This is a genomic window from Streptomyces sp. NPDC002564, from assembly GCF_042889645.1.
Classification (GTDB): Bacteria; Actinomycetota; Actinomycetes; order Streptomycetales; family Streptomycetaceae; genus Streptomyces.
Window position 1 is genome coordinate 424,643 of sequence record NZ_JBIARE010000005.1, and the last position, 115,343, is coordinate 539,985.

91 protein-coding genes (2 of these 91 running past the window's edge) are annotated in these 115,343 nt (G+C 73.3%); 48 read left to right on the top strand and 43 right to left on the bottom strand.

Going from position 1 to position 115,343, the window contains the following annotated elements; genetic code table 11:
* Window positions 1-521, bottom strand: partial view of a choice-of-anchor A family protein gene (locus ACFYXE_RS20900; RefSeq protein WP_389314391.1) — the beginning only. Its footprint begins 1,597 nt before the window's first position; the window shows 521 of its 2,118 coding nt (coding positions 1-521); it begins with the start codon at window positions 519-521; its stop codon lies off the left edge, out of view.
* 538 nt (window positions 522-1,059) lie between these two features.
* Here ACFYXE_RS20900 and ACFYXE_RS20905 point away from each other — a divergent pair.
* From ACFYXE_RS20905 to ACFYXE_RS20980, 16 genes are all read left to right on the top strand, one after another.
* Window positions 1,060-2,016, top strand: a complete 957-nt coding sequence (locus ACFYXE_RS20905) for an ABC transporter permease (protein ID WP_389314393.1) — start codon at window positions 1,060-1,062, stop codon at window positions 2,014-2,016.
* Window positions 2,017-2,074: 58 nt separating this feature from the next.
* Window positions 2,075-3,853 (top strand): ABC transporter substrate-binding protein, encoded by a 1,779-nt coding sequence (locus ACFYXE_RS20910; protein WP_389314395.1) that lies wholly within the window; start codon window positions 2,075-2,077, stop codon window positions 3,851-3,853.
* Between the two features lie 3 nt (window positions 3,854-3,856).
* Complete coding sequence (locus ACFYXE_RS20915; RefSeq protein WP_389314398.1) at window positions 3,857-4,849, top strand: ABC transporter permease; 993 nt, start codon at window positions 3,857-3,859, stop codon at window positions 4,847-4,849.
* Window positions 4,846-6,555, top strand: a complete 1,710-nt coding sequence (locus tag ACFYXE_RS20920) for a dipeptide ABC transporter ATP-binding protein (RefSeq protein ID WP_389314400.1) — start codon at window positions 4,846-4,848, stop codon at window positions 6,553-6,555. The genes ACFYXE_RS20915 and ACFYXE_RS20920 overlap by 4 nt, the downstream gene beginning before the upstream one ends.
* Before the next feature lie 200 nt (window positions 6,556-6,755).
* Entirely contained in the window at window positions 6,756-8,237 is a 1,482-nt protein-coding gene (locus tag ACFYXE_RS20925; protein WP_389314402.1) for an esterase, read from the top strand.
* 132 nt (window positions 8,238-8,369) lie between these two features.
* On the top strand, window positions 8,370-9,191 hold the full coding sequence (locus tag ACFYXE_RS20930) for an SDR family NAD(P)-dependent oxidoreductase (protein ID WP_389314404.1): 822 nt from the start codon (window positions 8,370-8,372) through the stop codon (window positions 9,189-9,191).
* A gap of 535 nt (window positions 9,192-9,726) precedes the next feature.
* Window positions 9,727-10,812, top strand: coding sequence for a phytanoyl-CoA dioxygenase family protein (locus ACFYXE_RS20935; protein WP_389314406.1), 1,086 nt, complete (start codon window positions 9,727-9,729; stop codon window positions 10,810-10,812).
* Window positions 10,794-12,113, top strand: coding sequence for a DUF6271 family protein (locus tag ACFYXE_RS20940; RefSeq protein ID WP_389314408.1), 1,320 nt, complete (start codon window positions 10,794-10,796; stop codon window positions 12,111-12,113). The genes ACFYXE_RS20935 and ACFYXE_RS20940 overlap by 19 nt, the downstream gene beginning before the upstream one ends.
* Before the next feature lie 101 nt (window positions 12,114-12,214).
* Window positions 12,215-13,399 carry a type III PLP-dependent enzyme gene (locus tag ACFYXE_RS20945; RefSeq protein ID WP_389314674.1) on the top strand — a complete coding sequence of 395 codons (1,185 nt, stop codon included), beginning with the start codon at window positions 12,215-12,217 and terminating at the stop codon, window positions 13,397-13,399.
* The gene (locus ACFYXE_RS20950; protein WP_389314410.1) at window positions 13,396-14,085 is read left to right on the top strand and encodes a GNAT family N-acetyltransferase; all 690 of its coding nucleotides are present in this window, start codon (window positions 13,396-13,398) and stop codon (window positions 14,083-14,085) included. The genes ACFYXE_RS20945 and ACFYXE_RS20950 overlap by 4 nt, the downstream gene beginning before the upstream one ends.
* Window positions 14,078-15,286 carry an MFS transporter gene (locus ACFYXE_RS20955; RefSeq protein ID WP_389314412.1) on the top strand — a complete coding sequence of 403 codons (1,209 nt, stop codon included), beginning with the start codon at window positions 14,078-14,080 and terminating at the stop codon, window positions 15,284-15,286. Before ACFYXE_RS20950 ends, ACFYXE_RS20955 begins: the two co-directional genes overlap by 8 nt.
* A 164-nt stretch (window positions 15,287-15,450) precedes the next feature.
* Window positions 15,451-16,365 carry a diiron oxygenase gene (locus tag ACFYXE_RS20960; RefSeq protein WP_389314414.1) on the top strand — a complete coding sequence of 305 codons (915 nt, stop codon included), beginning with the start codon at window positions 15,451-15,453 and terminating at the stop codon, window positions 16,363-16,365.
* Between the two features lie 80 nt (window positions 16,366-16,445).
* A complete protein-coding gene (locus tag ACFYXE_RS20965; protein WP_389314416.1) occupies window positions 16,446-18,104 on the top strand; it encodes an FAD-dependent oxidoreductase in 1,659 nt (552 codons plus the stop codon).
* A 266-nt stretch (window positions 18,105-18,370) separates the two neighbouring features.
* Complete coding sequence (locus tag ACFYXE_RS20970) at window positions 18,371-19,327, top strand: DUF5829 family protein (protein ID WP_389314418.1); 957 nt, start codon at window positions 18,371-18,373, stop codon at window positions 19,325-19,327.
* A 36-nt stretch (window positions 19,328-19,363) separates the two neighbouring features.
* Window positions 19,364-20,353 carry an ArsR/SmtB family transcription factor gene (locus ACFYXE_RS20975; RefSeq protein WP_389314420.1) on the top strand — a complete coding sequence of 330 codons (990 nt, stop codon included), beginning with the start codon at window positions 19,364-19,366 and terminating at the stop codon, window positions 20,351-20,353.
* A gap of 142 nt (window positions 20,354-20,495) precedes the next feature.
* A complete protein-coding gene (locus ACFYXE_RS20980; protein ID WP_389314422.1) occupies window positions 20,496-21,206 on the top strand; it encodes a C39 family peptidase in 711 nt (236 codons plus the stop codon).
* A 12-nt stretch (window positions 21,207-21,218) separates the two neighbouring features.
* Here ACFYXE_RS20980 and ACFYXE_RS20985 read toward each other — a convergent pair whose 3' ends face one another.
* From ACFYXE_RS20985 to ACFYXE_RS21000, 4 genes are all read right to left on the bottom strand, one after another.
* A complete protein-coding gene (locus tag ACFYXE_RS20985) occupies window positions 21,219-22,607 on the bottom strand; it encodes an aminopeptidase P family protein (RefSeq protein WP_389314424.1) in 1,389 nt (462 codons plus the stop codon).
* Between the two features lie 210 nt (window positions 22,608-22,817).
* Window positions 22,818-23,537, bottom strand: a complete 720-nt coding sequence (locus tag ACFYXE_RS20990; RefSeq protein WP_389314426.1) for a HisA/HisF-related TIM barrel protein — start codon at window positions 23,535-23,537, stop codon at window positions 22,818-22,820.
* Window positions 23,534-24,508 (bottom strand): 4-hydroxythreonine-4-phosphate dehydrogenase PdxA, encoded by a 975-nt coding sequence (gene pdxA, locus ACFYXE_RS20995; protein ID WP_389314428.1) that lies wholly within the window; start codon window positions 24,506-24,508, stop codon window positions 23,534-23,536. The genes ACFYXE_RS20990 and pdxA overlap by 4 nt, the downstream gene beginning before the upstream one ends.
* Window positions 24,505-25,839, bottom strand: coding sequence for a four-carbon acid sugar kinase family protein (locus ACFYXE_RS21000; protein WP_389314430.1), 1,335 nt, complete (start codon window positions 25,837-25,839; stop codon window positions 24,505-24,507). The genes pdxA and ACFYXE_RS21000 overlap by 4 nt, the downstream gene beginning before the upstream one ends.
* Before the next feature lie 108 nt (window positions 25,840-25,947).
* Between ACFYXE_RS21000 and ACFYXE_RS21005 the strand changes: the two genes are divergently transcribed.
* Window positions 25,948-26,859 (top strand): LysR substrate-binding domain-containing protein, encoded by a 912-nt coding sequence (locus ACFYXE_RS21005; RefSeq protein ID WP_389314432.1) that lies wholly within the window; start codon window positions 25,948-25,950, stop codon window positions 26,857-26,859.
* Here the strand turns inward: ACFYXE_RS21005 and ACFYXE_RS21010 are convergent.
* The 6 genes from ACFYXE_RS21010 to ACFYXE_RS21035 all read right to left on the bottom strand — a co-directional run bounded on the left by ACFYXE_RS21010 (window position 26,848) and on the right by ACFYXE_RS21035 (window position 33,017).
* On the bottom strand, window positions 26,848-27,381 hold the full coding sequence (locus ACFYXE_RS21010; protein WP_389314434.1) for a hypothetical protein: 534 nt from the start codon (window positions 27,379-27,381) through the stop codon (window positions 26,848-26,850). The two genes, ACFYXE_RS21005 and ACFYXE_RS21010, sit on opposite strands and share 12 nt — an antisense overlap.
* A gap of 50 nt (window positions 27,382-27,431) precedes the next feature.
* Window positions 27,432-28,655: a hypothetical protein gene (locus ACFYXE_RS21015; RefSeq protein WP_389314436.1), complete on the bottom strand. Its 1,224-nt coding sequence runs from the start codon at window positions 28,653-28,655 to the stop codon at window positions 27,432-27,434.
* Window positions 28,656-28,816: 161 nt separating this feature from the next.
* A complete protein-coding gene (locus ACFYXE_RS21020) occupies window positions 28,817-28,972 on the bottom strand; it encodes a hypothetical protein (protein ID WP_361180286.1) in 156 nt (51 codons plus the stop codon).
* Window positions 28,973-29,098: 126 nt separating this feature from the next.
* Window positions 29,099-30,619: a SulP family inorganic anion transporter gene (locus tag ACFYXE_RS21025; RefSeq protein ID WP_389314439.1), complete on the bottom strand. Its 1,521-nt coding sequence runs from the start codon at window positions 30,617-30,619 to the stop codon at window positions 29,099-29,101.
* Between the two features lie 58 nt (window positions 30,620-30,677).
* A complete protein-coding gene (locus tag ACFYXE_RS21030) occupies window positions 30,678-31,355 on the bottom strand; it encodes a carbonic anhydrase (RefSeq protein ID WP_389314441.1) in 678 nt (225 codons plus the stop codon).
* Between the two features lie 381 nt (window positions 31,356-31,736).
* Window positions 31,737-33,017, bottom strand: a complete 1,281-nt coding sequence (locus tag ACFYXE_RS21035; protein WP_389314443.1) for a 3-deoxy-7-phosphoheptulonate synthase — start codon at window positions 33,015-33,017, stop codon at window positions 31,737-31,739.
* Between the two features lie 350 nt (window positions 33,018-33,367).
* Here ACFYXE_RS21035 and ACFYXE_RS21040 point away from each other — a divergent pair, with 350 nt between their 5' ends.
* The gene (locus tag ACFYXE_RS21040) at window positions 33,368-34,183 is read left to right on the top strand and encodes a mycofactocin-coupled SDR family oxidoreductase (RefSeq protein ID WP_389314445.1); all 816 of its coding nucleotides are present in this window, start codon (window positions 33,368-33,370) and stop codon (window positions 34,181-34,183) included.
* On the opposite strand, the gene ACFYXE_RS21045 is transcribed toward ACFYXE_RS21040, so the two are convergent.
* Entirely contained in the window at window positions 34,170-34,829 is a 660-nt protein-coding gene (locus ACFYXE_RS21045; RefSeq protein ID WP_389314447.1) for an HAD family hydrolase, read from the bottom strand. The two genes, ACFYXE_RS21040 and ACFYXE_RS21045, sit on opposite strands and share 14 nt — an antisense overlap.
* 122 nt (window positions 34,830-34,951) lie before the next feature.
* On the opposite strand from ACFYXE_RS21045, the gene ACFYXE_RS21050 reads away from it, so the two are divergent.
* Window positions 34,952-35,776 (top strand): MaoC/PaaZ C-terminal domain-containing protein, encoded by an 825-nt coding sequence (locus ACFYXE_RS21050; RefSeq protein WP_389314449.1) that lies wholly within the window; start codon window positions 34,952-34,954, stop codon window positions 35,774-35,776.
* 28 nt (window positions 35,777-35,804) lie between these two features.
* On the opposite strand, the gene ACFYXE_RS21055 is transcribed toward ACFYXE_RS21050, so the two are convergent.
* Complete coding sequence (locus tag ACFYXE_RS21055; protein ID WP_389314451.1) at window positions 35,805-36,791, bottom strand: GDP-L-fucose synthase family protein; 987 nt, start codon at window positions 36,789-36,791, stop codon at window positions 35,805-35,807.
* 9 nt (window positions 36,792-36,800) lie between these two features.
* Window positions 36,801-38,048 carry an acyltransferase domain-containing protein gene (locus ACFYXE_RS21060; RefSeq protein WP_389314453.1) on the bottom strand — a complete coding sequence of 416 codons (1,248 nt, stop codon included), beginning with the start codon at window positions 38,046-38,048 and terminating at the stop codon, window positions 36,801-36,803.
* A 182-nt stretch (window positions 38,049-38,230) separates the two neighbouring features.
* Here ACFYXE_RS21060 and ACFYXE_RS21065 point away from each other — a divergent pair, with 182 nt between their 5' ends.
* Window positions 38,231-38,782, top strand: coding sequence for an AAA family ATPase (locus ACFYXE_RS21065; protein WP_361180277.1), 552 nt, complete (start codon window positions 38,231-38,233; stop codon window positions 38,780-38,782).
* A 79-nt stretch (window positions 38,783-38,861) separates the two neighbouring features.
* Here ACFYXE_RS21065 and ACFYXE_RS21070 read toward each other — a convergent pair whose 3' ends face one another.
* The 18 genes from ACFYXE_RS21070 to ACFYXE_RS21155 all read right to left on the bottom strand — a co-directional run bounded on the left by ACFYXE_RS21070 (window position 38,862) and on the right by ACFYXE_RS21155 (window position 57,402).
* A complete protein-coding gene (locus ACFYXE_RS21070; RefSeq protein ID WP_389314455.1) occupies window positions 38,862-39,977 on the bottom strand; it encodes a hypothetical protein in 1,116 nt (371 codons plus the stop codon).
* A gap of 4 nt (window positions 39,978-39,981) precedes the next feature.
* Entirely contained in the window at window positions 39,982-41,232 is a 1,251-nt protein-coding gene (locus ACFYXE_RS21075) for an MFS transporter (RefSeq protein WP_389314457.1), read from the bottom strand.
* Window positions 41,233-41,293: 61 nt separating this feature from the next.
* On the bottom strand, window positions 41,294-42,397 hold the full coding sequence (locus ACFYXE_RS21080) for an inositol-3-phosphate synthase (protein ID WP_389314459.1): 1,104 nt from the start codon (window positions 42,395-42,397) through the stop codon (window positions 41,294-41,296).
* Between the two features lie 44 nt (window positions 42,398-42,441).
* On the bottom strand, window positions 42,442-43,437 hold the full coding sequence (locus tag ACFYXE_RS21085; protein WP_389314461.1) for a Gfo/Idh/MocA family oxidoreductase: 996 nt from the start codon (window positions 43,435-43,437) through the stop codon (window positions 42,442-42,444).
* The gene (locus tag ACFYXE_RS21090) at window positions 43,434-44,729 is read right to left on the bottom strand and encodes a glycosyltransferase (RefSeq protein ID WP_389314463.1); all 1,296 of its coding nucleotides are present in this window, start codon (window positions 44,727-44,729) and stop codon (window positions 43,434-43,436) included. The genes ACFYXE_RS21085 and ACFYXE_RS21090 overlap by 4 nt, the downstream gene beginning before the upstream one ends.
* Before the next feature lie 33 nt (window positions 44,730-44,762).
* Window positions 44,763-45,503: a 3-oxoacyl-ACP reductase FabG gene (fabG, locus tag ACFYXE_RS21095; RefSeq protein ID WP_389314465.1), complete on the bottom strand. Its 741-nt coding sequence runs from the start codon at window positions 45,501-45,503 to the stop codon at window positions 44,763-44,765.
* Window positions 45,500-46,543 (bottom strand): hypothetical protein, encoded by a 1,044-nt coding sequence (locus tag ACFYXE_RS21100; RefSeq protein ID WP_361177325.1) that lies wholly within the window; start codon window positions 46,541-46,543, stop codon window positions 45,500-45,502. The genes fabG and ACFYXE_RS21100 overlap by 4 nt, the downstream gene beginning before the upstream one ends.
* Window positions 46,540-46,830: an acyl carrier protein gene (locus tag ACFYXE_RS21105; RefSeq protein WP_361177327.1), complete on the bottom strand. Its 291-nt coding sequence runs from the start codon at window positions 46,828-46,830 to the stop codon at window positions 46,540-46,542. The genes ACFYXE_RS21100 and ACFYXE_RS21105 overlap by 4 nt, the downstream gene beginning before the upstream one ends.
* 81 nt (window positions 46,831-46,911) lie before the next feature.
* On the bottom strand, window positions 46,912-48,264 hold the full coding sequence (locus ACFYXE_RS21110; RefSeq protein ID WP_389314468.1) for a class I adenylate-forming enzyme family protein: 1,353 nt from the start codon (window positions 48,262-48,264) through the stop codon (window positions 46,912-46,914).
* A 1-nt stretch (window position 48,265) separates the two neighbouring features.
* Window positions 48,266-49,024 (bottom strand): 3-oxoacyl-ACP synthase, encoded by a 759-nt coding sequence (locus ACFYXE_RS21115; protein ID WP_389314470.1) that lies wholly within the window; start codon window positions 49,022-49,024, stop codon window positions 48,266-48,268.
* Window positions 49,024-50,157, bottom strand: a complete 1,134-nt coding sequence (locus ACFYXE_RS21120; RefSeq protein WP_389314472.1) for a beta-ketoacyl synthase N-terminal-like domain-containing protein — start codon at window positions 50,155-50,157, stop codon at window positions 49,024-49,026. The genes ACFYXE_RS21115 and ACFYXE_RS21120 overlap by 1 nt, the downstream gene beginning before the upstream one ends.
* The gene (locus tag ACFYXE_RS21125) at window positions 50,154-50,411 is read right to left on the bottom strand and encodes an acyl carrier protein (RefSeq protein WP_361177335.1); all 258 of its coding nucleotides are present in this window, start codon (window positions 50,409-50,411) and stop codon (window positions 50,154-50,156) included. The genes ACFYXE_RS21120 and ACFYXE_RS21125 overlap by 4 nt, the downstream gene beginning before the upstream one ends.
* Window position 50,412: 1 nt before the next feature.
* A complete protein-coding gene (locus ACFYXE_RS21130) occupies window positions 50,413-51,648 on the bottom strand; it encodes an aspartate aminotransferase family protein (RefSeq protein ID WP_389314474.1) in 1,236 nt (411 codons plus the stop codon).
* Between the two features lie 68 nt (window positions 51,649-51,716).
* On the bottom strand, window positions 51,717-53,456 hold the full coding sequence (locus ACFYXE_RS21135; RefSeq protein WP_389314476.1) for an amidohydrolase family protein: 1,740 nt from the start codon (window positions 53,454-53,456) through the stop codon (window positions 51,717-51,719).
* Window positions 53,457-53,461: 5 nt separating this feature from the next.
* Window positions 53,462-54,436 (bottom strand): FkbM family methyltransferase, encoded by a 975-nt coding sequence (locus ACFYXE_RS21140; protein WP_389314478.1) that lies wholly within the window; start codon window positions 54,434-54,436, stop codon window positions 53,462-53,464.
* 109 nt (window positions 54,437-54,545) lie between these two features.
* Entirely contained in the window at window positions 54,546-55,610 is a 1,065-nt protein-coding gene (gene gmd / locus ACFYXE_RS21145) for a GDP-mannose 4,6-dehydratase (protein ID WP_389314675.1), read from the bottom strand.
* A gap of 51 nt (window positions 55,611-55,661) precedes the next feature.
* Complete coding sequence (locus ACFYXE_RS21150) at window positions 55,662-56,174, bottom strand: hypothetical protein (protein WP_361177343.1); 513 nt, start codon at window positions 56,172-56,174, stop codon at window positions 55,662-55,664.
* 250 nt (window positions 56,175-56,424) lie between these two features.
* Window positions 56,425-57,402 (bottom strand): ParB N-terminal domain-containing protein, encoded by a 978-nt coding sequence (locus tag ACFYXE_RS21155; protein WP_389314480.1) that lies wholly within the window; start codon window positions 57,400-57,402, stop codon window positions 56,425-56,427.
* A gap of 352 nt (window positions 57,403-57,754) precedes the next feature.
* Between ACFYXE_RS21155 and ACFYXE_RS21160 the strand changes: the two genes are divergently transcribed.
* Window positions 57,755-58,954, top strand: a complete 1,200-nt coding sequence (locus ACFYXE_RS21160; protein WP_389314482.1) for a 4-hydroxybenzoate 3-monooxygenase — start codon at window positions 57,755-57,757, stop codon at window positions 58,952-58,954.
* 109 nt (window positions 58,955-59,063) lie between these two features.
* Window positions 59,064-60,269: a helix-turn-helix domain-containing protein gene (locus ACFYXE_RS21165; RefSeq protein WP_389314484.1), complete on the top strand. Its 1,206-nt coding sequence runs from the start codon at window positions 59,064-59,066 to the stop codon at window positions 60,267-60,269.
* An 84-nt stretch (window positions 60,270-60,353) separates the two neighbouring features.
* Here ACFYXE_RS21165 and ACFYXE_RS21170 read toward each other — a convergent pair whose 3' ends face one another.
* Window positions 60,354-62,114 (bottom strand): coagulation factor 5/8 type domain-containing protein, encoded by a 1,761-nt coding sequence (locus ACFYXE_RS21170; RefSeq protein WP_361177351.1) that lies wholly within the window; start codon window positions 62,112-62,114, stop codon window positions 60,354-60,356.
* Window positions 62,115-62,548: 434 nt separating this feature from the next.
* On the opposite strand from ACFYXE_RS21170, the gene ACFYXE_RS21175 reads away from it, so the two are divergent.
* From ACFYXE_RS21175 to ACFYXE_RS21190, 4 genes are all read left to right on the top strand, one after another.
* The gene (locus ACFYXE_RS21175; protein WP_389314486.1) at window positions 62,549-63,649 is read left to right on the top strand and encodes a DUF1996 domain-containing protein; all 1,101 of its coding nucleotides are present in this window, start codon (window positions 62,549-62,551) and stop codon (window positions 63,647-63,649) included.
* A 180-nt stretch (window positions 63,650-63,829) separates the two neighbouring features.
* Entirely contained in the window at window positions 63,830-65,587 is a 1,758-nt protein-coding gene (locus ACFYXE_RS21180) for a discoidin domain-containing protein (RefSeq protein ID WP_389314488.1), read from the top strand.
* A 196-nt stretch (window positions 65,588-65,783) separates the two neighbouring features.
* A complete protein-coding gene (locus ACFYXE_RS21185) occupies window positions 65,784-68,213 on the top strand; it encodes a beta-glucosidase (RefSeq protein WP_389314490.1) in 2,430 nt (809 codons plus the stop codon).
* 64 nt (window positions 68,214-68,277) lie between these two features.
* Window positions 68,278-69,387 carry a LacI family DNA-binding transcriptional regulator gene (locus tag ACFYXE_RS21190; RefSeq protein WP_389314492.1) on the top strand — a complete coding sequence of 370 codons (1,110 nt, stop codon included), beginning with the start codon at window positions 68,278-68,280 and terminating at the stop codon, window positions 69,385-69,387.
* A 42-nt stretch (window positions 69,388-69,429) separates the two neighbouring features.
* On the opposite strand, the gene ACFYXE_RS21195 is transcribed toward ACFYXE_RS21190, so the two are convergent.
* The 4 genes from ACFYXE_RS21195 to ACFYXE_RS21210 all read right to left on the bottom strand — a co-directional run bounded on the left by ACFYXE_RS21195 (window position 69,430) and on the right by ACFYXE_RS21210 (window position 72,188).
* Entirely contained in the window at window positions 69,430-69,840 is a 411-nt protein-coding gene (locus ACFYXE_RS21195) for a hypothetical protein (RefSeq protein WP_389314494.1), read from the bottom strand.
* Between the two features lie 342 nt (window positions 69,841-70,182).
* The gene (locus ACFYXE_RS21200) at window positions 70,183-71,187 is read right to left on the bottom strand and encodes a YdcF family protein (RefSeq protein ID WP_389314496.1); all 1,005 of its coding nucleotides are present in this window, start codon (window positions 71,185-71,187) and stop codon (window positions 70,183-70,185) included.
* Between the two features lie 58 nt (window positions 71,188-71,245).
* A complete protein-coding gene (locus ACFYXE_RS21205; RefSeq protein ID WP_389314498.1) occupies window positions 71,246-71,818 on the bottom strand; it encodes a dihydrofolate reductase family protein in 573 nt (190 codons plus the stop codon).
* A gap of 220 nt (window positions 71,819-72,038) precedes the next feature.
* The gene (locus ACFYXE_RS21210) at window positions 72,039-72,188 is read right to left on the bottom strand and encodes a hypothetical protein (protein WP_361181177.1); all 150 of its coding nucleotides are present in this window, start codon (window positions 72,186-72,188) and stop codon (window positions 72,039-72,041) included.
* 195 nt (window positions 72,189-72,383) lie between these two features.
* Here ACFYXE_RS21210 and ACFYXE_RS21215 point away from each other — a divergent pair, with 195 nt between their 5' ends.
* Both ACFYXE_RS21215 and ACFYXE_RS21220 read left to right on the top strand, forming a co-directional pair.
* On the top strand, window positions 72,384-73,037 hold the full coding sequence (locus ACFYXE_RS21215) for a DoxX family protein (RefSeq protein ID WP_389314501.1): 654 nt from the start codon (window positions 72,384-72,386) through the stop codon (window positions 73,035-73,037).
* Window positions 73,038-73,387: 350 nt separating this feature from the next.
* Window positions 73,388-74,212, top strand: coding sequence for a heparin lyase I family protein (locus ACFYXE_RS21220; protein WP_389314503.1), 825 nt, complete (start codon window positions 73,388-73,390; stop codon window positions 74,210-74,212).
* Between the two features lie 27 nt (window positions 74,213-74,239).
* On the opposite strand, the gene ACFYXE_RS21225 is transcribed toward ACFYXE_RS21220, so the two are convergent.
* Both ACFYXE_RS21225 and ACFYXE_RS21230 read right to left on the bottom strand, forming a co-directional pair.
* Window positions 74,240-75,190: an alpha/beta hydrolase gene (locus ACFYXE_RS21225; RefSeq protein WP_389314677.1), complete on the bottom strand. Its 951-nt coding sequence runs from the start codon at window positions 75,188-75,190 to the stop codon at window positions 74,240-74,242.
* Window positions 75,091-75,396 carry a hypothetical protein gene (locus tag ACFYXE_RS21230; protein WP_389314685.1) on the bottom strand — a complete coding sequence of 102 codons (306 nt, stop codon included), beginning with the start codon at window positions 75,394-75,396 and terminating at the stop codon, window positions 75,091-75,093. The genes ACFYXE_RS21225 and ACFYXE_RS21230 overlap by 100 nt, the downstream gene beginning before the upstream one ends.
* 587 nt (window positions 75,397-75,983) lie before the next feature.
* Between ACFYXE_RS21230 and ACFYXE_RS21235 the strand changes: the two genes are divergently transcribed.
* The 10 genes from ACFYXE_RS21235 to ACFYXE_RS21280 all read left to right on the top strand — a co-directional run bounded on the left by ACFYXE_RS21235 (window position 75,984) and on the right by ACFYXE_RS21280 (window position 94,563).
* Window positions 75,984-76,241, top strand: coding sequence for a hypothetical protein (locus tag ACFYXE_RS21235; RefSeq protein WP_389314505.1), 258 nt, complete (start codon window positions 75,984-75,986; stop codon window positions 76,239-76,241).
* Window positions 76,242-76,342: 101 nt separating this feature from the next.
* The gene (locus ACFYXE_RS21240; RefSeq protein ID WP_389314507.1) at window positions 76,343-77,716 is read left to right on the top strand and encodes a mycothione reductase; all 1,374 of its coding nucleotides are present in this window, start codon (window positions 76,343-76,345) and stop codon (window positions 77,714-77,716) included.
* A 471-nt stretch (window positions 77,717-78,187) separates the two neighbouring features.
* Window positions 78,188-78,427, top strand: coding sequence for a phosphopantetheine-binding protein (locus tag ACFYXE_RS21245; RefSeq protein ID WP_389314509.1), 240 nt, complete (start codon window positions 78,188-78,190; stop codon window positions 78,425-78,427).
* A complete protein-coding gene (locus tag ACFYXE_RS21250; RefSeq protein ID WP_389314511.1) occupies window positions 78,424-79,275 on the top strand; it encodes a siderophore-interacting protein in 852 nt (283 codons plus the stop codon). Before ACFYXE_RS21245 ends, ACFYXE_RS21250 begins: the two co-directional genes overlap by 4 nt.
* 99 nt (window positions 79,276-79,374) lie before the next feature.
* Entirely contained in the window at window positions 79,375-80,373 is a 999-nt protein-coding gene (locus tag ACFYXE_RS21255; protein ID WP_389314513.1) for an ABC transporter substrate-binding protein, read from the top strand.
* Entirely contained in the window at window positions 80,370-81,392 is a 1,023-nt protein-coding gene (locus ACFYXE_RS21260) for a FecCD family ABC transporter permease (protein WP_389314515.1), read from the top strand. Before ACFYXE_RS21255 ends, ACFYXE_RS21260 begins: the two co-directional genes overlap by 4 nt.
* An 89-nt stretch (window positions 81,393-81,481) precedes the next feature.
* Entirely contained in the window at window positions 81,482-82,411 is a 930-nt protein-coding gene (locus ACFYXE_RS21265; protein WP_389314679.1) for a FecCD family ABC transporter permease, read from the top strand.
* A complete protein-coding gene (locus ACFYXE_RS21270; protein ID WP_389314517.1) occupies window positions 82,408-83,193 on the top strand; it encodes an ABC transporter ATP-binding protein in 786 nt (261 codons plus the stop codon). Before ACFYXE_RS21265 ends, ACFYXE_RS21270 begins: the two co-directional genes overlap by 4 nt.
* Before the next feature lies 1 nt (window position 83,194).
* The gene (locus ACFYXE_RS21275; RefSeq protein ID WP_389314518.1) at window positions 83,195-93,166 is read left to right on the top strand and encodes an amino acid adenylation domain-containing protein; all 9,972 of its coding nucleotides are present in this window, start codon (window positions 83,195-83,197) and stop codon (window positions 93,164-93,166) included.
* Entirely contained in the window at window positions 93,163-94,563 is a 1,401-nt protein-coding gene (locus ACFYXE_RS21280) for an MDR family MFS transporter (RefSeq protein ID WP_389314520.1), read from the top strand. Before ACFYXE_RS21275 ends, ACFYXE_RS21280 begins: the two co-directional genes overlap by 4 nt.
* A 56-nt stretch (window positions 94,564-94,619) precedes the next feature.
* On the opposite strand, the gene ACFYXE_RS21285 is transcribed toward ACFYXE_RS21280, so the two are convergent.
* The 3 genes from ACFYXE_RS21285 to ACFYXE_RS21295 are packed head-to-tail and all read right to left on the bottom strand — an operon-like array spanning window position 94,620 to window position 98,241.
* Entirely contained in the window at window positions 94,620-95,507 is an 888-nt protein-coding gene (locus ACFYXE_RS21285) for a geranyl diphosphate 2-C-methyltransferase (RefSeq protein WP_389314522.1), read from the bottom strand.
* A gap of 17 nt (window positions 95,508-95,524) precedes the next feature.
* Window positions 95,525-96,793, bottom strand: coding sequence for a family 2 encapsulin nanocompartment cargo protein terpene cyclase (locus ACFYXE_RS21290; RefSeq protein WP_389314524.1), 1,269 nt, complete (start codon window positions 96,791-96,793; stop codon window positions 95,525-95,527).
* A gap of 35 nt (window positions 96,794-96,828) precedes the next feature.
* Window positions 96,829-98,241, bottom strand: a complete 1,413-nt coding sequence (locus tag ACFYXE_RS21295; protein ID WP_389314527.1) for a family 2B encapsulin nanocompartment shell protein — start codon at window positions 98,239-98,241, stop codon at window positions 96,829-96,831.
* Between the two features lie 397 nt (window positions 98,242-98,638).
* On the opposite strand from ACFYXE_RS21295, the gene ACFYXE_RS21300 reads away from it, so the two are divergent.
* From ACFYXE_RS21300 to ACFYXE_RS21335, 8 genes are all read left to right on the top strand, one after another.
* Window positions 98,639-100,249 (top strand): alpha/beta fold hydrolase, encoded by a 1,611-nt coding sequence (locus ACFYXE_RS21300; protein WP_389314529.1) that lies wholly within the window; start codon window positions 98,639-98,641, stop codon window positions 100,247-100,249.
* Between the two features lie 45 nt (window positions 100,250-100,294).
* Window positions 100,295-100,996 carry a response regulator transcription factor gene (locus ACFYXE_RS21305; protein ID WP_389314531.1) on the top strand — a complete coding sequence of 234 codons (702 nt, stop codon included), beginning with the start codon at window positions 100,295-100,297 and terminating at the stop codon, window positions 100,994-100,996.
* Complete coding sequence (locus tag ACFYXE_RS21310; protein ID WP_389314533.1) at window positions 100,996-102,363, top strand: ATP-binding protein; 1,368 nt, start codon at window positions 100,996-100,998, stop codon at window positions 102,361-102,363. The genes ACFYXE_RS21305 and ACFYXE_RS21310 overlap by 1 nt, the downstream gene beginning before the upstream one ends.
* Window positions 102,364-102,577: 214 nt before the next feature.
* A complete protein-coding gene (locus tag ACFYXE_RS21315) occupies window positions 102,578-103,729 on the top strand; it encodes a hypothetical protein (protein WP_389314535.1) in 1,152 nt (383 codons plus the stop codon).
* Window positions 103,730-104,663: 934 nt separating this feature from the next.
* Complete coding sequence (locus tag ACFYXE_RS21320; protein WP_389314537.1) at window positions 104,664-106,280, top strand: MBL fold metallo-hydrolase; 1,617 nt, start codon at window positions 104,664-104,666, stop codon at window positions 106,278-106,280.
* A gap of 60 nt (window positions 106,281-106,340) precedes the next feature.
* Window positions 106,341-107,120 carry a thioesterase II family protein gene (locus ACFYXE_RS21325; protein ID WP_389314539.1) on the top strand — a complete coding sequence of 260 codons (780 nt, stop codon included), beginning with the start codon at window positions 106,341-106,343 and terminating at the stop codon, window positions 107,118-107,120.
* A gap of 167 nt (window positions 107,121-107,287) precedes the next feature.
* Window positions 107,288-109,078: an amino acid adenylation domain-containing protein gene (locus tag ACFYXE_RS21330; RefSeq protein WP_389314541.1), complete on the top strand. Its 1,791-nt coding sequence runs from the start codon at window positions 107,288-107,290 to the stop codon at window positions 109,076-109,078.
* Window positions 109,075-110,841: an NAD(P)/FAD-dependent oxidoreductase gene (locus ACFYXE_RS21335; protein WP_389314543.1), complete on the top strand. Its 1,767-nt coding sequence runs from the start codon at window positions 109,075-109,077 to the stop codon at window positions 110,839-110,841. The genes ACFYXE_RS21330 and ACFYXE_RS21335 overlap by 4 nt, the downstream gene beginning before the upstream one ends.
* 61 nt (window positions 110,842-110,902) lie before the next feature.
* Here the strand turns inward: ACFYXE_RS21335 and ACFYXE_RS21340 are convergent, their stop codons facing one another.
* Window positions 110,903-112,216 carry a cation:proton antiporter gene (locus ACFYXE_RS21340; protein WP_389314545.1) on the bottom strand — a complete coding sequence of 438 codons (1,314 nt, stop codon included), beginning with the start codon at window positions 112,214-112,216 and terminating at the stop codon, window positions 110,903-110,905.
* A gap of 450 nt (window positions 112,217-112,666) precedes the next feature.
* Here ACFYXE_RS21340 and rsgA point away from each other — a divergent pair, with 450 nt between their 5' ends.
* The gene (rsgA, locus tag ACFYXE_RS21345) at window positions 112,667-113,767 is read left to right on the top strand and encodes a ribosome small subunit-dependent GTPase A (protein ID WP_389314548.1); all 1,101 of its coding nucleotides are present in this window, start codon (window positions 112,667-112,669) and stop codon (window positions 113,765-113,767) included.
* Between the two features lie 254 nt (window positions 113,768-114,021).
* A protein-coding gene (locus ACFYXE_RS21350) for an amino acid adenylation domain-containing protein (protein WP_389314550.1) crosses the window boundary here: on the top strand, window positions 114,022-115,343 show its 5' portion. 1,138 nt of this gene lie beyond the right edge of the window; 1,322 of the gene's 2,460 nt are visible here — the first part of the coding sequence; its start codon is at window positions 114,022-114,024; its stop codon lies beyond the right edge, outside the window.

Consider the following 115,343-nt stretch of genomic DNA (forward strand, 5'->3'; position numbering starts at 1 on the left):
GGGTCCTTCTTGAGGGTGCTCACGATCGTGCCGGTCGCGTCACCGGCGTGCCGCACCACGCCCTTCTCGGCGAGCAGCCGCTCCCCGGTGGCGACCCTGACGTCGCCGCCGGTGGTGAGCCAGTCCGCGCCCTCGGGCGGGGTCACGCGGGAGCCGACGCCCGCCTCGCCGATGTTGTAGATGCCGCTGACGCCGTCGGCCTTGTCCTGGTCGAAGTCGCCGAGGACCACGACGCGGCCCTCGGCCTCCGCGGCCTTCTCGCGGACCAGGAAGTCCTTGCCGACGTAGATGTTGATGCCGTTGTCGCGGTACTTGATGCCGCCGTTGTTGATGGGCGGGTAGCCGTCGGGCGGGCAGGTGCCCGGGACGCACGGGCCGAGCCCGCCGGGCAGCGGCTTGGCGGCCGCGGCCGTGCGGGGGCCGGTCGCGGCGGGGCCCGTTCCAGGGGAGGAGTGCGCGGCGGCGGGCACCGCGGAAAGGCCGCTGCCCGCCACGACGCCGAGGAGACAGAGGTACCTCATTCCGGACTGGATGAGGGAAGGGAACGTCACGTGCACATCAGCTCCTCACTGGGTCAAAGAGACGGGAGGAGGCTCGCACGATTACCGCCCGGTGGCGTTGAACCGATCCGCGCTTCATACGAAGAGCACTGCAAAGGATGAGTCGGGGCCGTACGTGGGCCGATCGGGTGAGATGTGCCTGCGGGCTTCGAATCCATGGCCGGATGGTCATACCGGTTGCTGACCGAAGGTTTGTGGGGGAGCTCACAAGGTAACGCGGAGCCCCGCCCGGCCGCGGTGAAATGTCCTGGTTCACCACCGATAATTCCGGCTCCTGTTGCCGCACCATGAACAATTCCCGGCCCCGGGAAAGACTCCCGAAACACCCCCAACATGAATGCGTTCCAGCCCTTCCGGGGGTGTGGCAAGGCGCCGTGCGGCGGTGTTGTAATTCTCCGCAACCCGGCACGGAACACCCTTTCCGAAAAGGCCGGGACGATGTCCGAAGGACCGCCCCGCGACCCGGTGGCGGCCCCGAGCACCAGGAGCACGGCAGCGCATGGCCGACGTACAGACACAGCGGGCCGGCGGCCCGTCCGCCGTCGCCCTGCGGGCCTTTCGCCGGGACCGGCTCGGCCTCGCCGCCCTCGGCGTCGTCCTCCTCTTCGCCGTGCTCGCGCTCGCCGCGCCCCTGGTCGCCGCCCTGTACGGCAGGAACCCGACCGAGCACTACGGCCAGAACGAGCCGGGCCTGCTCAGCGCGGAGGGGCTGCCGGTACGGCCGGGCGGCGGCATGTCCGGCGCGTTCTGGTTCGGCATCGAGCCCGGCCTCGGCCGCGACGTGTTCACCCAACTGCTGTACGGGATCCGCACCTCGCTCCTCGTCGCCACCGCGTCGATCGCCCTCATCGCCGTGATCGGCGTCGTCCTCGGCGTCACCGTCGGCTACCTGAGCGGGCTCGCCGACCGGGTCTTCACCTTCGTCTGCAACGTGCTGCTGGCCTTCCCCACGCTGCTGCTCCTGCTCGCCCTCGGCCCCATCGTCCAGACCCGCTTCGTGGCGCCGGGCGCGAACGAACCCGCCTGGCTGCAGTTCACCGTGCTCGTCCTCGTCTTCGCCGCCTTCGGCTGGGTGCCGCTCGCGATGATGCTGCGGACCACCGTGCGCTCCCTGCGCGAACGGGAGTTCGTCGACGCGGCACGGGCCGTGGGCGCGAGCCGCCGGCACATCGTCTTCCGCGAACTGCTGCCGAACGTGTGGGCGCCCGTCCTGGTGCACGTCACCATCGCCCTGCCGGGCATCGTCACCGCCGAGGCCGCGCTCTCCTTCCTCGGCGTGGGGATCAGCGAGCCCATCCCCGACTGGGGGCGGATGATCGCCCGCGGCGCCGAGGTCTTCTACGACGACCCGACCTACATGGTCTTCCCCGGCGTGACGATCCTCGTCTTCGTCGTCGCCTTCAACCTGCTCGGCGACTCGGTACGGGACGCGCTGGACCCCCGTACACGCCGCTGACCGCACGCCACACCTCCACCTCTTCACTCGTCCCACCGTCTCCACAAGGGAGTTCGTCATGCCCGGAATCAGCCCGCGCACCACGGTCCTGCCGGTCGCCGCCACCGTCTCCGCCCTGTTGATGCTCTGCGCGTGCTCCGCGGGCGCGGGCGCCGGGAACGACGGCGTGACCTCGGTGGGCAGCGAACCCGAGCTCACCGCGGGCATCGGCACCGCCCGGGACAGCGCGGGCCCGGCGCCCGCCGTCGAAGGCGCGCGGCGCGGCGGCACCGTGCACGTCGCCAACCTCCGGGACGCCTCCCACCTGGACCCGCAGAAGATCTACGCGGGCGAGGCCTACAACACCTCGCTGCTCTGGGGCCGCCAGCTGACCCAGTACCAGGTGGTCGACGGCAAGGCGAAGCTGGTCGGCGACCTCGCCACCGACACCGGCGAACCCTCCGACGGCAGCCGCACGTGGACGTACCGGCTCAAGGACGGCATCGCCTGGGAGGACGGCAGGCCGATCACCTCGCGGCACATCAAGTACGGCATCGAGCGGACCTTCGCCCCCGGCTTCGAACTCGGCCCGCCCTACTGGCCGCAGTGGCTCACCGGCAAGCAGGACCTCGCGCAGGCCCGCTCGGTCTACGGCGGCCCGAAGAAGGACGGCGACTTCCCGGGCATCGAGACGCCGGACGACAAGACCGTCGTCCTCCACTTCGCGAAGCCGCAGTCGGACGTACCGTTCATGGCCGCCCAGTCCTCCTCGTCACCCGTGCGCCCCGACAAGGACACCGGCACGGCGTACGACCTGAAACCGTTCGCGACCGGCCCGTACCGCATCGTCGAGCACCGGCAGAACCGGAGCATGACCCTGGAGCGCAACCCGCACTGGAAGGCGTCGACCGACCCGATCCGCCACCAGTACGCCGACCGCTTCGAGTTCGCCTTCGAGAAGAAGGAGCTCAACACCGCCCAGGAGATCCTCAACGGCCGCGGCGACGGCGCGAACACCGTCACCACCAAGAACGAACTGCCGCCCGAGCTGTACGGCGAGGCCACCCGCGACCCGCGGAAGAAGCGGCTCGTCGTCGACGGCCGGCGCGGCGCGTTCACCTACCACCTGGTCGTCAGGAACGACCGCGTGCCCGACCCCGAGGTGCGCAAGGCCGTCCACTACCTCTTCCCGCGCCAACAGGCCCGCCAGGCGCTCGGCGGCCCGCGCGTCGGCGACCTCGCCACCACCTACTCCTCGCCCGCGATCGTCGGCTACCGGAAGTACGACGCGTACCCGGTCGCCCCGACCGGCGACATCGAGAAGGCCAAGGAGCACCTCGCCCGGGCCGACAAGCCCGTCAAGAGCCTCACCTACGCCTACGAGGCCAACGCCGCCAACGACCGCGTCGCACAGGTCCTGGTCGAGGCCTTCCGCAAGGCCGGCATCACCCTCGTCACCAAGCCGATGCCGCTGGCCGCCTACACCAACGAGGTGCTGCGCGGCACCGATCCCGACTACGACCTGTGGATGTCCGGCAGCTCCGTGGACTGGCCGACGCCCGCCACCGGCGTGCCCTACCGCTTCGACAGCCGCCGCGACACCCTCGACAACGACCCGCGCTACCGCAACCCGGCCGTCGACAAGGAGCTCGACCGCATCGCGAAGCTCGGCGACGCCACCGAGAAGGCGAAGGCCCTCGTCGCCCTGGAGAAGAACACGATCATGAAGGACGTGCCGCTCGTGCCGTTCCTGCACCAGCGCGTCCAGCAGGTCCGCGGCGAGAACGTCGGCGGCGCCTTCATCCACCCCATCTACGGCACCATCAGCCCCGCCTGGCTGTACCTGAAGAAGTCCTGACCCATGCTCACCCACCTGACCCGCAGGGGCCTGCAGGCGGCCGTGGTGCTGCTCGCCGTCTCCGCCACCGCCTTCGCCCTCTTCTACGCGGCACCGTCCGACCCGGCGGCCATCGCCTGCGGCCCCAAGTGCGACGCCGGCCAGGTCGCCGCCGTGCGCCGCAGCATGGGCCTGGACCAGCCGATCCTCACCCAGTACGCCGAATACCTGCGCGGCCTCCTCGCGGGCCGCACCATCAGCGACGTCGACGGCAGCGCCCTCGCCTGCCCCGCGCCCTGCCTCGGCTACTCCTACGCCCTGCACGAGCCGGTGCTCTCGGCGATCACCGGCCGCTTCCCGGTCACCCTCTCGCTGGCCGGGGGCGCGTTCGTCGTCATCCTCGTCGCGGGCATCGGCGCGGGCTTCGTCTCCGCGCTGCGCCGCGGCTCCACGGGCGACCGGCTGCTGTCCGGCTTCACCCTGATCGGTGCCAGCGTGCAGATCTACTTCCTCGGCTACGCGCTGCAGTACCTGCTCGTGTACTCCACCGGATGGCTGCCGCTGCCCGGCTACACACCGCCCGGCGAGGACCCCGCGGCATGGCTCTCGGGACTGCTGCTGCCCTGCCTGGTGCTCGGCTTCGTCAACGCGGCCGTCTTCGCCCGGCTGTCCCGCGCCCAGCTCCTGGAGGTGATGCACGAGGGCTATGTGCGCACCGCGCGCGGCAAGGGGCTCGGCGTGCTGCGCACCCATCTGAAGTACACCGCGCGCGGGGCCGCCGCACCGGTCGTGCAGCTCCTCGGGCTGGAGGTGGGGGCGCTGCTCGGCGGCGCCTTCATCACCGAGACCGTCTTCGGGCTCAGCGGCGTCGGCAAGCTCGCCGTCGACGCCGTGACCCAGAACGACCTGCCGACCGTCGTCGGCACCGTACTGATCGCCGCGTTCTTCGTGGTGGTGTTCGTGGCCGTCGCCGACCTGGTCGTGGCCTGGCTCGATCCGAGGGTGAGGGCGGCATGAGCGACCGGGACGTGGTGCTCGACGTACGGGACCTGACGGTCTCCTTCGACGGGCCACGCGGCAGCGTCACCGCCGCGCAGGGAGTCTCCTTCGACCTGGCGCGCGGCGAAGTCCTGGGCCTGGTCGGCGAGTCGGGGTCGGGGAAGTCCACCGTCGGGCTCGCCGCGCTGGGACTGCACGACCCCGCCCGCACGACCGTGCGCGGCAGCGTCGAGGTCGGCGGCACGCAGGTCGTGGGCGCCGGCGAGGCCGAGCTCAAGGCGCTGCGCGGCGCGCGCATCGCCATGGTGTTCCAGGACGCCCTCGCCTCGCTCTCGCCCTTTCACGGGGTGGGTGCCCAGCTCGCCGAGGCGTACCGGCTGCACCACCGGGGGGCGGGCCGGGCGCGGGCGCGCGGCAGGGCGCTGGAGATGCTGGAGCGCGTGGGGATCGCGGCCGCCCGCGCCCGCGACTACCCGCACCAGTTCTCCGGCGGCATGCGCCAGCGCGTGATGATCGCGATGGCGCTGATCAACCATCCCGACGTGCTCGTCGCCGACGAGCCGACCACGGCGCTCGACGCCCGCGTCCAGCGCCAGGTCCTCGACCTGCTGGGGGAGTTGCGGCGCGAGTACGGCACGGCCGTCGTCCTGGTGACCCACGACGTCGACATGGTCGCCGCCGCCACCGACCGCATGCTCGTCATGCGGGACGGCCGGGTGGTCGAGTCGGGCCCCACGGACCGTCTCATCGGCGCGGCCACGCACCCCTACACACGGGCGCTGATCGGCGCGGCGCCCTCCCTGGAGACGGTGCCCGGCACCCGGCTGCCCACGGTCGACCGCCCGGAACCCGGGGCGCGGACGACCGCGCGGGTGTGGGGGAGCGCGGCGCCCGGTCACGGCGACCGCGCCGCCGCGGGCGCGGCCTCCCCCGGTACGGGTACCGTCCTCGCCGAGGTCGAGGACCTGCGCGTGGAGTTCGGCGGCGGACGGGACCTGCTCGGGCGGCGGCGGCCCGGGAAACCCGCCGTGCGCGGGGTGAGCCTGCGCGTCGCCGAGGGCGGGACGCTCGGCCTCGTCGGCGAGTCCGGTTCCGGGAAGTCCACGACCGCCCGCGTGCTGGCCGGACTGCAGCGGCCCACCGCGGGGGCGGTCCGCTTCGGCGGCCGGGACATCGCCCGCGCCGCCGAGGACGCCGCCCTGCGCCGCACGCTCGGCCGCGACGTCCAACTGGTCTTCCAGGACCCCTACGCCTCGCTCAACCCGCGGCGCACGGTCGAGGAGATCGTCACCACGCCGCTGCGGGTGCACACCACCATGAGCCGCGCAGAGCGGCGGGAGCGCGCCGCCGAGCTCCTGGAGCAGGTGGGCCTGAGCCCCGCCCATCTCCCGTGCCATCCGCACGAGTTCTCCGGCGGCCAGCGCCAGCGCATCGGCATCGCCCGCGCCCTGGCGCCGCGGCCGCGCCTGATCATCGCCGACGAACCGGTCTCCGCGCTGGACGTCTCGGTGCAGGCCCAGGTCCTGAACCTGCTGATGGACCTGCGGGACGAGCTCGGCCTCTCCCTCCTGTTCGTCTCGCACGACCTCGCCGTCGTGCGCCACCTCTGCGACCGGATCGCGGTGATGCACCGGGGCGAGATCGTGGAGACCGGCTCGCGGGAGGAGATCTTCGAGCGTCCGCAAGACCCGTACACCAAGGAGTTGCTGGCGGCGCGGTGGTAGACGGACGTCGGCCTTCTGGTGACCCGGTCCGAAGTGTGCGCCCTGGCAGGGGAGTTGAGCAGAGGGCACGGAAAGAAGATCGGGTACGCCGTACAACCCTTGCGCGCCATCCCGTGTCGAACAGGGCGCCGGACAAGGAACGGGCCCTTTCCGGACCCCCCCGCGCCTGCCCGGCCACTTTTCCTTCACAGGAGCCGCTCGTGCGCAAGAACCGTTCGGCCGCCCTCGCCGCGGCATCGTTCCTTCTGCTGACCGGGGCCGGTATCGCCGCCGCCCCCTCCGCCGTCGCCGGCACGCCTGGGGGTACCCACGCCGACGACCGCAACAGTGACTTCAACGGCGACGGATACGAGGACGTGCTGGTCGGCGCCCCGGGCGCGACGGTGAGCGGCAAGAAGGGCGCCGGGCTCGTCACGGTCCAGTACGGCTCGACCAGGGGGATCGGCACCAGCGGCGCCGCCCGCTTCAGCCAGTCGACCGCGGGGGTGTCCGGCGCCGCCGAGGCGGGCGACTCCTTCGGCAAGGCCGTCGCCACCGGCGACCTCGACGGCGACGGCTACGACGACGCGATCATCGGCATTCCCGGCGAGGATCTCGGCGACATCACCGACGCCGGTGGCGTGGCGATCCTGTGGGGCTCCAAGAACGGCCTCAAGGGCGCGGCGAGCGACTGGCTGCAGACCCAGGAGCCCACCAAGGGCGAGCAGTTCGGCACGGGCCTCGCCGCCGCGCACTTCACCGGCGAGACACCCGGCGACCTGCTCGCCGTCATCGACCGCTACGACCTGGAGCTCTTCGGCTACGAGGCGGCGCAGGCCCGCGGCGAGGCGGCGCCGCTGCGCAGCCGGGCCACCGAGCGCCTGGCGAAGGCGGCCCAGGACCGGCCCATCCAGCCCAAGTCGCTCACCACCGGCGACTACGACGACAACGGCTTCGCGGACCTCGTGGTCTCCGGGGTGACCGTGGGCGACGAGGAGCCGGGGCACGGCTGGTCGGTGCAGTTCGCGGGCGGCGCCGACGGCCTCGCCTACAAGAACGAGCTGCGCGGCGGTCCGGCCAGCGCCTCCGGCGACATCAACAACGACGGCTACGACGACCTGGTGACCGGCGAGCCGGCCTCCCCGGACGACGGCGGCGAGACGCTGACCGGCGGCCTGGTCGGCGTGCGCTACGGCGACGAGAACGGCCTGAAGGACGAGGCCAAGTGGTGGACGCAGGACTCCGCGGGGGTGCCGGGCGTCGCCGAGCGCGGTGACGGCTGGGGCGCGGACCTGTCCGTCGCGGACACCGACGGCGACGGCTACGCGGACGTCGCGATCGGCGCGCCGGGCGAGGACATCGGCACGGTCGCCGACGCGGGTGCCGTCTGGGTGCTGCGCGGGAGCACGCACGGGGTGACGCCGACCGGCGCCGTGTCGTTCGACCAGAACTCCGCGAACATCCCCGGCACGGCCGAGAAGGGCGACAAGTGGGGCGCGCAGGTGCGGCTCACGGACCCGAACCGCGACGGCCGCTTCGGGCTCCTGGCGTCCGCGCCGGGCGAGAACACCGGGGACGGCGTGGTGTGGGTGCTGTCCGCCGGTGCGGGCGGCGTCACCGGCACCGGGTCGTGGACGTACGGGGCGGGCTCGCTGGGCGCGCCCGGCACGGGCGCGGCGTTCGGCGCGGCGATCGACGAGTGACCGTGACGCTCGACCGGTGGATTTCCCCGCAGATCCGGTAGGTCCTCCGGTACGTCCGGGCGCGGTCGGGAGCGGGCGGCTCCGTATCATCGCCGCATCTCCTCACCGACCGCGTCCGGAGGCTGAACAGGCATGACAGAGAACCGAGTCGTCATCGTCACGGGTGGTGGCACCGGCATCGGGGCCGCCACCGCACGGCAGTTGCGCGCCGCCGGACACCACGTGGTGATCTCGGGCCGCCGCCCCGGCCCCCTGGACGACCTCGCCCGGGAGACCGGGGCGTTCGCCCACCCCGCCGACGCGGGCGACCCCGAGGAGGTCGCCGGGCTCGTCGCCGCCACCGTGGCGGAGTACGGCCGCGTCGACGGCCTCGTCCTCAACGCCGGGGTGGGCCGCAGCGGAGCCGTCGGCGACCTGTCCGACGAGGACTGGGACCTGGTCCTGCGCACCAACCTCAACGGACCCTTCCTGCTGCTGCGCGCCGCGCTGCCGCACCTCCTGGAGACCCGCGGCGCGGTCGTCGCCGTCGCCTCGGTCGCCGCCCTGCGCAACGGCGCGGCCAACGCCGCGTACGCCACCTCCAAGGCGGCGCTCCTCCAACTGGTCCGCTCCGTCGCCGTCGACTACGGCAGGGCCGGGCTGCGCGCCAACACCGTCTGCCCGAGCTGGGTGCGCTCGGAGATGGCGGACCGGCGGATGTCCCGGTTCGCGCAGGAGGCGTCCCTCGGCGACGGCGGCGCCGACGCGGCGTACGAGGAGGCGACCCGGCTGGTCCCGACGGGCCGCCCGGGCCGGCCCGAGGAGGTCGCCGAGGCGATCACCTGGCTGCTCTCGCCCGCCGCGTCCTTCGTGAACGGCGCGACGCTGACCGTCGACGGGGGCGTCACGGCCGTCGATCCCGGCACGGTCGCCTTCGCGCACGCCATCACGCCGCGTGACGAGGGCGCCCGCTAGGGCGTGTTTCGAAAGTCCCGTCTGCTCGGCGACGCCTGGCACGCACGCTCGCCGCGTCCGAGCCCTACCACGTCCCGCGCGGGCGGCGGCGACATCCAGAGGTCTGCACCAGTCCCGGGGAGCCGCCCCGCCCGCCCCCGGAAGCCGCCCCCGGGCCCCGCGACGGGCCCCTGCCGCCGTGCCCCGGCCCCGCCGCGCCCCGGAACTGGGCTTCCCGTGCGGCCATGCCCTCCCGGGCGCCCGCTGCCGCCCTCCCGGAACGCCAACTACCGGTCGGTAGGCCGGAGTTGTGGGCCGAATTCTTGGCCGGGACATCATGTGACGGCCGAATGAACCCGGGGTAAATATCGCCCTTTTGGCACTCAAGGCGCCCAATTCAATTGTTGACAGGGGTAGTTGGTCTAGTCCATTTTGGTGGGACGCAAGTTCGACAGGGGGCGGGTGGCAACGCGCTGCCCCGGCGGGTCCGACGGCCCGTGCGACCCGGCGTGGAGACCAGCCGCCGGGCGAGAAGAACCGAACCTTGGAGCACCACATGTCAGCGAGTGACCGCTACCTCCATCGCGCCGCCTCCGACGTCCCGTACTTCAGCTCGGACGCCGACACGTACCTCGCGCAGACCCAGCTGCGCGACCTCGACAAGACCCGCCCCCTGCGCGTCCTCAGCGAGGAGGACTTCGCGCACTGGCAGACGTACGGCTACGTCGTGGTCAAGCAGGCCATCCCCGCCGCGGCCGCCAAGGACCTGCTCGACTTCGCCTGGGAGTTCCAGGGCCTGGACCGGGGCCGTCCCGAGTCCTGGTACGAGGAGCGCGAGTTCCGCTCCGACCTGGACCGTGAGCTGCACGTCTACGGCTTCGTCGAGGCGTACCACCACCAGTTGATCTGGGACAGCCGCCAGACCCAGCGGGTCTACGACGCCTTCGTCGACGTGTGGGACTGCGAGGAGCTCTGGGTCACCCTGGACCGGCTCAACCTCAACCCGCCCAACGTCAAGAACCGCTCCCGCTCCCTGATCGCCCCCACCGAGCGCGGCTTCGACATCAACCTGCACTGGGACGTCGACACCACCCTCGGCGTACTGCCCCAGCGCGTGCAGGGCATCATCGCCCTGGACGACACCCGGCACGACCACGGCGGCTTCCAGTGCTGCCCCGAGCTCTTCCGCCGCTTCGACCGGTGGAAGGCACTGCAGCCCGACGACCGCGACCCGATCCGCCCGGCCGTCGACCGGGACGACATGCCGGTGGTGCGCCCGGAGCTCGAAGCCGGTGACCTGCTGATATGGAACGGTCTGCTGGCGCACGGCGTCGCGCCCAACACCTCGGCCGACGGCGTCCGCGCGGTCCAGTACCTGTCGATGATGCCCGCCCTGGAGACCCACGACGCGCTGCGCCGCTCCCGCGTCGCCTCCTGGGAGAACCTCTCCACGCCGGAGTGGAACGGCACGCTCCTGGGCGACGCGGACAAGCACGAGTCCCTGCGCTACGGCACCGCGGCCCTCAACGACCTGGGCGCCAAGCTGCTCGGCCTCAAGTCGTGGCACGGCCAGGACGAGTCCGCTGCCCGGCAGGGTCTCGACGAGCCGATCGGGGGCGCCGCATGCGCCGAATCTGCCTGACGCTGCCGACCAACCGCGCCTGCCCGGAGACCATCGCCGCGATCGGCGCGGAAGCCGCCTACGCGGCGACGCACTTCGACGTCGAGGCGCACCTGCTGATCCTGGACTCCGCCGAGCCCGCCGCCTTCGCCGACCACGCCCGTGCCGTGCGCGAGCTGCCGGACGTGCCCGGCGTCGTCGTGCACCACATGGACGAGGCCGGCCAGCGCGCCTTCCTGAGCCGGGTGATCGGCACCGCCGGTGTCGCCAAGCCCGAACTGATGCTGGAACTGATGCTCCCGGACGGCGTCTCCTACGGCGCCTGCACCAACCGGGCGTTCCTCGTCGCCGCCGCGCTGGGCTGCGATTCCGTGCACCGCAGGGACTCCGACAGCCGCTACCAGAGCGTCGACGGCGAGCCCGTCTTCCCCGTGCATCACGAGCTCACCTCGCTCGGCAGGACGGCGGGCGACGCGGCCCACGACGTCACCGAGACCACGCTCGACCCGTCCCACGCGCACAAGCCGGTCGCGATGGTGGGCAGTTCGTTCGTCGGTGAGCTCTCCGTCGACATCGACGAGATCCGCCGCCTCGACCCGGACGTCTACCACGACGTCGTCAGCCTCTGGGCGCCCACCCACTGGTCCGACGCGGAGAAGCGGGCCCTGGTCGACGACTCCTTCCGCGGAGCGGGATCCGACACCTTCGTGACCGACCGCGCGACGCTGTCGCTGGTCGACCCGATGCGCGTCGACATGTGCAACATCAGCTTCCACGACGTGCACGAGCGCGTCCCGCTGCCGCCCGCCACCGACACCATCGGCAGCGACTACTTCCTCATCCACCTGGTGTACGACGCCGCACTCCCCGGCGTGCTGCACAACCGCCACATCGTCAACTACTACACCGCGGAACGCAGGACCGACGCCGGTTTCCTCGCGTACCAGACGCGCTTCGCCAAGTTCTTCCTGTCGATGCTCTACTTCAACCACATCTACGACCGGATGGGCGCCGCAGGCGAGGCCCTGCTCGACGACCGGGGGCACGTCCGCGCGTCCGCCATCGCGGAGTTCGCCCGGGAGAGCACCCACCTGGACCCGGCCGAGAACGTGTGGCGGCTCGACCGCATCGACGCCGCCTACCGCACGCTCGGCGGCCGGTACACCGATTTCGCCGACCATCTGGCCGCACACCGCGAACGCCTCCTGGACGAGGCACGCCGTGACATCGAGGACTTCGCCCTGCTGATCGAGGCCTGGCAGCCCCTGGTACGCGCGAGCCGGGCCACCGGCCCGCTCCCGACGCCGGGACATCCCGCGTGAACGCGACGATCACGCACGGGACGTCCGAGGCGCACGAGTCCCGTGGGACACACCCGACGCAGGACACGGGCGGGTCGCACGGCGTGGGCGTGGGCGTGGGCGTGGCCGCGGGCGTCGACAGCGCCGCGCTCCTGGACGCCCTCGCCGCCGCCACCGAGGACCGGATCATCTTCGACCTCCCCGGCATCGAGCGGCACTACGACGCCCTGCGCCGCGAACTGCCCGGGGTCGCCGTCCGCTTCGCCATGAAGGCCTGCCCGGTGGACGAGGTCCTCGCCCGCCTGGCGCGCCGCGGCTGCGGGGTCGACGCGGCCAGCCCCAGGGAGGTGGAGCAGGCGCTCGCCGCCGGGGTGCCGATCGACCGGATGCACTACGGCAACACCGTCAAGTCCGACCGGAACATCGCCGACGCGTTCCGGCTGGGCATCCGGGACTTCGCGACCGACTCCCTGGAGGACGTCCGCGCGGTCGCCGCGCATGCCCCGGGCAGCCGGGTCTTCTGCCGCCTCGCCACCACCGGCGAGGGCGCGCTGTGGGGACTCAGCAACAAGTACGGGTGCTCGCCCGAGGACGCCGTCGCCATCCTGGAGACGGCACGCGAGCTGGGACTGACCCCGGCCGGCCTGTCCGTCCACGTCGGCTCCCAGCAGATGACGGCCGGTGCCTGGCAGGGCGCCTTCGACCGCATCGCCGGCGTCCTGGGGGACCTCGCCGGACGCGGGATCGCCCTCGACCACGTCAACCTCGGCGGCGGGCTGCCCGCACGCGGATACCGCGACAAGCACGGCCGGGCGCTCCACCCGCCGATGGACAAGATCTTCACCGTCATCCGCGAGGGCATGGCACGCCTCGGCGCGCTCCCCGGCCACCGGCTCGGCTTCGTCATCGAGCCGGGCCGCCACCTCACCGCCGACCACGGGGCGATCCGCGCGCACGTCTCGCGGCTCTCCGCCCGCCGTACACCCGACGGCGAGCGCCAGTACTGGCTGTACCTGAGCTGCGGCAAGTTCAACGGCCTCTACGAGATGGACCAGCTGCAGTACCGCATGGTCTTCCCCTCGCACCTGGGCGCCGCGTCGGTGCCCGCCGTGGTGGCGGGCCCCACCTGCGACAGCGACGACGCCTACTCCCACGAGGACGGCCTCGTCCAGGTGCCCAAGGCGCTCGCCTCGGGCGACCCGGTCTGGGTGCTGTCCAGCGGGGCGTACGCGACCAGTTACATGACGCAGGGCTTCAACGGCTTCAGCCCGCTGCCGTACACCTGGATCGACGGCGAGGACGCATGAGCGAGGAGATACGCGTCCGCCGCATCGCCGACGGCGACTGGGACGGCATCGTGGCGCTGGAGTCCCGCGCCTACACGCCGCTCGGCCTGTCGGAGGGGCGGGACGCGCTGGAGTCGCGGATGCGGGCCTCGCCCGGGACGTGCTTCGCGCTGGACCTCGGCGGGCGGCTCGCGGGCTACCTGCTCGCCCTGCCGTACCCGGAGTCCGCGTACCCGGAGCTGAACGGGACCGAGCGGGCCGCGGTCCGCTCCTCCCGCAACCTGCACCTGCACGACATCGTCGTCGCGGAGCACCTGAGGCACCGGGGGCTGGCCCGCCACCTCCTGAACCGCCTCGTCACGACGGCCCGTTCGCAGGGGTACGAGCAGATCTCACTGGTCGCCGTCGGCGGCAGCGAGACGTTCTGGTCGGGCCGCGGGTTCGTCGCCCGGCTCGGGGGCCCGCCGCCGGCCGGCTACGGCCCGACGGCCGTCTACATGTCCCGGGCGGTGCACGCCGGTCCGCCGGTGCTCCGCGACGGGTCCGTCCCCGACCCAGAACCAGCGAAAGATACGGCGAGAGATGCGGCAAGAGCCAGAGACGCGGCACGAGACAGCACCGCACCACGAGTCCCGGACGGCCGAGGCGGCGACAGCGGCCGGGACCGGGCACCCCGATGCGCCGAAGCGGGGGCTCCGGTTGCGTGACCCCTTCCATCGCGGCCAGCTGGCGATCGCGGCGCTGTTCTGCGCGCTGGGATTCCAGTACGCCACGTGGGCGGCGCGCATCCCCGCCATCAAGTCGGACCTCGACCTCAGCGCGGCGGAGGTCGGTTTCCTCCTGATGGCCGCCGGTATCGGCGCGGCCGTGTCGTTCCCGCTGGTGGCCGCCCTGATGCGGCGGCTCGGCTCGCAGCGGCTTGCGCTGCTGTCGGCGCTCTGCCTCGCCCTGGTGCTCCCGGCGCTCGCCGCGGCACCCAGCTATCCCGTCGCGCTGCTCGTCCTGTGCGTCGACGGTGTGCTCGTCGGCTGTCTCAACGTCGCCATGAACGCGCAGGGCGCCGAGCTGGAGAAGCGTTACGAGCGCAACGCCATGGCCCGGCTGCACGCCACGTTCAGCGGCGGCTCACTGCTCGCCGCGCTGCTCGCCTCCGGTCTGCGGGCCGCCACCTCCTCGGTCGCCGTGCACTTCGCGGTCGCCGCGGTACTCCTGCTCCTGCTCACCGCGTACGCGCGGACCGGGCTCCTGCCGGAGCGGGCCGCGGGCGCGGACGAGGCGGCGACGGCGACGACCGGGGAGGAGCGGCCGGCGGTCGAGGAGGCGCAGCCCGCGGCCGGGAAGAAGCGGGCGGGCAAGTGGACCCTGCCGTCCCGCGTGACGCTGTGGATGTGTGTCGCCATGGCGTTCGGCACGGTCACCGAGGGCGCCATGAACGACTGGTCCGCCCTCTATCTGGAGGACGTGGCCGAGGCCTCGGCCGAAGTCGCCCCGCTGGGCATCGCGGTCGTCTCCGGAATGATGGTCATCGCCCGGCTGTTCGCCGACGGGTGGCGCAGCCGGTGGGGCGACGGCCGCGTCGTCCTGACCGGCAGCGTGCTCGCGGGTGCGGGCCTCGCCCTGGCCCTGATCAGCGGTGGACTCGTCCCCGCGCTGCTCGGGTTCGCCTGCGTCGGGCTCGGCATCGCGGCCGTCACGCCGTGCGTCTACGTGGCCGCGGCCGGACAGGGCTCGGACGCCCTGACGCTGGTGGCGGCGATGGGCACGACGGGTCTGCTGGCCGGACCGCCGCTCATCGGCTTCATCGCGCACGCGAGCAGTCTCGTGTGGGGCCTGGCCGCCGTCGCCGCCTCGGCCCTGGTCGTCTCCGCCTGCAGCACCCGGATCCGGTGGCCCGCGACGAGCGGCTGACCGGTCCGCCGCGCCCTGCCTGCGCCGTTCCGATCCGTCCTTACCGGAGGGTAGGCGCACCCGACCCCCTTGTTATACATTCCGTCTAACAAGGGGGTCGCGGCCTGCCGTGCGACGAGGTGCCGCGCCCGCTGCCAGGACGTCCGGAGCCAAGGAGCCGCACCATGGCAAGCAGCACTGTTGGACCGAGCACACAGGGCAGTTCACCGGAGGGCGACGTGGCCCGGCGCCTGCTGGACTCGGCCGCCGTGCTCGCCTACGACCCCGCCACCGAGGTCGACTGGGAGACGCCGCTCGACAAGGACTGCCACGGCGCGAGCCCGGAGTGGAGCACGCTCTACGGCACCGCCTACTGGCAGGAGATGACCGAAGCGCAGCGCAAGGAGCTGACCCGGCAGGAGGCCGCGTCGGTCGCCAGCACGGGCATCTGGTTCGAGATGATCCTGCAGCAGATGGTGCTGCGCGACGTCTACGCCAAGGACCCGACCAGCACCGAGGTCCAGTGGGCGCTCACCGAGATCGCCGAGGAGTGCCGGCACTCCATCATGTTCGCCCGCGGCGCCGAGAAGCTCGGCGCGCCCGCCTACAAGCCGCGCCGGTTCGCGACCGAACTCGGCAGGGTCTTCAAGTCGGTGGCCTTCGGCGAGGCCGCGTACGCGGCGATCCTGGTGGCCGAGGAGGTCCTCGACGTCATGCAGCGCGACTGGATGCGCGACGAGCGCGTGGTGCCGTTCGTGCGCACCATCAACAACATCCACGTCGTCGAGGAGTCGCGGCACATGAAGTTCGCCCGCGACCAGACGCGCAAGCAACTGGCGGGCGCGGGCCGCACGCGCCGGGGCATCAACGCCCTCGTCATCGCGATCGCCTCGTACGTCATCGTCACCAGCATGGTGAACCGCAAGGTGTACGCGAACGCCGGGCTCGACGAGGAGCGCGCGCTCGCCGAGGCGAAGGCCAACGAGCACCACAAGTCCATGATGCGGTCCAGCTGTGCGGGCCTCATGGAGTTCCTCGCCTCGTGCGGCCTGCTCACCAAGCCGGCCCTGGTCTTCTACAAGCGCGCCCACCTCATCTGAGCGGAGCCGCCCCCCCTCCTTGACCCGACCGATCCGATCCGGCCCGCCGCGACGGATCCGAGCCGAGCTGAGCCGACGACATGACCTACGCCATCACCCAGACCTGCTGCAACGACGCCACCTGCGTCGCCGTGTGCCCGGTCAACTGCATCCACCCCACCCCGCAGGAGCGCGCGTTCGGCAGCACGGAGATGCTGCACATCGACCCGCGCACATGCATCGCCTGCGGCGCCTGCGCCGACGCCTGCCCGGTCGACGCGATCTTCCCGGTGGACAGCCTGCCGCCCGCGCAGCGGGAGTACGCCCGGATCAACGCCGCGTACTTCGAGGGCGATGCGGCCGAGGAGGCCGGACCCGCCCCGCGGGGGCCGAACTTCCACGCCTGGGGCGAGCCGTCCTTCCCGCGCGTCCTGCCGGCCGACTTCGCGCCGCTCAAGGTCGCCGTCGTCGGCACCGGGCCCGCCGGCATGTACGCCGCGCAGGACCTGCTGCTGCACACCAACGCCGAGGTCACCCTCATCGACCGGCTGCCGGTGGCCGGCGGGCTCGTGCGGTACGGCGTGGCGCCCGACCACCCGGCGACGAAGAAGGTCGGCGACACCTTCGCCCGCTTCCACGCGCACCCGAGAGTACGGATGCACCTGGGCCTCGCCGTGGGCACCGACGTCACCCCGGAGGAGATCGCCGCCCACCACGACGCGGTGATCTACGCCGTGGGCGCCTCCGCCGACCGCCGACTCGCCGTCCCCGGCGCGGAGTTGGCCGGCAGCATCTCCGCGACCGCGTTCGTCGCCTGGTACAACGCCCACCCGGACGCGGCGCCGGACGGCATCGACCTGTCCGCCGAGCGCGCCGTCGTCGTCGGCAACGGCAACGTCGCCCTGGACGTCGCCAGGATCCTGCTCGCCGACCCCGAGACCCTGGCGCGCACCGACATCGCCGACCACGCGCTGCGGGCCCTGCGCGACAGCGCCGTGCGCGAAGTGGTCCTGCTCGCCCGCCGCGGCCCCGAACACGCCGCGTACACCAGGTCGGAGCTGCTGGCCCTCAAGCACCTGCCGGGCGTGGACCTCGTCGTCGACGACCACGACCCGCGCACCGGGCAGGCCGTCGACGCCGCGGGCGACACGGACAAGGCGGCCGTCCTGCGGGACGTCCCCCGCACGCGGCAGGACGGGGAACAGGCGCCCGCGCCGGGCCGCAGGATCGTGCTGCGCTTCCACTGCGAACCCGCCGAAGTCCTCGGCACCGAACGGGTGGAGGCCGTGCGCGTCGCCACGCACGCGGGGGACCGGACGATACCGGCGGGGCTGCTGCTGCGCGCGATCGGCTATCGGGGCGTGCCGGTCGCCGGGCTGCCCTTCGACGAGGCCGCGGGCACCGTGCCGCACGAGGGCGGGCGGGTCGACGGGATGCCGGGCACCTACGTCGTGGGGTGGATCAAACGCGGCCCCAGCGGCGGCATCGGGGCGAACCGCACCTGCGCGGCCGAGACGGTCACCACGCTCCTGGCCGACGCGGTCGCGGGCGCGCTGCCCGCGCCCCGGCACGCCGCACGGGCCTTCCACCGGCTCGCCCGTCGCCGCAACCGGCAGGTCGTCGACGCCCGGGGCCTGGCCGCCATCGAACGGACCGAGGTGTCCCGCGGCCGCGACGCGGGCCGCCCCCGGGTCAAACTCGCCACGGTGGCCGAACTCGTCGCCACGGCACGGTCGGGCCGGTCGGGCCTGCTGCGCTGAGGTGGCACGGCGGGGCGGTGGGCGCCCGGCCGGACGGGCACGGTCCTACAGCCTCCCGCGACCGCAGGCGCATGCTGATCGGGGGACACCGCTTCCCTCGGCCGCTGCCCAGCGTACGCCCGGCGACCGGCGCACGGGAGGGCGGACGGGAACCGCTCCGTCCCGTGCGCCCCGCACGCCGCTCCGCCCCCGCGGGCGGAACTTTCCCCGACCGACCGCGCCGGATCGATCGCGTCCGCCAGCCGGCCCGCCCTACGATCGCGTGCATGCTGCTGCGCCGGAAGTTGCGGATGGTCATGGCCCTCGTCGTCGCGCTCGCCGCCGCCCTCGTCTGGGCGACGGAGGGCAGTGCCTCGGCGGCACCCGACGAGAAGGGACGGTCCTCGCCCGATCGCCAACTGCTGTTCTTCAACCACGCCTACGGGGTCCTCGACCGGGAGACCGCCGACGCCGTCGAACACTCCGACTACCTGCGGACCTTCGCGAACTTCCAGGTCCGCACCACGACCGGCGCCGACGGGCAGACGTGGACCGGCCGCTACCTGATGGGCCGTGAGACCTACGTCGAGCTGTTCGGCGTCGGGGACCTGCCCGGCAAGGACGGCCTGTTCGGCGCCACCGGCGCGGCGGTCTCGGTCGAGCAGGCCGGCGACCTCGCGACGGTGCGCCAGCGGGTGCGGGACCAGGGGATCACCCCGGCCGACTTCCTGCAGACCCGTGACTTCGGCGACGGGGTCCCGGTGCCGTGGTTCGACGCCTCGTTCGTCATCGAGGCCGACCAGTACGACTCCTTCGGCGCCTGGGCGATGGAGTACCGGCCGGAGTACTTCGCCGACCCGCGCGGTAGGACCGAGCCCGCGAGCCACCCCGGTGACGTCGGCCGCGAGCGGTACCTGAACGACGAGTACCGCGACCACCGGATGCGTGACGTGACGTCGCTGCGCCTGGGCGTGACCCGGCGCGACGCCACCAGCACGGTACCGCTGCTGCGGGCCGGCGGGTTCGACGTGCGGACCCTCGCCGACGGCGGCGTCGTCGCCCGGCGCGGCGGCACGACCGTCCGGCTGGAGGCGTCGACGCGCGAGGAGGCCGGGCTGCGCGAGATCGGATTCTCGCTCAACAAGGCCGTCAAGCACCGTCACACGGAACGGATCGGCCGCTCGACCCTGACGGTCGGCGCGGGCGCCGGTGCCGTGTGGAGGTTCGACGGGCCCGGCAAGTAGGGCGGCCCGGAAGGGCGCTGCGGGGAGGGGCGGGCCATGCTGCGGGTGCACTTCACGGCGCACGATCTCGCGCGGGTCCGCGTCGCCCCGGGCCCCGACTACCTGTGGGAGATCAGCAACAGCATCCAGACCCTTCAACGGCAGGACGGGGTGCGGGAGTTCGGCGAATGGCGGCGCTGGGCGAGGCCGCGTCTGCCGGACAGCTGCCGCCTCCTCGCTCCGCTGCTGCCGCCCCGGGGCGACTCCCCGGACTTCCTCACCCCCACCCACGGCGACCGCGCGACGCTGCAGGCGGCGGTCGACACCCTCGTACGGACCCCGCGGCCGAGGCTGCACGCCGATCTGGCCCGGGTGGCCGCCGCCCGGCGCCTGCCCGGGTGGACGCGGACCCTGGCGGGCGGCGACGCGGACACGCTGCGGGAACTGGGGCGGGCCGTGCGGGCGTACCACGGGGAGGCACTCGCCCCGTTCTGGCGGCGCATCCACGCGCACGTCGACGCCGACCGCGCCGTGCGCCTGCGCAGTCTCCTGGACGGCGGCACCGAGGGGCTGCTCGAAGGTCTGGGCCCGCGCTTCCGCTGGCGGCCACCGGTCCTCGAGGCCGACTATCCCGTCGACCACCAACTGCACCTCGAAGGCCGGGGACTGGTCCTGCAGCCCTCCTTCTTCTGCTGGCCCACGCCGATCACGCTCGCCGACGGCGGGCTGCCGCCCGTCCTCGTGTACCCCATCGGCCATGCCGCGGACTGGACCCGGGCCGCACGGCACGCGCCACCGGACGACGGACCCCTCGGCCCGCTCCTGGGGCACACCCGGGCCGCCGTCCTGCGGGCGACCCGGACCGGCGCCTCCACCGTCGAGCTCGCCCGGCTCCTCGCCGTCACGCACCCGGCCGTCAGCCAGCACGTGAAGGTGCTGCGCGCGGCGGGCCTGGTCACCACGGTCCGCAGGGCCGGACGGTCCCTCCACGTGGCGACCGCCGAGGGGCGGGCGCTGCTGCGCGGCGGTGGCCACGGCCCGCTGTGAACGTGCCGTGACGGGAGCGCCGTAAGCCTGGGCTTTCCTTCGTTGCGCCTGTCGTGGGCATGTCGGGATGCTGGGCGGGCTCCCGCACGCGCACCCCCTCCGTCCCCGTGCGCGTCCCCCCCCACGCTCCCCAGGAGTCCCTATGCGTAAGAGACTTGTCGCCTCCGCCGTCGCCGCGGCCGCCGTCGGCGCACTCGTCGGCCCGTCCGTGGCCCACGCCGATCCCGCACCGCCCCGCGCCGTCTCCGTGCTCGCGCACGGGTCGGAGGCCGGCACCGCCGTCGTCAGCGGGCAGAACGAGCCGGGGACCCGGCTGCGCGTCGGCGGCGCGCGCACGGCCGGCGCGCACACCCTCCCGGTCGACTACCAGGTCCAGGAGACCGGCTACTGGTGCGGTCCCGCCGCCACCCGCATCGCCCTGTCCGCCAGGATCGCCCCGCCGAGCCAGGGCGCCCTGGCCGCGCAGCTCGGCACCACGGAGGCGGGCACCGACCACATCGGGCAGGTCACCGGCGTACTCAACGCCCACCTCGGCACCGGCTGGTACGAGACCAAGGAGATGCCGAACGACCCGCCCACCCAGGCCCAGAAGGACCTGCTGTGGCGCGACATCGTGCTGGACATCGACAACAACTACCCGCTGGTCGCCAACATCGTCGCGCCGCCGGGCAACCAGCCGCCCGGCTACCCGTCCGACCAGACGATCTACCACTACTTCACGGTCATCGGGTACGACGACGCCAACGCCACCGTCCTCATCGCCGACCCCGCCTCCTTCGGCGGCAACCAGATCTACTGGCTCTCCTTCGACCAGCTCGCTTCGCTGATCCCGCCGAAGGGCTACGCGGCCTGAGGGGGGCTCGGCTCAGGCGTGGCCGTCGAGCAGGGTGCCCATCCACTCCTCGACCCCGGCCACGCTCCGCGGCAGGGCGCCCGACAGCAGGCGGGCGCCCTCATCCGTGACGACGAGGTCGTCCTCGATCCGGACGCCGATGCCGCGCAGCTCGGCGGGCAGCGTCTCGTCGTCCGGCTGGAGGTAGAGGCCCGGCTCCACGGTGAGCACCTGCCCCGCTTCCAGCACGCCGTCCAGGTACGTCCCGGCCCGTGCCTGCGCGCAGTCGTGGACGTCGAGGCCGAGCATGTGGCCGCTGCCGCACAGGGTGTACCGGCGGTGCAGGTCGCCCGCCGGGTCCTTGAGCACGCCCCACTCGGCGAGCCCTTCCGAGACGACCCGCATGGCGGCCCGGTGGAAGTCCCGGAACCGGGCGCCGGGGCGCAGGGCGGCGATGCCCGCGTCCTGCGCGGCGAGCACCAGCTCGTACACCTGCCGCTGCACCGGGGAGAACCGGCCCGACAGCGGCAGGGTGCGGGTGATGTCGGCGGTGTAGAGGGTGTCCGTCTCCACGCCCGCGTCGAGCAGCAGGAGGTCGTCGCGGTCCAGCCGTCCGTCGTTGCGTATCCAGTGCAGGACGCAGGCGTGGGCGCCGGAGGCGGCGATGGTCTCGTACCCGGTGCCGTTGCCCTCGGCGCGGGCCCGCAGGCCGAACACCCCCTCGATCCAGCGTTCCCCGCGCGGGTGCGCGAGCGCGCGCGGCAGGGCGCGGACGACGTCCTCGAAACCGGCCGTGGTGTGGTCCACGGCGAGCTGGAGCTGTCCGACCTCCCAGACGTCCTTGACCAGCCGCAACTCCGATAGTGCGGAGGCTAGTTCGCGGTCGGTCGCCGCGTCGCGGCCGGGCGGGGAGCCCAGGGCGTCCAGGTGGGCGCACCGGATGCCGGTGAGGCGCTCCGCCTCGGCGAGGTCCGGGCGGCGCCCGACCCAGAATTCGCCGTAGCGCCGGTCCCGGTAGAACTCCTCGTCGCCCTCGACGCGCGGTGAGCGCGGCCGCAGGTACAGCACCGCCTCGTGGCCGTGCGCCCCCGAGGGCTCCATGACCAGGACGGCACCCGCCTGATCCTCGCCGGTGAGGCCGGTCAGCCAGGCGTACGCGCTGTGCGGCCGGAAGCGGTGGTCGCAGTCGTTCGACCGGACCGTCGGCCCGCCCGCCGGAACGATCAGACGCTCCCCGGGGAAGCGGGCGGAGAGCCGCTCGCGGCGCGCGGGGGTGACCGTGTACGCCTCGACCCGCGCGGAGTCCGGCAGGAGCGAGGGCGCCCAGGACTCCGTCATGAAGCGGGACAACTCGGGGGAGGCGGCCAGGTCGTGGCTGCCGGTGTGCAGGGCGGGGGAGGGGCGGACGCCGGAATCGGTCACGAGGACTCCTCGGGGGCGACGGGCAACGGGTGACCGGTGGCGGCCGCAGGCCGCGGGCCGCCGAGTGACGGGGTGACGGGGCGACGGGGACGGTGAGGCGATGCGGCCGGGGCACGTGAAGGCCGGTCAGTAAAATGTCACATTACTATGGCACGGCTGATGCGCCAGAGGTCAGGCCGCCCAAATCCGTTCGACCGTCCCGCAGTTGGGCTACCGCGGACCCGTCAACTCCCGCACGGTGGCCAGCACCGGGGCCAGTTGGGCCGCGAGCGTGCCCGCGTGCGGGCGCAGCGAGCCCTCGAAGGCCGCCGAGCCGATGGTGAACGCGTCGGCTCCGGCGGACGCGAGGGCGCGTATCCGGTCCGTCCCGGTGATGGAACCGGCGACGACCAGGCGGCTGGTGGTCGCGCCGCGCGCCGCACGGACCAGGTCGAGGGGGTCGGCGTCCACGGCCCGGTACGCGAGGAGGTCGACGCCCGCGCAGCCCGCCGCCTCGGCGCGCCGGCAGTCCTCGGCGATCCGGGCCGGGCTTCCGGCGAGGCGCGTGGGGTGGCCGACGGGCCGGCCCGGGAAGGGCAGATAGGCGGTGGAGGTGCCGCGCAGGAGATCGAGGGTCTCCTCGATCCAGGTGCCGCCCATGAGCACGTCGACGCCGAGTTCGGCGGCCGTACGCACCGAGGCGAGGGCCTGGTCGCGGTCGGTGCTGACGATCTCCAGATAGGTCGTCGCGCCCATGTCCCGCAGCAGGGCGTGGAGTTGGCGAAGGGTGGCGCGGTCCACGCCGACGTCCTTGAATCCGATGTGCCTGATCCCGAGGTCCCTCACGGCGTCGACGACGTCGAGGCAGTCGGTGACGGTGCGGTCGTCGCGGGTGAGCATGAAGACGAAGTCCATGACGGCTCTGCGGCCTTCCGTGTCGGGCCCGGTCACCGGGCGGAGAGCTGCTCGGCGTGCCGCAGCGCGGTGAGCAGACTGGTGGGGTCGGCGCTGCCGAGCCCCGCGATGTCGAAGGCCGTGCCGTGGTCGACGCTGGTGCGGACGAAGGGCAGCCCGAGCGTGATGTTCACGCCGTGCTCGATGCCGAGGTACTTCACCGGGATGAGGCCCTGATCGTGGTACTGGGCGACCACGGCGTCGAACTCCCCGGCGCGGGCCCGCATGAAGACGGTGTCGGCGGGCCAGGGCCCGCTGGCCCGGATGCCCTCGTGCCGCGCCGCCGCCACCGCGGGGGCGATCACGTCCAGGTCCTCGCGGCCGAACATGCCGTTCTCGCCCGCGTGCGGGTTGAGGCCCGCGACCGCGATGCGCGGCGCGGCCCGGCCGCCGCGCAGCAGCGCCCGGTGGGCGAGCCGGATGACGGCGAGTTCCCGCTCGGTGTCGAGCGCGTCGATCGCGGTGCGCAGCGACTGGTGGACGGTCACCAGGACCACCCGCAGCTCGTCGTTGGCCATCATCATCGCGTAGTCGGTGGTGCCGGACAGGTCGGCCAGGATCTCGGTGTGCCCGGGGTGGGGGATCCGCCCCAGGCGCAGGGCCTCCTTGTTGATCGGCGCGGTCACCAGCGCGCGCACCTCGCCCCGCAGGGCGAGCAGGGCGCCACGGCGTACGTACCGGAAGGACGCGGCGCCCGCGCGGGCGTCGAGTGCGCCCCACGGCAGGTCGGCGGGCAGGTCGCTCTCGGCGAGCACGTCGACGGTTCCCGGCGTGTGCGCGGCCCGGTCGACGGACGGGATCGGCCGGACGGTCAGTCCCGTCCCCGCGAACCGGTCCGCGCGGGTCAGGACGCCGGGGTCGCCGATGACGACGACCGGCGCGGTGCGCGAGGGGGCGGCGCACGCCTTGAGGGTGATCTCGGGGCCGATGCCGCAGGGATCACCCATGCTGAGGGCGAGAGGGATCATGCGCGGGTCTCCTCGATCGGCGGGGCGGGGGAGGCGGGAGGGCCGGGGAAAGGGGACGGGGCGTGCGGAGGGCGACGGACGAGGTCGCACAGGCGCAGGAGCAGGTCGTCGTCGCCGAAGCCGCCCGCCTTGATGAGCACGGACTTGATGAGCGCGGACAGGCCGGGGCTGCCGAGCGGGGTTCCGCGGGCGACGCCGGGTTCCGGTTCGTCGATCAGGTCGATGCCGGTGATGCCCAGCGCGTCGAGCACGGTCGCGGCGGTCTCGCCGCCGGTCAGCACGAGCGTGTCGACCAGCCGCTGTTCGGTCAGCGTGCGCACCAGTTCGGCCAGCGAGCGGCCGAGCGCCCGCGCGGCCGCCGGGGTGTCCCGTGCGCCGGGGGTCTGCACGACCAGGACGGGCGCGGTCGACGCGTACGGCACCGAGGCAGCTGCTGGTGCCGGTGCCGGTGCCGACGTCGGTGTCGGTGCAGGTGCCCAGGTGGAATCCGACACGGATGCGGACGCCGCCGTGTCGCCGCCTACGGTGACCGCCCGTACCCCGGTACGCGCCCGGAGCACGGCCAACTGCCGTCGCGTCGCCGGGTTGACGCTGCCGACCGCGACGAGCGTGCGCCGGGCGGGACCGGGCACGTCGACCGTGCCCCCGGCGGCGGCCGGCCACCGGCGCGCCAGCGCGGCGGCGAGGCCGGGCGAACCGACCCACAGCACGTCGTCGGGGCACGCTACGACGGCCACCAGGCGGTCCAGATCGTCGTCCCCGCGCGCGGCGCAGACGATCAGGTCGCCCGCCTCGACCAGTCCGGGCAGCCGCGCCGCTTCGCCGGGGCCGTGCCCGACCCGCGCCGCTCCGGGGAAGAGCGCGGTCAGGTCCGCACACCGCACCGGGTGCACCGGATCACGGGCGTACTCGCTCTCGTGGACCGGTACGCCCCGCACGTACTGGACGCCGTCCACCGTCACCCTGCCCTCCGCGGGGAAGGCGGGGGCGATGACGACGGCACGTCGTCCCGCGCCGTCCCGCGCGGCCAGGACTTCCGCCGGGACGTGGCCGCGCAGGGTGGAGTCGACGGTCTTGAACAGGAGTCCGGCGTCCGCGCACCGGCGGGCGGCCTCCCGGGTGCGGGCCGCGGCCGCCGGCTCGTCGAGGAGCCGGGTGCCGAGGTCGATCGCCGTCACCCCCGGGGTCCGGACGGGCTCCGTGGGCGCCGCGAACAGGACGCGCGCCGCATGGCCGGAGCGCCGGAAGGGCGCCGCACCGTCCCCGGCGCTGGTCAGATCGTCCGCGAGGACGGCGATGTGAGGTGGACCCTGCCCGTCGAGCGCTGTCATCCCACGCCCCTCCGTCCGTCGGCACCGTGTGACGGAATCAATGGTGGAGGAGGTGAAGGAGCAGGACAATCGATTCCTTGTCACGCACCCTGTGACTAGAGTTCACGCATGCGCTGGCCCGCCCTCCCGCCCCCGAACACCCTGCTGCCCTTCGAGGCGACCGTGCGGCACGCGAGCATGACCGCCGCCGCCCGGGAACTCCACGTCACGCACGGGGCGGTGAGCCGGCAGATCAAGAACCTGGAGCACGCACTCGGCGTCCCGCTCTTCGAACGCGGGACGCGCTCGCTGCGCCCGACCCCGCAGGCCCGCCAACTGGCGGCCGTCGTCAGGGACGCCCTCGACCAGATCGACGGAGCGGCCCGGCAGATCTCCCGGCGCGCGCCGGCCGGACCGCTCACGCTCTCCTGCGAGCCGACGCTCCTCATGCGGTGGCTCATCCCGCGGCTGCCCGACCTGACGGCGAGCGTGCCGGACGTGACCGTCCACCTGTCCGCGGGCGGCGGCCCGGTCGCCTTCGACCGGGACGGCATCGACCTCGCGATCCGCCGCGACGACTTCCCGTTCCCGGCCGGGGCCGGCGCCACCCGCCTCTTCGCCGAGCGGATCGGCCCGGTGTGCCGCCCCGACCTGGCGCCGGAGCTGATCGCCGACGGCGGTGTGACGGGAGCCGTCCTGCTGCACTCCGCCACCCGGCCGGGCGCCTGGGACGACTGGCGCAGCCGCACCGGCAGAACGGTCGTCCCGGCCGGTCAACAGACTTTGGAGCACTTCTACTTGACGCTCCAGGCCGCCGTGGCGGGCGTCGGCGTGGCCATCGCGCCCTACGCGGTGGTCCGCGACGACCTGGCGCGGGGGCAGCTCGTCGCGCCGTTCGGCTTCGTGGCCGACGGGACCAGCTATCACGTGCTCGGCCCCGGGCAGCCCGGCCGGGACGCGCGCGTCGAGGCGCTGACGTCGTGGCTGCGCGCCCGGACGGCCGCGCTGGGGGCCGGGACGGACGCCGGTTCAATCCCCTGAGCCGTCGGCGGCCAGGGAGGCGATCTGGGCCAGCGACAGATCCAGCTGGTCGTGCAGGAACCGCACCACCGTCCAGTGCGGCAGCGCGTCCTCGTCGTACGGGCCGAACGCGGCGGTGTAGAGCGGGAGCCACCGCAGCGCCTCCTCCGCCGCCGTCTCGCGCCCCGGTTCCTGCTGGTAGGCGTCGTACGACACGCTGCGGTGGTGGATGAAGTGGCCGCCGGGCAGCCGCTGTTCGCACAGCTCGCGGTACTCGCGGGTCTGCAGGATCAGGTAGTGCCAGATCTCGTCGATGTCCTGCTCGACGGGGAGGAAGAGGCCGCCGAGCCGGTCGGGGTGGCGGGACACCAGGTAGAGGTAGCGCAGACACTCGCGGACCTGATGGGTGACGACGCCGGCGTCCGGGGCGTCGGGCTTGGCCGCGAAGTGCCGGACCACCTCGTCGTGCAGGGCGGCGCCGAGCAGCTCCTCGGCCGAGGGGCCGCGGCGGGTGGCGGAGGCGGTGGTGGTGGTTTCGGTCATGGCGGGATCCTGTCGGGGCATCTCGGGGCCGGGGGGGGCGTCGCCAGGGGCTACGGGGTGGGGGTGGTCAGCCAGGCGTACTTGCCGGAGCGGCCGATGGGCACGTGGTCGCGGTGCTCCACACGGCAGGACCGTCCGGTCAAAGCGGAGACTCCGGCGGCGAGTTCGGACTCCTCGGCGGGCGTGAGCGGCTTCCCGTCGAACGTCGTGCACCCCAGCACGCAGTCGTCGTCGCCGGTCAGCCGCAGCTGGTGCAGGAAGACGCGCGGGCACGCGGCGGTGACCCGCGCGTCGAGGTCGGCCTGGGCCACGGGCCCCGCGGGGGTCGCGAGGAGCTCCTTCTCGCGACCGCAGAAGGAGACGATCCGCTCCGGATCCGTCCCGCCGTCGCTGGTGCGGACACAGTCGCCGGAGCGGTAGCGCACCAGCGGCATGTACGGGTTGCGGACGCTGGTGACGATCAGGCTGTGGATGCCGCTGCCCGGCGCGACCGGGATCAACTCCACGCTCATGCCGTGCAGATAGGGGCGGTAGCCGCCGTCGCCGTCGCTGTAGAAGAGATAGCCGAGCTCCGTGCTGCCGAAGAGGTCCACGACCGGGCAGTCGAAGTGCGCGCGCAGGTACGCGCGGACGTTCAGCGGTGTGTACTCGTAGGCGTGCACGATCCCGGCAGGCCGGGGGAAGCGGTCCCACAGGTCCCACGCGTCGACCCGGCGGACCAGGTGCGCCAGGTGGTAGCCGGAACAGTCCAGGAGGTACGCCCCGCGCGGGTGAGCGGCGGCCACCGCACGGATCTCGGCGAGCATCCGCTCGACGTCGCCGCGGTCCCAGTCGGCCGGGTCCAGGGTGCGGTTGAGGTACAGCGTCCGGTCGTCGAGCCAGCGCTCGCCCGGGGTCGCGCCCGGCTTGCGGGCGTTGACGCGGGCGACGTGCTCGGTGGCCAGGACGGTGGTCAGCGAGGTGCGCCGGGCCCCCTCGTGCCACAGGGGGCCGAGGTCGGGGTGCTCGCTCCACAGCCGGTAGTAGGAGCGGAGCAGGAAGTAGGGCGGCCGGATGAGCTGCATCCGGGCGTGGTTGGTGCCGGTGGACAGCACGAACTCGGCCTCGCCCGCCTCCAGGGCGCGCTCCAGCGAGGGCGTCATCCAGTTGGCGGGGAAGTCCCGGGCGATCTCCGGCTTCTCCAGGATCGGGAAGTCGCCGCGCTCCACGGACGCGCGGTAGAGGGGGATGTCCCGGACCTGGTCCAGGACGTCGGCGCTCGGCAGGCGGTTCAAGGCGGCTCCGGTGCGGGGCAGAGGGCGGGGGAGCGTACGCGGCAGGGGCGGGGAGCGTACGGACGAGGGGGCGTACGAGAGCCGAGCCGCGGCCGGGGGGGGGGGGGGGGGCCCCCCCCCGCCCCCCCCCCCCCCCCCCCCCCCCCCGCCGGGTCAGCGGTTCAGGAGATGCAGCCGGTCTTGCCGGTGGCGCTGATGCAGCCGCTCTTCGGAGTGGCGCTGATACAGCCCTCCTTGGTGCCGCCCTGGGCGGAGTTGGCGGCGACCCACTTGCGCCACACGGACTCCTCGGTCATGCGCTTGATGAGCTGTTCCATGGTGAACCTCCGGGATCGGTCGGCACGGCATGCCGAACAGGGGGTGGGGTCACCGGGCGCCGGGCGTGGAGGGCCCGGCACCCGGAGTCGGGGACAACGATGAACGGTGGGCGGTACGCGGGCCGGTCAGGACCCGGCCACCGGTGCCGTCTTCATCCGTACGGCTTCCGTGTCGCTGTCGTTGTGCCGCAGCGCCCAGTTCTCCAGGGTCGTGCGGCAGGCGTGGTCCAGATGGCGCACGGCCGTCAGGTCCAGCTCGATGGGCCGGTCCTTGGGCATGGCCTCCAGCGTCTCCAGGATGCGCGGCAGGCGCAGGAAGGTGGCGTTGCCGGTGAGCGTCACGACCAGTCGACCGTCGGTCAACTCCCTTACGGCCACGTGCACATGGGAGGTGTCCCAGGCGGACTTGACCACGGCCAGCACCAGGCCGAGGACGACGCCCTCGAACATGTTGGTCACCACGATGGCGATCGCCGTGACCCCGAGGACGACGGCCTCGCCCCGGTGGGCGCGGGCCAGCGGCACGATCTCCTTGACGGGGATCAGCTTGCAGCCCGCGTGCACCAGGACACCGGCGAGCGCCGCCAGCGGAATGATGCCGAGGGCGGCCGGCAGGAGCACCGCGAACAGCAGGAGCCACACGCCGTGCAGGATCCGGGAGAGCGGGGTGCGCGCCCCCGCCTGCACGTTGGCCGAGCTGCGGACGATGACCGCGGTCATCGGCAGGGCCCCGAGCACACCGCACACGGTGTTGCCGACGCCCTGGGCGACGAGCTCCTTGTCGTACTGCGTACGCGGACCGTCGTGCATGCGGTCCACGGCCGCCGCGCTGAACAGCGACTCGGCCGAGGCGATCAGGGTGAAGGCGAGGACGGTGCCGAGCACCGCCATGCCGCCGAGGTCGGCCAGTTGGCTAAGGCCCGGCGGCTGGACGGCGTCGATCATGCCGCGCACCGACACGTTCGCCACGTCCAGGCGGAACCCCGCGGTGACGGCGGTGGCGAGGGCGACGGCGGCCAGCGGGGCCGGGACCACCCGGGCGGCCGCGGGCAGCTTCGGCCACAGCACGAGGACGGCGATCGTGCCGAGACCGAGGGCGGCGGCGGTCAGCGCGGTGGTGTCCTGCACCGTGTCGACCAGCAGCCCGGGCAGGCCGGTGATCTTGTCGAGGCCGGAGCGCGGCTGTTCCGCCCCCGCCATGGTGTAGAGCTGGCCGAAGATCAGCACGAGGCCGATACCGGCCAGCATGCCCTGGACGACGGAGACGGATATCGCGCGGAACCACCGGCCGCAGCGCAGCAGGCCGAGGGTCACCTGGAACAGGCCGGTGAGCAGCACGATCGCGCCGAGCATGGGGAGCCCGAACTCGCGTACCGCCTCGAAGACCAGCACGGTCAGCCCGGCGGCCGGGCCGCTCACCTGCAGGGCGCTGCCCGGCAGGAATCCGACGACGATGCCGCCGACGATGCCGGTGACCAGGCCCAGTTCGGCGGGCACGCCGGAGGCCACCGCCACGCCGACGCACAGCGGCAGGGCGACCAGGAAGACGACGAGTGAGGCGAGGATGTCCCGGCGCAGCACGCCCGGTTCGCGCAGGGCGCGGTAGGGCGAGGGCAGGGGGGATGGGGGTGTGGGCTGGGAGGACATGAGGGTGGGGGGTCCTGTCGTGGGAGCGAGCGGTCCGGTCAGCGGGTCGCGGCGGCTCTCACAACGGACCGAACGCCGGGCGGTCGCCCTCGGCGCTCCGGTGGGCGGTGACGGCGCCGGTGTGCACCTCGTAGTACCAGGCGTGCAGGGTGAGCGAGCCGTCGGCGGTCCGCTCCCGCACGCAGGGGTAGGCCCGCAGCCGCTCCACCTGGGCGAGTACGTGCGTCTGCACGGCCTCCGCCACGTCCGGCGAGGCCGGGGTGAGCGAGCGCAGGGCGGCGTCCGGGGCGACGGAGTGCTCCAGCCAGTCGCGCACGGCGGGCACGGACGACAGGTCCTCGCCGCGCACCAGCGCGCCCACGGCGCCGCAGTGGGAGTGCCCGCAGACGACGATGTCGCGGACGCCGAGCACGCACACCGCGTACTCGATGGTGGCCGCCTCGCTCAGCGGGTGGCCGGAGCCGGTCACGGCGCCGACACGGCCGTGGTGGCCCGCGGGGTCGTCGCGGCCGGGGGCGGGGTAGGGCGGGACGACATTGCCCGCCGTGCGGAGTTCGAAGAGTTCGCCGGGGCGCGCTCCCGTGATCAGGGCCGGGACGACGCGTGAGTCGGAACACGTGACGAACAGGGCTTCGGGTGACTGTCCGGTGCCCAGGGCTTCAAAGGCCGCGGCGTTCCGGGGGTCCGCCACGTGGGTCGAGGCGAACGAACGGGCGTTGTCGATCAGTGACTTCAAGGTGGCCTGCCTCCTGCGTCGCTCCGGCGGGCCGGGACGCGGTGTGGTCGGGTCGATGGTGACGGTGGGGCGTGCCGGCCCGCTCTGGCAGCAGCGGGTGGCGGTCGCCCCGGAGACAGCCTGGACGGCTGACGTGACTCCCACTTTGCCATCGCATTACGGTTCGTTGACAGAGCAAAATTCTGCCAAAGAATGAGTAATTAACGCCCCTGAGCTGCAAGTTGGTACGGCAATCAACCGTTGGGTAAAGATCGCGGTGGAGATTGTGTGGGCGGTGTGAAGCACATTTGTTCGCACTGCGTTGCACTCGCACCGCCGGACGGCCCGTGCCGCGTCGCCCCACAGGCCCCCTCGGTTCCCGCAGCCCCGGGGGTACGCCCGCTACGCCGCGCCGCGCACCAGCTCGGCGACGAGACCGGCGAGCTCGCGCGCCTGCGCCCCGTTCAGGCGGGGGTCGCACGCCGTCTCGTAGCGGTGGCACAGGTCGGCGCCGGAGAGCCGCTGCGCGCCGCCGAGGCACTCCGTCACGTCACCGCCGGTCAGCTCCAGATGCAGGCCGCCCGGATGGGTGCCCAGCGCCCGGTGCACGGCGAAGAACCCCCGCACCTCGTCGGCGATGCGGTCGAAGTGCCGGGTCTTGAAGCCGCCGCACCGCTCGGTGTTGCCGTGCATCGGGTCGCACTGCCAGATCACCGGATGCCCGGAGGCGCTGACCTTCTCCACGATCGGCGGCAGCACCTCCCGCACGCGGGCGCTGCCCATCCGGCTGATGAGGGTCAGCCGGCCCGGCTCGTGGTGCGGGTCGAGCCGCTCCACGTACTCGATGGCCTGCTCCGGTGTGGCCGTCGGGCCGAGCTTGAGGCCGATCGGGTTGGCGAGCAGCCCGGCGAGGGCGATGTGCGCGCCGTCCGGCTGCCGGGTGCGCTCGCCGATCCACAGGAAGTGCGCCGAGAGGTCGTAGAGCGCGGGACCGTCCCCGGCGTCGCCGACGGCTCGCAGCAGGGCGCGCTCGTAGTCGAGGAGCAGCGCCTCGTGGCTGGTGTAGAACCCGCCGTCCGGCAGGTGGGGGCCGCCGGGCCCGTGCGGCGCGGTGGCGGTCAGGGCGCGCACCACTGCCATGGTGGCGCTGGAGTTGACGTAGGCGCGGAGCATCCGGTCCGGATCGGGGACGCGCGCCTCGGGGCTCGCGTCGGGCGCGTTGACGATGTCCCCCCGGTAGCTCGGCAGGCCCTGCGCGTCGCGTGCGGCCGAACGGGGCTTGGCGTACTGCCCGGCGATCCGGCCGACCGTCACCACCGGCAGTCCGCCGCCGGACGTCAGCGTCGCGGCCATGTGGGACAGCGTGCCGACCGTCCCCGCGATGTGCCGCTCGGTCGCTGCCGCGAAGGTCTCGGCGCAGTCGCCGCCCTGGAGGAGGAAGGCGGCGCCGTCCGCCACCGCCGCGAGGCGTGCGCGCAAGCGGTCGACCTCCTCGACGCGCACCACCTCCTCCACGCGTTCGAGGACCGCCCGCACCCGCCGTACCGCCGTGGCGTCACGCCAGGGCGGCTGCTGAGCGGCGGGGCGGCCGAGCGCGTCCTCCACCGCGGACCTGAGCCGGACCGGCAGCGGCGCGGGCCGCGTGGTGCCGGGCCGGGGAGTCACGGGCGCTTGTCCGGTCAACGGTCCCCCTCGTGCGGTTCGGCGGGGCGGAAACGGGTCGGTGGTGCCGTGCGCGACGGGCATCCGTGCCGGATGGAGGGCGGATGGAAACCGGATGGAAACCGGAAAGAGAAACGATGTCGCGCCGGCCCTGCGGACGGGCCGAGTCTATCGCCTGTTCCGCTCGGAACAAATGCCGGAAGGGAAAAGCGAGTTGGACTGCGCCGTGCCGTCCGGCCGATCGGTGCTGTCCATCGGAAATGGTGGACAACGAAAGGCGGGTCGCTACCGTGGATCGGGTCGAATTCCGGTTCCGGCAATGGCGGACGCGGCTGCGAATGTATCGGGAGTATCGGGAAAGGACGCATGCGGTGAGTGGACTGATGCAGGGAAAGGCCGTCCTGGTGACGGGCGCGGCCCGGGGCCAGGGGCGAGAGCACGTCCTGCGGATGGCGGGCGAGGGCGCGGACGTGATCGCCGTCGACCTGTGCGGGACCCTGCCCGGCGTCGCCTACGCCTCCTCGGAGCGGACCGACCTCGACGAGACCGTGGCCCTCGCGCGGGAGACCGGCCGGCGGATCGTTCCCGTGGTGGCCGACGTCCGTGAACTCGACGCGCTGCGGGACGCGGTGGACGGCGCGGTGAAGACCCTCGGCCGCCTGGATGCCGTGGTGGCCAACGCGGGCATCTGCATCCCGTGCGCCTGGGACGAGGTCACCGAGGAGATCTTCCGCGACACCATGGACATCAACGTCGGCGGCACCTGGAACACGGTCATGGCGACCGCGCCGCACCTGGTGGACGCGGGCGGCGGCTCCGTCGTCCTGATGAGTTCGTCGGCCGGCCTGAAGGTCCAGCCGTTCATGATCCCCTACACCACCAGCAAGTTCGCGGTACGCGGGATGGCGAAGGCCTTCGCCGCCGAACTGGCGCGGTTCCGCATCCGCGTGAACAGCGTGCACCCGACCGGCGTCGACACCACGATGGGCGGCCGGCCCATGCTCGCCCAGGTCGCCAGGGCGAGCATGGCCGATCCGCGGCTGCGCGGCATGCTGGTCAACATGCTGGACGTGCCCGGGATCTCGGCCCGGGACGTCGCCGACGCCGTGCTGTTCCTGGTGTCGGACGCGTCCCGGCACATCACCGCGCACGCCATGGCCGTCGACGCCGGGGTCAGCGAGTTCTGATCCCCTGCCGGGACGCATCCCGGGTCAGACGCTCGACGGTCGCCCGCAGGTCGGCCCGCAGCACCGGCGGGCTGGTCACGTGCAGGGTCCGCAGCCCCAGCGCCCGGGCAGCCGCGACGACCGCGGCCCGGTCGTCGACCATCAGCGCCTCGTGCGCCGCGGCGCCGCAATGCTCCAGAACCGCGGCGAAGTACGCGGCGGACGGCTTGACCCGGCCGACCCGCCACGACGAGCACAGGTGGTCGAAGAGCCCGTAGTGGTGATGGCGCTCGTTCTTGAGGTGATCCCAGTGCTCCGCCTCGTTGTTGGCCAGGACCAGCGTGAGCTCCGGGTGGTCGCGGGCCACCGCCGCCAGTTCCGCCACGTTCGCGTCGTGGCAGCGGACGCTGTCCGCGTACAGGCGGTCCACCCCGTCCGGGTCGTAGGCGCCCGCGCGGGGACTGCCCGCCTCAGCGAGGAGTCGGCGCAGGACGTCGTGCACGCCGCGGTCACCGCGCTCGTAACCGGGCGCCGCCGCCTGGACGGCCCGCAGCAGACGCTCCGCGTCGACCGCGTACCGCCGGGCCAGCTCCGGGACGAACGAGGTCTCCTCCGTGATGTTGTTGAACAGAACTCCGCCTGCGTCGATCAGCAATGCGTGGATCACTGCGCAACCCCTGTCTCGGGTGTCCGGGAATTTCAGTACGAGCCAGCCGACCTGGCACGAGAGGGAAGTGGGATGCAATGGCGCTTTACCACGAAATGGTGGGTGAAAGCTGGGACGCCGGAATGCGGACGTGGACATTCCGAGATGTCGCGCTCTATGCGCTCGGGGTCGGCGCCGGTGCGGAGGATCCGGCCCGCGAACTGCGGTTCACCACGGAGCATTCCGGGGGAGCGGCGCCCGCCGTCCTGCCGACGTTCGCCACCACCCTCCTCTCCCGCGAGACCGAACCGGCCCTCGGCGACTTCGACGTGTCGCAACTGCTGCACACCGAGCAGTCCGTGACCCTGCACGGCCCGCTGCCCGTCGACGGGGCGGCGCGCAGCACCTCCCGGCTGGCCGCGCTCCAGGACCGGGGCCGCGGCGCCCTCGCGGTCGTCGAGTCGTCCTGCGTGGACGCGCGCACCGGCCGGCCGCTCGCCGAACTGCGCACCGGACTGACCATCCGGCACGAAGGCGGCTTCGGCGGTAACCGGGGGACGGAAGGGGCCCGGACCCCGGACCCGTGGGAGCGTCCCGCGGGCGCTCCCGACCACACCGTCGGCTACCGCACCGCGCCCAACCAGGCCCTTCTGTACCGGCTCAGCGGCGACCGCAACCCGCTGCACTCCGACCCCGTGCTCGCCGCACGCGTGGGATTCCGCCGACCGCTGCTGCACGGCCTGTGCACCTTCGGATACGCGGGCCGGGCCCTCCTGCACACGCTGTGCGACGGCGACACCGGCCGGTTCGGGACGATGTCCGCGTCCTTCACCGCGCCGGTGCTGCCCGGACAGGACCTGACCGTGCGCATCTGGGACCGCGGCGGTCCCGCGCTGTTCGAGGTCCGCTCGGACCGCGGGGTCGTCGTGGACCGGGGCAGGTTCGAACGGCGCCCGGACACGGGGTGAACCGGCCGCGCCCCGGCGGGCGGCGCGCTCAGCCCCCGCCCCGGCTCCCGCCCGCCCCGGCCGGGGCCGCGACGTGCTCCACGTACCAGCCGAGCGTGTCCCGGATTCCCTCCGGCAGCCCGATCCGCGGGCGCCAGCCGGTGGCGCGCAGCCGGCTGACGTCGAGCAGTTTGCGGGGCGTCCCGTCCGGTCTGCCCGTGTCCCAGGAGATCCGGCCGGTGAAGCCCACCGCGTCGGCCACCAGCCGGGCGAGCTCCGCGATGGAGAGGTCCTCGCCGACGCCGACGTTGACCGGCGCCGGGTCGTCGTAGTGGTCGAGGAGATGCAGGCAGGCCGCCGCCAGGTCGTCGACGTGGACGAATTCGCGCCGCGGGGTGCCGCTGCCCCACACGACGACCTCCCCGGCCCCCTCGGCGCGGGCCGTGTGGAAGCGCTGCAGCAGCGCGGGGAGCACGTGCGAGCGGGCCGGGTCGAAGGTGTCACCGGGGCCGTAGACGTTCGTCGGCATCGCGCAGATCCAGCGGCGCCCGTACTGCCTACGGTAGGACTGCACCGCGATCACCCCGGCGATCTTGGCGATCGCGTAGGCGCTGTTGGTCTCTTCGAGGGGCCCGGTGAGCAGCGCGGACTCCGGGATCGGCTGCGGGGCGTGCTTCGGGTAGATGCACGAGGAGCCGAGGAACAGCAGCCGGTCCACGTCCGCCGCGTGCGCGGCGGCGAACAGGTTGGTCTGGATCCGCAGGTTGTCCGCGAGGAACTCCACCGGCTCCGCGTCGTTGGCGGCGATGCCGCCGACCCGGGCCGCGGCGTCGACGACCACGGCGGGCCGCAGCGACCTGAGGTGGGCGAGGGTCGCCCGCTCGTCGGTGAGGTCCACGTCCGTGGAGCGGATCCCCACGACCGAGGTGAAGCCCTCGGCACGGAGCCGGCGGACGACCGCCGAGCCGACGAGCCCGGACGAGCCGGCGACCAGCACGGTCGCCGAGCGGTCGAGGGCGGTTGGACGGACGGACATGGGCGCCTCTCAGCCTCGGTCGTGGGCCGCGAGGGGCCCCTGGTCGTGGAGCGTGCCGGGGATGGCGAGCCCCCGGCAGTGCAGGGCGCCCAACAGGCGCTGCACGCTCACCGGTTCGGGAGTGTTGCGGTGGCCGGTGGCGGCCACCAGCGGATCGGCCACGTGCTCGGACCGCAACGTCTCCCGGGTCGGCCTGACGAGCACCGGGTGCGGCCCCACCTCGACGAACGTGCGGATGCCCCGGCGCGCCAGCGCGGCGATCGCCTGCGTGTAGCGCACCGGCCGGCGCAGATTGCGCGTCCAGTACGCCGCGGTCGCCGTGTCCGCCGGGTCGGGGACCGCGTCGACGGTCGAGAGCCACGGCGTGTGCGGTGCGGCGGGGGAGAGTCCGGCCAGCTCCTCGCGCATCAGCGGCAGCACGCCGTCGACGAACGGGCTGTGCGAGGCGGCGTTGATGCGGATCGGCCGGCACCGCGCGCCCTCCGCCTCCAGTCGTGCCACCAGCGCCCGGGTCGCCTCGGCCTCCCCGGTGACCACCGTCTCCCGGGGCGCGCTGTGCGCCGCGACGACCACCGTGCCCGGGATCTCGGCGCAGCGCCGCTCGACGGTGTGCCGGTCCAGGCCGATGGTGGCCATCGACCCGCCGCCCGCGGCCCGCGCCAGCAGCGCCGAGCGCACGGTGACCACCCGGGCCGCGTCGGCCAGGGTGAGGGCGCCCGCGACATGGGCGGCGGCGACCTCGCCGAGGCTGTGCCCCACCACCGCCTCCGGCCGCAGGCCCAGCGACAGCAGCCAGTGCGCGGTCGCGACCTGCACGGCGAAGATGAGCGGCTGCGTCGCCTCGGGGCCGCCCGCCTCCGTGGCGGTGGGATCGCGCAGCGGTCCCACGACACCGCCGGGCAGCAGCCCGTCGAGCTCGGTGAGGACCCGGGCCGCGGCCGGCGACCCGTACAGCAGGGCCTGGCCCATGCCCGGCCACTGGCTGCCGTGGCCGCCGAAGCACCAGGCGGCGCGGGCGGCGCCGCCGTCGGCCCGGCCCGACGTCCACCGGGGGCTCGGGATGTCGTCGGCGAAGGAGACGAGCCCCTCCGCCAGACCCGCCGCGTCGGCCGCGACGACGGCGAGCCGCTCCTCGCCCGGCCGTCCGGCCGGAAGGCGCGCGGGCGCCACCGATTCGGGCCGCCGGCCCTCGACCAGCAATTCCGCGGCCGATTTCGCGGCGGCCACCAACTCCGTGTGCTCGGTGGCCGAAAACATCAGTAACCAGGGCGGCGGAGAGGACACTACGCTGTTGAATGGCATATGCACTTCCTGCAACCGGAATTGAGTCGGACAGGACAGTCGGACCGGTGGTCGGCAGTTGCTACGATCCCGGCGTCAGCCGTTTCGGACCGCCGTTCGACAGAGCGAAAACAGGGCGAAAAAGGAGTAGAAGAAGCATGCCGGAAACCTCGTTTCAGGGCCAGGTCGTCGATACCACCCCGGCCCCGCACGTATTTCTCGTCGTCGGCATTCCGGGATCGGGAAAGAGTTCCGTTTCGGCGGCCCTGGCCCGCCGGTTCGAGCTCGGCGCGCACATCGAGGGCGACCACCTCCAGGAGCTGATCGTGTCGGGCAGCCACCTGCCCAAGCCGGAGGAGGACCTGGAGGCGGACCGCCAGCTGCTGCTGCGCGCCCGCAACGGCGCGGTCCTCGCCCGCAGTTTCCACGCCGCGGGGGTCGTCGCCGTCATCGACGACGTGGTGGTGCGGCGCGCGCACCTGGAGTTCTACCGGGAGCAGCTGAAGGACCTGCCGCTGCGCCTGATCGTGCTCACCCCGTCCATGGACGTCGTCTCCCGGCGGCTCACCGACCGCGACAAGGTCCTCGCGGACGACTGGTCGTTCCTGGACGAGGCGCTGCGCAACGAACTCGCGGGCGAGGGGGAGTGGTTCGACAGCTCCGACCTGTCGCTGGACGAGACGGTCGACGCCATCCTCGCGCAGGGCTGACCCACCCGCCGGCGCGGGACCGGCACACCGGGCGCGAGTCCGGCACGGGCGACGGCGCCCGCGCCGGACTCGCGTGCTGTCAGCCCCCGTTGACACGCCGGACGGCCGTCAGCCAGGTGCGCATCAGATGGGCGCTGCGGTGCAGGAACGCCCGCGCGTCCGGCGTCCAGGCGGGCCCGCGGGCCTGCTCGGCGAAGTCCTGCAGGCCGTGGCTGAGCGACTCGTACGCCTCGGCGTAGTCGCTGCCCTCCGGCCGGAACTCCAGGAGCCAGTCGAGGAGTTCGTCCATGAAGCGGATCGCGGGCAGTTCGATGGCGAGGTCGTCGAGCAGATCGTGCTCGTTGCGCTCGTGGTTCACGATCGGCCCGCCGAACCGCACCCCGTGGCCCAGGTGCTTGGCGCACGCGGCCACGAAGTAGCCGCTGAAGATGTCGCCGAAGCGCTCGAGGGCGGCCCCGCCGATGGGCTGGCCCATGCGCAGGAAGTAGTACGCGGGCAGCGCGTCGTGGTGCAGGGCGGTGTTCTGCGAGTTGACCGGGCACCAGGTGTCCTTGGCCAGCACCGCGGGCTCGCCGTCGTAGGCGATGACCCGGGGCCGCACCGCGAGGCGGGTGACCGCGTCCACGTCCGGATCGTCCAGCCACAGACCGGCGTTGACCCGCACGTCGACCACCTCGTCGGCCCGGGTGACCTCGGCCGCCGCCTCCCGCGGCCCGTAGGGGAAGCCGCGCGGGAAGACCCGGCAGGGGTCCACGCTCAGCAGGTCGCACGCGTTGAACCAGCCGGTGGCGGCGGACACCGTGCGGTGCCGCTCAGGCCCCCGCAGGACCACCCGGTGCTCGTCGAGGAACGGCCGGTCCACGGGCAGGTTGTCGTCGTCCATGGACACGGCGAAGGCGCTGTTGTTCAGGTACGAGAGGAGGTAGCCGATGTTGCGCCGGTTGTCGGAGTCGTACGGGACGAGGTCCGGCACGCCGAGCCGGGCCAGGAACCGGTCCTGTTCCGGCACGTCGGGCGAGACGATCCGGGCGCCCCGTGCGCGGGCCCGCTCACAGGCCTCGTAGAAGGCGGCGGGGGTCTTGCGGTCGGGGATGACGACGAGCCGCGCGCCGTCCTCGGCGAGGGTGTCGGTGAAGTGCTTGAGGAACGACCCGGAACCGATGGTCGTCATGACGATGTCGATCGTCTCAGTCATGTAGTCACTCCAGAGTGGGGATGTCCCGCCACTGCCGCAGCTTCGACGAGGCGGCGATGAGCGGGGCGCTGAGCCAGAGAAGCATCACGACGGCCAGCCCGACCCGCGGGCCGAACAGGGTGCCGAGGCCGCCGCCGACCAGCCCGCCGACGAAGAGCATCCCTCGGCTGACGAACCGGACGCAGGCGACCGTGCGTGGGAGGAGTTCGGGTGGTGTCAGGAGTTGCACGAGCGTCGCCTGGCCGACCGTGAACACGGCGTACCCGGCGTGGAAGAGCAGCGCGCCGCTCAGGAAGAGGAAGAGCCCCGAGCCGGGCGTGGTCAGCGGCAGCAGCAGCCCGGCCGGTGCCATGGTGGCGGCCGGCAGCCAGACGGCCCGCGCCGTGCCGAGCCTGCGGCTGACCCGGCCCGCACCGAACGCGCCGATCAGGCCGCCGATGCCGACCGAGCCGAGCAGCATGCCCAGCGTGCCGGGGGCGACCCCGACGTCGTGCGCGAGGAAGATGACGACCAGGGCCTCGTAGGCGGCGAAACAGCAGTTGCCGACGGCCGAGCCCGCGATGGAGGCCAGGATCACCCGTCTTCGGCCGATGAACCGGGCGGCCTCGCCGAGTTCGGCCCACAGGCCCCGGGCGCCGCCCTGCGCGCCGCCCGCGCCGATCCGCTCCCGCATCAGCAGATTGCAGGACGCGGAGACCAGGAAGCCCCCCGTGTTCAGCAGCGGGGCGTGCTCGGCGCCCAGGAACTGCACGGTGAAGCCCGCGAGCGTCGGACCGAAGGCCAGCGACATCGCGCGGGCCATCTGCAGGCGGACGTTGCCGTAGACGAGCTTGTCCTTGGGCAGCAGCCGGGGCGGCATCGAGAGGTACACGATCTCGTAGAACACCGTCGCGCAGCTGACCAGGACGTTGGACAAGTACAGGTGCCACAGGGCCAGATGGCCCGTCGCGGCGAGGACCGGCACCATCGTCACGATCAGGGCGCGGCTCAGGTCGGTGAGCAGCAGCACGGTCCGCGGCGGCAGCCGCGAGCTGTACACGCCCGCGGGCAGCGTGATGATGAGCCAGGGCAGGTACCCGGCCGCGGTGATGAGCCCGACCTCGCCGACCGACGCCCCGAGTGCCTGGGCGGCGAGCAGCGGGAAGGCGACCACCGTGGCCATCCCGCACAACTGGCTGATGCTGCTGCCGATCCACAACAGCCGGAAGTCCCGCAGGCGGACGGCTTCGGCCACCAGGGTGGCGGAACCGGACATGACAGGTGGCCTCTTCCTCTTCTGATGCCTGCACTTTTCCGTGCCTGTTCTCGTGCCGGTCCTATGCCTGTTCTCGGGCCGGCCGGCCGTGCCGTTCCTGCGACCCGATGAACGCCTCGACCGCGTCGAAGGCCTGTGAGTCGCGGTACTGCTCGGGCGGCGACTTCATGAAGTACGACGACGGCGCGAGCAGCGGTCCGCCGATGCCGCGGTCCAGCGCGATCTTCGCGGCCCGCACGGCGTCGATGATGACGCCCGCCGAGTTCGGCGAGTCCCACACCTCCAGCTTGTACTCCAGGGACAGCGGCACATCGCCGAACGCCCGTCCCTCCAGGCGTACGTAGGCCCACTTGCGGTCGTCCAGCCACGGCACGTGGTCCGACGGGCCGATGTGCACGGAGTCCCGGCCCAGGGTGCGGTCGAGCTGCGAGGTCACGGACTGGGTCTTGGACGTCTTCTTGGACTCCAGGCGCTCGCGCTCCAGCATGTTGCGGAAGTCCATGTTGCCGCCGACGTTCAGCTGCAGCGTGCGGTCGAGGTGGACCCCGCGGTCCTCGAAGAGCCGGGCCAGCACCCGGTGCGTGATCGTGGCGCCCACCTGCGACTTGATGTCGTCGCCGATGATCGGCACGCCCGCCTCGGTGAACTTCGCCGCCCACGCCGGATCCGACGCGATGAACACCGGCAGCGCGTTCACGAACGCGACGCCCGCGTCGAGCGCGCACTGCGCGTAGTACCGGTCCGCGTCCTCGCTGCCGACCGGCAGATAGGAGATCAGCACGTCGGCCCCGGACGCACGCAGCGCGGCGACGACGTCGACGGGCTCCTCGGCGGACTCCGTGATGGTCTCCCGGTAGTAGCGGCCGAGCCCGTCCAGGGTCGGCCCCCGCTGCACCGTCACGCCGGTCGGCGGCACGTCGCAGATGGTGATCGTGTTGTTCTCCGACTGGAAGACGGCGGACGCGAGGTCCTGCCCGACCTTCTTGGCGTCCACGTCGAACGCGGCCACGAACTCCAGGTCGCGCACGTGGTAGCCGCCGAACTCGACGTGCATGAGCCCGGGGACGCGGAGCGCCGGGTCGGCGTCGGCGTAGTACCGCACTCCTTGGACCAGGGAGGCGGCGCAGTTGCCGATCCCCGCCATGGCCACGCGTATCTTGCCCATCGTTGTCCCTTCACCGGTCGGTGGATCGCACTGTCAGGGGCGTTTCACGGAGCCACCGGGGCGGCTCCCGAGGCGGCCGAGCGCTCGGCCGCCAGCGCGCAGCGCAGCGCGTCGTGGGAGTCGCGCCAGGTGCCCGCGGCCGGGTCGGCGGGGCCGCCCGCCGCCGTCGCGAGGAACGACCGCAGCTGGGCGCGGTAGGCGACGGCGAACCGGTCCCAGTACCCGCGGAAGTGCGGCGCCCCGCCGGCCCCCGGCGGATCCGCGCGGGACGCCCCCGCCGCGCCCGCCTCCAGGTTGCCGCGCTCGCCGAGGACCTCGGCGCGCACGTCGTAGCCGAGCGGCTGCCAGCGCCCCGCGGACAGGACCGCCAGCGTGCCGTCGTCGAGCCGGACCATCGCCGTGACCGTGTCGAAGTCGCCGATGTCCGCGAGCTCCGGGCTGGACAGCGCGGCACCGTCCGCCGAGACCTGCACGATCCGGCGGCCGGTGAGCCACTGCACCAGGTCGAAGTCGTGCAGCATCAGGTCGGTGAAGACCGTGCCGCTCTGCCGCAGCCGCGCCACCGGGGGCGGCGCCACGTCGTGCGAGACCAGCCTGAGCAGCTGCACGCGGCCGAGTTCCGAGCCCACCGTGCGGGCCCGCAGGTCGGCGAAGCCGGGGTCGAAGTGCCGCTGGAAGCCCACCCACAGCGGGACGCCCCGCCGCTCGGCCAGCCGGCCCAGCGCCTCGGTGCGCCCGAGGTCGATCGCCAGGGGCTTCTCGCACAGCGTCGGCACACCGGCCTCGACCAGCGCGGCGACCAGCTCGGGGTGCGCCGTGGTGCCCGCCGTCACCAGCGCCGCGTCGCAGCCCCGCGCGATCAGCTCCCCGACCGAGTCCGCGACGGTCGCCGCGCGCACGTCCAGGGCGAGCTTCTCCGCACGGGGGCGGTCCGCGTCCACGCACACGGGCCGGTGCGGCCCCAGCGCCACGAGGTGGTGGGCGTACATCGCGCCGATCTGGCCGCAGCCCACGATGCCGACGCGCAGGCCCGCGCTCACCGGCCCGCCTCCGCACCGACGGCGACCGCGGACCGGGCCAGCGCGGCCAGATCCGTCGACGCCCGGCACGCGCGCAGGAGCTCGCCCCACCGTGCCGCGCCCGCGGTGAACGCCGGGTCGGCGAGCACGTCGGCGATGCCCCGGCGGATGTCGTCCACGGGCACGCACGCCGAGTCGGACGGTCCGGAGTAGCGGTCGCGGAAGGCCAGCCGGCCACGGGGCGTCGTCTCACTGGTCCGCAGCAGCACCCCGGCCCCGGTGTCCGCGACCAGCTGCCGTCCGTTCATCTCCTGCTCGGACATGAACGGCATGACCACCGACGGCTTGCCGTGCGTCAGCGTCGCGAGGACCGTCGCCGAACCCCCGTGGCTGACCACCACGTCGGCCCACTCCAGCGGGGTGTCCAGGCCGGTGAAACCCGCCACCACCACGTTGTCCGGCGCCTTGAGGCCGCCCTCGAAGGCGAAGCCGCTGGAGACGTACACCGACCACGGCTGGCCGGCGCAGGCGTCCAGCACGTTCTGCAGCGCCAGGCGCCCCACGGTGCCGCCGCTGCCGATGGTGACGTACACCCGGGGCAGGCCGGTGCGCGGGGGCGGCGGACCGTCGACGGGCCGCACCGGGTTCCAGTACATCGGCCCCACGTAGTGCAACGCCCCGCGGTGCGGCGGCCCTTCGAGGGGTTCGAGCCCCGGCAGGCTGGACACCAGGGTGACCTCGCCCCACAGCAGGTGCTCCGCCCGCTCGACCGGGCCGAGGCCGAGCTCCCGCGAGACCGCGTCCCACACGGGCAGGCTGGACGGGTGCGGCAGCAGATCGCGCGGTGCCACCGTCGACCACGGCATCCATCCGTTGGCGCGCGGCGTGACGAAGTCCGCGTCGGCCAGCGAGACCACCGGGACGCCCCGGGCGCGCGCGGCGAGCGCCGCCGTCGGGCACATGTCGATGACGACCAGCGTCGGCCGGAACTCCTCGATCAGCCGGGTGTCCGCCGCGATCCGCTGCCGCACGCGCTCGGCGCGGTGGTACGTCGCCGCGACGGCGAACACCCGCTCCACGTCGGCGAAGGGCAGGAACGGCGGCATCGGGTGCCGGTCGGGCGGACTCGGCGCCTCGGGCTCCGAGGCCAGGACGGGGAACCCGGCCTCGCGCACCATCGCGGTGATGCCGCAGTCCGCGAACGCCACCTCGTCGCCCGCCTCGGCCAGGGCCGAGGCCAGGACGAGGCAGCGCCCCGTGTAGGCGGCACCACCGCCCCAGCCCCAGGGGAAGAACAACACTCGCTCGCTCACGGGTCCTCCTGCTCGATGTCTCGTCCTCGTCACTCAGGCCGTCATCCCGCCGTCGACCGCGATCACCTGCCCGGAGACGTAGGACGCCGGGGGCGAGCACAGGAAGGCCACGACCGCGGCGATCTCCTCCACGCGGCCCGCCCGGCCCAGCGGGGTCCGGCCGAGCACCTCACGGCGGGCCGCCGCGGGCATCGCCGCCTCGGCGGGGGTGTCGGCGACGAGGCCCGGCGCCACGCAGTTGCAGGTGATGCCGAAGCGCCCGTACTCCCGGGCGGTGGTCCAGGCCAGGCCGTGCAGGCCGGACTTGGCCGCCGCGTAGGCCGCCTGCCCCGGCTGCCCGCGCAGCCCCGCCACCGACGACACCAGGACGACGCGGCCGCCCCCGTGCCGCGTCATCTCCTTCAGCCCGGCCCGTACGCAGCGGAACGCACCGCTCAGATTCACCGCGACCTGCTCGTCCCACTCCTCCTCGGACACCGCGAGCAGCAGCCGGTCCCGGTGCACCCCGGCGTTGACCACCAGCGTGTCCAGGCGGCCGAACTCCGCCACGGTCCCCTCCACGACCCGCCGGCCGCCGTCCGGCAGGGACAGGTCCGCCGTCACCGCGGTCGCCGCCGCGCCCGCCGCGCGGAGCTCGCCGACCACGGCGCGCGCCGCGTCCTCGTTGCGGTGCGCGTGCACCGCGACGGCGTGCCCCTGCTGGGCCAGTTCGTGCGCGACGGCGCGGCCCAGCGGCCCGGAGCCCCCGGTCACCAGGGCGGCCCGCCCGCTCATGCCGGCGCGTCCTCGTGCAGCGGGAAACAGGTCCGCTCGATGTGCGTGAACCGCGCGCGCAGCCGCGCGGCGGCACCGGGGTCGGCGGGACCCTCCCGGCCACCGGCGGCGACGAGGGCCTCCCGCAGCCGGTCCAGGGCGGTGCGAAGGGGCCGGGCGAGCTCCAGGACGCGGGGGTACGCGGCGAGCGGCTCCGGCTGCTCGTGCGCCGCGATCAGGGCGATGCCGAGCCGCTTGGCGCACACCCGCGCGCCGAGCGCCGCGGTGCGCACCGCCGCGATCTCCGGGGGCAGCGCCGGGGTCCCGCCCGCCGGGGGCGGTACGGCGAGCGCGTTGCCGTAGACGAACAGCTGGGGCTGGATGTCGCCGAGGACCAGCACGTGCAGGGCGCGCGCCGTGACCAGGCCGAGCCCCTCCTCGGTCAGTTCGTCCAGGAGGCCGCCGAGCGCGGCGGCGCCCACCGAGAGCAGGGCCGTGTCGCGGTCCAGGCGCGCGGCGAAGTACGCCTCGGCGTCACTGGTGTCGGGGGCGTCGGTCACGGTGACCGTGCCCACCCAGGTGAACAGGGCGTGCAGCGCGGGCGTCAGCGTCCACTCGCGCCGGAAACCGTCGTCGGGGTCCGCGTCGGTGTCCAGGACGGTCAGGACCGCGTCGCCGGGCGACCACCGGGCGGCGAGGACCGCGTGGTCGTGGAAGTGGTAGCGGCCCTCGTACACGTCGCCCGGCAGGTGGAAGCGGTCCGGCAGGACCATCACCGGCTCGCCCGCGGTCAGCCGCTCCAGGACGAACGGCACGTTGCGGGCGCCGTCGTCGAACGCGGTGCGGTACTCCACCCGGCAGCCGTCGAAGTCCTTGGCCAGGTCGCGGCCCACCGGGTCCAGCGGGCCGCTCAGGGCGCGCGCGACGGCCAGGGGTTCGAGCCCCCGGTGGCGCAGCACGGCCTCCACGCAGCGCAGCACGCAGTTCAGGCCGTCCAGCGCACGGTCCCGCCAGCCCAGGGCGCCCGCCTGGTCGAAGCGCGGGGCGCTCGCGCCGGTCACCGGATCTCTCGTCCGGCCGCCCGGGCGCGCGCCACCAGGCTGTCGGCGAGGTGCCCGAGGTCCTTGAAGACGGTCCAGTCGGTCTCGTCGTCCGCGTACGGCACGCCCCAGCGCTCCTCGAAGCGGGAGAGCACCACGATCAGGTCGAGCGAGTCCATGCCGATCTCGTCGAGCGTGGTGGACCCGTCGAGCCGGTCGGGCAGGTGGGGGCGTTCGGCGAGCACGCTCGTGATCAGGTCGAGGACGAGCTGGCGTTCGGTCGTCTGCGGGGTCGTCGCGTCGGTCACGTTCTTGGTCCCTTTCTCGTCGGCACCCGGGGCCGGGTGGCGGCCCGGGTGCGGTGCGTGGCCCGCCCGGCGGACGGGCCGTCAGGCGTCGGCCTCCATCAGCAGACCCCTGCGGATCTTTCCGCTGCCCGTGCGGGGCAGCCGGTCCACGCGGCGGATCACCGAGGGCACCTTCACCGCGACGAGCAGCTCCCGGGCCCCGCGCCGCAGCGCCGCGGCGTCGAACTCGTCGGCGCCCGCCTCGACGAACGCCCACACCTGGCTCTCGCCCGCGGGCCCGGGGCGCCCCACCACGGCGCAGTCGCTCACCCCGGGCAGTCCGCGCAGCGCGGTCTCCACCTCGGCCGGGGAGATCTTGTTCCCGCCGATGTTGATGAGCAGGTCGCTGCGGCCGGTCAGCCGCAGCCCGTCGTCGCCCAGCACCCCGAGGTCGCCGGTGGTGACCCAGCCGGCCCCGTCCGCCAGCGGCACCGCGCGCCCCGCCTCCATGCGGACCGGCGCGAGCCCCGGGTACTGGGCGGCGACCGGCGCGGGCGTGTCGCTGCCCGCGGTCAGGCCGACGTCCGGCAGCGGCCGTCCGACCGCGCCCTGTCCGCCCGCCGGGGTGAGCGTCAGCTGGCCCAGCTCGGAGTTGCCGTAGTGGTCGTAGACGGGAACGCCCGCCTCGTGCCAGGCGGCGACCGCCCCCGCGGTGAGGACGTCGCCCGCGCTGACGCAGCGCTGCCAGCCGCCCGCACGGGGCACCTCGCCACGCCCCCACCAGTCCAGGACCACCGGCACGCTCTGCAGGACGGTGGGCCGGTGCCGTTCGGCCAGGAGCGCGGCCCGCGCCGGGGTCAGCGGCCCGGGCGGCACCACCTGGCAGGCGCCCGCCGACAGGACGGCCAGGGTGCCCGCCTCGATCGCGTAGCTGTGGCCGAGCGGGCTGGTGGTGAGCACCACGTCGTCGGGGCCGAGACCGAACCCCCGGGCGAAACCGGCGGAGTTGCGCAGGGTCCCCGCCCACGCACGGGAGATCACCTTGGGCCGCCCGCTGGTACCCGAGCTCGTCACCGCGAAGGACCAGCCGCCGTCCCCCGGTTCGACCGGCCCGAGCTCCGTCACCAGGCCGTCCACCAGGCTCCGTGCGGCGCCGAAGTCGGCGAGCGCCGCCGCACGCTCCGCGGCCCCGGCCCGGTCCTGCAGCACGAGGACGGCGGCGTGCAGGGACGTCACGGCGGCGAAGTCGACGACCGAGCCGAGCGACGACGTCAGCACGACACCGACCCGCAGCCCCGGGCCGATCCCCGCCGCGCGCAGCTCCCTGGCCCGCGCGACGACCGCGCGTTCCAGCTCGGCGTACGTCACCGACGCCCGCTGGTCCACCAGGGCGAGGCGGTCGCCCCGCCCGGCCCTGCGGTGTCCGGCCAGCACGTCGATCAGGGTGTCGTCCACGTCATCCCTCCTTGTGCGCCGTGCAGCGGTAGCCGTGCCTGCTGCCCGCGGCGGTCAGGGTCAGCGCGGGAGCGGCGGTGTCGTCGGCGAGCGCCGCGGCCAGCTCGGCCAGCGGGGCGCTCGCGCGCACGTCGGCCGTGTGCGCCGCCGTCGGCGCGCACGTACGGACCGGGCCGATCCGGGCGAGCACCCGGGCGCCGCGCCGCCGGGCCCGCTCGGCGCTCTCCAGCACCACGAACGCCGCCCAGCCGGTGGGCCGTACACCGCCCAGCGCCCGGGTGGCGGCCGGGCTGAGCAGGTCGTACGCCCCGCACAGCACCGGCGTGCCGGGCGCGGTGCGCAGCCTGCGCTGGGCGACCGCGAGGGCCTGCAGCCCGGCCCCGGAACCCAGCAGCGTGGCGCAGAAGCCGCTCAGCCGGTGGCGCAGACAGATCAGGGACGTCACGCCGTGCGCGTTGAAGTACAGGAAGGACTCCGGCGCCAGCGACGCGCGGGCACCCGAGTCGAGCCGGGCCCGGATGGTCTCGGCGACATGCCCGGAGCCGTACACCGACCCGATGACGCAGCTGATGTCGCCCGGCTCCGTGTCGCCCGTGCCGTCGAGCGCGTGGCCCGCCAGCTCCGCCACGCGTTCGGGCAGTTCCTGCGTCCATTTGTTCACGTCGCGCCAGGCGTCGGCGCCGTCGGCCAGCGCGCGCCACAGGTCGGCGGCGTCGACCTCGCCGGAGGCCGCCGCGGTGATCGCGAAGGTGTCGTCCATCAGGGCCTCCGGAGTACGAGCGCGGTGTTCATGCCGCCCAGGCCGCAGGAGATGCTCAGCGCGGTCCGCAGCTTCGGCACGGGCCGCGGCCCGTCGTCCAGGACCAGGTCGAGGTCGGCGCAGAACGGGTCGACCGGTTCGGCGCCCCAGGTGGGGGTGGCCGCGCGGTGGGTCAGGGACAGGACGCAGGCCAGCGCCTCGACGGCGCCCGCGCCGCCCTGCAGATGCCAGAGCACGCCCTTGACGCTGTTCACCGGGATCGAGGGCAGGCGCGCGCCGAACACCGCCCGCAGCGCCGTGACTTCCGCGGTGTCGCCGCGGCGCGTGCCGGGGCCGTGCGTATTGACGAGGTCCACGTCCTCGGGCCCGAGACCGGCATCGTCGAGCGCGAGCCGCACGGCCTGCTCGATGCCGTCGGCCCCGGGGGCGGCCAGATGCCCGGTGGCGTTCGTCAGACCGCACCCGGCCAGCACCGCGAGCGGCTCGGCGGTGTCGGTGTCGTGGGGGGCGTACGGTTCGAGCCGCAGCACCGCGGCGCCTTCGGACAGGCCGATGCCGCGCCGCCGGGTGCTGAACGGCCGGCAGCCCTCGGGGCCCAGCGTGCGCAGCGAGTTGAGGCCGAGGAAGGCCATGTCGGTCACCGCGTCCGCGCCGCCCACCACCGCGGCCGGCGCGTCGCCCGAGGCCACCAGGTCGCGGGCCACCGCGATGGCCGCGGCGCCCGACGCGGACGCGTTCGCGACGGTGATGGCCTCGCCGCCAAGCCCGGTCCGCTCCGCGCAGGCCGCCGCCAGGTCCCCCGCGAGGCGCCCCGGCTCGGCCGGCACCAGGCCGGGGTCCGTCGTCCCCAGGACCAGCGCGGTCCGCTCGCGCCCGGTGTCGTCGACGCCGTCCAGCGCCTCCCGCACCGCCGACTCGGCGAGGTCGAGCGCGCGCCAGGTGTCCTGCGCCCCGCTGTGGCCGGGCACCCGGCCCGCCGCGCCCAGCGTGGCGCCCTCGACGTCGAACTCGGTGATCGGCGGGTGGTGCGCCCGCCCGGTGGCCAGCGCCTCCCACAGCGCGGTGACGCCGACCCCGCCCGGACTGCACACACCGAGCGCGGTGACGGCGAGCGCGCCGCGTGCGCCGCTCACCGCCGCTCTCCCCGGTGCAGGGCCGCGGCCAGCGACTCGATGCTCGCCCCGTCCAGGACGGCGTCGTCCGGCAGGACCGCGCCCAGCTCCTGCTCCAGCTCCCCGACCACCGTGATCAGCAGCACCGAGTCGATGCCGGCCGACGCCAGCGGCTCGGTGTCGGAGAGCCACGGCAGGCCCGGCTCCTCCTGCAGGCGCGCGGCGAGCTTGGCCCGCACCCGGGACCGCAGCGCCTCCTGGGTGTCCACGCTCATCTCAGGCCACCTTCGCGGCGGCCCGGAACGCCTCGTCGCAGGCGGCCAGGGTGCGGTCCAGGTCGGCGTCCGTGGTGGCGGCGCAGATGAACCAGTGATGCGTGGGGTGCAGCAGGACGCCCCGGCGGGTGGTCTCCCGGAAGAAGGCGTCCTGCATCAGCCGCGCGCGGCCCGGATCGGGATGGGTGAAGGTCAGGAACGGCATCTGGGGCACGCCCCGCACCTCGGCGGGCACGCCGTGCCGCCGTACCAGCGCGGCGAGCCCGCCCTGCAGCCGCTCGCCGAGCCCGCGCACGCGCCGCAGCAGCACGCCGTCGGACAGCTGGTCGATCGTCGCCACCGCCGCGGCCATCGCCACGGTGTTGGAGTAGAACGTCGACGAGATGTGCGTGCGGCCCACCATGGCCATCACGTCGGCGCGGCCGGTCAGCGCCGAGACCGCCCAGCCGTTCGCCATCGCCTTGCTGAACGTCGCGAGGTCGGCGCGCACCCCGAACAGCTCCTGCGCCCCGCCCAGCGCCACCCGGAACCCGGAGCGCATCTCGTCGAAGACGACCAACGCCCCGTACTCGTGGGCCAGATCGATCGCGCCCCGCAGGAACCCCGGCTCGGGGCTGTCGAGTTCGAAGGGCATCAGGAGCAGGCAGGCCACCTCGCCCGGGTGGGCGCGGAAGACCTCCCGCAGGCTGTCCAGGTCGTTGTACCGGAAGGTGTCGACCTGCGTCCGTACGGTGTCGGGGATGCCGCCGGGCCGCTGGGCCGCCCAGTCGTGCCAGCCGTTGTAGCCCCACCGCACCACCCGGTCCCGGCCGGTGTACGCGCGGGCCAGGCGCACCGCCGCACTGGTCGCGTCCGACCCCGTCTTGAGCAGGAACACCCGCTCCGCGCCCGGGATCACGCGCACGAGCCGTTCGGCGAGCTCGATGTGCGTGCGCTTGCGCAGCGTGATCGAGAAGCCTTCCTCGATCTCCCGCAGGGCGGCCTCGGTCACCACCGGGTCCACGTGCCCGAGGATGATCGTGCCGTAGGCCAGGATGTAGTCGAGGTACTCGTTGCCGTCGGCGTCCCACACCCGGGCGCCGCGCGCCCGCTCGCCGTAGACGGGATAGGCCCCGTCCACCAGCCGGTCCCGCTCGATGACGTAGTCCTCCTCGGACAGCGTCGCGTCGACCAGCCGGCCGCGGGCGAGCAGCTTCGTCGAATTGTCGAGCCGGAGCTCTCCGGTCACGTCGGTCACGGCCTGCTCTCCTTCGTCGCTTGACGTCCTCGGTCCCCGGGTCGCCGCCGGGTACGGGCCGCGCGCGGTCACAGGGTGACCGGTCCCCGGCGGGTGCCGCGGACGAGCTTGCCCGGCAGCGCCCCGGTGGGCGTGCCCTCGCGGAAGGTCACCTCGCCGGCGACCACCGTGGCGGCGTAGCCGTCCGCCTGCTGGATCAGCCGCCCGCCGCCCGCGGGCAGGTCGTGCACGAACTCGGGTGCGCGCAGGCTGAGCCGGTCGAGGTCGATGACGTTGATGTCCGCCCGGTAGCCGGGGCGCAGCAGCCCCCGGTCGCGCAGCCCGTAGAGCCGCGCGGGCTCCGAGGTCTGCTTCTTGACGATGAACTCCAGCGGCAGCCGCTCGCCCCGGTCACGGTCGCGCACCCAGTGCGTCAGCATCGACGTGGGGGTGCTGGCGTCGCAGATGAGCCGGCAGTGCGCCCCGGCGTCGCTGAGCCCGAGCACGGCCTGCGGGTGCAGCAGCATCTCGCGGATCGGGTCGAGCGTGTACTCCGCGTACCCGAGCAGCGGCCGGAAGATCATGCCGCTGGTCTCCTCGGAGGCGAGGAAGTCGTAGATCAGCGCCTCCGGGTTCTGCCCGGTGCGCCGGGCCAGCGCGTCGAAGGACTGGTCGGCGGCGGGCTCGTAGTCCGGCGCGTTCGCGGTCATCGGGAAGTGCCGCTCGTAGCCCTGCGGGAACAGCGCCGAACGGGGGTCGGAGTTCTCCGGCAGCTCGCCGAGGATCCGCTCCCGCAGCGCCGGGTCCCGCATCGCCACGCGCCGTTCGGCGGCGGGCAGATGGGCGATCTTCTTGTACGAGGGCCGCTTGTGGAAGGGGTGGGTCGAGTCGAGGCTGATGATGACGCTGAACGGCCGGCCCGCGACCTGCGGGTGCAGGTCCGCGCCGCCCGCCACCGCGTCCTCGGCGATCTGCAGCAGCTCGCGCCACCCGTCGGGGTCGTTGTCGTTCTGGAACAGGCCGAAGGTGATGGGCCGTCCGACGGCGGCCGACAGCCTGCGCATCCACTTGATCTCGCCGAGCGGGTCGTCGACCTGCTCGCCGCCCGCGCCCAGCGGCACCAGCTGGAACACCCCGGTGCCCACCTCGCCGAGCACGCCGCCGAGCGCGAACAGCTCGTCCTCGGCGGCGAAGGTGCCCGGCACCGGGACGCCGGTGATGGCCAGATGGGTCAGCGTGCGCGAGGTGGAGAACCCGATGGCGCCCGCCTCCAGGCCCTCGCGGACCAGCGCGCACATCCGCCGCAGATCGTCCTCCGTGGGCGGTTCGTTGTCGGCGCCCCGGTCGCCCATCACGTAGGCGCGCAGCGCGCCGTGCGGGACCTGCGCGGCGACGTCCATCACGCGGGGCACCCGCTCCACGGCGTCCAGATACTCGGGGAAGGACTCCCACTCCCAGGTGATGCCCTCGGACAGCGAGGCGCCGGGGATGTCCTCGACGCCCTCCATGAGACCGATCAGCCAGTCGTGGCGGTCCGGGCGCGCGGGCGCGAAGCCGACGCCGCAGTTGCCCATCACCACCGACGTCACCCCGTGCCAGCAGCTCGGGGTGAGCCGGGGATCCCAGCTGACCTGCCCGTCGAAGTGGGTGTGGATGTCGACGAAGCCCGGCGTCACCAGGTGGCCCTCGGCGTCGATCTCCTGACGGGCGCGCCCGGTGACCCGGCCGACCTTGGTGATCACGCCGTGGTCCACCGCGATGTCGGCCCTGCGCGCGGGGATACCGGACCCGTCGCAGACCGAGCCGTTTCGAACAATCAGGTCGTGCACTGAGGTCAGGCCTCCTTCGTGGGGAGCGGGTGGGGCGGGTGCGCCGCGTGCGACCCCCGGGTCGCCGGCGACGCGAGGTCGCGGCCCACCGGTGCGAAGAGCAGGTTCTGGTAGGCGTAGCGGTCCTGCGGGGCGTGCGGCACGGGAGCGCCGCGGCGCAGCTCCCACGGCGCGTATCCCGCGCCGAGCAGCGTGTCGACCAGCTCACGGCTGGCGGGGGCGTCGGCCACGTCGAGGTCGCCGACCTCCAGGGACAGCACGGGCCCGCGGCCCGCGAGCAGGTCCCGCATGCCGGCCAGGACATGGGCCTCCGCGCTCTCGGCGTCGATCTTCACGAAGTCGACGGCCAGGCCCGCGGCGGCCACGTGGTCGTCCAGGCTGACCGCGTCCACCGGGATCGGCTCGGACGGGACGCGCCGGCGCACGACGTCCGGCAGACGGGCCTCGAACGCCGAGTTGTACGCGCTGTAGCCGAGCCCCCGGTCGTAGAAGACGAGTTCGTCGCGCCGCGACCAGACCGCCGAGGGCACCACGGAGATCTGGGGGAGACGGGCGGCGTTGGCCCGCAGGACCGTGAGCGTCGACGGCGTCGGCTCGAAGGCGACCACCGTGCCGCCAGGGCCCACCAGCGCGGCCGACAGCATCGTGTAGTAACCGATGTGCGCGCCGACGTCGAGGACGGTCATGCCGGGGCGCAGATGGGACAGGAGGAACGCGGTGAGGTCGTAGTCGACGTAGCCGCGCCGGTGGAGGGAGATCGAGACCTCCTCGGGCAGCGCGATCGTCATCTCCTGGCCCCAGAACGTCCGCGTGGTCGAGGGGCGGCCCTCGCCGCGGTGCCGCCGGGCGCGCAGGGTCCGCGTGCTCGGGTACGAGGTGCGCACGGGGTGGCGCAGACGGTGCGCGAGGCCACCGATTCCGGCCGTGCGCGAGCGCCGGTCGAGTTCGGTCCGCCAGACGGTGCGGTCGGGTGTGGTCATGGCACAACCTGCTCCGGGTAGGGGCCCTGGGGGCGGTGCGGGGCGCGACGGATGGGCGGATCGGGTGGGGCATAGCCGGCTCGGCCGCGGTCCGCGGCGGCCGTGCGGGTCAGCGCGGAAGCACCGGTCTCGTCCGGTCGAAGGGCGTCCGGGAGTCCGGGAAGGGGATCGCGTTCCAGGCCTCGCGGCCGGGCGGGCCGAGGCGGCCGAGCTCCGCGTCGACCATGATCTGGGCCAGCCGGTCCACCGGGGTGCGCGCGGTCCAGCCGAAGTCGCGCCGCGCCTTGCCCGCGTCGCCCACCAGCGCGTCCACCTCCGTCGGGCGCACGTACGCCTCGTCGTAGCGCACGTGGTCGTGCCAGTCGAGGCCGACGTGGGCGAAGCAGTGCCCGGCGAACTCCCGCACGGTGGAGCCGACCCCGGTCGCCAGCACGTAGTCGTCGGGCTCGGCGAGCTGCAGCATGCGCCACATGCCCTCGACGTACTCGGGGGCGTAGCCCCAGTCGCGGACCGCGTCGATGTTGCCGAGGTAGACGTACTCCTCCAGGCCGGCCTTGATGCGGGCCGCCGCGCGGGCGATCTTGCGGGTCACGAACGTCTCGCCGCGCCGGGGCGACTCGTGGTTGAAGAGGATGCCGTTGACCGCGAACAGCCCGTGCGCCTCACGGTAGTTGCGGGTCATCCAGTAGCTGTAGACCTTCGCCGCGCCGTACGGGCTGCGCGGGTGGAAGACGGTCTCCTCGCTCTGCGGCGGCGGGGTGGCACCGAACATCTCCGAGGAGGACGCCTGGTAGTAGCGGATGTCCGTGCCCGACATGAGGATGGCCTCGAGCAGCCGCGTCGTGCCCATCCCGGTGGTGTCGCCGGTGTGTTCGGGCTCGTCGAAGCTGACCCGGACATGGGACTGCGCCGCCAGGTGGTAGACCTCGTCGGGCCGGATCCGCATCAGCAGCGTGACCAGGCGGCTCGCGTCCCCGATGTCGCCGTAGTGCAGGAACAGCCGCCGCCCCGCGTCGTGCGGATCGCGGTAGATGTGGTCGAGCCGGCGGGTGTTGAAGGTGGAGCTGCGGCGGACTATGCCGTGTACCTCGTAGTCCTTCTCTAACAGCAGGTCAGCCAGGTAGGAACCGTCCTGACCCGTGATGCCGGTGATCAGTGCCCGCTTCACGGTGATCCTCTCGGTGGCGGCGCGTGGCTCGGGGGCGTCCCGGTGGCAGGTCCGCGGTCAGCCGCCCTCCTCCAGCGGGACGAACCGGGGGTTGAACCTCTCGTGGACGTACACCCGACCCGCGTCGCCGCAGTCGATGATGTACTCCTTGCTCACGCAGTCGGGCGAGCCGCCGCTCAACGGCCAGCTGCCGCGCGACACGGCGATGAGCTCCCGCTTGAGCGCCAGACCCGCCCGCTTCAGGTACGGACCGAGCAGCTCCTCGGGCGGCGGCACGAGCCGGTCGCCGCCCCGTCCGGCGATCACCACCCGGTTCACGCTGATGACCTCCCGGTCCGGCGTGAGGATCCGGGACTGGCGGTCGACCACCACGGTGGCGGGGGCGGCGCCCAGGATCCCGCACCCGATGCGCTCGACGCGGGCCGCGGGCACGTGCCGCTGGTGGTCGACGAGCACGCTGAGCTGCTCGCCCACCAGGGCGTCCAGCAGCACGGTCGTCGAACCGTCCGCGCACACGAGCATCCGCGTCTGCGGCGGAGCCGAGGGGAATTCCTTCAACTGCTCTGTCATTTCGGTGCCGTCGCATACTGCGGAACGACCAGTGCATTCGGAATCATCGCGATCCTTGTCACTCTGCTCGTATGTGCCTGCTCGTATGTGCGGTGGCCGTATTCCGGAATGGATTTCCGTGAGACGGCGGGAAATCCGCGTGGCTCCGGAAGACAGGGAATACGCAAATCAGGCTAGGAGGCCGTGAAGTTGTGGGTCAAGCGGTGTTCGACTGCACAACGTGGTGCAGTTGGACACCCGCCACGCGTCCCTACGGCCGCTCCAGACGTCCGGCGAACTCGTCCAGGTCCGCCATGCACACCCGCACGGCCCGCGCCACGATCTCCGCGCAGTGCTCGGGCACGCTGGCCGCGATCAGCTGCCGGTTCTGATTGACCGCCGTCGTCAGCCGCAGCCACTGGACCAGCAGCCGGCCGGCCTCGGTGTGCCGCACCGACGGGTCCCGGGCCAGCAGTTCCAGCGTGCGCAACTGGGCCGCGCCGGACGGCCGGGTGTCCGCGTCCGCGCGCGGCACCGGCGCGGTCTGCCGGGCGGCGGACTCGCGCGTGCGCTCGCCCGGCGCGGCGCGGCGGCGCACGTCCTGCGCGGTCGACGGCGAGATGTTCGCCGCCCGCGCGATCTCCCGCAACGACGCGTGCGGATTCTCCCTGAGGTACTCTTCGGCAATCCTGCGGTGCTCGTCGGGATTGATGGGACGGGCCCGCCCGTCGACCCCGATCCGTTTTCCCTGAAGACCGTGCGACGGCAACTCCTTGCGAATGCGCGTGACGGTCTGCTGGGCCAGTCCGGTGTACTTGGAAAGGGCCCGGTCCGACATCGCGGGAAAGGCGCCGATGATGCGCCGTGCGGCCGCCCGGCGCTCCTCGCGGGTCAGCGGAAGACCGTGCCGGGTATTGGACTGGACGGCGAACAGGAACGCCTCGTTGTCCGTGCCGTGGAAATACCGGGCCCGAATGGTCGTGTCCCCCTGCCCGGCCCTGGCCCGGAGCCGGTGCATCCCGTCGATGACCCGCAGGGAGTCCTTGTGCACGACGATGGGCTGCAACTCGTCGCCCAGCTCCGCCATCAGCCGCACGTGGTGCGGGTCCTCGCCCTCCAGACGTGGGGAGTCGGCCGGCAGCAGCGATGCGATGGGCAGGGACACGCAGGCGTCGCTGACGCAACTCTGGAGCGCCGGGACGTGATCGGCGCGGTCGTGGTCCCGGGCAGGGACGGAAGCAATCGACATGACTCCCCAAGTGGCGATGGTGTGCGGACGGCTCACTTGATGGCGGCGCAATCGGTGGAGTTCGCACTCCGGTTCCCGCGTCCGGCCCGCGGCGGCCCCGAGCGGGTCGCACGAAGGCCTCGACACCCTTGCCGCGGCAGCCCGTTCGGGCACGGTGCGGGGAGCGGAGGCCGAGGAGGGCCTCCTCTCGCGCCGGTGGGGAACCCCTCAAGCCTTCGCCGACGGAACCACGGCTTCAAGTAGTTGCCTGGTTGCCCTCCGTCACGGGCAACCAGGGGCGGCCTCCTGTGCGTGGCCCCGCGCGCCTACGCTCGGACGGCGCCGCGGACCACCGAACCGGAAGGGACGAGTCATGCCCCAAGGCCTCACGCGTACCACCGTCGGCATCGTCGGCGCGGGCCCGGCGGGGCTCATGCTCTCGCATCTGCTGGCCCGCCGGGGCATCGCGTCGACCGTGGTCGACCACCGCACCCGCGCGCAGATCGAGGGCACGAGCCGCGCGGGCATCCTGGAGGCCGACAGCGTCCGGCTGCTGACCGACACCGGCGTCGGCGACCGCGTCCTGCGCGACGGCCGGCCGCACGACGGCATCGAGCTGCGCTTCGCGGGCACGAGCCACCGGATCGACTTCCGGGCCCTGGTCGGCGAGAGCGTGTGGCTCTACCCGCAGACCGACGTGTTCACCGACCTCGCCGACGCCCGCGCCCGCGACGGCGGGGACGTCCGCTTCGGCATCACGGACACCCGGGTGACCGACCTGCTCACCGACCGCCCGGGCATCCTGTTCACCGACGCGGACGGACGACCCCACGAAGTGCGCTGCGACATCCTGGTCGGCGCCGACGGCTCCCACGGCGTGTGCCGCTCCGCGGTGCCCGAGTCCGCCCGTACGCACTACTACCGCGCCTACCCGTACGCCTGGTTCGGCGTCCTCGTCGACGCCCCGCCCAGCGCCGCCGAACTCGTCTACACCCACTCCGAGCGGGGCTTCGCGCTCATCAGCCAGCGCACCGAGACGGTGCAGCGGATGTACTTCCAGTGCGACCCGGCGGAGGACCCCGCCGCCTGGTCCGACGACCGCATCTGGGCGGAACTGCAGGCGCGGGTGGGCGGCGTGGACGGCTTCGCCCTCAAGGAGGGTCCGGTCACCGACCGTTCGGTGCTGCCGTTCCGCAGCCTGGTGTGCGAGCCGATGCGGTACGGCGGCATGCTGCTGGCCGGGGACGCCGCCCACACCGTCCCGCCCACCGGTGCGAAGGGACTCAACCTCGCCCTCGCCGACGTGCGGGTCCTCGCCGAAGCGGTGGAGGAGGCCGTGCTGCGACGCGACCGTGCCGCCCTCGACTCGTACGGCCCCCGCGCGCTGCGCCGCGTCTGGCGCGCGCAGCACTTCTCGTACTGGATGACCTCGATGCTGCACCGGCAGCCGGGCGACACCGACTTCGACGTGCGGCGCCAACTCGGGGAGCTGGCCGGGGTGGTGGAGTCGGCCGCCGGTTCGGCCTATCTCGCCGAGGCCTACACCGGATGGCCCGCGCGCCGGGTGGGGTGAGGGTGCCCAGGGCGCCGCCGGCCCGCCCCCGGGGCGCGCGTGGCGTGGTTCAACTCCCCGCCGGATTTGCCCTGTTGCGGCCCGGATGATGCCGAGGGATCATCCGTACATGTGTGATCACCCTGGGTGGCTGAGCGACCGCGGCGGCCGATTACCGTGGACGGCGGCGGGCCCCCCGCCGCCCGGACCCCCGCGGGGCGGGGAGTGCCGCACAAGCCCGCTGCCCGAGCGGGCGCCGGGCACCGCGACCGACGGTCAGCTGCTGCAGCGACGGCGCAAGGAAGCCGGTCTCTCGCTGCCCCGGATGGCGGAGCTCGCCCACTACGACAAGGGCTACCTCTCCAAGGTCGAGAACGGCAGGAAGCCGATGAGCGTCGAGCTGGCCCAGGCCTGTGACCAGGTCCTCGGCACCGGCGGCGAACTCGTCGAGCGCGCCCAGTCCGCCGCGGCCAAGGCCCGCGGCGGGGACCGGCCGCCCTTGGCCCAGCTGCCCGCCGCGCCCCGCGGGGTGTTCGGCCGCTCGGACGCGTCGCTGCGGCTCGAAGGACTGCTCGCGGGCCGGGCCGACATGCCGGGCCGGGTGCCCATGGTGTGCGTCGACGGACTGCCCGGCGTCGGCAAGACCACCCTGGTCCTGCGGTGCGCCCACGCGGTGGCGGGCCGGTTCGCCGACGGGGCGCTGTTCGTGAACCTGCGCGGCGAGGACCGCGTCGACGGAGCGTTGGATTCAGGACAAGTATTGGGCGGCTTCCTGCGGGCGCTGGGCGTCCAGCCCGGCCGGATCCCCGACGACCGCCAGGAGCGGGCCGCGATGTACCGCTCCCTGCTCTCGGGCCGGTCGGTCCTGGTCGTCCTGGACGACGCGGCGACCTCGGCGCAGGTCGAGCCGCTGCTGCCCGGCTCCGACGGCTGCGCGGTCCTGGTGACCAGCCGCAGACACCTCGCGGGCCTGCAGATCTCACCCGCCCCCGCGATGCGACTGACGCTCGGCCCCCTGGCGCCGCCGGACGCCACGGACCTGCTGCGCTCCGTGATCGGCGGGCACCGGGCCGACGTGGAACCGGCCGCGCTGGCCCGGGTGGCCCTGCGCTGCGGCTACCTTCCGCTGGCCCTGCGCACCGCGGCGGTGTGGATCGCCGCCCACCCCCGCCTGAGCATCGCCGAGTTCGACCGCCACCTGGAGGCGGACAGCGACTTCCTCGACCTGCTCGGCACGGGCGCCGACGACCTGCACGTCATAGTCCGCGGGATGCGGGAACCGACGTGGCACGCGGGCTTCCACCCCCGGCGGGCCGACTGCCTCGGCTGCCGGTAGCCGCCGCGGGCGCACGGTGGACCGCACCCCGCGGAGCGGCACGCTCCGCGGGGCCGTGCCCGGTTCACCCCGTGGGGGCACCGGTCACGGGTAGGAGACCACCGTCGACGGCACGGTCGAGGTGCCCGAGGTGGCGGCACCGGTGTCGTTGATGACGTGGTCGTACTGGCCCATGCCGCCGAGCGAGACGACCAGCAGGTTGTGGAACTTCACGCCCGGCACCTTCGGCGCCCCGAAGCCGTGGCCCTGGCGGATCGACGAGTCGGACGTGTAGTTGCAGTAGCTGCCGAGCCCCCAGCCCTCGTGCGACGTCACGGAGGCGTCGACCTTGTACGCGGCGAAGCCCTTGATGTTCCCGTCCTGGATCGCCGCCTGGTTCGGGGCGTCGTAGGCCTTCTCGTTCTGGAAGAAGATGGTGCGCCCGCGCTGGCCGAACCACTGCACGTCGTACTTGTTGAAGTGCTCGACGAACAGGCCGGTCGCCAGGACGTCGTCCCCGTAGACGCGCACCCCGTAGTCGGCGCGGTTCGTCTCCCAGCCCACCCCGGCGCCGTGGTCGGCGCGCCACACCCAGGTGTGGTCGATGATCGTGTGGCGGCTGTTGACCTCCATGCTGACCGTGGCCTTGCCGGGACCCGCGCCACCGATCCGGATGAAGACGTCCTGGACGCTGATCGGGTTGGCGGAGTGGTCGCGGTTGGCGCCGCGCGGGCCGACCTGCAGCAGGACGGGGGAGTTGACGGGTCCGGCGTCGATGAGGAACCCGGCCAGGCGCACCCCGTCCACGTCGGCGACCTTCATCGCGGCCACCCCGCCGTCGGGTACGAGCGTGGCGTAGCCGAGACCGAGCACGACGGTGCCCGCGCGGTTCACCTCGACGGCCCGGTCCAGGTGGTAGATGCCCGGGGTCAGCAGCAGGTGCAGGCCCTGGGCCAGCGCCTGGTTCATGGTGGCGGCGCTGGTGCCGGGCTTGGCGACGTAGAACTGGGTGAGCGGCAGGGAGGTGCCGCGCGGGGTGCCGTTGCCCCAGGTCGTGCCCCGCGCGTTGGTCCGCTTCTCCGGCAGGAACACCTTGTAGTCGGCGCCGTCGAGGTAGAGGAAGGGCTTCTCGCGGGAGATCGGCGTGGTCTCCAGCGTGGTGTACGGGGGGTTGGGGAAGGTCTGCGCGGGCGCGCCCTGGACGCCCGAGAACACCATGTTCCAGACGGCGTTGACCCAGCCGCCGACCGAGCTGTCGCGGGTGTACCACTGCTGCTGCGAGTACGGGCCGACACTGCCGTCGATGCGGCTGTCGGCGATGTAGCCCCCGCTGGCCCAGCCGTAGCCGTTGGGCGCGAGGTTGAGGCCGCCGCGGATGTGCATGCGGCGGAACGGGGCGGCCTGGGCGACGGCCCACCGGTTGGTGCCGTTGACCGGGACGAGCGCGAGGTTCTCCGCCGAACGCCAGAAGTTCTGCGTCGCGTTGCCGTTGAACCAGCCGGCGTCGACCGTCACGTCGCCGTTGATCGTCGTGTCGTCGGGGGAGAGGCCGAGGCCCGAGATCGAGGTGTAGAAGCCGAGCTGGGCGTTGAGCCCGTTGTACGTGCCCGGCTTGAAGAGCAGCTGGTAGCGCCCGGTGCCGAACTGCGCGCTCTCCTGCTGCTTGAAGATCTGGTCGAGTCTGCCCTGGATGCCGGAGGTGGACGGCGAGAAGACGATCACGTTGGGTCCGAGGTCGCCGCCGCCGGGCAGGCGCAGTCCTGGTGTCTGCGCCGCGGCGGGCGCGGCGGTGGAGGCGAGGCCGGCGGTGGCGGCCGACGCGGCGATGGCGCCCAGCACGGTGCGGCGTGTGGGGGAGGTTGGCATGGGGCTCTCCTGTTTCAGGAAGTGAACGATCAGGGGCCGGGGGAGCGCTCTCTTGACCGGGAATAGTTCATCCGTGTGAAGGGCGCGTCAAGAGGTAGCTCTGCAGTAACCGTGGTTCTCGCTGATGAATCATCAAAAAACGTATGCAGCAACCCTGTTGTCGAGAAGTGACGCAAAGCCGGGGTTGTCCTGCGGGGGCGGGGTGCGGTGCCGGGGGCGGCACGGCCGAGCGTTCACTTTCTATTGACACGCTCACGCCAGGACCGCAACACTCCGGAAACGGGAGAGCGCTCTCCCAGACGCTTTCCGGAGCGGTCTCCCGACGGATTCCAGCCGGGGGACCCATGGTTCGCGGGTGGCGGCGGACGGTTCGCCCCCACGTCCGCCCCGCCCGCCCCCACCGCAGTCCGTTTCTGACGTGGCAGGAGGTCTCCATGGCACGGAGATCGAAGATCATCTCAGGGTTACTGATGTCCGGCGCACTCCTCGCGACCTCGCTGGGGGTGGCCGGGATGGCATCGGGAGCCGACAACGCCCCCGCACGGGCCCGAACGTCCGCCGGTGCCCCCGCGCACTCCGCGCACCAGGGGCACACCATGGCGCCGTCCACCGCCGTCTCGGCGGAGGACCGCGACAGCGACGGCTTCATCATGGCGAAAGCGCCGGTCACCGGCGTGAAGCCGGCGGTGAAGGCGCCGCCCCACCGCTACTTCCACGAGTTCCAGGCCAACTGCTCGGTGTCGCACACCAGGCCCGACGACCCGATCGTCTACCCGAACCAGCCGGGCAAGTCGCACGACCACACCTTCATGGGCAACACGACCACGGACGCCCGCACCACCACGGACTCCCTGAAGCGGGGGAACACCACCTGCAAGGCGCCCGGCGACAAGTCCGCGTACTGGATGCCCACCCTGTTCAAGGGGAACACGCCGGTGCTGCCGGTGGGTCCCCAGGTCATCTACTACAAGGCCGGCGTCACCGACTACACCAGCGTGCGCCCGTTCCCGGAGGGGCTGCGCTACGTCGTCGGCAGCCCCCTGCAGAGCGCGGAGGAGTTCCGCCGTCACCCCGGCTTCGTCGAGGGCTGGGAGTGCGGGGACAGCTTCTTCAACGTCGACATCCCCAAGAACTGTCCCACCGCGCGGGACGTCCAGCTCAACATTCGGTTCCAGGCGCCCAGCTGCTGGGACGGCAAGCACCTGGACACCCCGGACCACCAGAGCCACATGTCCTACCCGACGGTGAAGCCGGGCACGAACGACAACGTCTGCCCGTCGTCCCACCCGGTCGCGCTGCCCATGATCGAGTTCAAGATGGCGTGGCCCGTCAACGGCGACATGTCACAGGTGCGACTGGCGAGCGGCGCGGGCTACTCGTTCCACTACGACTTCTTCAACGCGTGGGACGCCCCGACCCTCAAGGCGCTGGTCGACCACTGTGTCGTCGGCGGGCTGCAGTGCAACGCCCGCGGGTACGACGAGACGCACCCCGAGGCGGGCGCGGCGCTCGACGAGAACTACGAACTGCCGTGACCGCCCCCGACTGACCGGCGGGCCCGCTCCGCCGCGCCCGCCCCCGGGCGCACCGGCCCACTCCGGCCCCGCACCCCGGGGTGGACAGGCTCCCCCCTGCCCACCCCGGAGTGCCCGCGCGCCGCCGCACCCCGCCCCGGCGCACCACCCCCTCGCCCCACCCCCACAGGAGACACCCGCATGCCCACAGTCCGCGCAGCCCGACCGGCGAGCAGACGCCTCGCCGTACCGCTCACGGTCGCCCTGCTCAGCACCGGCGCCCTCGCGCTGCCCGCCCAGCAGGCGACGGCCGCAGGCAACGTCGTCAAGGTGACCGGATCGCAGGGCAACTGGCAGTTGTCCGTGAACGGTTCGCCGTACCAGGTCAAGGGCCTGACCTGGGGACCCTCCGTCGCCGACGCCGACAAGTACATGCCCGACGTGAAGTCCATGGGCGTCAACACGATCCGCACCTGGGGCACCGACGCCTCCAGCAAGCCGCTGTTCGACTCGGCGGCGGCCAACGGCGTCAAGGTGATCGCCGGCTTCTGGCTGCAGCCGGGCGGCGGCCCCGGCAGCGGCGGCTGCGTCAACTACCTCACCGACACCACGTACAAGAACCAGATGCTGGAGGAGTTCCCGAAGTGGGTGCAGACCTACAAGAGCCACCCCGGGGTGCTCATGTGGAACGTCGGCAACGAGTCGGTGCTGGGCCTGCAGAACTGCTACACCGGCGCCGAGCTGGAGCGTCAGCGTGACGCCTACACCACCTTCGTCAACGACGTCGCCAAGAAGATCCACGCCGTCGACCCGGACCACCCGGTCACCTCGACCGACGCGTGGACCGGCGCCTGGCCCTACTACAAGAAGAACGCACCCGACCTCGACCTGTACGCGGTGAACTCCTACAACGCGGTCTGCGACATCAAGTCCGCCTGGCAGCAGGGCGGTTACACCAAGCCGTACATCGTCACCGAGTCGGGTCCCGCCGGGGAGTGGGAGGTGCCCGACGACGCCAACGGCGTCCCCACGGAGCCCACCGACCGCGCCAAGGCCGACGGCTACACCAAGGCCTGGAACTGCGTCACCGGACACAAGGGCGTCGCGCTCGGCGCCACGCTGTTCCACTACGGGACCGAGTACGACTTCGGCGGCATCTGGTTCAACCTGCTGCCCGCCGGCCAGAAGCGCCTCTCCTACTACGCGGTGAAGCGGGCCTACGGCGCGAGCACCGCGGGCGACAACACCCCGCCGGTCATCTCCGAGATGAACGTCGAGGGGGACGCCGCGAAGGTGCCCGCGGGCGGCACGCTCACCCTCACCACGCGGACGACCGACCCCGACGGGGACGCCCTGAGCTACGAGGTCCTCGGCAACAGCATGTACATCGACAAGGACAAGAACCTCACGCCCCTGCGCTTCACCCATGAGGGCTCCGGCCGCCTGAAGGTCACCGCACCCGACCGCACCGGCCCCTGGAAGATCTACGTCAAGGTCACCGACGGCAAGGGCAACGTGGGCGTCGAGACCCGTTCGGTGCGCGTGGTCGCCCCGCCGGTCAACGGCACGAACATCGCCCTGGGCCGGCCCGCGACGGCCTCCTCGGCCCAGCAGGGCGGCGGCGACTGCCCCTGCACCGCCGCAGGTGCCGTCGACGGCAAGGTGACGACCCGCTGGGCCAGCGACTGGAGCGACCCCCAGTGGCTCCAGGTCGACCTCGGCTCCCGCCGGAGCTTCAAGCACGTCCAGCTCAACTGGGAGACCTCGTACGCGAAGGCGTACACCCTCCAGACCTCCGACGACGGGCAGAACTGGCGGACCGTCCACGAGGTGCGCGACGGCAACGGCGGCATCGACGACTTCGACGTCAGCGGCACCGGCCGCTACGTCCGCGTCCACGGCACCGCCCGCGGCACCGGATGGGGCTACTCCCTCTACGAGTTCGGCGTCTACAGCTGAGCCCGGCCCCCTGAACGCCCCCGTGCGGCGGACCTCCCCCAGGAGCCGCCGCACGGGGGAACGGGCCGTCGCGGACCCAGCACGCCCCGCCCCGCGACGGCCCCCTCAGCACCACGTCCCCACGAGGCCCAGGAGGGCCCGTACGAGGAGAGCGCTCTCCCACGATCTCGGCCCGAGGGCCCGGAAGGCGGTGCGGATGACCGACGAGGAACTGGTCCGGCTGGTCGACAAGCTGGGTCCGGAAGAGAAGGTGCGGCTGCTGACCGGCGCGTCGACCTGGCGCACCCACGCCGAACCGGCCGTCGGCCTCGCGCAGATGGTCATGTCGGACGGACCCGCGGGCGTCCGCGGCGAGTCCTGGGACGAGCGGGAGACCTCCGCCCTGCTCCCGTCGATGTCGGCGCTCGCGGCCCTGTGGGACGACCGGCTGGTCGAGGAGATCGGCGGGCTCCTCGCGCACGAGGCACGGCGCAAGGGCGTCCACGTCGTCCTCGCCCCCACCCTGAACCTGCACCGCTCGCCGCTGGGCGGCCGCCACTTCGAATGTCCCGCCGAGGACCCGGAACTGGCCGGGCGGACCGGCGCCGCCCTGGTCCGCGGCATCCAGGCGCACGGCGTCGCCGCCACCGCCAAGCACTACGTGGCCAACGACTCCGAGACGGGGCGCATGACCGTGGACGTCCAGGTCTGCGAGCGGACCCTGCGCGAGGTGTACCTCGCCCCCTTCGAGGCGGCGGTGCGGGCCGGGGCCTGGGCGGTGATGGCCGGCTACAACCGGGTCAACGGGGCCACGATGACGGCCAGCCCGCTGCTCGCCCACCCCCTGAAGGACGACTGGGAGTTCGACGGGGTCGTGCTCTCGGACTGGGGTGCCACCCGCACGACGGCCGACACCGCGGCCGCGGGCCTCGACCTCGCCATGCCGGGCCCGGCCGGGCCCTGGGGCGAGGCGCTCCTCGACGCCGTCCGCGCGGGCCGTGTCACCCAGGAAGCCGTCGACGACAAAGTCCTCCGGGTGCTGCGCCTGGCCCGGCGCGTCGGCGCGCTCGAACCTCGCCGGCCCCGCCCGGCCGCGCCCGCCCCCGACGCCCGCCGTCTGCTGCGCCGCGCCGCGGCGGCCGGTACCGTCCTGCTGCGCAACACGGGCCTCCTGCCCCTGCGCGAGACGGAGATCGGCACGCTGGCGGTCATCGGCACCCATGCCGTACGCCCCCGGGTCCAGGGCGGCGGCAGCGCGGGCGTCCACCCCGCCCATGTCGTCACGCCGCTGGACGGCATCGAACGCCGGCTGCCCGGCAGGGCCCGGGTCCGGTACGCCCCCGGCCCGGCCACCGGCGCCCCGCCCGCCGCGCTGGGCACCGGGAACTGCACCGACCCCCGCACGGGTGCCCCCGGCGTCCTGCTCCGCATGCTCGACGCCGACGGCCACGAGCTGTACGCCGAACACCGCACCACGGGGCGGCTGTTGGAGCCGACCCTCGTGCCGGGCGCGCACACCGTGGAGATCCGCGCCCGGCTGACCCCCGAGGCGGCGGGAGCGTGGTCCTTCGGCATCGGCGGCTTCGGCCGGATGTCGCTGAGCGTCGGCGGGCGGACGGTCCTCGACGGCACTTTCCCGCGCCGCACGGACGACCCGGCCGTCGTCCACGTCGCACCGCCCTGCCAGTACGGGCGGGCCGAGCTCGGCCGGGGCGAGCCGGTCCTCGTGGTGGCGCGGCGGGAACTGGCTCCGGACACCGGGCGCGCCACGATCGTCACCGCCGCACCGCCCGCCCCGGACCCGCGCCGGGCGATCGCCCGGGCCGTCGACACCGCCCGCCGGGCCGACGTGGCCGTCGTCGTGGTCGGCACCACCGAGGGCAGCGAGGCGGAGGGCCACGACCGCGCCTCGCTCGCCCTGCCGGGCCACCAGGACGAGCTGGTCGCCGCCGTCGCGGCCGCCAACCGGCGCACCGTGGTGGTCGTCAACGCGGGCGGGCCCGTCGAACTGCCCTGGCGCGAGACGCCCGCGGCCGTGCTGCTCACCTGGTTCCCCGGCCAGGAAGCGGGCGCCGCGCTCGCCGACGTCCTCTTCGGCCGGGCCGAGCCCGGCGGCCGCCTGCCCACCACCTGGGGCGCCCGGCTCCAGGACGCGCCGGTCAGCGACACCGTCCCCGCGAACGACACCCTCGCGTACCCGGAAGGGCTGCACATCGGCCACCGGGCGTGGCTGCGCGCGGGCCGCACCCCCGCGTACTGGTTCGGCCACGGCCTGGGCTACACGACCTGGGCGTACGAGCGGGCCGAGGCCCCGGCCGTGGTGCGGGCGGGCGACGACTTCGGCGTGCGCGTGCGGCTGCGCAACACCGGTGGCCGCACGGGGCGCGAGGTCGTCCAGGCGTACCTGTCCCGGCCGGACTCCGCCGTCGAGCGGCCGGTCCTGTGGCTGGCGGGCCACACCGCGGTGACGGCCGCGCCGGGCGAGACGGTGGAGGCCGTCGTCCGCGTTCCCGGACGCGCCGCACGCCACTGGTCGACGGCCGCCGGTGCCTGGCGGACGGAACCGGGCCGGTTCACCGTCCGGGTGGGCCGCAGCGCGGGGGACCTGCCGCTCACCGTCGACGTGGACCTCCGGGACGGCCCATGACCAGCGGTCCCACGATGGGAGAGCGCTCTATCTCCTTGCTGCGCAGGGAAGTTAGAGTGCACGCATGGAGAGACAGTCGCTGACGCTCGAGGACGTGGCACGGGAGGCGGGGGTCTCCCGGGCGACGGTGTCCCGGGTGATCAACGGGGTGCGCAACGTGGACCCGGCCATCAGGGACGTGGTCCGCGAGGCGATCGAGCGCACCGGCTACGCGCCCAACCGGGCGGCACGCTCCCTGGTCACCCGGCGCACGGAGACCATCGCCCTGGTCATCTCGGGTGCGGGCGAGGAGAACGAGGAAGAGGGCGGGCGCCCGGGCGGCGAGCCCGGCGGCGACCCGTCCACCGCCCCGGACCGGCCGGACGGGGGCCCGCAGAACGCCTTCGCGGCCCGGGTGTTCGCGGACCCCTTCTTCGGGCGCGTGGTCAGCGGCGTGGTCGGGTATCTGCGGCCGCGGTCGATGCACCCGGTCCTGATGGTCGCCGACAGCGAGGCGGCCAGGCGGCAGGTCACCGGGTTCCTCCGGCAGGGCAGCGCCGACGGCGCCCTCGTGGTGTCCACGCACGCGCAGGATCCGCTGCCCGGCCGGCTCGTCGCCGAGGGGCTGCCCGCGGTGTGCTTCGCGCGGCCCGCCAGGCCCGTCCCGATCAGCTACGTCGATCTGGCGCACCGCGAGGGCGGGCGGCTGGCGGCGGAGCATCTGCTGGCGCGCGGCCGGCGCAGGCTCGCAACCGTCACGGGCCCGCTGGACCTGCCGGCGGGACAGGAGCGGCTGGCCGGTTTCCGGGCGGCGCTGGAGCGCGCGGGAACGGCGTACGTGCCGATCGCCGAAGGCGGCTTCACCCGGGAGAGCGGCGCGGAGGCGATGGCGCGGCTGCTGGCCGAACACCCCGGCCTGGACGGGGTGTTCGTCGCGAACGACCTGATGGCCCAGGGAGTCTGCGAGCTCCTGCGGGAGCGGGGCCGGGGCGTGCCGCAGGACGTGGCCGTGGTGGGATTCGACGACTCCAGCGTCGCCGTCACCTGCCGCCCGCCGCTGACCACCGTGCGGCAGCCGGTCGAGGAGATGACCGCCGCCATGGCGCGGCTGCTCCAGGAACACGTCCAGGGCAGCCGCACCGAACCGACGTCGTTGATCTTCGAGCCGGAGCTCGTGGTGCGGGACTCCACCTGACGGCGGCCCGTCCCGCGCCGGCCGGGCAGTCGGTCGGCCGCGTCAGCGGATGGAGACCTGTACGACGTTGGACACCGCGCTCCCGCCGACGATGCGGATCTTGTTCAGCCCCTTGATGCCGAGCTTGACGCGCAGGTTGTAGGCGCCGGCCCGGTTGGTGTGCATCCGGATCGGCAGCGACACCCAGCCGCGCTTCTTCTGGAGCTGCTGCAGCGTCACCTGCGTGCCCGCCCGCATCCGGGTGCTGGATCCGTAGACCCGGAACTGGTGCCAGGCGGGGATGGACTTCACGGTGGCCTTGGCGGTCAGCGTCGGCTTCTTGGGCGGCGCCTGGCGCACGTGCGCGGGTGCGTCGGCCCCCGGCGCGGCGGCGGCCGGGGCCGTCGTCAGGGGAGCGGCGCAGAGCAGCAGGCCGGTGGCCAGGGTGACGGTACGGGTCAGGGCAGGACGCATGAGCACTCCAGGTGAGCGTGGGGCACGACCCGCTCACCGTAGGAAGAAAAGCCGCAATTGCACTGAAATGACATGCGGAACATGCGAGAAGGTCGGGAGCGACACGTACGTGTAAGCGGATCGGCTGTGGGCAGGCGCCCCAGTGCAGGGGTGACATCCTGCCGGGGCCGCTGAAAGGTCAGTGGGCGGTCCCACCTCCGAGCGGAGCGGCCGCGCCTTCGTGGGACAGGGCTGCGGCCGCTCACGCGAGCCCGGCACCGCCGGGCCCGGCGCGGCGTCCCGCACGTCCCGGCCCGTCCCGCACATCCCGGCCCGTCCCTCCATCCGGCCCGGACGGCCCGCTCAGCGCAGGGCCCAGGCCAGGACGCCGCCGAGGACGAACAGCAGGCCCACGGCGATGTTCGTCCGCTTGTAGTCGACGAGTACGGCGACGAACTCACGGATCGTCGCGTTGGGCCAGAAGTACGCCGCCGTGGTCGAGCCGACGACCTGGCCCCTGACCCCCGTCCGGCGCGCGGTGAGCGCGGTCCGGAAGGCGTGGTAGTTGTTCGTCACGATCACGCACCGGTAGCCGGGATCGCCCTTCTCCATGATCGCCTTGCTGAACCGCAGGTTCTCCTCGGTCGTCGTCGACCGGTCCTCACGCTCGATGAGGTCGGCGGGGAAGCCACGCTCCGTCAGGTAGTCGGCCATGGCGTGGGATTCCGGCAGGTGCTCGTCCGGTCCCTGACCGCCCGAGGTGATGAGTACCGGGGTGCCGCCGCGCTCGGTGAGCCGCGTGTGCACCGACTGGGCCCGCAGCAGGCGGCTGGCCAGCAGCGGCGGCACCTTGGAGCCGCCGATCAGCCCGGAGCCGAGCACGACCACGTAGTCGGCCTTGCGGCGCACCCGGAGCCTGCCGTACAGGAACGCGTAAGCCACGAAGCTCAGGAAGAGGAACGAGAGGTAGCAGGTGAGGCCGAGCGCCGCCACGCCCACGCCGACCAGGACCGGCGTGCGCAGCACGGCCGCGGTCACGACCAGCGCCACCACCCCGACGATGCCCAGCGCGCCCATCAGCGACAGCAGGTTGGCGGGGCTCCTGCCCTCCTTGCGCAGCATCTGCAGGCCGTTGACGAACAGCAGGCACACCAGCACGAGGAGACCGACGGCCATCAGGCCCAGCAGCGCGGCGGCGCCGACACGTCCCGCCGTCGACCCGGAGCTGACCAGGTCGAACATCCAGGCCGCGAGGGCGCTGAGCACGGCGAGCCCCAGGTACACGGCGTTGCCGAAGCGGCGGCGCTCGCGCACCATCCGCCAGCAGAAGACGAGGAAGAGCAGGGCCGCCGGGGCGTAGAGCAACATCCGCACAGAGTAGGTCCACGCCCCGGACCCGCGTCCCCCGGCCTGTCAGCCCGGCCCGTCAGCGCACGACGTCGAACACGTTCTTCTGCAGGCCGTTCCCGTACGCCTCGTGCTCGACCAGGCGCAGCTTCTGGGTGTCCTTGTCGGTGCCGCTGAACAGCCGCTTGCCCGCGCCGAGCAGCAGCGGGAAGACCAGCAGGTGGTAGCGGTCGATCAGATCGGCGTCCGCGAGGTCGCGGGTGAGGGAGGCGCTGCCGTGGATGATGATCGGGCCGCCCTCGGTCTCCTTGAGGGCGGCGACGTCGTCGAGGGTGCGCAGGATCGTGGTCTCGCCCCAGTCGTCGACGAGGTCCTGCTCGCCGAGGGTCGTGGAGACGACGAACTTCGGCATCACCTTGTAGCCGGCGAAGTCCTCCATGCCCGGCCAGACGGGGCTGAACGCCTCGTAGCTGAGGCGGCCCATCATCATCGCGGCCGCCTCCTGCTGCTCCCGGCCCTTGATCTCGAAGGCCTCCGGGAGGAACTCGACGTCCTTGAAGGTCCAGCCGGAGTTGCGGTAGCCGGGCTCGCCACCGGGGGCCTCCATCACTCCGTCGAGCGAGACGAAGGCGGTGCTGATCAGGGTGCGCATGGGAGATCTCCTGGGGTCCTGGTGTGCTGCTCGGTACGGGCGGCCGGCGCTCGGTCGGCCGCCCGCGCGGCCGAGGTGTGCACCACCTGTCATTCAAGACCGTGGAGCGAGGAGAAACTCATCGACATCGGTGGATGGACATCGGTGGATCGACATCGGTGGGACGAGGGCAGGACCAGGGGAATCTGCTCGCATGTCGTCCGTCGGCTCCGGCCCCGGTTCAGCGGCGACCGCCGCGCAGGCGGGACAGGAGCGAGCGGGCCTGGGCGCGCTTGCGCGGGTCGGCGGCGGCGCGCCGCACGCCCTCCACCGTCCGTCGGCCCTGCGGTGTGCGGCTGTATGCCTTGATCCGTGCGAACAGTCCGGCCATGAGGTCCTCCCGGGCTCTCACCGCCGTGGCGGCGGGGTGTCGGTTTTCCGTCCCCGTTCCGGTACCCGGAGCTGACCCCGTGATGCGGCCGGAGGCGGACCGGCGTGCGGCACACCGGCCGCCGGCCGTCGCGGCACGGCCAACGCGCCACCGTGAATCGTGTCTGAGCGACCGCGTTGAGGGAAGCCGGATGGCATGGCTGTTCTCAGGAAATGCGCACGTCCGCTGCTCGCGTCCGTCTTCGTCACGGGAGGGCTGCGGACCGTCAGGAGCCCGCAGGCCCTCGCGCCCGTCGCGGAGCCCGTCGCGGTGCCGGTCAGCTCCCGGATCCCCTGGCTCACCGACGACCCCGAGCGGCTGGTCCGCATCAACGGCGCCGTGCAGCTGGGCGCCGGGCTGATGCTGGCGACCGGACGCCTGCCGCGGGTGGCCGCGCTCGCCCTCGCGGGCTCGCTGGTGCCGACCACGCTGGCCGGCCACGCCTGGTGGAAGGAGAAGGACCCGGAGGAACGGGCCGCCCAGCGGACCCAGTTCGTCAAGAACCTCTCGCTCTTCGGCGGGCTGCTGATCGCGGCCGCCGACACGCACGGGAAGCCGTCGGTGGCCTACCGCACCCGCGCGGCGGCCACGAGCGGGCGGCGCACGGTCCGGCGCACCGGGCGCGACGCCACGGGCGCGCTGAGCGGCGCGGCGGACGCGGTCACCGGCGCCGTCAGTGGGGCGGCGGACGCGGTGACGGGTGCGGTGAGCGGGGCCGCGGAGGCGGTGACCGGTGCCGCGGGGAACGCCGCCGGGGCGGTCCGCTCGCTGTCCGGCAGCGCGCAGGAGGCGGTCGCCCGGCACCGGTGAGGGGCGGCTGCGACGCTTCGACCCGACGGCGCGTCACCGGCAGGAAGGCCGGTGACGCGCCGTCACGCCTGCCCGGCGACGGACGGGTCGGGCCCGCGGTGCCGGGGAGGTGCCCGACGGGTGACGCGCGGGCGTCGGACGCGCCGGAGTCGTGAAGGGTTGAGACCACTGTTGTGCAAGCGCTTGCTGCCGCCGCGAGCTGGTGACACTCTCTTGCCCGCGAGGCGCGCCGCGCCGCGCGCACGGCACCGGCCGTGCCGTCCGCGCGCCCGTCCCCGGTAGCCGCGGGGCGGTCCGCCGCGCACGGCCGACGGGCCGATCCCCCCACCCCCGACGCGCAGGAGCACGCAGTGAAACGCACCGGGAAGACCCTGACCTCGGCAGGCGGCGTCCTCGCCGCGGCCCTCGCCGCCTGGGCCGTCACCGCCCCCGACTCCTTCGGCAACCCGGCCGCCCCCACCGGCCCGCCGCAGGCCGTACGGCACGCCGCCGCCCGGACCGACGCGCCGCCCGCGCGCGGCGACGGGGCGGCGTCACCCAGGAGCGTCCTGTGGGACGGTGACGCCTCCCACGGCCTCGACGTCTTCGGCACCACCCTGTGCGACGCGCCGGGCAGTGTCACCGTCGACAACTGGGGCGGCTCCCGCGGCGACATCTTCAAGTTCAACAAGCCCATCGGCGTGCCCCGCTGCGAGGCGCACAACGTGCGGACCGCGAGCGGCGAGTACACCTTCCGGGACAACAGCACGTACTGGTTCGGCTGGGACTCGATGACCAAGACGGGCGACGCCCAGACGGTCTTCCAGTGGAAGTCCAACGGCACCAACGACCAGCACAGCCAGAACTACCCCGTGATCATGAAGGTGGAGGACGGCAGGCTGAAGGTCTGGTACGTCGCGCCCGGCGAGGAGTGGATCTCCATCGGCTCGGCCCCCTGGTCGGCCGGGACCTGGCACGCGATCCAGCTCGGCATCACCACCAGCTCCGGCAGTTCGGGAACCCTCTCCGTCCACCTGGACGGCCAGGAGATCGCGTCCCGTTCGGGCGCCCGCACCTGGGACGACCTGGGCAACAAGCCCCGCTGGGGCACCTATTGGGGCACCGATGGAAGCACGGCGTCCATCAACTGGATCGACGGTCTGGCGATGGGGGAGTCCAGGGCGGACGTCGACTAGGGCCCAGGGGGGGGCGTCGTGAAGCTGTCAGGAGGGCACGGCGGGGCACCTGGTACCGCGGTGCGGGACGGCGAGGTCGGTGAGGTAGCCGTCCACGGCGTTCTCCATGCACGGGCCGCTGGTGACGCTGCCGTGCCCCCGGCCCTCGTAGGTGAGGAGCACACCGCCGCGGCCGAGTTGCCGGGCCACCGAGACCGCCCACGGGTGGCCGGTGGCGGGGTCGTGCAGCGCGTTGGACAGCAGGATCGGCGGGGCGCCGGGTGCGTGCAGGCGGTGCTGGGGGTTGGCGGTCGGAGCGCCCAGACACGCCGCCACCATGTGGATCGGCAGCAGGTGGGGCAGGTCGGGCGCGGCCCGGTCCATCATGGCGACGAGCGAGGCGTACTCGCGGTAGTCGCGCACCGGCAGGTGCCGGTCGGAGCAGAAGACCGGGGTGGCCGGATGCAGCGGGGCCGTCGTGGTGGGCGCCGCGGGCAGTGGTCTGCTCGCGTCCCGCTCCGCGATCGCCGTGGCCAGGCCCGCGTAGTCGGCACCGTAGAACTTCCGGAACGCCGTCTTGTTGACCAGGTCCGAAGCCGACAGCGAGGTGCCCGGCTTCGCCGGATCCTCCAGCTCGCCGCGCGCGGCCCGGGCCACCAGGCCCTGCCAGACGGCGCGGACGTCGCGGCCGTGCAGCGCGCAGGCCGCGGCCCCGTCGCACCACTTCACGAACTCCTCGAACGAGTCCTCGGCCGAGTCCGCCTCGGCCCGCAGGAACGCACGGGTGGTCGGGACGCTGTGGTCCATGACGCTCTCCAGCACCATCGCGCGCACGCGGCGCGGATACGTCTCGGCGTACTGCGCCCCGAGCAGCGTGCCGTACGAGCTGCCGTGGAAGGTCAGCTCCCGCTCGCCCAGGGCGGCCCGGAGGCGTCCAGGTCCCGGACCGTCTGGGCGGTGTCGAGGTGGTCGAACACCGGGCCGGTCCGGGCGCGGCAGTCGGCGCGGAGCCGTGCGTTGTACGCCAGGGTGGCGTCGAAGTCGGCCCGACTCCTCAGCTCCGGTGACGGCCGCTCGGCCAGCAGGTCGCCGGAGCAGGCCACGGGGTTGCTGCCGCCCACGCCGCGCGGGTCGAAGCTGACGACGTCGAACCGCCGTCGGACCTCGGAGCTGAACCGGTCGACACGGTCCACCACCATGTCCACGCCCGAATCGCCCGGACCGCCGGGGCCGAGCCGCCGACCCGGGCGCCGGGGTCGGCGGCTCGGCGGCGGGCCACGGCCAGGTCGAGCCTCGGCCCGTCCGGACGGGCCCAGTCGACCGGCACCGAGAAAGTGGCGCATTCGGCTCCCGGCTTCTCCGGGGCGTCACACGGTGTCCACCGCAGCGCCCCTGTGGCGGGCGGCGACGCGTGGACGACGGGAGCGGCGGCCAGGCCGGTGATGACGGCCAGGGCGGCTCCCACAGCCGTGGCCGTGCCCCGCGCGGCGATCCGCCGACATGCGGATCTGCCCCTTGACGGCATGAATCCTCCTCGTGAGAAAGCGGTGGTCCCAGGTGGGTGGGCCCGGCCGGGGCGCCGTCGTCACGTTAGGGGTCCCGTTCCCCACGTGGTGGCCTTGTCAGGGGCTTTTCAGGGTTGGCTCGGGGACCGTTCAGGGGGATCCGGGCGCTGGGGCGGGCCCCTGGCGGCCGGCGGTCCGGGGTTCGCCGCTGACGTGGCTGGTTCGTACGTCAAGTCCGGGGCATGCGGCGGAGTATGACGCCACATGAGGAGAACAGAAGCCCGTCCGTGTCGGTGGCCGACGGCGGCCTGGGGGACATGGAGCGCGGCACCCCGCAGCGGCTGGAAGCGCGCCACCGGATGTGGGCCCTGGCATGGACCGCCCTGTGCCTGCTGCTCGCGATGTGGACGCTGGCCTGGGGTGTCGGCGCCGCCACCGGTACGGAGAACGCCTGGGCGTACAGCCTCGTCGGGCTCGTCCTGCTGGGCTGCGGGCTGTGGGCCCGCCGCTCGGCCATCCGGAACAACCCGCCGCGCCACCTGTGAGACCTCGCTCCCGGAACGCGCCGGGGGAGCGGCGGCACCTTGCGGACACCGCGGTGGTGCTCCGGAGGCATGAACGAGCCAAACGCGGATAACCTCCGCATATGCGACACCATGATCTCGTCGTCATCGGCGCCGGCACCGGCAACGCGCTGATCGACGACCGCTTCGCCCACCTGGACGTCGCCGTCGTCTCGGCGGGCCCCTTCGGCGGCACCTGCCTCAACGCCGGGTGCATCCCCAGCAAGATGCTCAGCGTCACGGCCGAGGTCGCGGACGGCGTCCGCGAGTCCGGACGGCACGACGTGCGGGCGAGCCTGGCCGGCATCTCGTGGCCCGACGTCCAGGAGCGGGTCTTCGGGCGGCTCGACGCCGATGCGCGCGAGGGCGAGAAGGGCCGCCGGGCCTCGGACTTCGTCACCGTGTACCGTGGGCGGGCCCGGTTCACCGGCGAGCGCGAGCTGGCGGTGGAGACCGAGGACGGGACGCAGGAACTGAGCGCGGACCGGATCGTCGTCGTGGCGGGCGGCCGCCCCGTGGTCCCGCCGGTCGTCGCCGACGCCGGACTGCCGTACGAGACGTCCGACACCGTGATGCGGCTCGACGCGGTGCCCGAGCGCCTCGTGGTGCTCGGCGGCGGCTACATCGCCGCCGAGCTCGCGCACGTCTTCCACTCGGCGGGCAGCCACGTCACCGTCGTCGAGCAGCGGGACAGCCTGCTCGCCGAGCAGGACGAGTCGATCGCACAGGCCTTCACCGACATCGTGCGCTCCGACTACGACCTGCGGCTCGGCAGGGAACTGACCGGCGTGGCGGGCGCCCCCGGCGACCTGCGGCTCACCCTGGACGACGACTCCGTGCTCCGGGCCGACACCCTCCTGGTGGCGGTCGGCCGCAAGCCGAACAGCGACCGCCTCGCCCTGGACCGGGCCGGCATCACCTGTGACGACGACGGCCTGATCGAGGTCGACGCCCACCTGTGCACCAGCGCGCCCGGAGTCTGGGCGCTCGGTGACATCACGGCCGGGCCGCCCCTCAAGCACGTGGCCAACCGCGAGGCCGAAGTGGTGGCCCACAACCTCCTGCACCCCGACGACCCGCGCGCGATGACCTACGACGTCGTTCCCTCGGCGGTGTTCACCCGGCCCCAGATCGCCCAGGTCGGGCTCACCGAGCAGCAGGCCCGCGAGCAGGGCCGTGCCTACGCGGTCGGATCGCGCCGGTACGAGGACGTCGCGTACGGCTGGTCGCTGGAGGACCGGCAGGGGTTCTGCAAGGTGCTCGCCGACCGGGACACCGGGCTCCTGCTGGGAGCGCACGTGTTCGGGCCCCAGGCCGCCACTCTCATCCAGCCCCTCGTCCTCGCCATGACCTTCGGGCTGACGGCGCGCGAGATCGCCGAACGGCCGCTGTGGATCCACCCGGCCCTCACCGAGGTCGTCGAGAACGCCCTCCGTGACCTGGACACGGCCGGCTGACACCAGGAGACGTCCCCTCGACGGGAGCGCCGAGACCTCACCACGGACCGCCCCCTGCCGCTTCGGCCCGGCAGGGGGCGGTCCGTCGTCACGTTCAAGGGGCCTTTCCCGAGCGGTATGTGACGTGACGTCAGAACGCGGCGCATCGTGCGAGGCCACACCGCGGGCCGCGGGCTTTCACGAATCCGTCATGATTAAGTTAGGTTAGCCTGCCCTGAGTAACCGCGAGGGGGGAAAGATCCGTGTCGGCCGTGAATGGGGGGCGAGTGCCCGCGATCGAGGATGTCGTCCGCCGCGCGTGCACGGGTCACGGCCGGGCGTACGCGCATACGTGCGCCGCCCGGCGTCGGATGCCCGCCACCGCCCTCACGTAGTCCCCACCGCCCCGGTCCGGCCGCCGCTTCCCGCGCGCGGTCGCCGTTCGCCACGCGCCGACCCGCCGTCGGCGCCCGCCTTTGAAGGAGTCCTCCGATGAACCAGCCCCTGTCGCCCGAGCGGGTCCGCGCCGACATCGCGGAGCTGCTCGACTGCGACCCCTCCGAGATTGCGCCGGAGGAGGACCTGTTCGACCTCGGCCTCGACTCCGTGCGCATCATGACCCTGGTGCAGCGCTGGCGCGAGGCGGGGGCCGCCACGCTGGAGTTCCCCGACCTGGCCGAGCAGCCCGAACTGGGGCACTGGACCGCGCTTCTGGCGGGTCGTGCCGCATGAGCCGCGTCGACCACCGCCACCGGCACCTGGACCGGATCGCCGAGGTCCGGGCCGGCCGGCACGCCGAGAAGGTGGGCTACCCGATCGGCATCCGGGAGGCCGAGGTCGTCCGCACCGCCATGGTCGGCTCCGGCCTGCTGCGGCTGACGCTCGGCGGGACCGGCACCGAGGGGTTCGAGGCGCACGCGCCGGACGAGCACGTGAAGCTCGTCTTCCCCGAACCCGACGGCTCGTTGCGGCTGCCCGAGCGGAACGGATCGATGCTGCGCTGGCCGCGGCCCGCCCCCACCTCGCGCGAGTACACGGTGCGCCGCTACGACCCGGCCACCGGCGAGATCGACATCGACATCGTCCCGCACGACGGCGGCCTCGCCTCGGACTGGGCGCACCGGGTCGAGCCCGGCGCCGTCGTGCACATCGCGGGACCGCCCGGCGGGCTGATCGTCCCCACCACGTACGACCGCTATCTGCTGGCCGGTGACCTCACCGCCCTGCCCGCCATCGCGCGCTGGCTGGAGGAGATGCCCCGCACCGCGCGGGGCTGGGCGTTCGTCGAAGTCGCCGACGCCGCACAGGAGATCGAGCTGTCCGCGCCGGACGGCGTCGAGGTGCACTGGCTGCACCGCGGCGACCTGCCGCCGGGCACCGGCGGCGCCCTGGAGCGCGCCGTGACCGCGGTGACCGTCCCCGCGGGGGAGCGGCTCTACGTGTGGGTCGCCGGCGAGGCGGGGCAGATCAAGCCCCTGCGCCGCTGGGTGCGCGACGTGTGGGGCCTGGACAAGGCCGATCACGACATCACCGGCTACTGGAAGCGCGGCATCGCCGACTTCGACGAGGACGACCACTGATCGACCGGCCGGACGAGGCGGGCGTGACGGCTGCCCGATTGTCCTGCCGACGGGGCCATCTACTAAGGTGAGCCTTACCTAAGTAACGAGGAGCATCGCATGTCCATACGCAGATCGTCGGGCCTCATCGGCGCCGTGACCCTGGCCCTGGTGGTGACCGGATGCGGGTCGTCCGACGGAGGGTCCGACGACTCCTCCGGCAAGGGCGGGACCCGGGTGTTCGCCGCCGACAACGGCAGGATCACCATCCCGGACGACCCGAAGCGTGTGGTGGCCACCGGCTACGCCGTCCCGGCCATGATCGAGGGCGGCGCGCCGCTCGTCGGCATCTCCTCGTGGAAGCGCGGCGAGCCGATGATGAGCAAGAAGGACCTCGCCACCTACCGGAAGACCCCCAAGGTGGCGGGCGAGTTGGCGACCGAGACCAACTACGAGGCCATCGCCGAGGCCAAGCCCGACCTCATCGTCATCGGCGTCCCCGCCCCGGTCCTCGGCGATATCGACGTCAAGCGGCTGGAGGGCATCGCCCCGGTCGTCGCCATCGGCCCGACCGTGCCCTCCGCCTGGCGCAAGCTGACCCACAAGCAGTCCGACGCGGCCGGCGCCCTCAAGAAGTACGACGTCGCCAAGGACAGGTACGAGGCCAAGGCCGACGCCCTCGCCAAGAAGTACAAGGACGTCCTGCCCGGCCTGAAGCTCGGCCACGTCGGCGCCTACGGCGAGACCGCCAAGGGCACCTTCCAGCGCGAGTTCGGCGGCTCCTGGGGCACCAACATCGCCCAGGACGTCGGCGCGACGTACTACGGCAAGGTCAAGGAGCCGGGTCCCGGCTCCAAGGCGGTCAGCGAGTACCCCTCCATCGAGGAACTCCCCGCCGCGTTCGGCAAGGCCGACGCCCTCACCTACTCGGTCAACCCCGACGGCAGCGTGCCCAAGCCGGTCAAGTACGTCATGGACTCCAAGCTGTGGAAGAACCTGCCCGCCGTCAAGGCGGGCAAGACCTTCCCGCTGCGCTACACCGAGGCCGCGACCTACGGGCAGGCCATGAAGACCCTGGACGCGATCGACACGTCGTTCGCGCCGCTGCTGAAGCGGTGACCGTCGCGGGCCGCGCCGCCGCGGCGCCCGGAACCCGGCGGGCCGTCCCCCGGATCGGCCTGCTCGTCGCCGGTCTGGTCCTGCTGGCCGCCGTCGCCGTGCTCAGCATCGGCATCGGCGCCCGCTCGGTGGCACCCGGCGAGGTCGTGCGGGCACTGTTCGACTACCGGGGCACCGACGACCACGTCATCGTGCGGGACGTCCGGGCACCGCGGGCGTTGCTCGCCATCGCGGTGGGCGCCGCCCTCGCGGTGGCGGGCGCGCTGATCCAGACGCTGGCCCGCAACCCGCTGGCCGAGCCCGGCATCCTCGGGGTCACCGCGGGCGCCGGGTTCGCCGTCACCCTCGGCTCCGCGCTCGGCCTGACCACCCATCAGGCGGGCGAACTGGGCTTCGCCGTCGTCGGCGCCGTCCTCGCCGCCCTGCTCGTCGCCGCCGTCGGACGCCACTCGCCGCTGCGCCTGGTGCTCGCCGGCGTGGCCCTGACCGCGGTCCTCGGCGGCGTCGCCCTCGGCATGCGACTGATGCTCCCCGACACCTTCGACGCCTACCGCTTCTGGTCGGTCGGATCCCTCGCGGCCCGCGAACAGGCCCCCCTCGCCCTGCCGTTGACCGTCATCGGACTCGCCCTGCTCGGCGCGCTGCTGCTGAGCCGGGCGCTCAACGCCCTCACCCTCGGCGAGACCGTGGCGCACACCCTGGGCGCGAAGGTCGGCCGCGTGCGGACCGCCGCCCTCGTCCTGATCACCGTGCTCAGCGGCGCCGCCACGGCGGTCGCGGGCCCGATCCTGTTCGTCGGCCTGATCGTGCCACACCTGGCCCGCAGACCCGCCGGCGGCTCCGTGCCCTGGCTGATCCTCTACACGATGGTGCTCGGCCCGGTCCTGCTGCTCGTCGCCGACATCGGGTCGCGGGTGCTGCTGCCCACCGGCGAGGTGCCGGTGGCCATCGTGACCGCCTTCCTCGGCGGCCCGATGCTGATCTGGGCCGTCCGGCGCCACGGGGCGGGGTCGCTGTGAGCACCTCCGTACGGAAAGCCCCCGCCGGCATCCGCGCCCTGCGGATCGACCGTCGCCTCGTCGTCCTGGTGGCGACACTCGCCGCCCTCATGCTCGGCCTCGGCCTGCTCGGGCTCTGCTACGGCGCCTCCTGGTCCACGCCGGACGAGGTGTTCGGCGCACTGAGCGGCACCGAACCCTCCGTGGTCATCTCCGACTGGCGGCTGCCCCGGGTGCTGGCCGGACTCGTCTTCGGCGCCGCGCTCGGCGTGGCCGGAGCCCTCTTCCAGAACCTCACCCGCAACCCGCTGGGCAGCCCCGACGTGATCGGCCTGGACGCGGGCGCCTACACCGGCGCCCTGATCGCCCTCACCGTCCTGTCGGGCACCTCCGCCCAACTGGCCACCGGCTCGGTCGTCGGCGGCCTGGTCGTCGCGGGCGTCATCTACCTGCTCTCGTTCGACCGAGGCTTCTCCGGGCTGCGGCTCGTGGTCATCGGCATCGCCGTCAACGCGATGGTGACCGCCGTCAACTCGTGGATCGTGCTCCGCGCCGATCTGGAGGTGGCCATCGCCGCGGTCGGCTGGAGCGCGGGCTCCCTGGCCGGGATCGGCTGGGAGGACCTGGGGATCCCCTTCACGGTGATCGCCGTGCTCCTCGCGCTGATCGCCTCGCGGGCCCACGCCATGCACCAGGCCGCGCTCGGCGACGCCGTCGCGGTGACCACCGGCGTCGCCCTCAACCGGCTGCGCCTGCTCATGGTCCTGGTCGGCGTCGGCTGCACCGCCACGGTGACCGCCGTCGCCGGACCGATCGCGTTCATCGCCCTCGCCGCCCCGCAGATCGGCCGCAGACTCGCGGGCGCGGCCGGCATCCCGCTGCTCCCCGCCGCGCTCACCGGCGCCGTGCTGCTCCAAGGCGCCGACCTGCTCGCCCAGATGCTGCTGGCGCCCGTCGCCCTGCCGGTCGGCGTGGTGAGCACCGCGATCGGCGGCTGCTATCTGATCTGGCTGCTCACCAAGGAGGTGGGGCGCGCGTGACCGCACGCCTGACCGCACGGGACATCACCCTGCGCTACGGAGACCGGGTGGTGTCCACGCGGCTCAGCCTCGACGTCCCCGACGGCAAGTTCACCGCCATCGTCGGCCCCAACGCCTGCGGGAAGTCGACGATGCTGCGCGCACTCGTCCGGCTCCTGCGCCCCGACGAGGGGCACGTGGAGTTCGACGGCCGCGAGGTCGCGGGCTACCCGGCCAAGGCCCTCGCCAAGCAACTCGGCTTCCTGCCCCAGGACCCGCTGGCCCCCGACGACATCAAGGTCCGCCGACTCGTGGGCCGCGGCCGCTTCCCGCACCAGTCCCTGCTCGCCCTCTGGTCGCCGGACGACGAGGCCGCCGTCACCGGGGCGATGATCGCCGCCGGTGTCGAGGACCTCGGCGACCGGCCCGTGCAGGAACTGTCCGGCGGACAGCGCCAGCGGGTGTGGATGGCCATGGTGCTCGCCCAGCAGACGCCCTACCTGCTGCTCGACGAACCCACGTCGTTCCTCGACATCACCCACCAGTACCAACTGCTCGGCCTGCTGGCCAGGTTGCGCGACGAGGGCCGCACGGTCATCGCCGTCCTGCACGACATCAACCAGGCGTGCCGCTTCGCCGACCACCTGGTCGCCATGAAGGACGGCCGGGTGATCGCCGAGGGCGACCCCGGGGACATCGTGGACGCCGCGCTGATCAAGGACGTGTTCGACCTGCCGAGCGTCATCGTCCCCGACCCGGTGACCGATACGCCGATGGTCGTCCCCACACTTCAAGGAGAGTAAGTTGAGCACCGCAAGCGCCTCCTCGGACGGCCTGCTCGCCCTGACCGGAGCCCAGTTGGGCATCTGGCACGCGCAGCGCCTGGAGCCCGACTCGCCGTACTACGTGGTCGGCGACGTGGTGGAGATATCCGGCGGCGGACCCGTCGACGTCGACGCGCTGGTCGAGGCGGTCCGCGCGACCACCGAAGAGGCCGAGACGCTGCGGCTGCGGATCCACGACACCCCCGAGGGGCCGCGCCAGGAGATCAGCGCGGAACCGGTCGCGCCGCCCGAGGTCGTCGACCTCACCGCGGAGGCCGACCCCGTCGCCGCCGCCCACGCGCTCGTCGACGCCGAACGCGCCCGGGCGGGCGCCGCCTGCCGGGGCATGGTGGACCGGCCGCTGTACGCCCGTACCGTCATCCGGCTCTCCGACCGCGAGGTCTGGTACACCCAGCTCGGCCACCACCTCGTCTTCGACGGCTACACCGCCGCGATGCTCGCCCGCCGCACGGCCGCCCGCTACACCGCCCTCGTGCGGGGCACCGCGCCGCGCCCGTCCACCTTCGGCTCCTTCGCCGCCCTCGTCGCCGCCGACCGGGCCTACCGCGAGAGCGACCGCTTCACCGAGGACCGGGCGTACTGGGTCGAACGCTTCACCCCGCTCCCCGACACCGGCGAGACGGACACCGCCGGGGGCACGCCCGACCGCACCCTGACCGCCCGCGCCGCCCTCACCCCCGAGGAGACGGCCCGGCTGCGCGCCTTCGCCGACGCACAGGGCGTCACCTGGGGCGAGGCGCTCATCGCCTGCTACGCCGCCTTCCTGCACCGCATGCTGGGCCGCACCGACGTCGTGTTCGCGCTGCCCCTGATGTGCCGGACCGGCTCGGTGGCCCTGCGCACCCCCGCGATGGCGGTCAACGTCCTGCCGCTGCGCGTCCGCGTGCACCCCGCCGACGGCCTCACGGAGCTCGCCCACCGGGTCGCCACCGCGATGAAGGAGATGCGCGACCACCAGCGCTACCGCGGCGAGGACCTGCCCCGCGACCTCGGCGTGCCCGGCGCGGGCGCGCTGCTGCACGGCCGCGGCATCAACCTCAAGGCCTTCGACCTGGCACTCGACTTCGCCGGATCCAGCGGCGTGATGCGCAACGTCGCGGGCGGCCCGCCCGAGGACATGGGCCTGAGCGTGCTGCCCGCCCGCGACGGCGGACTGCTCCTCGGCTTCGAGGTCGACGCCCGCACCCACGACCAGGCCTCCGTCGACGCCCTGCTGTCCGGCCTGCGTGCCCTGGTGTCCGGGCTCGTCGACGGGCGGCCGGCCGGCCGGATCACCCTGGCCGACGACGCGGACCGCGTCCTCGCCGCCTGGTCCCCGCCCGCCCTGCCCGGCACCCCCGTCGACCTGCCCACAGCCTTCGCCGCCACCGTCGCCGCCGACCCCGCGGCCACCGCCCTCGTGTGCGGCGCGGACCGGCTGTCCGCCGCCGCCCTGGCCGACCGGGTGCACCGCGTCGCCCGCGCGCTGCGGGCCCGCGGCATCGGCACCGACGACGTCGTGGCCCTCGCCCTGCCCCGCTCGGCCGACTCCGTGGTCGCCCTCCTCGCGGTCCTCGACGCGGGCGCCGCGTTCCTGCCCCTGGACACCGCGTACCCGCCCGAGCGCCTGCACGACCTCGTCGCCGACACCCGCCCCGCGCTCGTCCTGACCGCCACCGACGTGATCGACGGGCTGCCCTGGTCCACCCTGCTCGCCGAGTCCGCCACGCTGTCCGGCGCCCCGCTGACCGACGGCGAACTCGCCGCGCCCCGCCACCCCGAGCACCTCGCCTACGTCATCCACACCTCCGGCTCCACCGGCCGTCCCAAGGGCGTGCTCGGCCGGGTCGGCGGACTGGCCTCGCTGCTGCACCACCAGCGGTCGACGGTCGTCGCCGAGGCCCGGTCCGCCGCGGGCCGACGCCTGCGCGTCTCGCACACCTACTCGTTCGCCTTCGACTCCGCCTTCGACCACCTGGTGTGGCTGCTGTGCGGCCACGAACTGCACGTCTACGACGCCGAGACCATCCGCGACGCCGACGCCCTGCTCGCCGCCTACGCCCGCGACGGCATCGACGTCGTCGACACCACGCCGTCCATGGCCACGCCCCTCATCGACGGCGGCCTCCTCGACCTGCGGCCCACCCTCCTGGTCCTCGGCGGCGAGGCGACGCCGCCCGCCCTGTGGCGGCGGATCGCCGCGTCCGGCACCACCGCGCGCAACATCTACGGCCCCACCGAGGCGACCGTCGACGCCACGACCGCCCGGATCGACACCGGCGAACCGACCATCGGCGACCCCCTCGCGGGCACCCGCGCCTACGTCCTGGACAGCGCCCTGCGGCCGGTGCCGCACGGCAGGTCCGGCGAGCTGTACCTCGCCGGACCGCACCTGGCCCGCGGCTACCTCGGCAGGCCCGGCGCGAGCGCCGAACGCTTCGTCGCCGACCCCTTCGGCGCCCCCGGCGACCGGATGTACCGCACCGGCGACGTCGCCCGCTGGGTGCCGGGCCGGGGCCTGGAATACCTGGGCCGAGGCGACGGGCAGGTCAAGATCCGCGGCCACCGCGTGGAGACCGGCGAGGTCGAGGCCGCCCTCGGCGCCCTGCCCGGCGTCACGGCCGCCGCCGCCACCGTCCGCGCGTCCCGCCTCATCGGGTACGTCGTGTCCGGCACCGTCACCGGCGACGCCGTGCGCGCCCGACTCGCCGAACGGCTGCCCGACCACCTGGTGCCCGCCGTCGTCGTGGTCCTCGACGCCCTGCCGGTCACCACCAACGGCAAGCTCGACCGCGCTGCCCTGCCCGCCCCCGCGACCGCGGCCGGCGGCCGGGAGGCGAGCACCGAGCGGGAGCGGCTCCTGTGCGCCGTCCTCGCCGAGGTGTTCGAGGTCGAACGCGTCGGCGTGGACGACGACTTCTTCACCCTCGGCGGTGACAGCATCACCGCCATCACCATCAGCAGCCGCCTGCGGGCCAAGGGCCTGGAACTGCGGCCGCGCGACCTGCTGGCCCGCCGCAGCTTCGCCGCCCTCGCCGCCTCCGCCGACCTGGTCGAGGACGTCGCGGGCCCGGCGGACGACCCGACGGGACCCGTCCCGGCGCCACCGATCGTGCGGGGTCTGCTCGACCCGCACCCGGACGTGGACACCGTCGCCGCCTACGCCCAGTGGACCGCCCTGCGCGTCGACGCGCTCACCCGCGACGAGCTGGTCGCGGGCGTCCAGGCCGTGCTCGACCACCACGACGCGCTGCGGCTGCGCGTGGCCGACGGCCTCGAGGTGCTGCCCCGCGGCACGGCACGCGCCGTCGTCGACGAGGTGCACGGCGAGGACGCCACCGCCCTGGCCCACCGGCTGGCCGGGCAACTCGACCCGGCCTCCGGCGACCTGCTGCGCGCGGCCCTGCTCCGTACCGGCGACGGCACCCCCGACCGCCTCGTCGTCGTCGTGCACCACCTCGCCATGGACGGCGTGTCCTGGCGCATCCTGCTCCCCGACCTGCACGCCGCCTGCACCGGCACCGCCCTCGAAGGGACCGGCGCGTCCTGGCGACGGCACGCCCTGCTCCTCGCCGAACAGGGCGAGAGCGGCGCCCGCCGCGGCGAACTCGCCCACTGGCGCACCGCCCTGGACGCCGCGACCCGGCTCGGCCCCCGCCCCCTCGACCCGGCGCGCGACACCGTGTCGACCGCCCGCCAGTCGGTCACCGTCGCCTCGCCCGAGGTCACCGAGGCCCTGCTCACCACGCTGCCCGCCGCCTACCGCGCCGGAGTCGACGAAGTCCTCCTCGCCGCCCTCGTGCTGGCCCTGCGGGAGTGGGGCGTCCCGGGCGACGCGGTCACCGTGTCGATGGAGGGACACGGCCGCGAACACCTCGACCTGTCCCGCACCGTCGGCTGGTTCACCAGCGAGTACCCGGTGCGCGTCCCCCGGGCCGAAGGCGTCGGGCAGGTGCTCCGCGCGGCCAAGGAGGCCCGGCGCGGGGTCCCCGACGGCGGCATCGGCTACGGCGTCCTGCGCCACCTCGACCCGACGACCGCCCCCGGATTCGCGGCCGTCCCGCCGCCGGACGTGCTGCTCAACTACCTCGGCCGGTTCGGCTCGCTGCCCGGCACCGGATGGCGCCTGCCCGAACGGGACGCGTTCTCCGTCGTCGAACCCGGCGCCAAGGCGCTGGAACAGGTCCTCGCCCTCAACTGCTTCGTCCACGAGGAGGGCACGCCCCGGCTCGCCGTCGAGTGGACCGCGGCGAGCGAGATCCTCGGCGCCGACGCCGTGACCGCCCTGCAGCACGCCTGGGCCGCCGCACTGGACGCCCTGGCCGGGCACGCCGAGCACACCACCGGCGGACTCACCCCCTCGGACCTGCCGCTCGTCGACCTCGACCAGCTCGCCATCGACGCCCTGGAACGCACCGGCCGCATCGCCGACGTGCTGCCCGCCACCCCGCTCCAGGTCGGCCTCTCCTTCCACACCCTGGTCCGCGACGACCAGGACGCCGACGTCTACGTCGTCCAGGCCGTCACCACCCTCGTCGGCGACCTCGTCCCCGAGCGGATGGAACAGGCCGCCCGCGAACTCCTGCGCCGGCAGCCCGCGTTGCGGGTGTACCTGGGCGCGGCTGGCGACGACGTCGTCCAGGTGATCCCCGCCGACGTGGCGCTGGACTGGCGGCGGGACGACACGTTCCCCGAAGCCGCCCGCGCCGACCTGGAGCGCCCCTTCGACCCGGCCCGCCCGCCGCTGATCCGCTTCCTGCTGTCCCGGGTCGGACCCGGCGAGCACAAGCTGGTCATCACCAACCACCACGCGCTGCTCGACGGCTGGTCCATGCCGCTCGTCGGCCGCACCCTGCTCGCCCTCTACGCCGAGCTGAGCGGCGGCCCCGCCGTCCCCGCGGCCCCGCCCCTGTCCGCGTACTTCCGGTGGCTCGCCGCACGCGACCACCACGCGTCCGTCGCCGCGTGGCGCGCCGCGCTGGCCGGCGTCGACGACGCGACCCGGCTCGCCCCCGCCGGCCACGGCACCGGCGTGGAGCGGCCCGGCCGTGAAACGGTCGCCCTCGGCCGTGAGTTCAGCGACCGTCTGCGCGCCTTCGCCCGCGAACAGGGCGTCACCCTCACCACGGTCCTGCAGACCGCGTGGGGACTGCTGCTCGGCCGCCTCACCGGGCGCCGCGACGTCGTCTTCGGCTGCCCCGTCTCCGGACGGCCCGCCGAGGTCGACGGCGTCGAGTCGATGATCGGCCAGCTCGGCACCACCATCCCGGTGCGCGTGCGGCACACCCAGGACCAGAGCGCCCGCGACCTCATGGCCCAGGTGCACGCCGAGAGCGTCGCGCTCGCCGAGCACCACCACGTGGGGCTCCCCGAGATCCAGCGGGCCGTCGGCATCGGCGAACTCTTCGACACCATGCTGGTGATGGAGAACTTCCCGCTCTCCAGCCGCACGCGCACTCCGCTCGCCCCCGGGCTCGACCTGGCCGGCGTCGACATCACCGACGCCACCCACTACGCCCTGACCGTCATCGTCATCCCCGACGACGAGATCACCATCGGCCTCGGCTACCAGCCGCGCGCCTTCACCGGTTCCGCCGTGCGCGACTACGGCCGCTGGCTGCACAACCTGCTGCGGGAGCTCGTCGACGACCCGGCCCGGCCCGCGCTCGCGCTGCCCGCGCTGGACGCCGAGGAGCGCGCCCGGATCCTGCGCACCGGCACTGGGACCGTCCCCGCCAAGGTCCGCGGCCCCTGGCTGACGGAGTTCGCCGCCTGGGTGGACCGCAAGCCCGACGCCGAGGCGCTGGTCTGTCGCGACCGCAGCCTGACCTACCGGGAGCTGGACCGCGAGGCCAACCGCCTCGCCCACGCGCTGATCGCGCACGGCGTACGCCCCCAGGACCCCGTCGCGGTCCTGCTCGGACGCGACATCGAGATGACCGTGGCGCTGTTCGCCGTCGCCAAGGCGGGCGCGGTGTACGTGCCGATGGACGCGAGCTACCCGCGGGAGCGCCTCGCGTACATGTTCGACGACATCGTCCCCGCCGCCGTCGTGTCGACCGGCGCCGCCCTCCCCGTCGCCCGCGAACTGCCGGTACTGCGCATCGACGACCCCGCCACCCTCGCCGACGCCCCGGACACCGACCCGGCCGACGCCCGCGCCCGGCTCACCGACGACGCGCTCGCGTACGTCATCTACACCTCCGGGACCACCGGGCGCCCCAAGGGCGTCGGCGTCACCCACCGGGGCGTGCCCGACCTGATCGCGCTGCAGGAGGAGGTCGTCGGCGTCACCGAGCACGACCGGTACCTGCACTTCGCGTCGACCAGCTTCGACGTGGCGTTCTGGCAGACCATGGTGCCGCTGCTGTCCGGCGGCACCTCCGTCATCGCGCCCGAGGAGGTGCGCGTCCCCGGCGACGAACTCCTCGACTACATCGTCGAACACCGGGTGACCGGCGTGAACCTGCTGCCGTCCTTCCTCGCCGCCATGCCCGACGACCGCACCGTCGACCCCGACGTGTTCTTCGTCGTCGGCGCCGAACGGCTCGACCCCGAGCTGGCCCGCCGCTGGGGCCGGGGCCGCCGGGCGTTCTTCAACGCCTACGGCCCGACCGAGGTCACCATCAACTCCGTGACCTGGCACTACGACCCGGACGACGCGGGTCCGCTGCCGATCGGCCTGCCCGACCCGCACGTCCGCGCCTACGTCCTCGACAGCGGCCTCCAGCCCGTCGGCGTCGGCGTCACCGGCGAACTCCACCTCGCGGGACCGAGCCTGGCCCGCGGCTACCTCGGCCGCCCCGGCCTGACCGCGGAACGGTTCGTCGCCGACCCGTTCGGGCCGCCCGGCGAGCGCATGTACCGCACCGGCGACCTGGTGCGCTGGCGGCCCGACGGGCACCTCGTCTTCCTCGGCCGCGTCGACCACCAGGTCAAGGTCCGCGGCTTCCGCGTCGAGCTCGGCGAGATCGAGTCCGCGCTGACCGCTCACCCCGACGTCCGCGCCTGCGCCGTGATCGTGCGCGACAACCGCCTCGTCGGCTACGTCATCCCGACCGACGGCGCCGACCCGGACCCCGCGCGGATCCGCCAGTACCTGGCCGCGGAACTGCCCGACCACATGGTCCCGACCGTCCTCGTCCCGATCGACCGGCTGCCGCTGAGCCCCAGCGGCAAGCTCGACCCCGCCGCGCTGCCCGCCCCCGAGACCGCCGTCGCGGCCCGCCGCGCACCGGCCACCGAGGCCGAGGAGATCCTGATCGGCGTCTTCCGGGACGTCCTCGGCACCGACGCCGTCGGACCCGACGACGACTTCTTCGCCATCGGCGGCGACAGCATCGTGTCCCTCCAAGTGGTCTCCCGGGCCCGGCGCCAGGGTCTCGGCCTCACCGCCCGCGACGTCTTCGAGGGGGCCACCGTCGCCGGCATCGCGGCCCGCGCCCGCGCCCTCGACGCCGGCGACGCCCCGGCGACCGGCGACGCCCCGCTCACCCCGATCATGCGGGACCTGCTGCGCCGCGCGGGCACCGCCGCCGACGGCTTCTGCCAGTGGGTGGAGATCTGCGTCCCGCCGGGCGGCGACGCCGCCACCTGGCGGGCCGTGCTCGACGCCGTCCTGGCCCGGCACGACGTGCTGCGCGCCCGCCTCGGCGACGACGTCCTGCACATCCCCGCGGCCGGCGCCGTGACCGCGGCCGACGTGCTGACCTGCGTCGGCGTCACGGACGGTGAACCGCGCGCCCTGGTCGACGCCCACATCGCCGAGGCCCGCGACACCATGGACCCGCGCACCGGCCCGCTGCTGCGCGCCGTCTGGGTGGACGCGGGACCCGACCGGCCCGGCCGGCTCGCCCTGCTCGCCCACCACCTCGTCGCCGACGGCGTGTCCTGGCGCGTCCTCCTCGACGACCTGGCGCACGCGTACGCCGGCGGCGAACTGACCCGGCACGGCCAGTCCTTCCTCGGCTGGGCCCGCGCTCTGCGCGAGGCCGACCGCACCGCCGAACTCCCGCACTGGCGCCGGATGACCGCGACCCCCGCCCTCGCCGCACCCCTCGACCCGGCCAGGGACACCGTGGCCACCGCGCGGCACCACGAGATCCGGCTCGACACCGACGCCACCCGCGCCCTGATCACCACCCTGCCCGCCGCCCACCGCAGCACCCCCGACGCCGTCCTCCTGACCGCGCTCGGCCGGGCGGTCCGGGCCTGGCGCGGCACTCCCCGGGTGCTCGTCGCCCTGGAGAGCCACGGCCGCCCCCAGCACGTCGACCTGTCCCAGACCGTCGGCTGGTTCACCGCGGTGCACCCCGTACGCCTCGACGCGGACGACGACGTGCGGGCGGTCAGGGATCGGCTGCGGGCCCAGGGCGACGCCCTCGGCCACGGCATCCTCACCTCGGCCGGCCTGCTCGACCCGGTCGAGCCGGAGCTCGCCTGGAACTACCTCGGACAGTTCCCCGGTGCCCCCGCCGACGAGACCCCCTGGCGGCCCGCCCCCGACGCCGACCCGCTCGGCTCCGGCGGCACCGGCGAACTGCCCCTGCCGCACAGCCTGATGGTCAACGCGCTGGTCCGCGACGACGCGCTCGGGGTGCGGATCACCTGGCCCGCCGCCCTGTTCACCGAGGCCGAGGTGGCGGACCTGGGCGCCTGCCTGCGCACCGCGCTCCTGGACCTCGCGGCCGCCCCGGAGATCAGCGCGCTGGACGGCGACCGGCCCGTCGCCGAGATCCAGCCGCTCACCCCGCTGCAGGAGGTGATGCTGCGGCACGCGCGCACCGAGCACCCCGACCCGTACACCGTGCAGTCGGCGTTCTCCCTGGCGGGCCCGCTCGACCTCGACGCGCTGGACGCCGCGGGCGCCGACCTGATGGCCCGCCACCCGAACCTGGGCGCCGTGTTCCCCGCCGACCTCGCGGTGATCCCCAAGGAGCCCCGGCCGGAGTTCCGTGTCGTGGAGGGCCCGGCCGGGCCGGTCCTCGCGGCCGACCTGGCCGAAGGGTTCGACCTCGCCCGCGGGCCGCTGCTGCGGCTGACCGTCGTGCGGACCGGACCCGACCGTGCCGACCTGGTCATGACCAGCCACCACGTGCTCTCCGACGGCTGGTCGGCGCCGCGCATGCTCGCCGAGCTGTTCGACCTCTACACGGCCCGGGTCCGCGGTGCGGCACCGGACCTGCCCGCGCCCGTACCGTTCGGCGACTACCTGCGTTGGCGCGCCGACAACGAGCCCGAAATCGACACCTGGGCGACCGAGTTGGACGGCCTGCCCGAAGGGGACTACCTGTCGTCGGGCGAGGCCGGACCGGCCTGGCAGGAGCCCGAACTCCTCACGTTCGACGCGGACCTCGTGGCCCGTCTCTCCCGGCTCGCCGCCCGGCGCGGATGGACCCGCAACACCCTGGTGCAGGGCGCGTGGTCGGTGCTGCTCGCGCGGCGCTCGGGCCGGTCGGACGTCTGCTTCGGCGCGATGGTCGCCTGCCGTCCCCCGGAGCTGGCGGGCGTCGAGGAGATCGTCGGCCTGCTCGCCAACACCGTGCCGGTCCGCGCCCGCCTCACCGGCACCCTCGCCGACACGCTCACCGGGCTGCAGGCCGGACAGCGGGCCCTGGTGGAACATCACCACGTCGCCCTCACCGACCTGGAGCGGCTGACCGGACGACGCAGGCTGTTCGACAGCCTCGTCGTCTTCGAGAACTACCCCGTCGACCCGGACCGCCTGCGTGAACCCGCCCCCGGGCTCACCGTCGTCGGCACCCGCTTCCGCGAGTCCACCCACCACCCGGTCACCCTGACCGTCATGCCGGACGGCGAGGGCTGGACCGGAGTGCTCGCCCACCGGGCCGGCGTGGACGTCACCGGCCTCGCCGACGAGCTGCTCGACCTGCTCCGCACGCTGGAGCAGCACCTCGACCACGACGTGCGCCACCTCCTGGAGGCCCGATGACCGGCCAGGTCGCGCCACCGCCCGAGCGGGTGGACGGACAACTGCTGCGGATCGCGTTCATCCTGGTGCTCGGCACCTTCATGGCCACCCTGGACGCCACGATCGTCAGCGTCGGGATCGACCGCCTCACCGAGGAGTTCGACGCCTCCGTCGCCGACATCCAGTGGGTGAGCACCGCCTACCTGCTGGCCGTGGTCGCCGCCGTGCCCGCGTCCGGCTGGCTGGCCGACCGTTTCGGCGGCCGGCGGACCTGGCTCGCCGCGGTGGGCGTCTTCCTGCTCGGCTCGGTGCTGTGCGCCCTGGCCTGGTCGGCGCCCAGCCTGATCGTGTTCCGGGTGATCCAGGGCCTCGGCGGCGGACTGCTGCCCGCCACCGGACAGGCCCTGCTCGCCCGCATCGCCGGACGCCACCGCACCGGCCGCGTCATCAGCGTCGTCGCCGTCGTGCCGCTGCTCTCGCCGGTGTTCGGCCCGCTGGCCGGCGGCACCATCCTCGCCGTGGCGTCCTGGCCCTGGCTGTTCCTCGTCAACCTGCCCATCGGCCTGGTCGCCGTGGTGCTCGCCCGCACGTACGTGCCCGTGGTGCCGCCCGCGGCCCGGCGCACGGCGTTCGACCTGCGCGGCGCCGCGCTGCTCTCGCCCGGCCTCGCCGTCCTGGTGTACGGGCTGACCGAGGTCGCCCACGGGCGGGACGTGCCGGCCGCGATCGGTGTGACGGCGGGCCTCGCGATGCTCGCGGGCTTCGCCGTGCACGGGCTGCGCACCAGCGGCACCCCGCTGGTCGACCCGCGCCTGTTCGCCCGGCCGCCGTTCGGGGCCGCCGCTCTCGCGCTGCTCGTCCTCGGCGCGTCGGTGTTCGGCACGACGTTCCTGCTGCCGCTGTACTTCCAGACCGGGCGGGATCTGTCGGCGTGGGAGGCAGGACTGCTGCTCGCGCCCCAGGGCCTGGGCGCGGCGGCCGGATCGGTCCTGGTCAACCGCACCATCGACAAGGTGGCGCCGCGCACCCTGGTGGTCGTCGGCATCGTGCTGATCCTCGCGGGCACCGTCCCGTTCACCCAGCTCGGCCACCAGCCGCCGGACGCCGTGATCGTCGCGGCGCTCGTGGTGCGCGGCGTCGGCATGGCGATGATCGGCGCGCCGGTGATGAACATCGTCTACAGCCGCATCGAGCCGGAACACCTGCCGCGCGCGTCGGGAGCGCTGAACCTCCTGAACACCGTGGGCGGTTCGGTCGGCACGGCGGCCCTGGCGGTCGTCCTGGAGAACCGGCTCTCCGCCCGGGGAGCGGACGTCTCCGCGGCGTTCGCCGACACCTTCTGGTGGGTGCTCGGCTTCTGCCTGCTCGCCGCCGCGGGCGCGACCCGGCTCCCGCGCACGCGGGCGCGGACACCGTAGGACGACGGCCACGGGGGCCGGGTGTGTGGTGCCCGGCCCCCGCGATCCGTGTCGGCTCAGACGCGGTCGGCCGCGATCAGCACGTACTGGAACGACCCGTCCTTGTACGAGTTGATGAACGCCTCCTCGATGCCGGTGACCAGCGACGAGGTGGCCCGCAGCTCCCAGTAGGGCAGCGTGTCCGGGGTGAGGTCGATGACGGCCTGCGGCACCAGGCGGTTGTCCGCCATCGCGCGCAGGTACTCCCGGCGCGAGTGGATGTTGCACTCGAAGTGCGCGTTGATCTGGGAGACCCACTTCGAGGGCTGGCCGTACCGGGGGTTCCAGCAGCCGGTGATGGTCACGTACCGGCCGCCGACCTCCAGGACGCGGGAGTGCTCGGCGAAGAGGTCCTGCAGGTCGACGTACATGCTCGACTCGTTGTTCCACGAGGCGGCGGCCTGGCCGGTCTCGAAGGGAGTGGCGAGCATGTTGCAGACGCGGGCCTGCACATGGTCCTCGATGTGCAGTTCGCGGGCCCGCCGGTTGGCGAAGTCGGCCTGCTTGGCGGAGAGCGTGACGCCCTCGACCTTGCAGCCGAAGCGCTGGTGGGCCATCACCATCGAACCGCCCCGGCCGCACCCGGCGTCCACCAGGGTGTCCTCGCGCCCGATGTCGCCGAGGTGGTCCAGGAGGACCTCGGCCTGCGCCGACTCCAGCCGGTGCAGCTCGGCCACCAGACGCTTCTCGCTCTCGCTGTCGGCGGGGTCGCCGAGCGCGGCACGGTCGACGGCACCGATGCCGTAGTGGTGGTGGTAGAGACCGTCGACATCGCCCAGGCGCAGGTTCACCGGCCTGGCCTCGCCGTCCCAGTAGCGGGCGATGTCACCCTGATAGGGCGTCGCGGGGCCCGGGATGTACAGCGGCGTGCCGGCGGTGGTGGCGGTGAGTTCGGTGCTGGTCACAGATGCGTCCATTCTTCCTACCAGAAGTCGGGCAGGCTGTAGCGATAGGTGTTGGTGCAATGCCAGTGGTGGTTGCCGTCGACCCAGGCGGCCACGCCGCGCAGGAAGCGCTGCACGCCCGGCAGGGGACAGTCGGCGGCGAGGGCGGCGGCCTCGGTCTCGAAGTCGTGCATGAGGTCGTTGTGGACCTCGACCGACTTCAGATAGGCGTCCTGGTCGGACAGCCCCTCACGTTCCGCGATGACGACCGGCAGGTTCAGGTGGCGGCCGGGAGCGTCGAGTTCCTTCATGTACGAGTACAGGTCGTTCACGATGGTCGTCGCGTTCCCCGCGAGCGCGATGACCTTCTGCATGGCGGGCTGTGCGTGCAGGTCCGCCGGCAGTTCGTAGCCGCCGACGGTGTCGGTGATGGTGGGGCAGGGGCGGAAGTTGTTGAACTGGCGCATCGCCAGGTACTCCCACACCTCCGGTACCCGGTCCTCCTGGGCCCAGGAGGCCTCGGCGAGGTAGCCCAGGTGCAGCCGCGCCATGTCGTGCCGGTACCGGTCGGTCTGCGAGGGACTCGCCGCCCGCACGAAGTACTCCATGGCGGAGCGGTAGGCGCGCCGGGGCGCGTCCGCGTGCAGCGACTCGGCCCAGTGCGGCGCGTACTCCCGCGTGGTGTGCAGCGGGTCGAGCGCGGTGTGGGCGAGCAGGAGGCGTCCGCCGAGCCCGACGGGCGAGCCTCCGTGGTCCTCGCAGTAGCAGTCGTCCACCGCGTTCTCGGCCACCATCAGGCGGGTGGCGAGCATCAGGTGGTCGACACTGGGCGCGTCCGGATGGCAGCCGACCATGTAGCTGCCGACGGAGAATCCGTCGAACTCCTCCTCCCAGTCGTCCGGGTACAGGGACACCTCGTCCAGCGCCCAGTCCTTGATGCGGCGGCTGACCTCGGCGACCCGCACCGGGTCGGGCTCGGGCACCGGGTGGTGGTACAGGCCGGGGATCGGCCTGCCCTGCGCGGCGGCGGGCGGTTCCCGCGGCGGCGTGGGCGGGTCGGCGGGGGCCTGCGCGGGGACCAGGCGCAGGCCCGCCGTGCCGAGGCCACGGGGGCCGCGCAGGATCCGCTCCAGGTCGACGCCGGGCGAGGACACCCCGGCGGCCGGCGGCGGGGCGGCGGGCCGGGTGCCGAGTGCGGCCCCGATGTCACGGGCGCGGGCCGCGGCGGCGGCGAGGACCTGCGCCCCGGCGTCGGCGGTGGCCCCGGGCGGGCTCGACTGAGGTGGTGTCGGCTCGGGCGCGGGCATCCTTGGCTCCTAGGTGGGGTGGGCGGCCGGGTCCGCTACTTGGGCCAGCGGGCGATCTGCACGTTCTCCAGCACGCCGACCGCGTCGGGCACGAGGATGGCGGCGGAGTAGTAGGTGCTGACGAGGTAGGACGTGATCGCCTGCTCGTCGAGGCCCATGAAGCGGACGGAGAGACCCGGTTCGTACTCGTCGGGCAGGCCGGTCTGGTGCAGGCCGATGACGCCCTGGTTGTCCTCGCCGGTTCGCATGACCAGGATCGAGCTGGTCTTCTCCTTGGTGATCGGGATCTTGTTGCAGGGCAGGATCGGGACGCCGCGCCAGGCCGGGACCTGCTGGCCGCCGAGGTCGACGTGGTCCGGGTAGAGACCGCTCGCGTTGAACTCGCGCCCGATCGCCGCGATCGTCTTGGGGTGGGCGAGGAAGAACTTCGACCCGCGCCTGCGGCAGAGCAGTTCGTCCAGGTCGTCCGGGGTGGGCGGGCCGGAGTGCGGCTGGATGCGCTGCTTGAAGTCGGCGTTGTGGAGCAGGCCGAACTCCTTGTTGTTGATCAGCTCGTGCTCCTGGCGCTCCCGCAACGCCTCGATGGTGAGCCGGAGTTGCTCCTCGGTCTGGTTCATCGGCCCGTTGTAGAGGTCGGCGACCCGGGTGTGGACCCGCAGGATGGTCTGCGCGACCGACAGCTCGTACTCACGGGGGTTGGATTCGTAGTCCACGAACGCGCCGGGCAGTTCGTGCTCGCCGGTGTGGCCGGAGGACATCGCGATCTCCGCCTCGCCGCGGTGGTTCTGCCGCTGGCGGGGGAGCGACCTGAACTCCTCGACGTGGGCCCGCAGTCCCGGCGCGGAGGACAGGACGGCCTCGAAGTCGGACCGGGCGAGCGTCAGCAGGGTGCCCGAGGTCTCCGCGGTGGCGGTGACCTCCCACCGGGCGTCCTCGTCCAGCAACGTGTGCTCGCCGAAGTGGTCGCCGTCGGCGAGCACGTCCAGCGTGACCTCGTCGCCGTAGGCGCCGACGGAGCTCTGGCCGATGCGGCCGTGGGCCACCAGGTGGAGCTTGTCCGCGGGCGCGCCGCGCGACAGCAGCGTCTCGCCCGCCCCGAAGTCGCGCTGCACGCACCGGTCCGCGAGGGCGCGGAGCACCTCCACGTCGTCGTAGCCGCGCAGCAGCGGCAGCTCACCGAGCTCGCGGGGGATGACCCGCACGTCGGCGCCGTCCTGGATGAAGTCCACCCGCCCGTCGCCGACGGTGTACGTCAGCCGGCGGTTCACCCGGTACGCGCCGCCTTTGGTCTCCACCCAGGGCAGCATCCGCAGCAGCCACCGCGAGGTGATCTCCTGCATCTGCGGGGCGGACTTGGTCGTGGTCGCGAGGTTGCGGGCGGCCGCCGTGCCCAGGCTGGACTGCCGCGGCTGGTCCTGCCGCGTCTCCGGGCTCGAATCAACTGTCATCGGGCGAGCTCTCCTTGGTCGGGTGCGGTGGCGCACGTCTGCGGACGCCACCGGGCAAGAGGAGGGAAACAGGGGTAAGAGGTGTATACGAACGGGAATCCGTCCAGATCCAGGAGGACAGTAACGGCCGCCCCGCCACCCGGACCAAGGAAAGCCGCCGACATTAACTCGATACGATGATCGCGGCCGCGCGATGTTTGCCCGGGTACTGACGTGATTCGGCCAGGCGCGCCGTATGGCCCCGGCGAGGGGCTGATTCCCGCCGGTGGGACGCGGGCCGCCGCGCCGCCCCTCGGCCCGCCGCGCGGATTCTTACGCGGCTCTTCCATGACTCTGCCGGAGCCGTAAAACGCGCCGGGCAAGGTCGTGTTCGTACCGAAGGGACGAAGGAGCGGACATGACGACGGCCATGACGGCGGACATGAATGAAGGAGCGGGCATGACGGACCGCACGACGGACAGGCGCATGCGCCGGGCGCGACGCGCGGGACTGGCCGTGAGCGTGCTGGCCGTCCTGGCGTCGGCGCTGCCGGCCACCGCCCACGCGGCACCCGAGCCACGCGCCGCCGTGGCCGACGCGGCACGCACGGCGCCCGGCTGGTGTCCCACCGTGCCCGGCCACCGGACCGACTGCGGCTCCGTGGACCGCCCGCTGGTCGCGGCCCGCCCCGGGCTCGGCACGATCAAGGTGAGTTACGCGGTCGTACGGCACGCCGGGCCCGGCCCGGCCAAGGGCACCGTGGCCGTCAACCCGGGTGGTCCCGGTGAGGTCGCGATCGACCGGGCGGAGGTGTTCGCCCCGGCCCTCGCGGGCCTCCTGAAGGACCACGACCTGCTGCTCGTCGACCCGCGCGGCACCGGACGCTCCGGGCGGCTGCCGTGCGGGGTCGGCGACGCCGAGTACCGCTTCGGCACCCGGGCCGCACAGCGGGACGCCGTCGAGCGCTGCGCCCGTACCCTCGGCCCCAAGGCCGCCGCGTACACGACCGCGGCGACCGCCGACGACCTCGACGCCGTCCGCGCCCGGGTCGGCGTGCGCCGACTGAGCCTGTACGGCCTGTCGTACGGCACCTACCTGATGCCGGTGTACGCCTCCCGCCACCCCACCCGCGTGCGGTCCATGGTGCTGTCGGGCGCCTACCCCCTCGGGTTCGATCCGCTCGCGCGGCCCAGCGCGCAGGCCGTCTCGCTGTCCCTGCGGCGCGTGTGCGCGCGGAGCGTGCCGGTGGCCTGCGACGGGAAGAAGGCCGTGCGCGACCTCGGCACGACGGCCACGCGGCTGCGGGCCCGGCCGATGACCGTGCCGGTCACCACCGGCCACGGCCGGTTCCGCGTGCGGTTCACCGAGGGCAAGCTCGCCAACCTCCTCTACGAGGCCGCCAGTCGCGAGGTGGGCCTGGCCCCCGCGGAGCCGTCCCTGCTGGGGCGGCTGCCCCACGCACTGGACCGGTTCGCCGCGGGCGACCCCGGACCGCTGCGCACGCTCGTCCGGGAGGACGCGGCCTCGGGCGGCGAGGAGGACCAGGCGCCCTACGTGGCCGTCGTGTGCAACGACTACCGCAAGGCGTGGTCGAAGGACGCGCCGCGGGCCGAGCGGTGGCGCCAGTACCGCGCGGCCCTCGCGGGCGCGGGAGTCGGCGCGCACGGCGCGTTCGGCGCCCGGGGCTTCAACGAGGGCCCCACGGACGGCGGTGACGTGTGCATCGGCTGGCCGCGCGAGGGCACGCCGCACCCCCAGCCGACCCGTCCCGCCCTGCCGGACGTCCCCGTCCTGGTGCTCTCCGGCGACCTCGACGCGAACACGCCGGACGCCAACGGACGCGCGGCGGCACGGCAGTTCGACGACAGCCGGTTCCTGTCCGTGCGCAACACCGGGCACGTCCCCGAACTCGAACAGAGCGGCTGCGTGACGGGCGTCTCCACGCGCTTCCTGCGCACCGGCGACCCGGGCGACACGTCCTGCCTGCGCGCGCTCCCGCCGATCGCCGTGGCGCCCGTGCGCCCCTGACGGGCCGGTGTCGTGACCTCGGCCGGCACCGACGAAAATGATCACATGACAGAGGAAACGGGGCAGCCCCGGACGGTGTTGGTCGTCGAGGATGATCCGGGGGTGCGCAGCACCCTGGACCAGCTGTTGCGGTTCGAGGGGTACCGGGTCCTGACGGCCGCCGACGGCCTGCAGGCCCTCCCCCTGCTCGAACAGGAGCGGCCCGACCTGGCCGTGGTGGACGTCGTCATGCCGGGCCTCGACGGCCTGGGCCTGTGCCGCATGCTGCGCCGGCGCGGCGACCGGCTGCCCCTGCTGGTCCTGACGGCCCGGCACGAGGTCGGCGACCGGGTCGCGGGCCTCGACGCGGGCGCCGACGACTATCTCGCCAAGCCCTTCGCGACCGAGGAACTCCTCGCCCGGATCCGCGCCTTGCTCCGGCGCGCCGACCCGGCGGCCATCGAGAGCGGCGCGCTCTCGGTGGCCGACCTGCGCCTCGACCCGGAGCAGCGCCGGGCGTTCCGCGGCACGCGTGAACTCGACCTGACCAGGACCGAGTTCGACGTCCTGGAACTCCTGCTGTGCCACCCGGGCACGGTGCTCGGCCGCTCCCGGATCTACGAGCGCATCTGGGGCTACGACTTCGACACCACCTCCCGCTCGCTGGACGTCTACATCGGCTACCTCCGGCAGAAGACCGAGCAGGACGGGGCGCCCCGGCTGATCCACACCGTCCGGGGCGTCGGCTACACGGTCCGGGACGCCTGATGCTGCGTACGAAGGTCACGGCCGTCGCGGTGGCGGCCGCCGCGCTCGCCATGGCCCTGGCCGCCGTCATGTCGTACCGCGGCGTCAGCGACCTGGTCGCCGGCGAGCTCGACCGGGGGCTGGAGGACCGCGCGAACACCGCCGTCCGGCTGCTCACGGCCGACCTGACCCCGCCGCCCCGGGACGACATGACCGAGCAGGTGCTGTCCGCCGACGGGACCGTCCGCACCCTGGCCCCCGGCGGGCCCCGGCTGCCGGTGTCCGCCGGGGCCCTGCGGGTGGCCAGGTCGGGGCAGGGGGAGAGCCGCGCGGACCTCGTCGTCGACGGCACCGAGTACGGCACCCTGACCCGGCCGCTGCCCGGCGGGGGAGCGGTCACCGTCGGCCAGAGCTACGCGGGCGCCGCGCGCGTCGACGACGCGTTCCTGTGGCGCGTCTCCGGCACCACCGCGGCCGCCCTCGCCCTGTCGGCGCTGCTCAGCTGGCTGGTCCTGGGCCGGATCCTGCGCCCGGTGCGCGACCTCGTCCGTACCACCGGACACATCACCGCCACCCGGGACCTGTCCACCGCCCTGCCGCCCGCCGGAACCGACGAGATCGGCCGGCTGACCCGCAGCTTCGAGACGATGCTCACCGCCCTGCGCCGCTCCCGCGCCCAGCAGCAGCAGCTCGTGCAGGACGCGAGCCACGAGCTGCGCACCCCGCTGACCTCGGTGCGGGGGAGCGCCGAACTCCTGCAGCGGGCCCGCGGCCGGCTCGACCCCCGGGACGAGGAGCAGATCCTCACCACCCTGGTCACCGAGACGGCGGCCCTCGACGACCTCGTCCGCGAGCTCGTCGATCTCGCCACCGACCGCCACACCGACGAGGACCCGGCGGCCGTCGACCTGGTGGGCCTCGCAGAGGACACCGCGGAGCGCCACCGGACGCGGACCGGGCGCACGATCACCGTCACCACCGAGGGGCCCGAGGCCGTGCGGGCCCGGCCCCGCGCGCTGCAGCGCTGCGTCGACAACCTGCTCAGCAACGCCGTGAAGTTCAGCCCCGCGGGCACGCCGATCACCGTGCACGTCGCGGGGCGCGGGCTCGCCGTGCGCGACCGGGGCCCCGGCATCGCCCCCGGCGAGCGCGACGCCGTCTTCGACCGCTTCTACCGCGGACCGCGCACCCAGGCGACCCCCGGCTCCGGCCTCGGCCTCGCGATCGTGCACGACATCGTCACCGCCGACGGCGGCACCGTCTTCGCCACCGGGGCCGACGGCGGGGGCGCCGAGGTCGGCTTCGTCCTGCCGCCCGGGGCCCCCGCGGCGCGGCCCGCGGGCCGACGGACGGCCCCGACGGCACGACGGAGGCGCCCCATCGCCTGACGGCGACGTGCCCGCCGAACGGCCCGCGGGGGCGCGCCGGCGCCCGTCAGGCGTGTCACCCTTCATCCTTCTTCCGCGCCTTATGGGGGCATCCGTCTCACCGATGATCTCGGGGACCGAGACACGCATGGTCGGACCGGGAGCGGGAAACTGCTTCCATTGACAGGCTGACGGACCATACTGGTCGAGCCCCGATCACCCACAGAACGACTCCATGGCCAAGAACACCAGCTCACCGACCACCGCCCCCGACACCGTCTGGCTGGCGCGCGGCCGTCACCTCGGGCCCGAGCCCGAGCAGGACGTCCGGCGCAACCTGATCGCCCTCAAGGCGGCCGGGGTGCTCGACGACTTCGCGGACCTCGACCCCGTCGAGGCGGCCCGCACCTCCGTCCTGCACCCGCGGGACGAGGCCGCCGACCCCGGCCCCGCGGCCCGCCGTCTCTTCGAGGCCCGCTGGCGCGTGGCCGACGAGGTGACCGTGCGTGCCCAGCTGACCACGTACGACCCCGAGACCCGCCGCAAGGAGGGCGAGGGCGTCACCTGGGTCCTGGCCGCCGAGGCGGAGCAGGTGTGGGACGCGCACTGGCCCTCGCCCGCCACCATGTTCTGGCCCGACAGCGACCGGGTCCCCTGGGACCACGACACGGTCGCCGACGTCCGGCTGCGCGCGACGAACCACCTGCCGAAGGACGACGACGAACTGCGGCACCTGCTGCGGGACTGCGCCCGGCAGAGCTGGTACATCCACCTCGTGGTGCACGAGGCGATGACGCCGGACGCCCAGGGGCAGCGGCCCGTCGCCACGTTCCTGCCGCCGAGCCTGCGCCACCAGGTGATCGAGCACCGGGCCACGCCCGAGCAGGCGCAGATCGCCGACTTCGCGCTGAAGCGCGAGCTGAGCGTGCGCATGCCGCGCGGCGGCGGAGTCGTCCTGCCCACGGTGCCGCCCGGTGCGGAGTATGACGCGGACCGGTTCACGGTGCGCAGCGTCTTCCTGGACGGCTCGGAGCCGACGGAGTTCCTCGACCGGATCCAGGAGTTCGCCGCGCTGCCGCGACCGCTGTCCGCCGAGGCGGAGCAGGCCCTGAACCGGCTGCGCCAGGGCTGGCACCTGCTCACCCCGGACGAGGAGCTCACCCACGCCCGGGCCATGGTGACGCGGTACGCCGAAGCCCTCGAAGCGATGACGAACTCCCGTGACCTGTACCGGGAGGCGGCCGAGGCGGCGCAGTCCGCACTGGCCGAGGTGACCGGTGGCGACGGGGTGCCCCGGCCGCCCGCGGCGGGCGCGGCCAAGGGCGAGGGCTCGCCGCTGAACACGCTCACGAAGGTCTTCGGCCGCTTCCGGGACCCCGGCAAGTAGGCCGTCTCCGTCCGGCGCCGGCGAGCCCCTGTCCGTGGCGCCGGGGCGGGGCGGACGCGGGGACGGTGTGCCGGACGGCGCCGTCGCGGCCGGGTGCGCCGACGGCACGGCAGAGGTGCGCCCGGGACATGAACGCTCCTGTCTTCAGGCGTGTGATCGTATGACCCGGCTCCTTCTTACCCCTGCCGTCACCCGTTTATCCCCGGCTTTGCCTAAGGCTTTGCCGAAAGGGAGTTGGGGGCGCCAAGACGCCGACAAAGACGGGGCCGCGGAGTCGGGACCTTGATTCCTACCCACCCTCGACGGGCCGTATGAATGCGGATTCCGAGGGGTGCCCTCAATTGGCCCCGGCGACCGGCGAGTTGACCCGGCCGGGGCGGTCTTCCGGGTGCCCGGCGGCGGGGCCCGCGCCCACCCGTGCGACGGCATCGTCGCTGACCGGCGCGGGTGCGGGGCCACCCGGCGGTCGGTGCGGAGCCCGCGGGCCGAACCTGCCGGTGGGGCGGCCGAAGAGGGCTCAGTGAAGCACGAACGCGCGGCCCCGCTCCATGTAATCCATGTCACTTTGCGTTCGCCTTGAATCACTCGGGGGATCGAAGTTAGAGATGCATCAGCGCGTTGATCGATTCCCAACTGGCCTGTCGAAATCGCCGGATTCATGAACTGCCGTCTGTGATAGACATGAACGGAGCTGCGACGTAGAGGGCCGACCCAACCTCATACAGGGCACCGCACCACTGCCACGAACCCGGCCACCCGAGTCCTTCGAACCGGGTGACACGACCGCTTCGAACCCCCGGTGACACGACCGTCTCCCCCGGGGCCAGGCCGCACACCCCGCGCCCTGCGCCCTCCTGACGACCGACGCGCGCACGCACGCCCATGCCGCGAACCATCCCCACCCACCGACATCATCGACAGTGAGGGAAGTACCGTGCCGGCACACCAGAAGCTCTACCTCCGCCCGTCCGTGGTCGCGCAGCCCCTGCTGCACCGCTGGTACGCGTGGCCCTATCTCCTGGCTCCCCAGACCGGTGCCCTCAACCTGCGGGACCGCCTCCTGCCCATCGTGGACAGCTACTTGAAGGCTCCGCACATCCACGACTCGGTCGTCGCGGACCCGCACCGCTACGGCGCGCCCTTCCTCGATCCGCAGGGCGCCGGCCAGGACGACGTACAGGCCGCCCGCGAGGCCATGGTCAAGGACGGCGCGGCCAAGCTCCAGCTCGCCGACGACATCGACCAACTCCGCACCCTGCTGCGGGAACAGGCGCTCGGCGGGTCGATGGAGTCCCTCTACCCCCAGGTCCCCGCCTCGCTCCGCGGACGCGTCGAGCTCGTCTACGACACCGCCCACCGGCCCACCTTCCGGTTCTTCGAGTCGCTGATGTACGCCTCGCCGGCCTTCGAGCGCCACGGGCAGTGCGTCTCCCTGCTGGCCGCGCCCAAGGCCCAGCCGTTCGTGTACAGCAGCCCCGTGCTGCCGAGCGCCGACCGCCTGGACATCGACGTGCCCTTCGACTCGCCGCTGTGGGACGAGCTGTTCGCCGCCCGCCTCGAACCCGTCGACGTCCCCGGCCTCGCCGAGCGCCTCGGCATCGACGACGCCGATCTCCCCGCGTTCACCGCGCTGTTCCACGCGACCCCGCCCGCGGCCCACACCCCGCCCCCGGCCGGGGACGTCCGGGTGCGCTACCTGAACCACGCGTCCGTGCTCATCGAGACCGGCGACACCTCCGTCCTCCTGGACCCCCTCATCGGCTACACCGAGGACGGCCACGAGCACTTCACCATCGAGGACCTCCCGCGGCGCATCGACGCCGTGGTCATCAGCCACTTCCACTCGGACCACTTCTCGCTGGAGACGCTGCTCCAACTGCGCACCCGCATCGGCACGATCCTCGTCCCGCGCGCCTCCGGCGGCTCACTGGCGGACCCGAGCCTCAAGACCATGCTCGAAGCGCTCGGCTTCCCCGACGTCCAGGAGCTCAGCGAGCTGGAGACCCGCCGCATAGCGGGCGACGTCGAGGTCACCGGCCTGCCCTTCCTGGGCGAGCACGCCGACCTCGACATCCGTACCAAGATGGTGCCCCTGGTCCGGGCCGGCGGCCGCAGGTTCCTCTTCGCCACCGACATCACCCCGCTCGAACCCGCCCTCTACGACAACGTCCCCGGCCTGACCGAGGCCCCGCTCGACGCCCTCTTCATCGGCCTCGAATGCGTCGGAGCCCCCCTCAGCTGGCTCTACGGGCCCTTCCTCGAGGGCAAGCTCTCCCGTGAGCACAACAAGGGCCGCCGCCTCAAGGGCAGCGACGCCGCCCAGGCCGACCAGCTCGCCCGGCAGCTCAACGCCCGCCACGTCTACGCCTACGCCATGGGTCTCGAACCCTGGCTCAAGCACCTCACCGGATCCGAGTACGAGGCGGACGCCGAGCCGGTCCAGCAGGCCGCCGTGCTCGGCCGACTCACCGCCGAGCGCGGCGTCACCGCCGAGCTGCTGCGCGACCGCGGCGAGCGCACCTGGCCAGTCGTCCCCCCGAACGGCCAGTAGCCGCCGAGCGGTACCCCGTCCCCGCTGTGCCCGTCACAGAACCTCTTGGGTGGTGCGTACATGCAGAGCAACACCGGGCACGGCGCCGCGCCGCTGCGCCGTTTCGGTCCACCGGCCCCACCGCCGACGTCGACTCCTCACCCGGGCGCGGGCGGCACCGGCCGCGCCACCCTCGTCTGCTTCCCGTGCGCGGGCGGGGGAGCGACCGGCTTCGCGCCCTGGCGGCGCCTGCTCCCCGACCGGCTCACCCTCTACGGTCACGTGGGTCCCGGCCGTGAGGAGCGCGGCGGCGAGAGACCACTCGCCTCCGTCGACGAGCTGATCGACGAGGTGCTCCCGGACGTCCTCGCGCTGCCGGATCCGCTGGTCCTGGTCGGACACAGCTTCGGGGCCGCCCTGGCCTACGAACTGACGCACCGTCTGACGCGGGCCGGACGGCCGCCGCAGCACCTGATCGTCCTCGCGGCGGTCGCGCCGGGCGCGACGGAACTGGAGCCGCCCGGCGACGACCACGAGATCGAACTGCTCTGGAAGCGACTCGGCGCCAACCCCGCGGGCCTGAGCCGCCCCGGCTACCGCGAATGGCTCTTCCCCGTGCTGCGCGCGGACTTCACCGCACAGGCGGCCTACTGCCCGCCGTCGGTCCGCTCGCACCTGACCACACCGGTCACGGTGATGTACGGGGACGAGGACCCCGTGGTGACGGCCGGCGAGGCGGCGAGCTGGCGATCGCTGTGCGCAGGGCCGTTCGAGGTCGTCCCCGTCCCGGGCGGCCACTTCTTTCCGCAGACGGCGCGGGCCGAGACGACCGGCGCACTCGTCCGCGCCCTTGATTGCTAGGCAGGAACAGTGCTGACCGGGCCTTTCGCGGGCCGGGTGTTTCGACATGCGCCCGGCCCCGAAATGACATCACAGCAGCATTAATTGGCCCCTTGATCACCCGATCGGCGGCGGCTAGGCTACTCGAGCTGAGAATTCACGTTAATTCCGCAGGGGGACGTTTGTCGATGAACCGTGACGATCCGAAGACCCTGACTTTCCTTTTCGAGGAATGCGTACGAACGGCCCCGGAAAACATCGCCCTGGAATTCGAAGACGAATTCTTTACCTACGGCGAGCTCAATCGCAGGGCCAACAGACTGGCCCACCACCTGCGCGACAACTGCGGAATACGCCCCGATGACCGGGTGGCGATCCTGGTCCGGCGGCCACCGGACATGATCGTCGCCATGCTGGCCACTCTCAAGGCCGGTGGCGCCTATGTCCCCCTGGACCCCGACAATCCGCCCGGGGTGACCCAGCGGATCATCGAGGACGTGGCACCCGCCGCGATGGTCATCGAGTCGTCGTCGGCGGCGGGCGCCGTGTTCTTCGGCGGCGGACTGTTCGTCATCGACGTCATGGGCCCCGGCCTCACCACCCCGGAGTCCGACCCGGAGCCGACGGCCACGTCCACCGACCTCGCGTACGTGATGTACACGTCGGGCACGACCGGCGCCCCCAAGGGCATCGCCGTCGAGCACCACTCGATCGTCAACACGCTGACCTGGCGCAACGCCTACTACGGATTCGGCCCCGACGACGTGACCCTGGCGATGCCGCGGCCGTCGTTCGACAGCGCCGTCGCGGACACCTTCTGCGCCCTGACGTCGGGCGCCCGGCTGCTCCTGCCGCGCCGGGACCGCATCACCGACCGGTCGTACCTGACCGGCCTGATGGAACACCGCGGCGTCTCCCACTTCCTGATCACCCCCGCGCTGTACCAGCGCCTCCTGGGCGCCATGACGGCCCAGCGGCTGACCTCCCTGCGCAGCGTCACGATCGCCGGGGAGTGGTTCACGACCAAGGTGACCCAGGAACACTTCCTGCGGCTTCCCGACGTGCGCCTGTACAACGAGTACGGCCCCTCCGAGAACGCCGTCTGCTCCACCGTGCACGCCCTGGCCGCCACCGACGAGAGCGTGCTCATCGGCAAACCGATCGACAACACCGAGGCCTTCGTCCTCGACGAGGACGGCGCACCCGTCGCGCCCGGCGGCATCGGCGAACTCCACCTGGCCGGAGTGGGCCTGGCCCGCGGCTACCTGGGCAACCCGGAGCTGACCGCGGAGCGGTTCTTCACGCCCGCCACCGCGCCGGCCGCGGGCAAGCGGCTCTACCGCACCGGGGACATCGTCCGCCGGTTCGAGGGCGGTGACCTGCAGTTCATCGAGCGGCGGGACGGGCAGGTGAAGATCCGCGGCCGCCGCGTGGAACTGGGACACGTGGCCCAGATCCTCTCCAAGGAGGACGGGGTCCGCCACGTCCACCTCCTGCGCCGCGACACGGACGCGGACACGCCGCTCCTGATCGCCTTCGTCGAGGGCCCCGCGGCCCAGGACGTGGACCGGCTGCGGGCGTTCGCGCAGGACAACCTGCCCGGCTACATGGTGCCGTCGGCGATCGTCCCGGTCGACTCGCTGCCCCTCACCCCGCACGGCAAGGCCGACGAGGCGGCCCTCGGCATCCTGTACGAGGAGTCCGTGGGCCGCACCGGCTCCGGCCCCGAGCCCGCGACGCGGGTGGAGGCCGTTCTCCTGGAGATCTGGCAGAAGCTCTTCGCGCCCCTGCGCATCGACCTCGACGACGACTTCTTCGACCTCGGCGGCGACTCCCTCAGCGTCATGGACCTGGTCGCGGGCGTCGAGGAGCGGCTCGGCGTCCAACTGGACAACTCGGCTGTCTACACGGACCGGACCATCCGGAGTCTGGCCCGAACCATCGAGAACCGACAGAACGACAAGGCGGGTACATCTTGAGCGGAAAACGCGGTACGGAATCCATATTCACCGGTGTCGACTACGACGTGGTCATCGCGGGCGGCGGACTGGCCGGGCTCTGCCTGGCCAAGCAGCTCAAGGACGCGTACCCGTCGCTCTCGGTCCTCGTGTGCGAGCGGGAGCGCTCGCCGATCCCGCTGTCGGCCTTCAAGGTCGGCGAGTCGTCGGTCGAGGTGGGGGCGTACTACTTCGACACCGTCATCGGCCTGCGCGAATACCTCGACGAGCACCAGCTGGAGAAGCTGGGCCTGCGGTACTTCTACGGGGACGGCGACGGCGGCGGGCTCCAGCAGGAGACCGAGTTCGGCGTCAACCGGTTCCTGCCCGCGAAGTCCTACCAGCTCAACCGCGGCTCCTTGGAGGAGCACCTGCGGGTGGTGGCCGAGGGCGCCGGAGCCGTGCTCACCCAGGGCGTCAAGGTCCTCGACATCGAGCTCGGCGAGCAGGACGCGCCGCACCGGGTCACCTATCAGCCCGACGGCGAGGGCGAGGGCGAGCAGGAGCCCACCACCGTCACCTGCCGCTGGGTGGTCGACGCGACCGGCAGGCACCGGCTGCTGCAGCGCAAGCTCGACCTGACCAAGCGCTACCCCAAGCCGCACAACTCGGTCTGGTTCCGCCTGGAGGGCCGCCTCGACACCGACCAGGTGGTCGACGCCGAGCACACCGACTGGCACGAGCGGATCACCGAGCCGCGCTGGAACTCCACCAACCACTTCATGTTCAAGGGCGGCTGGGTCTGGGCCATCCCGCTGGCCCCCGACCACACCAGCGTGGGCATCGTCGTCTCCGACGACCTGCACCCCGTCACGAAGTTCAACCGCATCGAGAAGGCCATCGACTTCGTGGTCGAGCGGGTCCCGGGCTTCGACCCGGCCATCCGCGAACTGCCGGTCCTGGACTTCCGCGTCCTGAAGAACTACAGCCACTCCTCGCACCAGGTGTTCTCGCAGGACCGCTGGGCGTGCGTCGGCGACGCGGGCGTCTTCGCCGACCCGTACTACTCGGTGGGCTCCAACCTGATCGGCTACGCGAACAGCTTCGTGACCGAGATGGTCGGGCGCGACGCGAAGGACTCCTTCGACGAGGGCTACGTCCGCTACGCCAACCGCTGGTTCCTCTCGCTGGCCGAGGGGCTCACCAACAACATCCAGGGCTCGTACGTCTTCCACGACAACGCCGTCATCATGTCGCTGAAGACCATCTGGGACTACTACGTCGGATGGTCCTTCTCCGACCCGCAGTTCTACGGGAAGACCTTCCTGGACGAGTCGGCGAGCACCACGCTCAGCTCGCTGGGCGCGCACGCCATCGCGACCCAGGGCAACATCATGAACCTCTTCCAGAGCTGGGCCCGCGCCTATCGCGGCGCCTTCGAGTACGACTACATCGACTACTTCGACGACGTGCCGACGCTCGCCCGGCTCTTCGTGCAGAACCTGCCCGGCGAACGGACTCCCGACTACGGCACGGTCCTCACCAGCGTGCGCGACGGCCTGGACCGCATCGAGGAGCTGGCGCACGTCATCTTCTACCTCGCCCTGGAGGACGCGCTGCCCGAGCGCCTGGAGGAGGTCAGGGCGCGCGGCTGGCTCAACGTGGCGGTGCTGAGCCTGGACCCGGAGCGCTGGGAGAAGGACGGCCTCTTCGAGCCGAAGAGCCGCCCGCGCCTGGACGAGGTGAAGGCCCTGGAGGAGGAGATGCGGGCGCTGTACCGCACGCGGTCGTCCGCCCCCGCGTAACGCACAGCACGAAAGGGCGGAGGGGGTTTTCCCCTCCGCCCTTTCGTGCTGCCCGCGAGGGTCAGGCCTGCTTGTGGCCGGCGCCCACGGTCTTCGCCGCGCCGTCCGGGGCGCCCTCGGCGCCCCGGGCCCCGGCCTCCTCGTCCTTCTTCCAGACGCGCTGCACCAGGACCAGCAGCGGCTGGGTCAGGAGCGTCGTCGCGATCGCCATGAGGACGAGGACGGTGTAGAGCGGGCCGCTCAGCAGACCGGCCTGGTACCCGGCGTTGAGCGCGATCAGCTCGGTCAGGCCGCGGGTGCTCAGCAGGACCCCGATCGTCATCGACGTCCGGTTGTCCAGCTTCGACATCCGGGCCGCCAGCGCCCCCGGCACCACCTTGGCGAAGACCGCGAGGACCGTGACCCCGACGAGGACCGCGACCGCGGTGCCGTCCAGGGAGCCGATGGACACGCTCCGGCCCGACACCACGAAGAAGAACGGCAGCAGCAGGGAGCCGATGCTGTCCAGCGAGCGCACCAGGTCCGGGCTGAGCGTGCCGTCCGGCTCCCGCGGTGTCACCACGCCGGCGAGCAGCGCGCCGAAGATGACGTGCAGGCCCAGGGCGCTGGTCGCCCAGGCCGCCGCGAACGCGAACCCGATCAGCACCGAGAGGCGGGCCGCCGAGGACACATTGGGGGAGCGCATCAGGCGGCGCAGCAGCAGGCGCGCGGGCCAGACCAGCACCGCGATCAGCACGACGAGCAGGGCCAGGCGCACCGGCAGCGACATGCCCGAGCCGTCGCCGCTGTCCATGATGGTGCCGAGCAGGACCGACCAGCCCACCACGTCGATCAGACCGGCGGCGGACACGGCGACGACACCGGGCACGGTGCCGGCCAGGCCGTTCTCCCGCACCACGACGATCAGCACGGGGACGGCCGTGATGGACAGCGAGACGGCGAGGAAGACGACCGAGCGCGCCGACATGTCCTCGGGGAGCCCGAGGTCGTGCAGGGTGCCGCGGAACAGCAGTGCGGCACCCGCGCCGAGCGCCATCGGGACCAGGAAACCCGCCATCGCCACGGACAGCGTGGACCGGGAGCGGCCGCGCAGCAGGCCCAGGTCCAGTTCGTAGCCGACGAAGTAGAGGAAGAGCACGAGCGACACCTGGCCCAGGGCCGTCAGCATCGGTGCGATCTCGGCCGGGAAGAGCGTCTCGCCCACGGAGGCCGGGAGTTGGGACAGCAGGCTCGGCCCCAGGGCGATGCCCGCTATCAACTGGCCTATTATGGAAGGTTGTCCTAGTTTGCGTGCCAGCATGCCCGCCCCGTGGGCGGCCGCCAGGATCACGGCGGTCGCACCCATGAGATGGGTGATGGTCTCGTCCGGGCTCACAGAAATCCCCCTGATATCGGTTTACGCAGGAGTGGAGTTGAGTTGAGTGCGGTGGACGGGACGCCCGGTGATCGTTGATGGGATCGGGGCGTCCGCACTGATGTGGGTGATTGCCCCCGGCGGAGTGGAACTCGACGCGCGTGCAACGGGGGATGGTGCGCTCACTCTAACGGAGGATGATCTCCGATAGAGGGAACTTGCGCTCTTGATCGGGAAGTTCAAGCCGATCACCATTGAAAGGTGTTGCGGGGCGCCCGGGGCTGTCGTAGCGTCAACGGCATTAAATGCCTGGTGCGTCGGAGTCGGCCAAGGCCGGGGGCGGCTATTTGCCGCCACCGCCATTGCGGCGCCCCACAAAGCAGCCCACCCCTCCGTCTCCTCGACCAGCCGCCGGTGCAATCCCGACTTGCGTCCCCCCGGCCGGAAACGCCTCCCGAAGGGCTCATCGCGTTGCGTCACTCATCTTCTTCGGCCGATTCGATCTACCCGCGGCCGCTGGAGGCCTACGGATGGTCCCCTGAACTCGACGACCACTTCTCCTCCGTGGCGGACGCCTCATGGGTGCCCGGCCGGGTCATCCGCGTCGACCGCGGCCGCTGCGACGTCGTGATCGCCGACGGCGACTCCGAGGTGACCGTCGTGCACGCCGACACCGGTCCGGTCGCGGACCCCGACCCGATGAAGATGCCCTGTACGGGCGACTGGGCGGCGGTCTCGGTCAGTGCCGCGGGGACGTACGTCCAGGCGCTGCTGCCCCGGCGTACGGCGATGGTCCGCTCCAGTGCGTCGCAGCGCTCCGAGGGCCAGGTGCTCGCCTCGAACGTCGACACCATCGGCGTCGTCGTGGCGCTGGACACCGAGCCGGACCTCGGCAGGATCGAGCGGTTCCTCGCCCTCGCCTGGGAGAGCGGCGCCCAGCCGCTGATGATCCTCACCAAGTCGGACCTCGCGGAGAACGCGGAAGCCGTCCGCGAGACCGTCGAGCAGGCCTCGCCCGGCGTGGACGTCCTCGTCGTCAGCGCCACCACCGACGACGGCATGGACATCCTCTCGGCGCTCCTGACCGGGACGAGCGTCCTGGTCGGCCAGTCGGGCGCGGGCAAGTCCACCATCGCGAACGTCCTGCTGGGCCGCTCCGTGATGGAGACCCGGCAGACCCGCAGCGACGGCAAGGGCCGCCACACCACGACCACCCGCGAGCTGATGCCGCTGCCCGGCGGCGGCGTGCTCATCGACACCCCCGGCATCCGCGGCGTCGGCATGTACGACGCCACCGACGGCCTGCAGCAGACGTTCTCGGAGATCGAGGAGCTCGCCGAGGAGTGCCGCTTCCGCGACTGCGAGCACGTCGCCGAGCCCGGCTGCGCGGTGATCGAGGCCATCGAGGACGGCATGCTGCAGCAGCGCCGCCTGGACAGCTACCGCAAGCTGGTCCGGGAGAACCAGTGGATCGCCTCGCGCAGCGACGCGCGCCTGCGCCAGGACCGGCTGAAGGCCCTGAAGGCGCAGGGCAAGGAAGGCATGGCCAACATGCACGCCAAGCGCGGCTGACGCGCGGCGCGAACCCGGCCGGACCCCGGGCGGGCAGGCACCCGCCTGCCCGCCCGCGTCCCGGCCCCGCACAGGTCGTCTCAGTTCTCCGTGAGGGGCGCGCCCACCCGCGCGCCCGGGGCGGTGTTCACAGCCGGTCACGACGCGCCTGCCCCGGATCCGGTGGCGGCGCGCCGCGCGCCGAACACCGCCGTGCCGACGGGCAGTTGTCCCCATCGATCCCGGAATCGGTCCCAGAGCAAGGGAATGCGCCAGTGACATCCGACTCTGCTGTGCCCGCCACCACGATCCGCCCGCGCCGCCAGGACGCCCCGCGGCCCGCGCGGGCCCACGCGCGACTCCCGCTCACCACCGCCGCGGCCGCAGGCCTCGCCAAGGTGTCCGGCGGACGACCCCTGGAGGAGCTGGTCGGCCTCACCGCGGCGACCACGGTGGTGGTCGGCGCGGCGGAGCACACCGCCGAACCCGCGCTGGCCGTGTCGGGACCGGCGGGCCCGGTGCTGTGCGGCGTCGACCTGGCCGCACTGCCCACCGTCGCGCACGTGATCCGGGCCGTCGACGCCGCGCTGCGTTCGGCACCCGCCCCGGCCGACGCGGCGACCGCCCTCACCGGCGCCGTCCTGGTCCGCTCGGCCCGGGTCGGCGCGGCCCCCGCCGAGCCGGCACCCGAGCGGGACACCGTCGAACTGACCCTGACCGCGCCCGCCGCCGACGGCGGCCGCGAACTCGTCGCCGACGCGGGCCCCGAGCGCGCCGAGGCATGGTTCCTGGACATCCTGCTGCGGGCCGTCTCCCAGGTGCTGGCCGGATTCGGCGACCCGCACGGCGCCGTCGCCGCACTGGCGCAGGCCGCCCCCGACGACGTGACGACGGCGACCGCGTTCGGCCGCCGCACCTTCGAACCGGACGCCGTCAGCACGACGTTGACCGCGCCGATCGAGGAAGCCGTCCGCGCCCACCCGGACCGCACCGCGGTCGTCGCGGGCCCCGACACCCTGACCTACCGGGAGTTCTGGCAGGCCGCGCGTGCCGTGGCCGGCCGACTGCACGCGTCGGGCATCGGCCGGGGCGACCGGGTCGCGGTGCTCACCGGCAAGTCCGTCCACGCCGTGCCCGCGATCACCGGCACCCTGCTCGCCGGCGCGGCCTACGTACCCCTCGACCCGCGCTCACCGGCACCCCGGCTCGCCGAGATCCTCGACGACGCCGCCTGCTCGGCCGTGCTCGCCGCACCCGAGATGCGCGCGCTGCTGCCCGCCGGGCTCACCGCCCCGGTCCTCGACATCCGCGCCGCCGCCGAGACGTCCACCGACGCGGGCGTGCCCGACACCGCGGGCCCGCTCCCCGACGACCTCGCGTACGTCGTGTACACCTCGGGTTCGACCGGCAGGCCCAAGGGCGTCGAGGTCCGGCACCGCGCCATCGCCAGCTACGTGCACTGGAAGATCGGCAACCACCGGTTCGACGCCGACACCCGCCTGCTGCAGCTGCCGTCGCTGGCGTTCGACAGCTCCGTCGCCGACCTCTTCCCGGTCCTCGCCACCGGCGGCCACCTGATCCTCGCGGACACCCACAG

Excerpts from the sequence above, each read along its gene's own strand:
- ACFYXE_RS20980 (WP_389314422.1), top strand. The coding sequence starts at position 20,496 with ATGCGTAAGAGACTTGTCGCCTCCGCCGTCGCCGCGGCCGCCGTCGGC.
- ACFYXE_RS21180 (WP_389314488.1), top strand. The coding sequence starts at position 63,830 with ATGCCCACAGTCCGCGCAGCCCGACCGGCGAGCAGACGCCTCGCCGTA.
- ACFYXE_RS20930 (WP_389314404.1), top strand. The coding sequence starts at position 8,370 with ATGACAGAGAACCGAGTCGTCATCGTCACGGGTGGTGGCACCGGCATC.
- ACFYXE_RS20935 (WP_389314406.1), top strand. The coding sequence starts at position 9,727 with ATGTCAGCGAGTGACCGCTACCTCCATCGCGCCGCCTCCGACGTCCCG.
- ACFYXE_RS21065 (WP_361180277.1), top strand. The coding sequence starts at position 38,231 with ATGCCGGAAACCTCGTTTCAGGGCCAGGTCGTCGATACCACCCCGGCC.
- ACFYXE_RS21205 (WP_389314498.1), bottom strand. The coding sequence starts at position 71,818 with ATGCGCACCCTGATCAGCACCGCCTTCGTCTCGCTCGACGGAGTGATG.
- ACFYXE_RS21265 (WP_389314679.1), top strand. The coding sequence starts at position 81,482 with ATGCTCGGCCTCGGCCTGCTCGGGCTCTGCTACGGCGCCTCCTGGTCC.
- ACFYXE_RS21255 (WP_389314513.1), top strand. The coding sequence starts at position 79,375 with ATGTCCATACGCAGATCGTCGGGCCTCATCGGCGCCGTGACCCTGGCC.
- fabG (WP_389314465.1), bottom strand. The coding sequence starts at position 45,503 with ATGAGCGGGCGGGCCGCCCTGGTGACCGGGGGCTCCGGGCCGCTGGGC.
- ACFYXE_RS20965 (WP_389314416.1), top strand. The coding sequence starts at position 16,446 with ATGACCTACGCCATCACCCAGACCTGCTGCAACGACGCCACCTGCGTC.
- ACFYXE_RS21310 (WP_389314533.1), top strand. The coding sequence starts at position 100,996 with ATGCTGCGTACGAAGGTCACGGCCGTCGCGGTGGCGGCCGCCGCGCTC.
- ACFYXE_RS21280 (WP_389314520.1), top strand. The coding sequence starts at position 93,163 with ATGACCGGCCAGGTCGCGCCACCGCCCGAGCGGGTGGACGGACAACTG.
- ACFYXE_RS21155 (WP_389314480.1), bottom strand. The coding sequence starts at position 57,402 with ATGTCGATTGCTTCCGTCCCTGCCCGGGACCACGACCGCGCCGATCAC.
- ACFYXE_RS21070 (WP_389314455.1), bottom strand. The coding sequence starts at position 39,977 with ATGACTGAGACGATCGACATCGTCATGACGACCATCGGTTCCGGGTCG.
- ACFYXE_RS21160 (WP_389314482.1), top strand. The coding sequence starts at position 57,755 with ATGCCCCAAGGCCTCACGCGTACCACCGTCGGCATCGTCGGCGCGGGC.
- ACFYXE_RS20920 (WP_389314400.1), top strand. The coding sequence starts at position 4,846 with ATGAGCGACCGGGACGTGGTGCTCGACGTACGGGACCTGACGGTCTCC.
- ACFYXE_RS21010 (WP_389314434.1), bottom strand. The coding sequence starts at position 27,381 with ATGACCGAAACCACCACCACCGCCTCCGCCACCCGCCGCGGCCCCTCG.
- ACFYXE_RS21195 (WP_389314494.1), bottom strand. The coding sequence starts at position 69,840 with ATGCGTCCTGCCCTGACCCGTACCGTCACCCTGGCCACCGGCCTGCTG.
- ACFYXE_RS21080 (WP_389314459.1), bottom strand. The coding sequence starts at position 42,397 with ATGGGCAAGATACGCGTGGCCATGGCGGGGATCGGCAACTGCGCCGCC.
- ACFYXE_RS21290 (WP_389314524.1), bottom strand. The coding sequence starts at position 96,793 with ATGCCCGCGCCCGAGCCGACACCACCTCAGTCGAGCCCGCCCGGGGCC.
- ACFYXE_RS20950 (WP_389314410.1), top strand. The coding sequence starts at position 13,396 with ATGAGCGAGGAGATACGCGTCCGCCGCATCGCCGACGGCGACTGGGAC.
- ACFYXE_RS21055 (WP_389314451.1), bottom strand. The coding sequence starts at position 36,791 with ATGTCCGTCCGTCCAACCGCCCTCGACCGCTCGGCGACCGTGCTGGTC.
- ACFYXE_RS20905 (WP_389314393.1), top strand. The coding sequence starts at position 1,060 with ATGGCCGACGTACAGACACAGCGGGCCGGCGGCCCGTCCGCCGTCGCC.
- ACFYXE_RS21175 (WP_389314486.1), top strand. The coding sequence starts at position 62,549 with ATGGCACGGAGATCGAAGATCATCTCAGGGTTACTGATGTCCGGCGCA.
- ACFYXE_RS21005 (WP_389314432.1), top strand. The coding sequence starts at position 25,948 with ATGCGCTGGCCCGCCCTCCCGCCCCCGAACACCCTGCTGCCCTTCGAG.
- ACFYXE_RS21125 (WP_361177335.1), bottom strand. The coding sequence starts at position 50,411 with ATGAGCGTGGACACCCAGGAGGCGCTGCGGTCCCGGGTGCGGGCCAAG.
- ACFYXE_RS21165 (WP_389314484.1), top strand. The coding sequence starts at position 59,064 with ATGTGTGATCACCCTGGGTGGCTGAGCGACCGCGGCGGCCGATTACCG.
- ACFYXE_RS21150 (WP_361177343.1), bottom strand. The coding sequence starts at position 56,174 with ATGACAGAGCAGTTGAAGGAATTCCCCTCGGCTCCGCCGCAGACGCGG.
- ACFYXE_RS21020 (WP_361180286.1), bottom strand. The coding sequence starts at position 28,972 with ATGGAACAGCTCATCAAGCGCATGACCGAGGAGTCCGTGTGGCGCAAG.
- ACFYXE_RS20940 (WP_389314408.1), top strand. The coding sequence starts at position 10,794 with ATGCGCCGAATCTGCCTGACGCTGCCGACCAACCGCGCCTGCCCGGAG.
- ACFYXE_RS21140 (WP_389314478.1), bottom strand. The coding sequence starts at position 54,436 with ATGACCACACCCGACCGCACCGTCTGGCGGACCGAACTCGACCGGCGC.
- pdxA (WP_389314428.1), bottom strand. The coding sequence starts at position 24,508 with ATGATCCCTCTCGCCCTCAGCATGGGTGATCCCTGCGGCATCGGCCCC.
- ACFYXE_RS21245 (WP_389314509.1), top strand. The coding sequence starts at position 78,188 with ATGAACCAGCCCCTGTCGCCCGAGCGGGTCCGCGCCGACATCGCGGAG.
- ACFYXE_RS21330 (WP_389314541.1), top strand. The coding sequence starts at position 107,288 with ATGAACCGTGACGATCCGAAGACCCTGACTTTCCTTTTCGAGGAATGC.
- ACFYXE_RS20915 (WP_389314398.1), top strand. The coding sequence starts at position 3,857 with ATGCTCACCCACCTGACCCGCAGGGGCCTGCAGGCGGCCGTGGTGCTG.
- ACFYXE_RS21050 (WP_389314449.1), top strand. The coding sequence starts at position 34,952 with ATGCGGACGTGGACATTCCGAGATGTCGCGCTCTATGCGCTCGGGGTC.
- ACFYXE_RS21295 (WP_389314527.1), bottom strand. The coding sequence starts at position 98,241 with ATGACAGTTGATTCGAGCCCGGAGACGCGGCAGGACCAGCCGCGGCAG.
- ACFYXE_RS21000 (WP_389314430.1), bottom strand. The coding sequence starts at position 25,839 with ATGACAGCGCTCGACGGGCAGGGTCCACCTCACATCGCCGTCCTCGCG.
- ACFYXE_RS21240 (WP_389314507.1), top strand. The coding sequence starts at position 76,343 with ATGCGACACCATGATCTCGTCGTCATCGGCGCCGGCACCGGCAACGCG.
- ACFYXE_RS21060 (WP_389314453.1), bottom strand. The coding sequence starts at position 38,048 with ATGTTTTCGGCCACCGAGCACACGGAGTTGGTGGCCGCCGCGAAATCG.
- ACFYXE_RS21250 (WP_389314511.1), top strand. The coding sequence starts at position 78,424 with ATGAGCCGCGTCGACCACCGCCACCGGCACCTGGACCGGATCGCCGAG.
- ACFYXE_RS21115 (WP_389314470.1), bottom strand. The coding sequence starts at position 49,024 with ATGGACGACACCTTCGCGATCACCGCGGCGGCCTCCGGCGAGGTCGAC.
- ACFYXE_RS20975 (WP_389314420.1), top strand. The coding sequence starts at position 19,364 with ATGCTGCGGGTGCACTTCACGGCGCACGATCTCGCGCGGGTCCGCGTC.
- ACFYXE_RS21170 (WP_361177351.1), bottom strand. The coding sequence starts at position 62,114 with ATGCCAACCTCCCCCACACGCCGCACCGTGCTGGGCGCCATCGCCGCG.
- ACFYXE_RS21215 (WP_389314501.1), top strand. The coding sequence starts at position 72,384 with ATGGCTGTTCTCAGGAAATGCGCACGTCCGCTGCTCGCGTCCGTCTTC.
- ACFYXE_RS21300 (WP_389314529.1), top strand. The coding sequence starts at position 98,639 with ATGACGACGGCCATGACGGCGGACATGAATGAAGGAGCGGGCATGACG.
- ACFYXE_RS20960 (WP_389314414.1), top strand. The coding sequence starts at position 15,451 with ATGGCAAGCAGCACTGTTGGACCGAGCACACAGGGCAGTTCACCGGAG.
- ACFYXE_RS21315 (WP_389314535.1), top strand. The coding sequence starts at position 102,578 with ATGGCCAAGAACACCAGCTCACCGACCACCGCCCCCGACACCGTCTGG.
- ACFYXE_RS21210 (WP_361181177.1), bottom strand. The coding sequence starts at position 72,188 with ATGGCCGGACTGTTCGCACGGATCAAGGCATACAGCCGCACACCGCAG.
- ACFYXE_RS21190 (WP_389314492.1), top strand. The coding sequence starts at position 68,278 with ATGGAGAGACAGTCGCTGACGCTCGAGGACGTGGCACGGGAGGCGGGG.
- ACFYXE_RS21075 (WP_389314457.1), bottom strand. The coding sequence starts at position 41,232 with ATGTCCGGTTCCGCCACCCTGGTGGCCGAAGCCGTCCGCCTGCGGGAC.
- ACFYXE_RS20970 (WP_389314418.1), top strand. The coding sequence starts at position 18,371 with ATGCTGCTGCGCCGGAAGTTGCGGATGGTCATGGCCCTCGTCGTCGCG.
- ACFYXE_RS20910 (WP_389314395.1), top strand. The coding sequence starts at position 2,075 with ATGCCCGGAATCAGCCCGCGCACCACGGTCCTGCCGGTCGCCGCCACC.
- ACFYXE_RS21185 (WP_389314490.1), top strand. The coding sequence starts at position 65,784 with ATGACCGACGAGGAACTGGTCCGGCTGGTCGACAAGCTGGGTCCGGAA.
- ACFYXE_RS21325 (WP_389314539.1), top strand. The coding sequence starts at position 106,341 with ATGCAGAGCAACACCGGGCACGGCGCCGCGCCGCTGCGCCGTTTCGGT.
- ACFYXE_RS21025 (WP_389314439.1), bottom strand. The coding sequence starts at position 30,619 with ATGTCCTCCCAGCCCACACCCCCATCCCCCCTGCCCTCGCCCTACCGC.
- ACFYXE_RS21200 (WP_389314496.1), bottom strand. The coding sequence starts at position 71,187 with ATGTTGCTCTACGCCCCGGCGGCCCTGCTCTTCCTCGTCTTCTGCTGG.
- ACFYXE_RS21305 (WP_389314531.1), top strand. The coding sequence starts at position 100,295 with ATGACAGAGGAAACGGGGCAGCCCCGGACGGTGTTGGTCGTCGAGGAT.